The organism is Pedobacter anseongensis (genome assembly GCF_037482965.1).
Taxonomy (GTDB): Bacteria; Bacteroidota; Bacteroidia; order Sphingobacteriales; family Sphingobacteriaceae; genus Pedobacter; species Pedobacter anseongensis.
On record NZ_JBBHKB010000001.1, the window covers coordinates 1,153,429 to 1,268,771 of the forward strand.

Below are 115,343 nucleotides of genomic sequence, written 5' to 3' on the forward strand. Positions count from 1 at the left end.
GATTTACAGCTGATTATTGACATTCTAGGCAAAGAAGAGTGATTTTAAATATCTCTACGAGACAGATTTCAAACTTTTTTTAATGAAGAACATTTTTCTAATTCAATTAGAAGATTTCTTAAACCAAAAAAGTCAAATTAAACCTTGGAAGGATTATAAGACCATGAAAAACCTTAAGCTACCCTGTCACATTGTTCTGGTAATCGGCAAAAGTGATACGATAGTTTGAAATTCAAAAGGTAAAAGCCATAATGATCCAAAGAAGCAATCCTTTCTTCATCAATTGTCTCAATAAGTCCTTCCATTTCTTCTATTGGAAACCAAAATACCTTATCCAAGAGTGCAATCCGGTCATTTTCACCGTCCCTAGCACTTGGCATGTAAAAAATGTTTGAATAAAGCTGGCTTTTAACATTTTTTCGAAATGTTTCTAATTTGTCGTTTGACAACCCATTGCTTGACAAATCTGCCAAAAATTCTTCCAAATTTATTAAAGGAGCGAATAAGCATTGTTTTGGATTTACATCTCTTTTATTTTCTAATGAAATGTCGCAAGTATTGCTAAGTATTAAACCTTCGATATAAGTTTTTTCATAACTAGCAGTGTCTGTGTTCCAATTTGCCATCCTAACATCCAGAACAATATCACCTTGAAGGAAATACTTATGACCAAAGTCTCTGTAGAAATTGTCATATGAAATTTCATTCCTATTTTCAGGATAAAACTGTTCAATCCCTTGTTGTAGGCGGCCTTTATTCTCACTCGTCAGGTAAGAAGGCAGCAATTCAACCCATGAGTGTTCACCAAATGCCATTTTATAACCTATTAGGCCTAGTTGGTTTAGCTTTTAAGGCCTTCTGAAAGGTTTGGTTGAGGATACTTTGCTCAAAGTCGCTAAGAAGTTGAGTGTCGCCAAATAGACCTTTTGAAAGATGTTGGATTGTATCCTGATATTTAAGGAAGTCCACTTTATCTTGTTCAAAATAAAGAAAAGCGAATTGTGTTTGCGGAATATCCTCATCTGAGAACCGTGGAAATTCTGTCACAAACATATCCAACACTTCTGTTTTTGCAGGAGCTACTAAAACACTTTCGTGTTCCATGCTCACACAAGAAAACATGCTTGGCTGATAGCTAGTCGGTATAAATCCAGAAAACTCCATTATAATATTTGTCTAAGTTTTTCAGTAATAATAGATTCAAAAAAATCCTTAACAGGATTTTTTACATCTTGTGATATTGTCTTCCAATCACTTATTTGTCGGCCCATGGTTACTGTTCCTACAGCTCCACATTCCAACATTATACTTTTCGTATTTTGTTTAGTTGTATGCTGTGGATTAATTTTAAAGTTAAGAACTATTCCATTTGGAGCAACATAATTTTTGGATATCTGAACCGCTGCTTCTTTCCCAAATTTGGTAAACGGAGGTGAAACCACAGTAAAATAATCCGATAAAGGCTCTTCAGCAACTATCTCGAAACTATTCAGATAAACGACCTGACAGGTTTGTATTTTGTCATATATGCCCAGCTCAAGATACTTTTCCATAAACGGGTGCATAAGCTTTTCATTGAAGACCTCCCAATTTTCATAGGTGTTTACAATATGAAAAGTAATATAAGAATTGCCCATAGAGATAGCAAAATTCTTCTCAGGGTTTCTAAAAATCATTTGCGATTCGGCCTCTTGAACGTTAGGGGTGACTGGAATACCATTATTCAGGCTCCCTATTTCAAAAACAATTCCCTTTTTTTCCTGCCTCATAGAAAAGCCATCCGCTTGAATCTTATCATAAAACTGACCGAAGAAGCCACTGTCCCATTTTATGGGGCCTGGAAGAAATTTAAAAGTGCAAAGCACTTCTTTGAGGTGTTTATTTGAATACATCGTTCGATTAGACATGCAAAGTTATAAATTCTTTATTATAAAATCACAAAATACTATACATATACAAAGTACACAAATATTGTATATTTTGTTGCTCTTTAACATTAATTAACAAAGTCGACGCTTAAAATGTTCATAATAAGTATCAACTATTTAATTAAAAATTATGAAATGCTTAAACCCTAAACGCTATATTAAACCTCAAAAAGCAGTCAAAATTTTAAAAGAACATGGCCAAGAAGTCTCTTATGAACAAGCTGAATTGATATTAGACTTCATGTACAAATTTGGCCAATTAGCAATTGATATATATGTACCAAAAGACGAAAAAGGTGACGAGAATCGAACCCTCTAAAACAGCTGTTAATCCACTTTTTACCTTAGATTTTTAAAATTGGCTTCGAAATTCAAGTTTTTAGCTAAATTTTATCGAACCCCAGAATAGAGGCTTTACCTATTCTTATCTTCCTAGTAAACAAACATTTAGACAACAAAACAATAACGGGAATAAAGTTTTTCAAACTCTATTCCCTCTAAGTGGTCCCGACGGGAATCGAACCCATATCTAAAGTTTAGGAAACTTCTATTCTATCCGTTGAACTACGGGACCTGCTGAAAAATTAATCAACAGGCGCAAATATATAAAAAAATTATCCTTAACGAATTGCCCGAACTAATCAATCACTATACTATTAATCCCCTTTTCCAAAGCTCCTTCTTTTATTCCTGGAACATTTGTTCCCTCTACACGAAAAACAGTAACATCAGTCATCCCCAAAAACCCTAAAACAGCCCGTAGATACGGTTCCACAAAATCGAATGGTTTGTATGGCCCATCACTATAAATTCCTCCAGCAGATAGCGCTACATAGACCTTTTTGTTTTTAATCAATCCTTCGGGGCCCTTCTCGTCATACTTAAATGTAACCCCAGCCCTCGCAATATGATCGATCCATGCCTTTAAGGTAGAATGTATCCCAAAATTATATAGTGGTGCCCCAACAACAATAATATCAGCATCCATAATTTCTGCAATGGCTTCATCCGAATGCCTAATCGCCGTCGCATTTTCAGGCGTTCTACTTTCTTTCGGAGTAAAAAAAGCTTGGATATGTGCTTCTTCTAAATGCGGAAATTGCTTCGTTATCAAATTGCTCTCCTTAATAGAGCTTCCCGGATAAGCTTCTTGAATTTTCCCAACTATCGCATTTCCCAACTTTATGCTAAACGAATTCTCGCCCCTTGGACTCGAAATTAAATTTAATATTTTCTTCATGTCGGCAAATCTATCTACATTTACTTATTAAATATTAGTAGTATACAAAAGGTTAGCGCTATACTTTATGATAGCATACTGTAAATCAATTAATTATGAAAGAAAGCCAAATCACTACCACACAATGTGCTAACATGCTTACCGCCATAGGTGATGCACTATATGTAATTGGAGGGAAATGGAAATTACGTGTAATCGTAGCCTTAAGAGAAGAAAGTAAACGCTTTAACGAAATTCAACGCACGGTAGAGGGTATTTCGGCTCGCGTATTATCAGCCGAGCTAAAAGAACTCGAAATGAACGGCTTTGTGAAAAGAACCGTTCACCATAAGCAAACCCCAGTTATGGTCGAATACCAACTTACCGAGTATGCCGACACCTTGAGCGAAGTGCTGCAGTCACTAGCCAACTGGGGAATACTACACAGGGAAAAATTAAGAAGAGAACGATAACAATTTCGTTTCAATTTAAAATTCGCTTAGCATAGCTTAGGTATTTTTGAAGCCAGAACTAGTATATTTAACTTATAATTAGTGATAATGGATTCAAGAAGAGATTTTTTAAAGAAAGCCGCATTACTTTCGGGCAGTGCTATGATGGCAAATGTATTGCCCAGCGCTATACAACGTGCAATGGCCATAAACCCGGCATTGGGAAGCACGTATTTAGATGCCGAACACATTGTGATCTTAATGCAGGAAAATCGATCGTTCGACCATTGCTTTGGCACCTTACAAGGGGTACGTGGCTTTAACGATCCAAGAGCACATCAGCTCCCTAATAAACGCCCCGTTTGGCTGCAGACCGATGCTGTAGGCAATACCTATGCGCCATTCCGACTAAATATAAAAGACAGTAAAGTAACGTGGATGGGCGCATTGCCCCATTCTCGCGCAAGTCAGGTTGATGCGTATAACCAGGGCAAATACGACAAATGGTTGCCAGCTAAAAAATCGAGCAACAAAGCCTATGCAGCCATGCCGTTAACATTGGGTCATTACATTAGAGAAGATATACCGTTTAATTATGCAATGGCTGACGCATTTACCGTTTGCGATCAGAACTTTTGCTCGGCTATGACCAGCACCACGCCCAATCGCTCTTTCTTTTGGACAGGCAAAATTACCGAAGAAACAGACGGACTTCCAAAAGCGCACATCAGAAATACCGATTATAGCAGTGCCAAGTTAGGCTGGCAAACTTTTCCAGAACTCTTAAGCGAAAACAACATTTCTTGGAATTTCTACCAGAACGAAATTAGCTGTGGTGGTGGTTTTGTTGGCGAAGAACGTGCTTGGTTGTCTAATTTTGGGTGTAACCTTTTAGAATTCTTTAAAGTTTACAATGTAAAGTTCGCTGAGCGATACATTCAAGGCCTACAAAAACAGGTCGAAACCTTACCGGCTGAGATTGATAAAATACAGGAAGCTAGTCCGACAGACGAGCAAGCCACCTTAAAAGCAAAAGCCAGTTTAAAAAGTAAACAAGAAGCGTTAGACAATGCCAGAAATGAGCTAAAAATCTGGAACAAAGAAAGCTACGAGAAACTTACCGCAAAACAAAAAAGCTTATACCATAGTGCATTTACAGTTAATGCTGGCGACCCAAATTATCGCAAAATTATAGAGCTTACCTATATGGATAACGACATACAGCGTAAGCTAAAGGTGCCAAAGGGCGATGTATTGCACCAGTTTAGAAAAGATGTAGATACCGGGAAACTCCCTACCGTTTCTTGGCTAGCTAGTCCACAGAACTTCTCCGACCACCCTAGCGCACCATGGTATGGTGCTTGGTACGTATCTGAAGTGTTGGCCATCCTCACCAAAAACCCCGAAATATGGAAGAAAACCATTTTCATTACTACGTACGACGAAAATGATGGTTATTTTGATCATGTAGTTCCTTTTTCTATCCCAGATAACACTATTCCAAGTACTGGAAAAGTATCAAAAGGAATTGAAACTGAAATCGAACATGTGCGTATTGCAAACGAAATTAAGCAAGGTATTCCAAAAAATCAGGCCCGAGAAGCCCCTATTGGTTTAGGTTTTAGAGTACCGCTAATCGTGGCGTCGCCATGGAGCAGGGGCGGAAAAGTTTGTTCTGAAGTGTTCGACCACACCTCTACATTACAATTCTTAGCGCATTTTACGAATAAAAAATTTGGGAAATCGATCAAAATCGACAACATCAGCGAATGGCGACGTACCATTTGTGGCAATTTAACCTCTGTTTTTACGCCCTACAACGGTGCGCCACTTGAAAAAATTCCCTTCTTAAATAGGAATGCAAATATCGAAACCATTTTTAACGCTAAGTTTAAAGAAGACCCATCAGCATTTAAAAAGTTATCTCCTGCCGAAATTGAAGAAATAACCGCCAACCCTTCTTCTTTCTCTTTGCAAGAAAAAGGAACCAGAAAAGCTTGCGCCTTACCTTATGAGTTGTATGTAGATGGGGCATTAACGGCTGACCAGAAAAGTTTCGAAATTAACTTTGCGGCTGGTGATTCCATTTTTGGAAAATCCTCGGCCGGCAGTCCGTTCAACGTTCAAACACCCGTTAAGTTTAACGAAGAAGAAATTGGCAAAAATTGGGCCTTTGCGGTTAAAGCCGGAGATATGTTAAACTATCAATGGCCTGTTAATGCCTTCGAAGATAATAACTATCACCTAAGAGTTAATGGACCAAATGGCTTTTTTAGAGAATTTAAAGGTAATGCAAATAATGCAATAGCTAAAATTGCACTAACTTATGAAAAGGCAACTAAATTAACAGGCAATGTGGTTGTTAATTTAGTTAACATTAGTTCAAAACCTTTAACCTTTAACATTTCAGATAATGCCTATAAAGCAAAAGAAATTACGAAAGAACTCCCTGCTAACAGTACATCCCAAGTAGTAATAAACCTGCAAAGATCCTTCAATTGGTACGATTTAAGTGTTAAGATAAAAGGAAATACCACATTCGAAGAACGCTTTGCAGGCAGAGTAGAAACAGGCTTAGAAACGCAGACCGATCCGCTTATGGGAAGGATTGTTTAAGGTGCATTTTTCTCACCTGCTTAGCGTGACTTGACTATTTTCTTCTTTAACGGTAAAGCAAAACAAAATGTAGACCCTTTACCTGGTGTACTATTTACCCAAATCCGCCCATGCTCGCGCTTAATAATTTCGGCCGAGATGTACAAGCCTAAGCCCAGGCCCGGAAACGTATGCTGCATATCGCCACTTACCCTATAAAACTGTTCAAAAACATGATTCAGTTTATCTTCAGCTATGCCTACTCCAAAATCTTCTACACATAAGATTACTTCACTCTCATTACGCTTACTATGGATAATAATTTTTTCGGCCCCTGGCGAGTATTTAATGGCATTACTAATCAAATTCGTAATCACCTGCCCAATCCGCTCCTTGTCGCCATAAACAATCCCGATATTTTCATAGTTTTCTATCAGCTCGTGCTGTTCGGTAGTGCGTTGTAAATCTTCAACAAGTTCTGTAACCAATTCATTAAAATCGAAGTCGCGATCGTTAAATTGCAACTTGCCCGAGTTTATTTTAGTTACATCGAGCAAATCGCCGATTAAACTGGTAAGGCGATTAATTTGGGCATCCATTTTACTAATCATTCCTGCCTCCTTTTCTTCCCCTTTTTTGAGCAACATGCGCTCTAAAATCTGTGTATAGGCCTTTATACTTGTTACTGGGGTTTTTAATTCGTGACTGGCGATGCCAATAAAATCGTCTTTTTGTTGCTGCAAATGCTTTTGCTCGGTAATGTCTACGCAAGCGCCAATATACCCTTTAAAATCTTCGTTTTTGTCATACTGTGGCTTGCCGGTAGCTACACACCAGTGAATGGTACCGTCTACATGAACAATGCGAAACTCTACCTCAAATACCTGTTGATTCACGTTTGCACGTAGAAATTTTTGCCTAACCTTCTCCCTATCATTGTCTAAAACCGACTCTAACCATCCAACGCCCAATTGCGTTTCGTACGATAAGCCCACCCAATCTACCCAGGTCTGGTTAACATAAGTAAGCAAACCGATTTCATTACTCATCCATAAACCCGTGGGCGCTGCCGTAGTAATGTTTCGCAACAATTGTTCGCTATCGGCCAAAGCTTGCTTTGCCGCCAATTCGGGTCGTTGATCGCGCATTACCGCACCAATCCCAATTATTTCTCCTGTAATCGGGTCGTTTATGCGGATGCAATTGTTAAATACAGGAAAAACCTCTCCAGTTTGCAGGTGTTTTACCAACATTCGCCCCGCCCACTGGCCTTTACTCATCACTGTAGGTAAAACTTCGTTCTGTACCAGATCAAAATCTTCAGGAGCATGCAATTGTGAAATTGGGGTAGTTAGCACCTCTTCGTCGGTGGTAAGGCCAAGCATTTTTTTCCCCGCTTCGTTTATGTACGAGTTGATGCCATCAAGCCCTAAAATAGACATCAGGTCTACACTATTGGCCACCAAGGTGAGTAGTTTTTGCTGCTCTTCTCTAGCTTGTCTTTTCTCTGTAATGTCGATCAACGTACCTAAAATTCGGGTGGCTTCAGCAGCCTTATTATAAATTACCTTCCCTTCAACCCTACCCCAATGAATAGACTTGTTGGGCCAGATTATCCTTGCCTCGTAAAATAAAACGCCGGTTTTTATCGCTTCCTCATGCGCCCTAAGTCGTAGTTCTAAATCGTCTTCATGAAAAACGTTAATGTATTCGCTTCTAGATACAGGCTTTTCGAAACCAAAAATGTTAGCAAAAAGCGTGGAGGTAGAAATTTCTCCGGTTAATAGATTTAAATCAAATGTTCCTAAACCCACTGCATCAACCGCTAGTCGGGCACGTTCTTCGGCTTCTTCAATATGCTGTTTTGCCACTACCTCATCGGTAACTTCAGTAACCACCGCAATTACGCCGCTTATTGAACCATCATCTTCGAAAAAAGGTTCGTAAACAAAATTCAAATATGCCGTTTCGAGCACGCCATTTCGCATTAAGGGCGCTGCTGATGCTTGTGCTTTAAAAGGAACACCAGTAAGGCGAACCTCATCGAGCAGTTGCTCGTAACCTAACCCACGAGCATGATGAAGCACATCGAAAACCGACTTTCCAAGCATCTCATCTACCGTTTTATTGTAGATTTCGCATAGCGGAGGATTAATTAAGTCGACGATATATTCAGGCCCCCTAAAAATAGCAATGCCAACCGGTGCCTGCATAAACGTTGCATACAGCTGCTTGCGCTGATTTTTAAGTGCCTCTACGCCTGCCTGCTCACGTTCTTTTAATTTGTAGATTTCGGTTACATCGGTCGGAGAATGAATAAAATAAATTACCTCACCTTTATCGTCTAAAATAGGGGTATTTGTGGTGGTCCAATACCGTTCTTCAAACTTAGTTGTTCCCCTAATGGGAATATCATACCTATAATTGCTCATGGTATGTGGTTTTTTCGTCCTTATGGCCTGTTCAAACGAAAAATAGGTCATTTCTATGTTTTTAGACACCTCATCGGTTGGATTCCCGGGAAACACGGTAAAAACAGATTTGCCTACCAAATCTTCTCGAGTAGTATTGGTGCCTAATAAGTAGGCCTCATTAACATCGATCATGATATAGTCTTCGTCTGGCGAAACAATAAGCATTGCCGCCTGACTGTGGTTAAAAATACTTTTATAGCCTTTTTCTGCAAATTGACTTACCATGGGAAGACTTACGGTTTACCTTTCAGCTAATTTATCAAAAGATTTTCGATTATAGAAAACCTGCCGCTATATTAGTCGCCAACTAATGTTGTAGTTTATGATATATTTTGTACTTTAGTCATAAACTATCTTTAACTATCTTTATGAATGGAATAGGAAAACTCTTAATAAGGGTCTTTTACCTCAATATCGCATGCTTAAGCATTGCCCATGCGCAAACACCTAAGTTAGATAGCGCCCTAAATACACCTATCGAAAAAGCAGAGTGGTTTTTCAACGCCCACATTAAACAGCAATCAAGGCTTTTTAATGGCCCTTCATTTAAAAATTATGGCGCTAGCGTTGTAGGATCTGCAAATTTCGAAGACGATTCTACCTTTGTTATGGGTAATGTAATTTATGAAAATATTCCATTTAACAACATCCCTTTGATGTATAATATATACGAGGATAAAGTTATTTCTTTGCTAAACACATCAACTATGTTTAGCCTAATTAGCCAGAAAGTTTCAGATTTCTATCTTAAAAATCATCATTTTAAATATATCAACGTAATCGATACCACCAAAAGCGTAATTAAGCCTGGCTTTTTTGATGTACTTTATGATGGACGATTGAAAATTCTAGCTAAACGGATGAAAAAACTGCAATTAACATTAAATAGCAAAGAAGTAGGCTATTATTTTGTTCCGAAAACAACGTATTACTTAGAAAATGGAACTAAATATGCTGTAATTAGCAACGAAAGTTCTTTCATGAATCTTTTTAAAGCACAAAAAAACGAATTCAAGAAACACTTGAAAGACAATAAGATTAATTTTAAGAAAAAGCCCGAGGAGGCAATGATACTTTTAGCTAAATATTATGAAAGCTCATCCCATTAATATGCGTTTAACTTGTTTCAGCATCTTTTGCTTTCTTTTGCTAAATTTCACTACCCTTTTTGCCCAAAGCCAAACTAATCAATTGCTTAGCGTAGATTTTAAGCAAGCCACAATAGCTACTATTGTGAGCGAATTAGAAGCTAAAAGCGGTGTTCATTTTTACTATGATTTAAAAAGCATGGATAGCATTAGGGTTACGGTTAACGTTAACCAGAAACCACTAAATACGGTATTAGAAAAAGTATTTGAAAATACAACGGTTAGTTTTCTAATCCATAACACTAACGTTTTTTTAACCAAGAACAAGGTTATCGATATTGCGCTTGCTCAAAGTTATTATCCAGATAGCGAACAACCTTCAGCCGGACAAAAACCAACACGCATCGCCACAATTGATCAACAAGATAAGATTTTGGATGCGGTTACGCCGAATAAAATCTACGAAATCGGCATTAAAACCAACGTGTTAAAAAAGGGAACCGCTACAATTGCAGGTTACGTTAGAGATTTAACCACTGGCGACCCACTTCAGGGCGCAAGCATTACCACTAGCAATTTAAAATATAGTGCCAAAACAAACGAAGCCGGTCTTTATTCATTAAGCTTACCTTATGGCGCTCATACTTTAATGGTCAAAGCTGGAAATAGAGACTCTAAACGCCAAATTATGCTTTATGCAGATGGCAGATTAAATATTGATTTAAAGGAGAATTATATTTCTTTAAAAGAAGTGAATATTACTTCTGACAAAATATCCAACACCAAAAGCTTGGAAATGGGTGTAAATAGGTTAGATATTAAAGCCATTAAACGTGTACCCTCTGTTTTTGGCGAGGCCGATGTATTGAGAGTGGTGTTAACCTTACCGGGTGTTCAATCGGTGGGCGAAGCGAGCACGGGATTCAATGTTCGTGGCGGATCTGCAGACCAAAATCTTATCCTTTTAAACGATGCTACCATTTACAATCCCTCTCACTTTTTTGGATTCTTTTCTGCATTTAATCCAGAGATTGTAAAAGATGTTCAGCTTTATAAAAGTACAATTCCAGAAAAATTTGGCGGTCGTTTAGCCTCCGTGCTCGAAGTAACCAATAGGGATGGCGATAAGAATAAAGTTACGGGAAGTGCTGGTATTGGATTGCTTACCAGCAGGTTTAACATTGAAGGGCCAATTGATAGTGGCCGAACCTCATTTATTTTTGGCGCTAGAGGGACCTATTCTGATTGGTTGTTGAAATTATTGCCAGATGCCTATAAAAATAGCCGAGCTTCTTTTTATGACGGCAATTTGGGAATAAGCCATAAAATTAATGATAAAAACGAACTTAACCTTACGGGTTATTATAGTAAGGATAATTTTAAATTAAATAGCGATACCAGCTATAATTATAGCAATAAAAATGGATCGATTAAATGGAAACATACCTTTAACGAAAAATTAAATAGCGCCCTTACGTTTGCTAATGATCGTTATGATTATAACATTCAAAGCGAGGTTAATCCGGTAAATGCCTATAAACTTAACTTTAACATTAATCAATCTAGTGTTAAATACGAATTTACACATAGCATAAATGCTAAACACACTTTAAACTATGGATTTTCCTCCATCTACTATAAATTGAAACCTGGGAATTTTAATCCTGTAGGAACCGAATCCTTGATTACACCAAATTTAGTGCCTACAGAGCAAGCATTAGAAAGTGCGCTGTTCATTGGTGATCAATTCGATATCACAGACGAATTTTCGGTAACTGCGGGATTACGCTACTCGTACTATAATTATTTGGGCCCAAAAACAATTAACGAATACGCTCCAGGATTGCCTATTGTAGAAACCAACTTAATCAACACCACCACCTACGCTAAAAACAAGGTGATTAATACGTATCAAGGCCCCGAAATAAGAATATCGGGTAGGTATAATTTAAAACCCAACCTAGCTATTAAAGCAGCCTACAATACACTTCGCCAATATATCCATTTACTATCCAATACCACTGCTATTGCCCCTACTGATGTGTGGAAATTAAGCGACCCTAACATTAAGCCTCAGTTTGGAGATCAGGTTTCGCTGGGCCTCTACAAGAATTTCGAATCGTCGACCTATGAAACCTCAGTAGAGGTGTATTACAAAAACCTAAAAGATTATTTAGATTATAAAAGTGGAGCCACTTTGGTGCTTAACCACCACATCGAAACGGATGTGATCAGTACAAAAGGCAAAGCCTACGGCATAGAGCTTTTTGTAAAAAAGAACGTCGGAAAACTGAATGGATGGATGAGTTATGCCTTTTCTCGTACCCTGTTAAAAATGGATAATTCTGCAAATGGCACATTAGTAAATAGAGGCGAATTTTATCCTGCCAATTACGATAAACCGCATGCCTTCAATTTTACGGGAAATTACAAATTTAAGCACCGCTATAACCTATCCTTAAACTTAACGTATAGCACTGGCAGGCCTATTACGCTTCCTGTTGCTAAATATTATTATGCTGGTAGTGAAAGAGTGTATTACTCGGATAGAAATGCATACCGCATCCCAGACTATTTCCGTTCGGATATCTCCTTTAATATCGATGGAAATCATAAGGTTAATCAACGCACCCACAACTCGTTTACCATCGGTATTTATAACCTAACGGGGAGGAAAAATGCCTACTCAACTTATTTCACGCAAGAGGGGGGTGTAATTAGTGGATATAAACTGTCAATTTTTGCAGCTCCCATACCATTCATTAATTATAACATCAAGTTTTAAAAAAATGAAAAACAGGTTTAAAATATTACTCTTTCTACTCGCTATTCTCCTAATTTTTGAGGGCTGCAAAAAACCGTTTTCACCTGCGATCAAAGACATTAGCAGCAACGTACTTGTGGTTGAAGGGCTGATTAATTCGGGCTCGGATTCTACCATCATTAAACTGAGTAGAACCACTAATGTTTCAGAAGAACAAACCTCAAAACCAGAAATAGGCGCAACAGTTACCGTAGAAAGCGAAAGTAATGAAACCATAGCGCTTGCAGAAAAAAGCAGCGGCAGTTACATTTCTGTCGGATTAAATCTTAACAAAGCAAAAAAATATCGTTTAAGGATTAAGACGTTAAAAGATGAAACCTATCTGTCTGATTTTGTCGAGGTTAAAGTTGCTCCGCCTATTGATCAATTAAATTGGAAAGTAGATGGGAACCGCGTTAATATTTCTTTAAATACACATGATGACACAAAAAACAGCAATTATTACAGGTGGGAATATGTCGAAACTTGGATATTTTATTCTGCTTTCGAATCCCTTTTTAAATGGAATGGTGTTGCTGTGGTACCAAGAAGCCTACTCAATGAAGGAATTTTTAAATGCTGGGGAAATGAAATCTCATCGAACATTCTTCTAGGCTCTACAGCAAAGCTAGCTAATGATGTTATTTTCGAAAACCCAATAACCTTCGTACAATCTGGCTCCGAAAAATTTACTGAAAAATATAGCATCATAGTGAAACAATATGTATTAACAAAAGAAGCTTATCAATTTTGGGGCGAATTACAAAAAAACACAGAGAGTTTGGGTTCTATCTTTGATTCACAACCCTCCCAACTTAAGGGAAACATCCACAATATTGCAAACTCGGCTGAACCCGTTTTAGGCTTCGTAAGTATTGGCACTACTACGGAAAAAAGAATTTATATAGACAGAACATCATTACCCCCCACTTTTATTATCCCCAGAACAGACGATTGTATTGAACCAGTAGAAATTAAGCCCCAAGATGCAAAAGCTTATTTTGAGGGTGGCTTTAATATCCCTGTGGATTTAGGAACTGGAGCGAGCAGATTTTGTGTAGACTGTACCCTTAGGGGAACGAATAGGAAACCGGCATTTTGGCCTTAACATTAACCATGAACATCTTAGCACTAAATGCAAGATTATAAACAGATGAGAAGAAAAGTCTATCCTTTACTATTTTTGATATGCGCTGTTGCTGGATTACAAAGCTGCAAGGATTCATTTAACCCTGAAATTAATGAATCGAACAACAACCTGTTGATTGTTGAGGGCTTTATTAATACAGGCGCCGATTCTACCCTCATAAAATTAAATCGAAGCGTATTGTTAGCCGATCAAAAAGCTTTAAAACCCGAAGTTGGTGCAACAGTTAGCGTGGTAAGCGAAACCAACGAAGTTTTCTTACTACCCGAAATAGGAAAAGGGATTTATGCAGTTGCTTCGCTGCAACTGAATGCACAAAAAAAATACAGATTAAAAATTAAAACGGCCCAAAATAGCGAGTACCAATCAGACCTTGTTGAGGTTAAAGAATCGCCAGCAATTGATGAAGTAAACTGGAAGGTTGTTGATAATGGTCTTCAAGTTTATGTAAACACGCACGATGCCAGCAACAAAACCCGCTATTACCGATGGGAATATACAGATACTTGGATTTTTAGGGCAGCCTTTGAGTCGCACTTAATGTGGGATGGCGCTAAGATAGTTAGTAGAAATAATAATATCTATCAATGTTGGGGCAATGCCAGCTCGAGTACGGTATTAATAGGATCTACTGCTAAGCTCCAAAACGATGTTGTTTTCCAAAGTCCAATTACACTGCTCGATCATCATGCCGAACGATTAGGTGAAAAGTATAGTATTTTGGTAAAGCAATACGCCATTACCAAAGAAGCCTATCAGTTTTATGAAGAGTTAAAAAAGAATACGGAGAATTTAGGCTCTATTTTCGATGCACAACCTTCAGAAATAAAGGGAAATATACACAATGTTAACAGACCATATGAATCGGTAATTGGATACATTGGCGCTGGCACCGTTCAGAAAAAGAGAATATTTATTTCTAAAAACGAAATCCCAACATCTTTTTTCTTGATTAGAGGCTCATCGTGTACAGAACAACATATTGTTGAAGTAAAAAGACCCGAAGAGTATGCAGGTTTTTTTGCATCGGGGGAAAATATTCCGATCGACTATGGTCCCGGGCCTGGTGCTACCTTTTATACTTCGGGCAGATTTTGTGCCGACTGTACCCTAAGGGGCACCAATAAAAAACCTGATTTTTGGCAATAATAAGTTGATATATGAAGCGTATTTATCAAAAAATAATTTTAGTAAGTTTATTAATCGTCGTTCAGTCGACCGTTAAAGCTCAAGTTTTAGAAAAAGTGCAAAATGCTTTCAAGGCGTATCAAGGCACATTTCAAGAAAAAATGTTCGTCCAAACCGATAAAGAAACCTACTTGGCGGGTGAACTCCTTTGGCTAAAAGTGTATAACGTAGACGCATTAACCAATAAGAAAGTAGATTTGAGCAAAGTTGCCTATGTAGAAATCGTAGATCAAAATAACACGGCTATTGTACAAGCCAAAATTGAGCTTAAAAACGGACTTGGCAGTGGGTCGTTAATTATTCCAACAACAATCACAAGCGCGACTTATAAATTTCGTGCCTATACCAAATGGATGCAGAACTTTGGTTCAGACCAATTTTTCGAAAAATCAATCACCTTAATCAATACGCTTATTGCGCCAGAGCCAAAAAAGAAAACAGCAGCACACGATGTACAATTCTTTCCAGAAGGAGGAGATTTAGTAGAAGGCATTGCAAATAGTGTGGGTTTTAAAGTAGTAGGTTTAGAGGGTAAAGGAATCGATTTAAACGGTGTAATCATCAATCAAAAAAACGACACAGTTGCTCGCTTTCAATCCTTAAAATTTGGAATGGGCAAATTTTCTTTTACGCCTATGCCCAACAGCTCCTATAAGGCCATTGCTGGCGTTACTAAAAAAGAAATCATCATTAAAGACTTACCTACAGCAAGAAAACAAGGCTATAATATCACGTTAACAGACAATGATGCTGATTTTTTAACCTTAACTGTAGGCACAAATGTTAAAGCAGATCAGGTTTACTTATTTGCACACAATGGCGAAAAAACCTTAGCAGCCGAGGCCGGAACAGTAAGTAATGGAAAAGCCGTCTTTAAAATCGAAAAAACAAAGCTGAATGATGGAATTTCGCATTTAACGGTATTCAATGAATATGGCCAAGCCGTAAGTGAGCGCTTATATTTTAAGCAACCTACACAACAGTTAAAAATTGAAAGCACAACCGATTTTTCTAAATATGGCATTCGCAAAAAGATAACGGTTAACCTTCAATTGAAGAATGAAACAAACGCTACAGAAAATGCTGATCTCTCGGTTTCCATCAGAAAACTCGACTCTTTGCAAGGAATGGATCAAAACGATATTTTAAGCTATTTATGGTTAAGTTCTGAACTTAAAGGAAGTATAGAATCGCCCGCTTATTATTTTCTTAACCCCGATAAAGAAACAAATAGCGCCCTAGATAACCTCTTAATTACACAGGGATGGAGAAGATTTGCATGGGCGGATGTGATCAACAACAGGGCTGCATTGATAAAATTTTTACCTGATGCGCAAGGGCATTTGATCAATGGTACATTAAAAGGTGTAAATGGAATGCCAAGAATAAACGCAAATGTATATTTGGGCGTGCCGGGTAATCGATTACAATTCTATACTTCTGCTACCGACACACTGGGTCGATTTGTTTTTAATACCAAAGATTTTTATGGCGCGAATGAAATTGTGGTACAAACCGACACGCGGGTAGATACGACTTCGATTATTGATATTAAAAGTCCATTTTCTGAACGATTTAGCACCTTTGATTATCCAGAGCTTAGCCTTAAATCGAACTTGCTTAAGGAATTGCAAAACCATAGCTTAAGTATGCAGGTTCAAAACACCTATTTTGCCAATCAACTAAAGAAATTCAATGCGCAAGAAGTAGATACAACAACCTTTTTTGGCAAACCGTTTAAGACCTATAAACTCGACGATTATACCCGATTCCCAATTATGGAAGATGTACTGCGGGAGTATGTTTCTGAGGTTCTTATTTCTAAAGCCCAAAAAGATTATCGTATAAAGATTTTAGGGGGCGTAGATTACCTAGAAGAAAGTCCGCTGGTATTACTCGATGGCGTGCCTTACTTTAACATGAATAAAGTGATGGAGATTGACCCCAAAAAAGTAAAAAAATTAGAGGTGGTACGAGACCAATACTATTATGGACCAGCGGTGTTCGACGGAATTTTAAACTTTACCAGCTACAAACCCAATTTTGGCACGAGTTACATTAACCCGAATGCGGTGGTGCTAGATTATGAAGGGCTGCAATTACAGCGCGAATTTTATCACCCAACTTATGAAACAGACCTGCAACTGAATAGCCGTTTACCAGATTTTAGAAATGTTTTGTACTGGTCGCCATCCGTTAAAACAGATGCAAAAGGAAAAGGCGCATTTAGTTTCTTTACTTCAGATCTGAAAGGGACGTATGTTGGTGTAATTAATGGATTATCTGAAAATGGAATACCGGGAAAAACCACTTTTACGTTTGAAGTGAAGTAGCGCGTTTTAAAATCTCCATACATGCTCTGCCATTATGGTAGGGACATTTCCAAAAACCGCCTTTATTTTCATCCATTAATGTACCGTTACGATAAATTCCCCAAAACCACTCACCGTTATCATGGTCTCTCAATTTTGTAAAAATAAAGGACCAGGTTTTGATTGATTTCGTTAAGTATTCACTGTTCCCTGTAAGTTGAAAGGCATTAAAGAACCCCACCATGGCTTCTGCTTGTGGCCACCAATGCTTTTCGTCAACCAAATGGTGTGTACTTGCATCATACTCATAATACATCCCCCCATCTCCATCTACTCCTTTAATCGTTGCGTCTGTAATTTGCAGAGCGATTGATTTAAAGAATGCAATTTCTTCCTCATCGGCTAAAATTTCTGCGCATTCTTGTAATAGCCAGGCCGCTTCAATATCGTGCCCAAAAGAAACTATGGCAGATAGCGGCTGCCAAGCAGTCGAAAAAAACAAACTTAAACTACTCCCGATAATAATGTGTTTTTTGAATACAAAGAGCAAATCTTTAATTGCTTTAGCCAATCGCTCGTCTTTCCAAATTCCATATAAATTTGCATACGCCTCTACGATATGCAAGTGCGTATTCATCGATTTTTCGGCATTCAAATCTTTATCACTCAAGCGCAAATCGGCTAGGCTTTGCCAAGTTTGATCGAAGGCCTCGATGTACCCTAAATGAAGGGGATCAAAGCTATGTTTTTCGATGAGCTGAAATGTTTCTTTTGCGAGTTCGAGTGCTTTTTCATCGCCCGTGGCCTTAAAATATTCGGCTAATCCATAAATGGCAAATGCTTGCCCGTAGATTTGCTTTTTGCCTGCTAACATTTTCCCATCCGCACTTAGCGACCAGTAAAATCCGCCGTTTGGCAAATCATAAAAATAATCGACCATATACTCGAAAGCACGTTTTGCAATTGCCAAATCTTCGAGCCGCCCTTTAAGCAGAAAAGCAGCAGAAAAGGTCCAAAGAATTCTGCTGTTCAGTACAATGCCTTTTGGTTCACCCCGTAAAGCTTGGTTATCATTGCTTACCTCACCAAAAAAGCCACCCTGTTCTTCATCGATGGTATTCGTTTTCCACCAGCTCAGTAAGCTGGTCAATTCTAGGTCGAGTGCTAGTTTATATTTTTCGAGTTGAACTTTAATCGCATTCATAAATCTCCCTCCGTCATCCGATGGCGACTAAAGATGTTTTTCGTCATCCGATGACAACCAATTTTGGCTCCCTACAAAGGTAGGTTCTGACTCTCTTAATTTTTTATTGTTATCGATAATTTGAGTAACGGTTTGTACCGAGGTGGCCGAGCGAAATCCATCTGCAGGATTATTTATCACATAATCTAACAATTGATTAATAGAAGTCGTCGCAACATGCATTCTCGTATCAGACGATGCGTAATACACATAAACCGTTCCATCAGGCTCTGCAATCCACCCGTTGCTAAAAACCACGTTCGACACATCACCTACACGCTCATCGCCCTCGGGAGCTATAAAATAGCCAGCTGGTTTATGCGTAACCTTAGTAAGATCCATCAAATCGGTTAAGAACAAATACAATACATAGCGCAAGCCGGCAGCCGTATTTCGAACACCGTGTGCTAAATGCAGCCAACCCTTTTCTGTTTTTATGGGGGCCGGACCTAAGCCGTTTTTTGCTTCGTAAACGGTGTGGTATTTTTTTTTATCGATTACCACCTCCTTTGTAATCGTAGCATTTTCAATACTCGAAGATAAGCCAAAGCCAATACCACCTCCATTTCCAGCTTCCACAAATCCATCTTGTGGACGGGTATAAAAGGCATAGTTACCCTGCACAAACTCTGGATGTAAAACCACATTTCGCTGCTGAGGCGATGGTGTCTTTAAATCGGCTAAACGCTCCCAAGTAAGCAAGTCTTTAGAACGAATAATACCACATTGGGCTATAGCGGCCGACTGGTCGCCGTCGCTCGCCGAAGGGTCTCTTCTTTCAGTACAAAATAAGCCATACACCCAGCCATCTTCGTGGGCTACCAAGCGTATATCGTACACATTAGTATCAGGATCGCTAGTTTCTGGTACTGTAATCGGATAATCCCAAAATCTAAAGTTGTCTATTCCGTTTGGGCTCTCTGCTATAGCAAAAAACGATTTACGATCTACCCCTTCTACACGAGCCATTAATAAATACTTATCATTCCATTTTATTGCACCTGCATTTAGCGCTGCATTAATACCAAACCGCTCCATTAAGAACGGATTGGTTTCTGGGTTAAGATCATATTTCCAAGTGTATGGAACATGGGCCGCGGTTAAGACTGGATTTTTATATCGATTATAGAGTCCATTAAAATGTGCTAAAGGTTCATTTTTTTTTCTTAAAAGTTCTTCTTGTTTAATCGCCATATCGGCTATGCGTTGTTCGAAATTTGTCTCCATATCTTTATTCTTAATCTTCTAATCTATTCCACCAAGTTCTTTTTAAAATAATAGCAATTACGATTAATAGTGCTACTGTTATTGCTAGGGGCTTATACATGCCCATAATAAGGTACATCGGAAAAATGGTAAGGCACAACTGTGCGATAATCCCTAAGCCCACATTACTCATATCAAGTACAAAAGCTTTATTGCCCACAAAAGTAGGATCGTCTTTTACCACAAGATCGTGTATCGGTTTCCAAAAGCCCCATGGCCGTACATTTTTATAAAACGATTTTAATACGTTAACATCGGTTGCCGGAGCAGCATAGGTGCCAACAATGCATCCTGCCATTGATAATACAAATAGCAAAGGCCACCAATAAAGCGGCAATCCAGTGGTTACATATGGCATTAGCAATGCCGAAACAATGCCTACGGCCATACCGTAGAAAAAACCATTGGCGTTAAAGCGCCACCAGTACCATTTTAGGCAGTTTGCCGCTACGTATCCGCCATATAAGCCGCCAACGATCCACTGCAAAATGTCGTTCACATCTTTTGCCAAAAACCCAAAGAACACGCCTACAATTACCACAACTACACCCGATAGGTAGTTCATCCGCATTACTTTTTTATTGCTGGCGGTTTTGTTTACGTACTTTAAATAAATATCGTTTACAATGTAAGCTTGTGCTGCATTTAAGGTGCCACTAAAAGTACCCATAAACGCACCTAATAAGCCAGTAAGCACTAAGCCTAACACTCCAACTGGTAAAAAATTATTAATGGTAGCGGGTAAAATGCGTTCAAAATCGGTTACCCCATCTGGTCCTTTTAAATACAATTGGTTGTAGTACAAAAGTGCCAAAACCGTTAGCCCCGTAATCATCGAATAGCGAATCGGAAGGAGAATGATGCTTACAAAGCCGGTCATCTTACTCGCTTCTTTCGGACTTCTCGTGCTTAGCACCTTTTGCATATCGTAATTTGGCGCAGGACCTGCCAAAGAGGCGAATACGCCCTTCATCAACATCATCATGAAGAATAAGCCAAAAAGACTATAACCATCGTCTGCGATCTTCTTATTGGCATCTGCGGCAATTTTAGACCAGTCTAGGTTCAAATGCCAGCTAAAAAATGGGTCGTTCCAACCTTCAGGTACGTTCAGTTTTTGTCCTTGTAAATGTCGAACGGCAATTACGCCAATACAAATGCAGGCAATGGTCATGATCGCATACTTAATGGCATCACCTAAAACGATGCTATGCAGGCCACCAAGAATAGAATAGAACATGGCAAATAGCGTAAATACGATTCCATAAAAATGAGGCACATATTTCTCGGCTACTTCGAAAGGCACATAGCCTTTAACTACATCCCATGGTATAAATACTTGCATAAATTTACCTAAGCCCACAAAACCATAAGCTAAAAAGCCCAAACAGCTAATCAGTGCGAAAGCAATTACAATCATGTGTGAACCTCTAACCCCTTTACCTGTTAAACCAAATCGGGTTTGTAGCCACTCCGCACCTGTGTTCGCGTTCGATCTCCGCAGCCACTTCGATAAGAACATCATCATAAATACCTGATTAAAAACAGGCCATAACCATGGAATCCAAATGCTTTTTAAGCCATATACAAAACAAAGTGCAACCATCCACATGGTGCCGCTAATGTCGAACATATCGCTTGCATCACTTAACCCCAGCATATACCAGGGCAATTTCTTGCCGCCTAGCAAATAGCTTTCCTTATCTTGTTTGGCCTTATTACGCATGTAAATACCAATAAGCACCATGGTAACCAGGTAGGCTATTAAAATTGAAATATCGATGAGTTGTAGGTTCATTTTCGCTATTGGTAAATATTTTTCTTCTTGGTTGTTTTTTCGAAAAGAATGGATGGAATTTGGTAAAACTTTTTAAAATCTGCTGCCGAGCCTTGCCCTTTATACGGTGCATAATAATGCATTTTTTTCATGGATGGCATATAGCCAGCATTACGCCAAACCAGCACGTAACTAATGGGAATACCTTTTATTATTGGCGCTAGGGTTTTAGTCCACCATTTCGCATCAGGTATCGCTTCGTAACCCGTTTCGGCAAAGGCGGCAAGCTTGTTTTTTTCATTTGCCAAACGTGCCACTGTAATTAATTCTTTTCGTGTAGAACGGATAAATTCTTCACTATTGTTGGTGAATTGGTACTTATCGAAACTGAGCACATCGGCTAGATCATCGCCTGGATACTTCTCTAAAAATTCGGTTTCATTGGCAAAACTATTGGTATTGTAAACGATAATGAGGTTGTGTAAACCTTTTTCATTTCTGAGGTAGTTGATGGTGAATTTCCAAATCGCCTTAAATTCGTCGGCCGTTGCCTTGTTTTTCCCCCACCAAAACCAATCGCCATTTAACTCATGAAAAGGCCGGAAAAGTACAGGGATTGCCTCACCATGTGCACCCTTTAAAGTGCTGATAAAACTTGCTGCACGATCGAGCCAGCTTTTAAATATTTCGTGTTTCGTACCGCCTGGCAAAATAGTATGTACCGTTCGTCGGGTTGTATCCCAGGTAGAACCACCAGTTAAGGGGTTATCGAAATGCCAGCTTAAGGTAATTACAGCTCCGCGATGATAACCTGCTTTAATATATTCCCTCATGTTGGCGAAAGGTACGCCATCGATATTTTTAAGTGAATTTTTCTCTATTCCCCCTAAGTCCCAACCATAAACCGCCGGAAAATCGCCAACTACCATATTGATATCGCTCATCAGATGAGCACTCGTTTTTAACCTGCTCATCGGATGAGCGCGATGGTCCCATTTCACGCCATAGGCCAGGTCGTCTTGGTGCCCAAAAAGTGTATATCTCTTGCTCAATAGGTGAAGGTTTTTATACAAAGCTTGTGTTTCTTTAGTTGCCTGCGGATCTATTAATTGCTGTGCCCTAGCCGTTAAAATGCTTAAAAAAAGAATGGAGATATAAAAAATACGGGTGGCTTTCATGTTTATTTCTTTACGGGCAATACGGCATTAATTGGTTTTCCTGTTTCGTGTCCATTTTCGAATTTCTCGCCCAAAAACGATGCGATGGTTTGTGCAACCTGATTTTGATAAAGAGTTTGCTTTTGTTTTATCTCGCCCAAGGCTTTGGTATCTGGCCCCATTACGGCAAAAAATATTTCGTTGCTATGTTCTACCGTATAGTAATGATGTTGCCAATTATCACCATAACCTCTGCCATGATCTTCGGTAATAATAAAGGTAGTTTGATCTTTGTAAAATGGATCGCTCTGCATATAACGCCATAAATCGGCAATCATTTTATCGTTATAATTAGCCGCATCCAGGTAAAAATCGTACCGCCCATCGTGTGCCAAGGCATCGGTTTCGATAAAGCTGAGTTGCAATACACGTGGGTGATTTAACTTTACGTATTCTTTGGCAAAAGCGTACGTAATGCCATCGTGCCGTTCGCCCATACCATAATCTTTGGGCAGCCACCACATTAAATCGTTCAGCGCTTTTTGCACATCGCTTAGTTTTTCTCCCTTTACGTTGTTGTATCCCGAATTTATGGAAAAGCCCGAACGCTCGGCATTTAAGATTTTATAAAAAGCATCCCAACTGGTAAACGTTGCTACTTTATCTTTAAATGCCGGTTTTTTATTTAAAAACTCTAATACGTTAATATTATGGTTTGCAGGATGTGCGTTCGAATTAATCAGTGAATCGGGATAGCCTGTAAAAATTTCATTATACCCCGGAAAAGAGAACCAGAATTTATTCTTCACTTCGACATGATTCCCGAAGTTTCGATTGCCATAAATTTGGCCATTCTTAGCTACAGTATTCCACATAAAAGGCATCAGTTTTTCGCGACGTTCGTTTACATTGCTACCCCAATATTTTTTTACACGCCAAGTTGAGTCTTGTTTAGTAAATTTTTTACCAAAAAGATTCAACGAATCTGCACCTTCAAAAAGTTCTTTCCAACGATAACCATCAAAGGTGATGATGACTAGGTTTTTTGTTTTTGGTTCTTGTGCTGGAGCCACGTTTGCCGATAGTAGGAGGCAAAATAGAGTTAAAGTCTTTAAACGCATCTTAGCTTATTTATCAAGGGCAATTTATTCTAGGTTAATCGGTTAACTAATCGGTATACAACCTCGTAGGTTACTAGCTAGTTTGGCTATTAAACCTACGAGGTTTTTCAAAAGCCTTTAGTAAAACCCAATGTCATCTATATAAATTTGACCCGCAAAACCGCTAAACTCTTGGAAAGTAATATAATCAATAACTGTTGGGCTTCCCAAATTAACCAACGGCACAATATAGTCTGTCCACACCCCTTCGGTTAGCACTAATTGGTACGTAGATTTTGTTGGCGTTAGCGAGATCCTTACTTTTTTGCCTGCTGTTCCTGGCCCTCCATAAATAGATATTTTTAACATGGTAGATTCACCTACGGTAAATGTAGGGATACTTCTCACTCTAAATGCCCCGAAGCCTACCGAGTATTTATGTCCGATAGCAGTGGTACCTCTTCTTACGATTACATTTTGATTCATATCCCAAGTAGAACTATATGAAGTATTGCTCCATGCAGTTCCTGATGTTGCAACGGTTCCTAATGCGTCGTCAAAGATCACCACCTTTAATCCGAATGGATCAGCAGATTTTGCTGTTCCCACGGGAGTAGTTGCATAAATATAGCCAGAGGTTACGCCAGCAGGAATTTTAACTTTAATTTCGGTTTGCGTACTCGATACAATTGTAGCTACTGTGTTATCGAATCGTACTTCGGTTACGCCTTTGAAGTAATCGCCATTAATGGTAATTTCATCATTCGGCGCACCCGCAGCTGGATTAAAGCCAGTAATTAGCGGTAAAGGTTGAAGAATTTTAAAGTTGTAGGTTACCGTACCATATTTAGTGGTTACGGTAATTGGATTGTTGATTGGATCTTTCAGTGTAGAAGGGATTTTTACGGTTATTTCGTCATCGGTAGCATAGCGCAACGAGTCGGCGGCTAAGGTTCCGTTAAAATCTACCTTGGTGGTAGTGGCAAGATTTTCTCCTTTAATGATAATCCAAGCGCCATAATCTACCTGAGAAAGCGGCGTACCCCTATCGGTTAAATTAATTACACTGGTAATGGTTGGAGCAGCTTGATTCTCTGTGCTTGTTTTTTTACAAGAAGCGATGATAAGCAAAGTTAGGCTCATCATTAGCAGTACCATTTTTGAAATTCTATTTGTGTTCATATCGAATATGATTTAATTTTCTAGTTTAGCTTACCAACCTGGATTGTTTCCTTTGATGGCGGTATTAGCGTTGAGTTCGTTTAGCGGGAGTGGGAGCAAAAGATTCTTTATGGACCGTATTTTAGAAATACTATTCTGTCCGGATGTAATTTTGTTCATTACGGGAAGATAGATTCCCCAACGAAGGAGGTCGAAACGTCTGATGCCTTCTAGCGCAAATTCGCGCGCACGTTCGGCCAATACAAAACTTCTAAATTGTTCTTGGCTCATGCCTGTTGGTGCATCACTTGCACTTACCCTAGCACGGATGGTGTTTAATGCGGTATAGGCATTTACATTTGGACCATTAATTTCATTTTCGGCTTCGGCCACCATTAAAATAACTTCCGAATAACGTAACAGCGGATAAAATGCATCACTCAATGCCACATTTGGATCGGCTACATCGCTATATTTAATGATATACGCTCGTTCTGCAGTGGTCGTATTTGTGTTATTATAATTCACACCATTTACCGTTTTATACAATGCAGCTTGTGCAAATGGATAAAATATATTTGTTCCTTGTAGCGTAGTATAATTATGTGTTACGCCGTCTAATACTCTTTTATCAGCATCCTCATAATCGTTGTAGTGATTATTCGTCATCCAAACTGCCCCAACACCAAAGGTAGAGCGAGCCGAGAAGTACACCCCTAAATTGTTCATAAATGCGGTACCGGCTAAAGATTGCAATTCCCACATCTGCTCCTTATTGTTACGTCCGGCTTTGCTCCATAACGTTTTCCAATCAGGTGTTAAGGCATAAAGGTTGCTATTTATAACTTCTAGCGCTTTATCTCTTGCTAAAGTATAGTAAGCTTTCGAATCTAAACCTTCTAAACCTGCAACTACAGCTTTTGCATAGGTATATACTCCATTGTCCATTCCGCCACGCACTTGGAGGTTTGCATTCGCCAATGCGCCAGAAGCCATTGTTAGGTACGTTTTGGCAAGGAAGGCCTTAGCAACCCCTTGGTTCACTCGTCCTACCTCTCCGCTTCGTGCATCACCTACCGGGAACAACATCGTTTCTGCGGCTTTTAGGTCGGCTATTACTTGCTCATAACTTTCTTTCACTGTGGCTCTTGGTACATTGGCTTCGGGATTATCAGCCGAAAGAGAAGCGGTACGAATGGGCACGCCTCCATACAATTGCACCAATTGGAAATACGACCATCCTCTTAAAAAATACGCTTCGCCAATAATCCGTTGCTTGGTGTCGGCATTCATATTTTCAATTTTAGCTACATTCTCGATTACTGTACTTGCCCTGGCAATAATGGCATAACAGCCTACCCATGGTCTATCCCAACCGAAATATGCTTGTGGATTTCCTGCTCCTGTAGTGCCTAAAAACCAGTCGGCTCCAGATACATGATCATCATCTAGAATGGTAATATTCCAAAAGGGTTGTAAGTATAAATCGTAAGTATATAATTCGCTATATACCCCGTTTATGGCAGCCTTTGCGTCACTTTCGTTTTTATAAAAGTTTTCGGGCGAATAAAATGAGTAAGGTGTTTCTTCTAATGCTTTTTTACAAGAGCTGAGGCCTAACAAGCTACAACCTGTAACAACTGCTATAAAATATTTTGAAATCGTGTTCATGATATAATTTCTAGTAAGGTTAAAAATTGGCGCGTAAAGAAAGATTAAAAGTTCTCGAGTTTGGATAGCCCCCTAAATCGACCCCAAACAAGGCGGGGTTATCGCCATAGCTATTTATCTCAGGGTCATATCCCGAGTAGTTGGTAAATGTAAATAGGTTATTTACCCCTAGCGAAACTTTTAACGCCGAAATAGTTTTAGATTTTAGCGGAACATTATACCCTAAGGTTATATTTTTAATCCGCACAAAACTACCATCCTCAATAAATCTCCTGCTAAATAACAGATTTCTGAAGAATTGACGCATAATTTTAGGGCCCGTAGCATTGCTATTATCATTACCCTCGGCCCAAGCGCCATCGGCCATTTCTTGCGTTATGTTTTTATTGGTTCCCAAGTTTCCATTAAATCGGGTGTTCATGTTAATGATGTCGTTACCTTGTACGCCATTAATAAATATACTTAAATCTAAGCGTTTATATTTAAAGTTATTGGTAAAACCAAAAGTATAATCGGGGTTTACATCCCCTATAAAAGTACGATCGGTTTGAGAAATATTGGTTGGATCAGCATCGAAGTTCTTGTATTTGATCTCGCCAATGGCTCTTAAAATAATTGGCGTACCTAAATTTGTATAGGCAGGGTCATTTCTAACTTCAGCTTCGTTATCGTAATATCCATCCTCTACATAACCATATAAAGCACCAATTGGCTTCCCTATGGTCTGTATAAACGGTGCATCGCCCGTAGAGATATTACGTCCATATTGCTCCGTTACATCGGGGCTTAAGCTTAAAATTTTATTGCGGTTAAAGGCAATGTTCGCATTCGCGTTCCATTCAAAATCTTTGCCCTTTATAATTGTTGCTCCTAAAGTTGCTTCCAATCCTTTGTTTTCTACCGAACCCGAGTTAACCAATTTGGTTTGGAAGCCGGTAGACGATGGAATGATAAGGTTTTGAAGCAAATCGTCGGTTATTTTTTTGTACGCCTCTATAGTAAAAGTTAATCGATTATTAAACATGCCTAAATCGAGGCCTAAGTTATAGGCACTGGTCGTTTCCCATCTTAATTTCTCGTTGGCCGGACCCGCATATAAATCGTTGGCGATACCCGTTTGTACGGCCCCTCCAAAGGGATAATTATATACGCTCAACTTGGCCAAAGATGCATACGAACCAATACCCTGGTTACCGGTTTCACCATAACTAAAGCGCAACTTTAAATCGCTAATTTGTTTTACATTTTTCAAGAAGTTTTCGTTTGATATTTTCCATGCCACAGCGGCTGATGGGAAACCTGCCCATTTGTTATCCTTACCAAACTTGCTCGAGCCATCTTGACGGAAGGAAACGGTTAACAGGTAACGATCATCGAAACTGTAATTTGCTCTCCCTAAAAAGGAAATTAAGGTAGATTGGTAGCGTGAAGAAATAATTGGAAGAACAACTTCGCCAGCGGCTAAATTTTCGTTCTCGAGGGCATCGTTTGCAAAAGTTTTTGCTTCTGCTCTTTTGCTCTGTCCGTTGGTACGCTCGAACGTTGCCCCACCCATTAGGTTGATGCTGTGTTTTTCTGCCTTTTTAGTATAGGTTAAGATACTTTCGGCAACTCCACTATTCCACACGTTATCAGACTTTAATCCCCATCCCTTCACCGCAAAGCCCTCGTAAACACTTCGTGGATAATATTGATCTCTGGTGCTGGTTGCCGAGCTAAATCCGATATTTTGTCTGAATTTAAAATCTTTCAAAAAAGTAGCTTCTAGGTAACTAGAAGAAAAAATATTTAATCCTTTTACTCGGTTTAATACATCATTTACGTACACATAAGGATTAGTAATGAAAGCATCTCCAACTCCATCGTACACGATACGCTCTGTTAAAGTAGACGGGAACGTAATGGCCGATCGAATTACCCCTGCACTTGCAGCATCCGACTTGTCGGTTCCAGTTTTCACCCCATTCGTAATCGAGTTCGCAAATGATGTGCTTGTGCCTACCTTAAACGTTTTGCTAATGTTCCGATTTAAGTTTAAACCTAATCCAAATCGGCTATAGTCTGAATTTGAAATGGTCCCATCCTGATCTAAATAGCTAAAAGTTAGACTATGGCTACCTACATCGCTTCCTCCAGCTACGTTTACACTATAATTTTGATATGCGCCGTTTCTAAAGATCTGATCTTGCCAACTATTTTTATCTCCAATAAAATCTTCTGGCCCTCTCGAATAATAGGTTTTTCCTGGGTTTAATGGGTCTGGCACTTGTGCTCCTGGATAAGGCATATTATAAGCAGTTCCCGTGTATTTATTAGAATTTGCGTAGGCTAAATTTTGGTAGGCTGCGTATTCAGAAGGATTTAGTACATCCATTCGTCTAGAAACTTCAGCAATTCCGTAGTTAAAATTTGCTTCCACTCTATCTTTTCCATTCTTTCCTTTTCTGGTGGTGATTAATACTACACCATTCGCTCCACGAGAACCGTAGATGGCGGTAGCCGAAGCGTCTTTTAAAATATCAATGGTTTCGATATCGTTCGGGTTTAGGAACGACATTGCATTTAAAGTTTGCTTTTCATCATCCCCTATAGAAATAGGCGTGGAGCCTGAACTAGAATTATTAAAAGGCACACCATCAATTACATAAAGTGGCTCTGTTCCGCCTAAAAACGAGTTTGAGCCACGTACACGAATACTTAGTCCCGCACCTGGGGCACCGTCATTTTGCGTTACATTTACACCTGCTATTTTGCCTTGCAGTGCTTGCAATACATTAGTAGGCTGGTCTTTTAACAAGTCGTCTCGGCCTATTCTCGCTACCGAACCTGTTAAATCCGACTTACGTATGGTTCCATAACCTACGATTACGACGTCAGATAGTGTGGTGTTGCTTGCATTTAAAGTAATGTTAAACACGATTTTATTGCCAATGGAAACTTCTTGGCTTTCCATTCCTAAAAATCTGAAAACAATGGTCGTGCTATTGGCCGGCACACTTATAGAGAAATTTCCATTACCGTCGGTAACTGTGCTGATCTTGGTGTCTTTTATGGTAATAGAAACACCTGCAAGTGCCATTCCAGCTTCATCCGAAACTTTTCCTGCTATCCGCTTGTCTTGGGCAAAGGTATTGGCAAAAGAAAACAGACATACAATTAGCACAAATAACTTAGTAGAGAGTTTATTAAGCATAAGCATATAATATTTGGTTTAATCAAAAGTAGCGTTCACTTCTATGCACTAAATAATACTATTTTATCCATTTATAATATTTTTATCGCTTTAACATTTGATAACTCTCCATTAACGTCTATTTAACTTCGTTTAAAGTATTTTAATTAGCAAATTAGCTTGTCATCCTCTATATTTGAGGATTGATATTATTTTATCCTATTAATTGATATTATTTATTCATTTATTGTGCAATCAAATATAATAAAAGAAATTACTCCGCTCACTAATAGCGATTGTTTTACCATTTTCGAGCGAAAAAAGCGAGATTTCGATTTCCCAATGCATTATCATGAGGAAATGGAATTAAATTTTATCTCGAACGCAAGTGGTGCGCGGAGGGTTGTTGGCGATCACATCGAAGAAATTGGCGATATCGAATTGGTACTTGTTGGTTCTAACCTACCCCATGTTTGGGAAACACATAAATTAAGTGGCAAGGAAATTCATGAAGTAACCATACAATTTCATAAGGATTTGTTCGACGAGAAATTTTTGCGCCGCAATCAACTTCGAGTAATTCGAGAATTGTTCGAAAAATCGAAATGCGGGATTTTATTTTCGAGCGAAACGGCGGCCAATATCGGTCCGAGATTAATAAAATTAAACAAAAAACATGGCTTCGACTCGGTTTTAGAACTGATGTCGATTTTGCACGACTTATCGACTTCGCGGAATATGCGAACCCTTTCCGACTCGACATTTAGCAATGCCGAGTTTTCGTATAATAGTAGGCGGGTAGAAAAAGTGATGGAATACATTAATGTGAATTTCGATAAGCAAGTAAGTTTGGCCGAAGTTTCGAGAATTGCAAGTATGACCGAGGTCTCGTTTAGTCGATTTTTTAAGAGCAGAACGGGTATTAGTTTTATTGATAGTTTAATTGAAATACGCCTTGGTCATGCTTCCAGAAAACTAATTGACACCACCGAATCGGTTGCCGAGGTTGCCTACAATTGCGGATTTAACAACATCTCTAATTTTAACAGAATATTTAAAAAGAAGAAAGGATGCACTCCGAAGGAGTTTAGGGAAAATCTTTCGGGGAATAGGGTTTTTGTTTAAAGCGATTTCGGTAACCGCAAAAAACGCGAAGAGCACAAAGTATTGGGTGCGATAGGAATTCTAGGCATCCAAATAGAAGGTTAAGAAAAACAATGAAAAAATTTTACGCTATTTTATTTTTACTTTTTGCGGTAAACACAAGTTTTGCCCTAAAAAACAACGTCGCCTTTTACCCTGCCAACGATTCGAAAATCCAATACATTGGCCGTGTAGACTTCTCTAATCCACTAAAGCCAAAAATGTGGGCATCTGGGGCATATCTAATCTTTAAAATTAGTGGCTCATCATGCGAACTACTAATTAACGATGAGGTAATTTATGGAACTGTACATAACTATCTTCAAATAAAAGTGGATAACCAACCCGCCTACCGCATTCAGCTAAAAAATAAAGAAAATAAAATTACCCTTGCCAACGGCTTGGCAAAAGGTGAACATACGATTATCATTTGCAAAAACACCGAATTCGAGAATGGCTATGTAGAAATAGTAGGGATCAGTTGCGAAAAATTAGTGCCGCCTCCGGGCAAACAAAAGCGAAAAATGGAGTTCATTGGCGATTCGATTACCTGTGGCTTTGGAAGTGATGAAAGTGAAATAAATTGCGGCACTAAGGGCTCTCAATGGTATGATCAGCACAATGCCTATCTGGCATATGGTCCCACTACCGCCCGAAGTTTGAATGCACAGTATCATTTATCTGCAGTTTCAGGCATCGGTCTAATTCATAGTTGTTGCGATAAGAAAATTCTTATGCCTCAAGTATTTGATAAAATAAACATGGCAAAAAATGAACTAAAATGGGATTTTACTAAATACCAACCCGACGTAGTTACGGTATGTTTAGGGCAGAATGATGGGGTACAGGACTCGACCCAATTTTGTTCGGCTTATGTTAAATTTGCAAAAACATTACGTGGCTATTATCCAAAAGCTAAACTGATTTTTTTGACTAGTCCGATGGCCGATAAAACGTTAAAAACAGCCTTAGTAAAATACATTTCTGCAGTAAAGGCAACGCTAATAGCGCAGGGTGAAAAAAATATAGGTTCATATTTCTTTACGAAACAATCGACCAAAGGCTGTGGTAGTCATCCCTCATTAGCCGAGCAAAAAGAAATTGCAGGCGAATTAACGGCCTACCTTAAAAGAGAAATGAATTGGTAGTATGAAAAGACTCTATTTTTTAATTCTTGTTTTGGCTATAACCAGTACCCTATGTAAAGCGCAAGAACTTTTCAGGATGCGCAATAATGTAAACTCGAGATTAATTAGTTTCGAGAACATGAGTGGTGAAAAAGGAAATGGCGGAAAAGAAAATGATGGTGCGAAAGGCCACGCAACCGAGACAATTTTACCTGGCGTTACACGAACCATCGTCGACTATAAAGGCACAGGCATTATCCAACGGATGTGGTATACCCTTAGCGACAGGTCGCCCGAAGTATTGCGATCCATTCGTTTAAAGATTTTTTGGGATGGTTCCGAAAAGCCTGCAGTAGATGTTCCTTTTGGTGATTTTTTTGGAATTGGTTTAGGTCAAAAAAGACCCTTTGAGTCGGCGTTCTTTAGCGACCCAGAAGGGAAGTCATTCAATTGCTTTATTCCCATGCCTTTTCGTTCGAAGGTGAAAATTCTGTTCGTAAACGAGAGCAAATTGAATGTAAATTTATTTTATGATGTTGATGTTTTAGAAACGCCCCCACATAATGAGGATGTACTTTATTTTCATGCCTTTTGGAATAGAAAAATCACGAACGACCTGGGTAAAGACTTCGAAATTTTACCAACAATTAAAGGAAAAGGAAGATTTTTGGGGACCAACATTGGTGTAATCACCGATTCGCTTTATAATGGTACTTGGTGGGGAGAAGGCGAAGTTAAGATGTTTATCGATGAAGACACTAAATATCCTACTATAAATGGTACGGGAACCGAAGATTATGTGGGTGCAGCCTGGGGACTAGGCACATTTAATCACCAATATCAAGGTTGCTTAATTGCGGATAACAAAGAAGGTTATTTTGCGTTTTATCGATACCATGTGCCAGACGAAATCTATTTTAAAACAAGTATAAAAGTTACCTTGCAAGAGCTAGGTGGCACTAGTTTAGAAAGCGCAAGAGAACTGCACCAGAAAGGGGTTAACCTAAAACCTGTGATTGCAAATTCAAAAACAGGATATTTGAAGTTAAATGCGATGAAACACCCCCCATTAATTACCGACGAGCAATTTAGGCCAGGGGGTGTTTTGTTTTACAGGGTCGACGATTATTCGGCAACCAGTTATTTTTACTTAGATAAACCAACAAATGATTTACCTGCTTTACAACCTTTGGCAGAGCGGATTTACAATTTAAAACCAATAAAATAAATATCAAAATGAAAAAACTAGCCTTATTTGTCCTTTTTTTATGTGCCTTTGTATTCGCTAACGCACAAGAAGCTCCATTCTATAAAGAAATTCAAAATTTTAAGAAGAAAGATAGTATTCAATTTCCACCAAAAAATGCGGTGCTTTTTGTGGGTAGTTCTACTTTTACAAAATGGACCGATGTACAGGCGTATTTTCCTAACCATGTGATTATCAACCGTGGTTTTGGTGGCTCATCTTTACCCCATGTAATCGAATATGCAAAGGATATTATCTTCCCTTACCATGCAAAACAGGTGGTTATTTACTGTGGAGAGAATGACTTTACGGGCAATGCAACTGCAGATGTTGTAGTGGCTCGCGCTCAAAAATTGTTCGATTTAATTCGAGGTAATGATCCGAAAGTTTATATTGCTTTCGTTTCAATAAAACCAAGTCCTTCACGCGAAAAGTATATTCCACAGATGAAAGAAGCCAACGCAAAGATTGCAACCATCCTAAAAGGAATGGATCGTGCTAAATTTATCAATACTGCCGATGCTATGTATGCTAAAGATGGTTCGATCATGAAGGATATTTTCACCTCAGATATGCTGCACATGAATGCGAAAGGCTATGCCATTTGGCAGAAAATTATGGAACCGTATTTGAAATAAGATAAAACTACCATCACACTTTTGACAACCTTAAAGATTGTCAAAAGTGCGATGGTTAAATATCAAACTTCTCTCTCAGCGCCTCGCTATTCGACCTACTCGAGGTAACTCTCGTTTCTTCCACATTGTTTAGTACAAAAACCAATGCTCCATTAAATCCTTTTCGAATTTCTTTAATGTACTCGATATTGATAATTTCACTACGATGAATTCTGATAAACTCTTCTGGTAACTTTTCTTCGAGGGCAGATAATGTAAAATCGGTTAGGTGCTTTTTTCCATCAGCTGTATGCAAAAAGACATATTTGTCTTCTGCTTGAACATATACAATATCCGTTAATTTTATGAGTAAAATTTTATCTCCTAACTTAACAGTTAACGTTTTAATGGCTTTTTTTTGCTGCATTTGGCGAATAAGTTCTTCCATTTGCACAGGTGCAGCCACCAAATTAGTTTGCTTTAGTTTTTTAATTGTTTTAGCTAATCGCTCTACTTCTATCGGCTTAAGCAAGTAATCGATTGAGCCTTCTTCGAATGCTTTAATGGCATATTGATCATAAGCCGTGGTAAACACTATTTTAGGCTGATGGGTTAACTTTGGCAGCATTTCGAAACCATTTAAAATCGGCATCTCAATATCAAGAAAGATTAAGTCGGGCTTGTAGGTATTAATGCTTTCTAACCCTCGCTCTCCATCTTCTGCCTCAGCAATTACCTCTATTTCATCATACACTTTCAATAACCGTTTTAGGCGTTGGCGAGCGAGTTGTTCATCGTCTATAATTATAGTCTTCCACATGGTAATTAAGTTAAAGGGATAGAAATTTTAATGTGCTTTTTGGGGCTATTATTAATCTGCAGGTCGTAATTATCTTTATATAGCAATTGCAGCTTATCAAATGTACTTTGCATACCATAACCCGCTTCAAGTTCATTAGGGAAAGGGATGCCATTATCATAAATGAACAGGTCTAGCTGATCTTCATTTTTAGTTACCACTACTTGGATTTCTCCATGGTCGCGAACATCTTTCAAACCATGTTTTAAAGCATTCTCTACCATAGGTTGGAGCAAAAATCGCGGAACCTTTTCATGCTCTAGTTCTTTGGGTACTTCGATCATGAACTGAATTCGGTTACCAAATCGTACCTTCTCGATATCCAAATAGGTATTTAAAATTTCTATCTCTTCTTTTATAGCGCAAAAGTTCTCATTTTGAGCGTTAATGCTATATCTGAATAATTTAGATAGTTTTAAGGTCATCTCCTCTGCCTTATCGGGGTCTTCATGAATTAAGCTTACTATCGAGTTAAGGGAGTTATATAAAAAGTGTGGATTTATTTTCGATTGTAAAGCTTGTAGTTCGGTCTGCGTTTTTGATTGATTTAATTTAACAAGGTCCATTTCTTTTGACCTTAGTACGGCTTCCGCATTTACCCTTTGAAAATGATAGAGAAGAATAAGTGTACCTATAACAAGGGTGATGAAAATATTGAATTTATAATCGCCAATATGGCTCATCAAATTATACTCAACATGGAAAATGAGTGAGACGATCAAATATGAAAGCTCCATGCCTATAAACATTCCCGCTAAATTACAGGCATAATATACCAGCACAAACTTCCAAAAATTATGCCCCTTGGGTGTAAAGTAACACTGAACAAGTCCAATAATGTTTGCAATACTTAAAGTAATGAAAAAACTAAAAAGTATATTCAACAACACACTTTGAAGCCCAATTCCATTAGGTGAAAAGAGGGCTATCATTGAACTTATTATCAGCCCTACTATAATCCCAATAATAGCGTATTTGATATTGGTTCGCAACCAACCATGTTCTTTAAAGGATAATCTTTTCTCTATCATTTAGCTTATTCAAATTAATAAATTAATTTATAGCTACTAAAGTGCGACAGAAAAATGAATTCCCAAATAGAATTTAGATGAGTTGTAGAAATTTAAGAATGAATGGTATTTAGCTTACCACTTTGATAGTATAAAAGTTAGCCCTGCTTTGTTCAAATAAGTAACTTTATTTTCAAAATGGTTAGCCTATTTTAAATACCCTCCCCTTTCTAACAGCTCCCTCCAAACCTGATAACCTGCTGGAATGAGATGCAATCCATCTTTAGTAAGCTCGGCTCGTAAATGATTCTCTTTATCCAAAAATGCTGGGTACAAATCAATTACTTTCACCTTTTTTGCCGTGAATTTTCTAATTTGATCATTCAGATATAAAATATGATCATCTTTGCCATAATGGTTTTTGAATTTCTCAAAAGCTGCATTTACAGGCAGTAACGTATAAAAATAAATCTGTGTTTTCTTCGAACCTGCTCGTATGCGACTTATTATCTTTTTATAATTGCTTAAAATAACTTCGTCGGGTATATTTCTCGAAATATCGTTAATCCCAATTAAGATAAAAACCTTAGCTGGCTTACGATCAATTACCTCTTGCAAACGTTCTAATACGCCAAAGGTAATATCGCCAGAAATGCCTCTGTTTTTTGCTTGTGGTAAGTTTAATAATTTAGCCCAATTTGCTCCAGCTGTGATACTGTTCCCCAAAAATATATAATCGCCTTTTACGATGGGGTCTGATTTAAATTTCGCTACCTGTTCTGCGTATTTACCAGGGCGATAGGTGCTGTCCCATTTAACGGTTTGAGCCGTAACAGTGCTTCCTAAAACAGCTAGTATTCCGAAAAGGAAAAGTGACTTTCTAAATATATTCTTCATAAAATTAGTTTTAATGTGATAATGGAGTTAAGTTGGATAAGTTATCTTTTTCTCTATTCCATGTAAATGCAGTAAAGAAAATAGCAAATAAACAAGATAAAGCAATGGCAATAAAACTTGCATCCCAACCTTGTTTATCAACTAGGCTACCCAATGCTGCATTCGCTAATAAATCGCCAATAAAATAGCCAAATAAGCCAGTTAAACCTGCTGCTGTTCCCGCAGCTTTTTTAGGGACTAAATCGATCGCTTGAACACCAATCAACATCACAGGACCGTAAATAAAGAACCCTATCGCCCAAAGGGATGCATTTTGAATGAGATGATTGTCATTGGGCGATTTCCAATAAACAAGTACCGCTATCAATGTCATTGCCATGTAGATAATGGTTACGGGAGCCCTTCTTCCTTTAAAAACCCTGTCGCTAATCAATCCACAAAGTAAGGTTCCCGGAACTGCGGCTAATTCATAGCCTCCAGATGCCCAAGCCGCTTCGAGTTTGGTATATCCTTTTGCTTCCTGTAAAAATGTTGGGGCCCAATTAATGATCCCATTTCGAACCAGATACACAAAAGCATTTGCAACTGCAATGTACCAAAGAAGCCTATTATTTAATACATATTTTAAGAATATTTCTTTAGACGAAAATTCTTGTTCTTGGGTTTTTGAATCGTAGCTTTTGGGGTAATCGTTGTTATATTCTTCGATAGGAGGTAAACCAACTGCCTGGGGAGTATCTCTAACCAATAGCAAGGTGATAAAGGCAAATACAATAGCAACCAATCCTGGGAAATAAAGCATTCCATGAAAGTTGCCAATCAGCTCGAACCCAAGAACAGTAAGCGGACCAACTAAAAAACCACCTAAATTATGTGCTAAATTCCAGACCGACATTGCGGTTCCTCGCTCTCGAACAGAGAACCAATGCGCCATCACTCGTCCACAAGCCGGCCATCCCATACCTTGAAACCATCCGTTTATAAACAACAGTGCAAACATAACTGCTATAGATGAAGTGGCAAAGGGAACAAGGCCCATAAAAATCATCGTGAATGCAGACAATACTAAACCTATTGACAAGAAATATCGAGCATTGCTCCTATCTGATATATTACCCATCAGAAATTTACTAAACCCGTATGCTATAGAAAGTGCAGAGGCGGCCAAACCCAGCTCTCCTTTACTAAACCCTAACTTTTGTAGCTCTGGCACAGCGAATGAAAAGTTTTTACGAACCAAGTAATAAGCTGCATATCCTAAAAATATACCTATAAAGACTTTAAAGCGCTCCCAAGTATAAATGGATTTTGCTTTTTCGGGAGGTAATAATGGTTTGTGCTTGGCTGGTGGTGGGAAAAATCTCATATTTGGTTGGTTAGGTTAATTGTTATGTCCTTATCGGTTAGTTTAACGCATTAATTTCGAGTACTACGCTCGTAAGTGGGTCTGCGTTAACTTTATTGGTTTCGATACCAATTTTCATAAGGTATTCGCCAGTGTATATTTTATCATTTGCTGCTAAAACAGATTTAACATTTGGCATTAAATTTATTTCTCTAATCTTATATTTTTTTAAGGGGTCTAATCCCTGTAATTTTATCGGCATAAAAACCTCACGGTACCGTGAATTTAATAAATACGCAAACAAAACCGACTTCGTTTTTGCTTGGTTTACATACATCACCACCGCTCGGTTACCCTCGTAAGGCGAAGCTAAACGATACATATCGCCTAGCGCCACAACAGGGCTAAACACTTTGTAGTTTGCAACGGCTTGCTGACTAAATAAAACTTCATCTTTGCTAAGCTCGCTCACATTAATATCGTAACCCAATTTATCCATCATGGCTACATCCGTACGGAATTTGAGCGATTGCTTACCCCAACTGGTAATGTGTGCAGCAATGGTGTTAGCTGGGAAAAAATAAGAATATCCCCATTGAATGTATACACGCTCTAATCCATCTGTATTGTCGCTCGGCCAAAACTCGGTAAAGTATTTCATGGCACCATAATCTACACGACCGCCACCACCCGAGCAAAGCATAATAGGAATGGTTGGATATTTTGCCCTTATCCGGTCTAAAACGGCATAAAAGCCGTGAGTATAGGCAATGTATAAATGAGATTGATTAAATTTTAAATATGGAGCAAACCCATTCGTTACCGTACGGTTGGCATCCCATTTTATGTAGGCTAAATTTGGGTTCTGTGTAAATAAATCGTCCACTACTTTAAACACGAAATCCTGAACCTTTGGATTGGTTAAATCTAAAACGAGTTGATTTCGTTGATAATTTTCTGCCCTGTTCGGCAATTTTAATATCCAATCGGGATGTTTTTCGTACAGTTCGCTTTTCGGGCTCACCATCTCTGGTTCAATCCAGATCCCAAACTTAATGCCCTTTTCTGTAGCCGATTTCACCAAATAAGGTACCCCATCAGGTAATTTCTTCTTGTCTACGTTCCAATCGCCTAAACTACTTTTATCATTGTCTCTTGGGTATTTTTCGCCAAACCATCCATCGTCTAACAAGAACAGGTCAAGATCTAACTTCTTTGCATTGTCAAATAGGTCTACCAACTTATTTTGATCAAACTTAAATCCAGTAGCCTCCCAATTATTCAATAAAGTTAACCGTGGCTCTTCGCCTTCTAACACACCAAATTTACGCGCCCAAGCATGCAGATTACGGCTCGCCAAGCCTTTTCCAGTGTTGCTATAGGTAAAGATTAATGCTGGCGTAGTAAATGTTTCTCCAGGCTTTAAATGATATTCTGAGGCATAATCGTTTATACCTGCACCCACATGAAGTTGATTCTTATTGTCGATTTCGAAAGACAAGCGAAAATTGCCTGTCCATGCCAAAGTAGCCGCAATTAATTCGCCACTATCTTCGGTAGAAGGATTTGTACCCGGGCTTAAAATGAAATGAGGCGATTGGTATTTGTTGGCTCTCGTTCCTAATTTACTATCGATAATTTTTATCCCACTGGTTAAAGGTTGTTCTTGCATCCGCATCTCCTTTGCCCAATCGCCATTAAACTGAGTTAACCAATACTTATCCGCGTTAAAATGCAGCATAGCTGATGCATAATTGGTTAACAGAATTTCCTTTTGCTCAGCATTTTTTATGCTTGTCCACGCCTTAATTACATCTTGCTGTGGGAAGCTTAAAAAGTGTAATACCACTTCGGTTTGATACACTTCGTCTTTTAAAGAGATCTCGGTTTTAACTGAACCATCAGCATTATTTATCGCCGTATGTTTCTGATATTTCAGTTCTAGTGAAGGATTACCATCGGCATGTACCGTTCTAATTGCGGGTTCAAATTCGAAATCCATCCCCCCTGTTGGATAACTTTCGAAACGTTTATCCGAATAGCTTTCATCGGCCATCTTGCTACCCAAATAACTCTGATAGATTCGCTTATTGTTGCCTACTTTAAAAATTAATTCATTAGTATTGGTTGACACTTTAATTGTACCTGTGTTTTGACCAAAGGAATTAAAATAACCCAATAGAACCACTAAATAAAGTAATTTCTTCATGTTAAGATTTTAAAAAAGATTTGGATAATCGCTGATTATTCCATCAACATTAAGCGCTTTTAAACGGTTAATTTCTGTGGGAGTGTTAACTGTCCACGGAATAACCTTTACCCCATCTGCATGTGCTTTATTCACCAATTCTGCATCAACCAATTTATAATTTGGACTCAAAATGAAAGGCTTATAGCCTAAATCGGCAATGTAAGCTTCGTAAGTTTTTTTTCTTTCCAGCAAAAATGAGGTTTTCACTTTTGGGTATTTTTTATTGATGATTTGAATCGTTCTCTTGTCAAACGATTGAATCACCACATAGGGAGTAATTTTTTTCTTTTCAATTACATCCATCAACAATTTCACAAATACCTCTGGAGTAGGGTTAACTACATGATCACCTTCTAAATCGCACTTGGTTTCAATGTTATAAAAAAGTTGCTTTTTACCCTTTAACTTGATTTCTTTTTGAACGCTATCAATTAAATCGGACAACAAAGGAATGTAGGTTTTAACCTTTTTTTGTTGCTTAAATGCTGTGTTTACCTTGGTGCCAATATCGAATGTTTTAAGTAAGCTATAGTCCATTTGGTAAATGGCATATTTCTTTGCATCTGCAGTAGGAATTTCTTTTCCATCTGGGGTAAGCATAAAACCGGGACTTAAATAATCATCGTGGGTAACAACCACCTGATTATCTTTTGTAATGTGCGTATCCATTTCTAAGGTGGTAACATGATCCATTGTAATGGCATTTTGCATGGCAAGGATGGTGTTCTCTGGCATTAAGCCCCTGCCCCCACGATGTGCCTCGGCGCTAAAATCTGGAAATTTAACCTCCATTATATTTTGCTGTTTAACGGCTTTGCAACCTAATATTAAAGCTAGTGAAATTAGAATGTATCTTTTCATATTGATTATTATATTGTTGCATTTACACTATTTCTCCACTTCATATTTCTCTCCAAATCGATCCGTTACTACAACCTTTACGCTACTTACACTAGGGTCGCAATGCACCATAAATAAGTGGTCCGTTCTACTCGGCTCCGGAAATGTTCTTCCCAATGGCAATTTATCACCTTTATATAAACGAACAGCTTCTGGATCAAAACCTATTTGTTTTTCCATAATTACTGCCTTACCATCTAAAAAGCATTCTACTTTCCATTCAGGGTCGTAATTCCAAACATTGGCAATAATCCTTTTCTGATTGTTAAGGTTTTCGATATCGATACTAACTTGATGCTTTTTATCTAAGCCGGTAGATTTATAATACCATTTTAATTGGGTACCAATTACCTCATAAACCCCATAACCTCTGGGCGTTCCATCTTCGCAGATTGGGCCGGTCCACCATGCACCACAAACGGTGCCATGGTTGTGTTCGAAAATGCCATTTTGAATTACATTTTTATTATAATGCGTATGGCCAGACATGATATGTACATTGCTATAGCTCTCTAAGATTTTATAAAAATCTTCTTTGTTTTTAACCGAATTATGTACCGGAATGTGAAGGTTAATGATTACCAAATTATCTTTAGGCACATGAGACAGGTCTTTTTCCATCCAAGCCAATTGGTCTTCGGTTATATAGCCATCATACGTTCTTTCAACACCCAGGTATCTCACATCATCTAATACAATGTAGTGTGCTTTGCCACGGTTAAAAGAGTAGTACGTGGGGCCAAAATATTCTTTAAATGTTTTATCAGAGGTATCATCACCACCTTGTCTATAGTCCATATCGTGGTTACCTAAGGCCTGAAAAAAGGGAATTCCCATCTTAGCGACAGCCAAACTATAATCTTCGTACAGGGGTAAATTATCCCATACAAGATCTCCAACACATATGCCATGAACGAGGGCATTATTACCCATTTCTCGAACAAGTTGCTGTACATCAGGAACAGACGTTTCCATCATCTGAGCAACATCCTTTTTGTTTTTCACTTGTGGATCTGCCCAAATAATGAACCTGTGATTATCATCATTTTGAGTCAATGCTTTTAACTCAAAGTTTAACTTTGTTTTTGTAGTTAGGGCTTCGTAATGTTTTGCCAAATAACTATCGATCTTAAATTCGTATCCTGAAGGGGTGCTTAACCAAACAAATTTGGCTAACGGGTGTATAGCTATGGTATAATTCCCATAAGAATCAGTCTTTACAACATTAAAACCATCTGAAACAACAACGCCGCCAACACCTTTTCCTTTGCTGGATATACGTCCAGAAATTTTATTGTTGCTATCTATTAAGGAAAAAGAGTGCGCTTTTAAGCTAAAGAATAATGTAGTTGCTAATAATCCCGATTTTTGTATAAATGATCTTCTATTCATATGTAGATAATGTTTTCGCCATTTGTGATATAGAATACGCCATGTATTTTCATTTGTGTTTGTGTCTTTCGGCACATGGCTATTTCATATTAATTTTATTCGCAGTGAAACCGCAAAAAATTGAATTCTAATAATAAAAAAGGGCCAGTTATTTCTAGCTGGCCCTATGTTAACTTTAATTAACTAGGCTTGTTCCTCCCTCTTCAATTTCTATGAGTTGAGAGGTAGGAGTTAATTTAACAGAAGTTAATGTTCTTCCGGTAACCCATCTTCCTGAGGTAGCATCGTAAACACCACCCAGTTTAGAGAAACTGGTTGAAGCAGAAGGAAAACTTAAACGATTAGTATTCGTACCTGCACCATAGAAATTTTGCGGTAACCTCGTTAGCGGGTTAATGGTACTATAATAATCTGTGTTTGTAATTCTATAACCAACTTCGGGAGGGCCTGCGCTATAGAAAACACCACCCGCACCACCATAAAAAATCACATCTAAAGGAATCGTAGTTGGCGTAACATTTGTACCTGCAAATACTGCTATCCCCGCTACGTTACCACTGTTGGCTAAAAGATTTGAGGTTTTATTTCCAATACCATCTGCTCCATCCAAAGTAGAATAATCTGTACTTACAATCCAATTTGAAGAACTAATATCAGTAGATACTGTCGATGACGATCCATCTATATTTTTGTTGGTGCCACCTACATAGAAGTATTCTCCTTTAGTTACGGTGCCTGAAGTTAAGTTAAATTTATAGGTTCTACTTCCACCTGTATTCCATCCCAAGGTAGGCGTAGCACTAGCACCAGCATTATTGGTTGTATAAACCGCAAATGGTGTAGCTGCAAAATCTATATTTTTAGTTGCTAAAAATTGTATATATTCATTATTTCCATCTCCCCCATTCGGATCTACCATATAACCAGTAATAATTATAGGAGATAGTTTAGGCAATACCACAAAGAAAAAATCATCCGCATCACGTAGCCATAAATTAATTTTAGCCGAAACCCCACTACCTGTTACAAAAGGAATACCGGTAAAATTCCCTGTTGGCAGCACCTTTTCATTCGCAAAGGCAGCTGTTGGTTCAGTGTGAACATTAGCTTTACCAAAACCATCATCAATAACTCTATCACCAGCATAAGTTGCATTATCATCAGGTTCTGGGTCGTAAAGTGCACTACTTATAGTAACTAAAGTGTTCTCGTAAAAAGAAGGATTAGCTAAAATTTTACCTGTGTTTACAGCTTGAGTTCTAACCGTTTTGCCACTAGAAATTTTGGTAACCGATGCATTCGAAACCCCAACAATTTGTAAAATTCCATTAACCCTTTTTAACGTTGCACCGTCAACTTTAATATGAACAGAGTCTCCTGGAAGATATTTAGAAGCGTCTGATCCAATGTTAAAAGCCATACCTCGTAAAGAATCTATTCCATTTCCGGCCATTCGGCTATTTTGCATAATCAATAGCCCAGCTGGAGAATTTCCAGATCTAAAATCAGAAATAACTACTCCTTTTATAGAAGTGGCCCCGCCTAGTAGCGTTGAGTTTAGGGCTAAATCACTTTCCTTATAGAGCTTTTTTAAATCGAAATTAGAAATAAAATCGCTTGGTGTGCTTTTGACATAATCGTCGGCTCGCTTACATCCTGTCCAAATCCCAACTATTGAAGTTAGTAAAAGGATATATTTTAACGTTTTTTTCATGGAATTTAATTTGTTTTTAATGGTGATGAAGCGCTGGATGGTTTCATCTTTTTATATTTTAATTTCATCGTAATGCGCAATTAAAACTGCTTTTCTTACCTATGGTTTTTGCCACCAAACTAATGTATTAATATCATCAGGACCTTGAGAAGCAACTGCATTTTTATAACTTGTTGGGTTGGTAGACTGGCTTATGATTGGGTAGTTCAATCTGGCCGGCATTTTACCTCCATTTGCCAAACCTGTTGCTGGGTTTAAGAAAGGGTGCCCGGTTCTTCTAAATTCGATCCATTGTTGAAAGTCGACCAAAAACAATGCGTAATACTTTTGCAAATGAATTAACTCCATTTTACTTTGGGTACCTCTTACTGTTGTATTTAAAGGAAGCGTATTATCCCAATCTATATCTGCGGCAACAGCATAGGCTATAACTTGCGGATCAGAAGGGTTGATTAATAAATTAGGCATCCAATAATTTATAGATTCTGCTATTCCTTTATAATAATAGGTTTCGCCCGTTCCATTTATCCATCCTTTTGCGGCAGCTTCCGCCAAAATGAAATCGACTTCAGCAACATTCATTAAAATACCCGTATATGGATCTGTTTGTAATGTTGTTGGATTATTTGTTTGTGCATCTGAATAAAAATACGCTTGTTTGATGATGGTACTACCACTTGCATACCCACTCGGTACACCTGCAAAACCATTCATACCTGGTGCAATGCCCCACCTGTTCACATTATTTTTTCCTAAAGACTGATTAATTCTCGGATCTGCCCAGGTGGTCAGATTATTTATAAAAAATTCAGCAATAGCTGGAGTTCTAAAATCAACCGCACGAATACTAATCATAAATGGCGAAGAATACACTGCAGAACTACTGTTTGTTCCATTCCAAAGAATTTTCGCAGTGTGGCTATTGTTTTCCATGATGGGATACTTGGAAGGATTAGTATCGATCATCTCCTTGATTTTCGCAATTACGGTAGAACTAACCTCAGCCTTTCCTGAAATACGAAGCAGGAGTCTTAAGTACAAAGAATTTCCAAACCTTCTCCACTTGGAAACATCTCCTTGATACACGGGATCTCCAGTAGGTATAATGGCATCTCCAGCCGCTAATAAGGTATTCGCCTCTTCCAATTTTTTGAGTAGATCAAGATAAATATCCTTTTGTTTATCGTATGCTGGTTCAAGCACACCATCTTTACCTTGGTTGGCCTCGAAGTAAGGAACATCACCATACACATCGGTAAGGAGCTGATAAACCCAAGCCTCGGTAATAAGGGATATCCCTTGGTACGATTTATTTAAAGATTCTGGTTTACTTGCAATGGTATAGATATCCTTTAAATTCGTTAACTGCGGATACCAAGTATTCCAAGTGTAGTCGGCAACATTCCGTCTAATATCATATCTAAATACTCTTCCTTCCGAATCTCCCAGGTCAACCGTAACTTGCATGAGCTCATTGTTAAAGCTGCGGTTACGTACCATGTTTGCATATAGCACACTTGTTAAAGCCGGCGCCAATAATTGATTAGCTGTTGTAGCTGTTTTCCCAATAGGGTCTTTATTTACTTCATTAAAGTCCTTCTTACAAGAAAAGAATGAAATTCCAATAGCTAGCAATAGCGTATAAATGGTTATATTTTTAATCTTTTTCATCTGTATAAATTTATTTTCAATTGTGATGAATGGTTTCATTTTCTCTTTAATTAATGCCTACAACTAAACGAAACCCATAAGTTCTGGTTGATGGCAATTGGCCAGTTTCAAAACCTTGAACAATATCTGAACCAGATAAGGTTCCAAACTCAGGATCGAATGCAGGCCACGGCGACCAAACAAACAAGTTACGTCCATAAACACTTAATGTTACGCGACTTAACCCCAGTTTTTTTGCGAGGCTTGATTTAAGCGAGTAACCCACTGTAGCTTCCCTAAATTTAACATAATCAGTTCTAAATACACTTCCTTCTGCTTGATCAGACCCGTAAAGTGAAGTGTAATAACTCTCAAAATTCGTAGCAATTACATCATTTTTACGATATGACCCATCATCGTTTTGAACAACTCCCTCTCCAACTACACCATTATACCTTCCGGGTAACGTTATTTTTAACTTCCCTAAAGCAGCCATTCTTGAAAACGTTAGCGAGTGACCAACCGCACCCAACTGTGCATCAAACAAAGCATTTACATTGAACTGTCTATACGTAATACCTGTTCCAAAACTGAACCTAAATTTAGGCATTGTATTTCCAAGATAGAGCAAATCTGTAGAATTGGTTTTCGCATTTCCAGTGTTTGAGTCAAAAATAATCTGCCCATCTGGAGAGCGAAGATATCCACGACCATACAAGTCGCCCATACTACCCCCTACATTTGCTACAACCTGTCCGCCGCCCAAGGCTCCTGTTCTGAGTACAACTGAACTATCTGCCAACTCAATAATTTTGTTTCGGTTAGCTGTAAAGGTTCCGTTTAATTGCCATTTAAACTCTTTCGTCTTTAAAACCGTTCCGTTTACCGCAAGTTCCAATCCTTTATTATCTACCCTTCCTATATTAACTACCGCAACATTGTATCCTGTTGCACGATCAACTAACCTATTTAAAATCTGATTTTTTGTACTTCCAGTGTAGGCGGCTAGATCAAAGTTTAATCTGCTATTGAAAAGCCTAAGCTCTGCTCCCACCTCAATCGTTGTCGTTTTTAAAGGCTTCAGATTTGGATTTGGCAAAACCGTAGGATTGGTCATCGCACTATCTGGATAAATTCCGTTTGAAGCTAGAGAATAGTTATATGCTGTGCGGTAAGGTGAAGTACCTCCACTACCTACTTGCGATAATGAAGCTCTAAATTTCGCAAAATTAATGGCTTTTGGCATTTGCCAAAAATCTGATGGCACAAATGATATACTTGCTGATGGGTAAAAGAATCCAACATTATCTGTACGTGTTGGCGTTGCTAACGTACTGCTCCAATCTTGTCTGCCCGTTAAATCTAAATACAGATAATTTTTGAATGCAAACGACATTGCTCCGTAAAAGCTGTTGATGCGATATTGTGCTGTATCCGGAACAGAGATTAAAGGATTCGCATTATTATCCAATCTAAATATCCCCGGTTCAACTAAACCATCTGCTCTAAGCTCTGATTTATTGTAGTGGTTTCTCATCTGACTACCTCCAGCAGTTGCAGTTAGGCTTAAATCTCTTGCGATTTTTTTGTTATACTTTAACAAGAAATCTGCATTTACTTCGTAAGAGTTAACAACCTGTTCACGGTACGATCCTTGAGCAAATTTATTTCCTGAAGCGTCAAACGGTCGCTGAGTATCGCGATTATCCTTATTATAATCTATAGACGAGCGCAGCAATAAGCTCAGCTCATTCGTAAACTTATAGGTTGCCTGTAGACTTCCTAAAACTCCATTTCTTCTTTGTTTATTTAGGTATTGTTCTGAAATGGCATAAGGGCTTTCTGGGTTGGTAGTTGTAATGTTTACAAACTGGCGGTTAACCATGTCATTTACCCAATAGTCTCTATACCAATCGGTGTTAACATTGGGCTGTGCAAACATAAACCAATACATTAACGATTGATTTCCATATCCCGTTGCTGGTAAATTATCGCTATGCCTGTTATTATAAGTAAGTTTTAAGGATAAACTAAGCTTTTTATTAAGGTTGGTGTTTGCAGATAAAGAGGCCGAAGTACGTTCAAGCCCCGTATTAGGCACAATCCACTCGTTGGTTCCGTGACTGGCCGAAAAGCGTAACGCAACCTTTTTATAGGTTCCACCTAAACTTACTGAATTTGTTGTTTCTAAACCCGTTTTAAAAAAGGCATCGATTGGGTTTTTATAAGCAACCCATGGCATCCTCTCTAAACTCCTCCCTTTAATGGTTGGGTCGTATTGAAAAAAGTTTCCGCCAGCAGCAAAGGGCGCACCCCAACTTGCACTTGTGGCATTCGTGCTCCCACCATCAATGGTTGCGCCGTAAGAAAAATAGGAAACACCAAATTGCCCTTGCCCGTACTCACTTTGAATATCGGGACTGCGATTTATATCTTCCCATGCCGTATTAGAAGTAAAGGTAACCGCAAATTGGCCTTTGTTTTTAGCGCCTGATTTAGTGGTAATTAAAATCGCTCCATTAGCGCCTCGCTGACCATAAAGCGCAGAGGCGCCAGGACCTTTTAGCACGGTAACGTTTTCAATGTCGTCAGGATTCAAATCATTTAATGCACTGCCAAAATCTGCCGGCATAATATCGCCAGAAGTTCCATATACACCACCACCGGTTGCTGATGTCCGCCTTGAAGAGCTACTTGCAACCACCCCATCTATCACAATTAAAGCTTCGTTATCTCCCGTCAAATTGTTTTCTCCGCGAAGTATGATTTTGTTTGACCCTGCAGGACCGCCATTTCTAACTAGGTTTAAACCGGCCACTTTTCCAGATAACGCATCTGTCCAGTTACTAGAAATAGCATTGGTAAGCTGTGAACTATCTATTTTTGTAATGGCATAACCCAGCGATTTTTCCTCTCTCTTAATACCAAGTGCTGTTACTACAACTTCTTGCAATTGGCTGCTTGAACTTATCATTCGAACAATTAAGTTATCAGTAGCCTGAGTGGCGGTACGGGTGCTGGCGGTATAACCAATCATATTGATACTGAAGGTTGCTCCCTTTGGGATTCTAATAGTAAACACACCTTCGGCGTTGGTCACACCCAAAACTTTACGTTGAGCATCCATTACAGTCGCTCCTTGAACAGGCGAGTTATCAGCATCGTCCAAAACCTTACCCTTAATGGTAACCGTTTCCTGTGCTTGGATAAGCATTGTGGGCCCGACAAAAGCCATTGCCGGTACTTGAAATAAAAACAAGGCTAATGCTACAGCCGTATAAAACTTGGTTATCCCAAGTCTATACACTAAAGCATCCCTCTTCTTAAGGTGTTCAGGTAAAACTCTATTCATCTCTTTGATTTTATTTTGGTTAGTTTTTTTGTTCTTTTTTGTTTCGAATTATTTCATTGTATAACTAACAGGGCAAATGTCCCTTTTTTAGGTAAACTTTATGTTAACTCTTTATTAATTAAACTTACTAATTTAACTCACAACTTCAGCAACTTTTTGAGGCAAATCAACTTCGTACAGTAAATACGCTTGCGCCAGTTTGTTAAATTCGCTAAGCTGATGCTCGATCCATTTTTTGTTATTTCCTAACTCATTGGCCATTATTTCGGCCACAACAGGGGCTAATGTTATCGCGGCCTTTGAGTCTAAAAACAAAACTCTCATTCTTCTAGCCAACACATCCTCTATTGTTCTTGCCATCTCATTCCTTACCATCCAAACTACCTCCGCTTTATTAAACGTGTATAATGGGTTTAATAAAGTAGTGAATGTTGGGTTTTCTTTCATTAACTTACGTATACCATCGGCATCTGCTCCATAAATAGCAAGATGATCTTTATCCTTTCCGTTCTGAAAGCCGTGAATCTTCACATCTTGGGTGATGCATTTCTTTTCGGGCAGTTGTGCAATCTCAATTGCTTTATCGATTACATCCATTGCCATCTTTCTGTAGGTGGTCCATTTTCCACCTGTAATGGTAATCAAACCCGATTTTGCAACAATTAATTTATGGCTTCTAGAAATTTCTTTAGTACTATTGGTATCTTTTCCGGGAGCAGCTAATGGTCTTAAACCAGCAAATACCGACAAAACATCGTGTTTTGTAGGCGTTCTAGTAAGATATTGCCCGGCGGTGGATAAGATAAAATCTACTTCTTGATCTAAGGCAACAGGCTCTAGGCTGTGTGCATTTAATGGGGTGTCTGTAGTTCCCACCAACACTTTTCCATGCCATGGCACAGCAAATAACACTCGTCCGTCTGTTGTTTTAGGAATCATCAAGGCTACACCTCCTTTTAAGAAAGAAGGATCTAAAACGATGTGGGCTCCTTGGCTTGGGCGTACTAATGGGTGACTGGATGGGGTATCCATTTTTAAGATTTCATCTACAAAAACACCTGTTGCATTTACAATTGTTTTAGCGCTTAAGCTATACGATTTACCCGATTCAACATCTTCAACAACCACACCCGAAGCAGTTTCGCCCGTTTTGGTTAGTGAAGTCACTTTCATGTAATTCAAAACCACGCCGCCATTTTCGGCAGCAGTTTGTGCCAAGTTTAACGCCAAGCGAGCATCATCAAATTGTCCGTCGCTATAACGCACGCCACCAATTAAGCCTTCTTCTTTTAATCCAGGTATTGCTTCTAATACTTTCGCTTTTTTAAGGAATGATGATTTTCCAAACCCACTTTTTCCAGCTAATAAGTCGTAAAATTTTAAACCTACAAGGTATTTATATTTCGAAAACCACGAATAAATAGGGATAATAAATTCTTGATCTTTTACTAAATGAGGCGCGTTCTTAAGCAATAATCCACGCTCGTGCAAAGCCTCATAAACCAACGCGATATCGCCTTGCGCTAAATATCTTACACCACCGTGCACCAACTTCGTGCTTCTGCTTGATGTTCCTTTGGCAAAATCAGACTGCTCGAGCAATAGCGTGCGGTAACCTCTTGTAGCCGAGTCGACTGCAACACCTAAGCCAGTTGCCCCACCACCAATAATTATTACATCCCAGTTTTTTTGATGTTCGAGTTGATCTAAAAAAGTCTCTCTGTTAAAAGTCATCCTATTGGTTAATGTCTTTGCAAAAATTAAACTTTCGATAGCTTTCGTTTTGTTAAAAGAATATCTTAAACGAAACTAAATAAAATTTTTTGAATTAAAAAGAAAATAAATTCATTTATTTCTATAACTGTTAATTATTTACACTAATTCAAACTCTCTTTTTGCCTTTAATTCAACTATTTTGTCGACTTGAAATGTGGAACCTAAATTTTGAAAGGTTTTATTTTTTGTTGTTTTAACTTGGTCAAGGTTTAAGATTGTAAAAGTCTCTTGAAGAATTATTTTTAAACCAACGAGTTGTGTATGACAAAATATTTTTATCTTGAACCCCAATTAAACCAAGTAAAATGATTGGCATTGCAGAGCGGCATCAATATATCTTAAACAAAATTCAGCAGCATGGTAGCCTAGACGTTCAAACTTTATGTAAAGAGCTAAAAGTTTCGTCGGTAACCATCCGTAAGGATTTAAAATTGCTAGAAGATAAATCATTGTTATACCGAACACATGGTGGTGCAACCTTAAACAATCCATATACGGTAGATCGGCCAGTTAATGAGAAAGAATTACTTCAGGCAACTGAAAAAATGCAAATTGGGCTTATTGCCGCCAAACTAGTTGAAGAGAACGACTCGATTATTATTGCATCGGGCACTACTGTTTTAGCATTTGCCAGAAATATACAGCCTAAAGAAACACTAACTGTTATTACGGCATCGTTAAATGTTGCCTTAGAGCTCGTTCACCAAACCAACGTAGAGGTTATACAGTTAGGTGGCGTATTGCGAAAAAGTTCATCATCCGTTACCGGGCCTTATGCCGAAGGAATGCTTATCGAATCGTATTGCAGCAAATTGTTTTTAGGTGTTGATGGAATTGATTTAGAATTTGGGTTAACAACCACAAATGCACTCGAGGCGCACCTTAACCGCCAAATGATTGCTGCCTCTCAGAAAATTATTGTATTAGCCGACTCTACCAAGTTCGGGAAAAGGGGCTTTGGTCGTATCTGCGGATTAGATAAAGTAGATCGCATCATCACCGATAGGGGAATAAGTGAAGTGATGAGAAAAGGACTGGAAAGTTTGGGAATTAAGGTTTCGATAGTGTAGCTTTCACATTTAACCATCGAGAAACAGAGAATACACAGAGCGTACGTCAGTTTTAACCGCAAAGATTCTAAAAGTGCAAAGATTAACGGAAATGATGATAAATGAATCTAACTTGCGGTCTTCGCGCCCTTAGCGGTTAAGAAAAACACTCCATGTTCTCTGTGAAAATCACCCTGCACTCGCTTTGGTAAAAAACCCTAGAGCCCCCAGTTTTAGCAATTGCTAAACAATAAATCCCTAGCATTGTTAGCTATCCAAACATTTAACTTATGGATAGCATCAATAAAGAACAACCAGAAAAAAATCATCAAGACCTTTCTGGAGCAGAAGCAGCAAAAAGAATAAAAGAAATGACCGAAAAGAACAGTACGTGTTTCTTTTGTAGCAATATTAAAACTGGAATTCCATTTTCTACACGGCCAATGTCGGTGCAAAAAGTAGACGACGAGGGAAATTTTTGGTTTCTAAGTGCAAACGACAGCTTTAAGAACAGTGAAATTGAAAAAGATCCGTTTGTTCATTTGCTCTTTCAAGGCGCTAAGCATTCAGATTTTCTTAGTATTTATGGCATAGCTTCGATAAGCGAAGATAAAGCGATCATTAAAGAACTATGGGAACCGCTTTTAAAAGTTTGGTTCACCGAAGGTGAAAACGACCCTCGCATATCGGTTATTAAAGTAGAGCCTACCGAAGGTTATTATTGGGACAATAAGCATGGAAATGCCATCGCCTTTGTAAAAATGGTAGCAGGTGCGATAATTGGGAAAACGCTGGATGATTCGGTTGAAGGGAAATTAGAGGTATAAAAAAGCGCGGAGCAAGGGGGTAAATTACACCTTGCTCCACGCCAAAACTAGCGATCAATAGATCCCATCACACGCTGTGAAAATCCATTAAGTGCATCTTTTTCTGAAACTCCTTCACTTACTTTAGCATGCACCTCTAAAGCTCCGCAAATGTTGGTGATCATTTCGCCAGCTACATCAATTTCGATTTCACTAACGCCTCTAAATTCACAAAATAACTCCAATACCTCTAGTGTGGTTTCGAGTTGCAGAGGCGTACTCTGTTGAAACAATTGTCTAATTACTGGGATTTTCATCGTTTATTTTATTTTTGTGAATAATTCCGTTAATCCTTCAACCTTGTTGGTTTGAACTTGATCTACCAAAGTACCTTCTTCAAAGGCTGCAAAAGTTGGCAAATTATCTACATTGGCGAATTTTCTCGAGTTCGGGAATTTTTCTGCATCGACCATTAAAAAGGTAACCTCCTCGTTTTCGGAGGCTAGCTTTTTAAATTTAGGCTTCATAATTCTACAATTTCCACACCAAGAGGCCGAATATTGCACCATTACTTTGCTATTATCGTTTAAAAATTGTTGAAGGTTGTCTTCTGTTAATTCTAAAAACATCCTAATCGATTAATTTAAATGTGCACTTAAATATTCTGCAACACCTTGTCTGTCGGCATTCATCGCTACTGCACCCGTTTCCCAGTTAGCTGGACAAACCTCGCCATGTTTTTGAACGTGACTATAGGCGTCAATTAAGCGCAGATACTCTTTCACATTTCTGCCTAACGGCATATCGTTTACACTTTCATGGAATACTTTGCCTGTTTCGTCGATTAAATAGGTTGCGCGATAAGAAACATTAGAACCAGAGAACGATTCGTTTCCTTCTTCATCGTAGTGTACTTCTTGATCTAAAATATCTAAAATGCTCGATAAATGCCTGTGCGTATCTGCTAAAAGTGGATAGGTTACCCCTTCAATGCCACCATTATCTTTAGCTGTGTTTAACCATGCAAAGTGAACTTCATTCGTGTCGCACGATGCACCGATAACTAATGTATTTCTTTGTTCGAATTCGGGTAATGCCGTTTGGAAAGCATGCAATTCTGTTGGACAAACAAAAGTGAAATCTTTTGGATACCAAAACAATAGGACTTTCGATTTTTTATTAACTGCTTCTTCAAAGATATTGATTTTCATATCATCGCCCATTTCTGATATTGCATCAATACTAACGTTAGGGAACTTTTTACCTACAAATGCCATAATTTAATTGTTTTTTATTTTGGCGCAAAAGTACGGCTAATTAGGGGCAAAAACAACGAAACAACACTTATTGTGCATCATTAATCTCTATACACATATAGACAAAATCTATAGTTGCTTTTCCGAAAACAGTTTTTATCTATTACGTCTATACGCAAAAACAAACCACATAGCAACATAGGCACGTAGCCTATGTTGCTATGTGCCTATGTGGTTAATAAGCCCTATTTCTTCAATGTCGTCTCAAACAATTTAAAAATCCGTTTATACTCATCGGTCCAGCTACTCGCCTCTACAAACCCATGATCCTCTACCGGATAAACGGCCAACTCCCAATTGTTTTTTCCCAACTCAATAAATCGCTGCGTAAGGCGTACAATATCCTGAAAGTTCACATTCACATCTACCATACCGTGTGCCATTAATAAATTTCCTTTAAACTTGTCTGCATAATAAATCGGCGAACTTCGTTTATAGGCGATGGGGTCGTTGTAAGGCTCATTTAGAATATTAGCTGTATAACCATGGTTATAATGCGCCCAATCTGTTACCGAGCGTAAAGCTCCTCCAGCAGCAAACACTTCTGGCTCTTTGAATAGCGCCATCAGGGTGAGGAAACCTCCATAAGACCCGCCATACAAGCCTACATGCTTCGGATTAACACCATACTTTTCTACCAACATTTTAACGCCATCTACATTGTCTGTTAAGTCTTTGCCGCCCATATCGCGATAAATACCCGTACGGTGATCTCTACCATAACCAGAGCTTGCAGTATAATCGATATCGATAACCGTATACCCATTATCCGCTAATAGGTTATTAAACATGTATTCTCTAAAATATTGGCTCCACCAATAATGCACATTTTGCAGATAACCTGCTCCATGTACAAATACAACCGCTGGCCTATTGGGATGTGGATTCGTTGCTGGGTAAACACGAGCATATACATCTGCCCCGTAGCGATTCTTAAACGAAACTAAATCGGGTTGGCGCCATTTGTACGAATCGAATTCGGCCGTCGTAGATTTAGTAATCTGAACCGCTTTTGCACCTGGTTTGTTCGCTTGAATATATAACTCCCAAGGTTTATCCATATACGAGTAGTTAATGGCTAGCCATTTTTCGTCTGGCGATAAGGTTACTTCATTTCCACCCTTCATCGATGTAAGTTGCGTTAATTCGCCTCCTTCCACACTCATTTTATAAAAATGCGTAATGCCGGGATGTTCTTTATTTGCCGTCAGATAAAACGTTTTTTTGTCTTTGGACAGTTGCACGCTTTGCACTTCCCATTTCCCTGAGGTTAATTGCTTTTTCTCTCCAGTTACTATATTAAACACATACAGATGGGAGTAACCTGTAGCCTCGCTTTGGTAGCAAAAACGATTTTTATCGATCCATCGTAAGCCTCTTCCTCCTACTCCGGGACCGCCAATCCATGCTTCGTCTCTCTGCCTATCCAGCAAACTTACCTCACCAGTAGCCGCATCCAATTTTAAGATCCACAAATCTTTATTGTCTGCCGCATCGGCAACTATAATAGCATTGCTTCCATCTTCGTTCCAAATTGGGCCCAAAAGGTTAACGTTTCGATCTTCATTTTTCTTAGTCCGTTCTTCCAGTTGTTTTGGATAATCCTTTACATAATCGGGAAGGTCTTTGATGCCAGGAATTTTATCGGTACGCACGGCATAAACGCTATCCTTTTGTGCGTCGTAAATAAAGGTTTCCGATTTAGTTAAGGTTTCGCCAACCTTTGTACGTCCCGGAATGTCTTCCGTATAGCCAGAAGCGGTTATATAGTTCGGAACAATTGTATTATGATTAGTGGTAACTGGTGTGGTAATTCTATAGCTTACAAATCGCCCATCTGGACTAACCACTATGCTCGACAAGGCCTTATCGTCTAAATAAACGGCTTTAATTGTTCTTTGTTGAGCAGCATTTGTGTTAAAGCCACCTCTTTGTCCACCCCCGCCAAAACCCCCAGCCCTTCCGCCTGTTCGGTTTCTTTTCTTAATGATGTCGAACAGCTCGGTCTGTTCTGTTCTTAACCATGCGTCTTGAACACTTATTATTGGCCGTTCAGATACGGCAGGTCTTTTACCCCTTACGAAATTAGTTAACTGCTTAAGCTCGTTTGTAGCCAAATTTAGTTGAAAAACATTATCGCCACGTTGATAAACAATTTCGTTATTAAATAAAAAGCGTGCTCCAGTTTCACGCTCTACGGTATTGGTTAGTCGGGTTTCTACTTTGGTTTTAAAGTTATAGAAATAAATATCCCCACCTTTTTCGTAAAGCCCTAAACTACGGTCTTTGTTGTAAGTATAGTTAACACCTATTGCTTTTTCTATGTTTTTATCGTCGGTTACTTCGGGCTTATTAGTGGTTACGTTTGCCATATAAGGCTGGTCTCTTTCCTTATTCTCAGGATTCCATGAAAAAAAAACAGTCTTGCTATCTGCAGACCATCTGTAATTTGTTGGCGCTGTACCCATCCATTTTGGGTCGCGCATTATTTTCTCTACGGTTAAGGGCGCTATTTGTTGCGCTTGGGCAACGGCCGATATTAACAGGAGAGCGAGTATAATTTTTTTCATTATGTTAAGTTTTAAGAGTACAACCTCGCAGGTTGGCAACCTGCGAGGTTGTTTAATGCCATTAATTACTTTTACTTGCAATTCCACCTTTTTTACTTGATACACTAACGGTAAACTTCGTTCCGCCCTTTACCAGCCAACGAACCGTTACAAAACTATTTCCAGCAATATTATTTACTCTGATATTTGTTGGATCGCTTTTTTGCTCGGTAGTTAAGCCTAAATCACGGTTAAGCACAATCATTCCCGCTACGACGGTTCCGCCACTAAGCGTGATGATATCTGGTGTTTCGATATTGTTCTTCACATCTTGGCTCGAGTGCGTAGGGATCATTCGCTCATTATGCACAAGTGCGGTAACTTGTGTAAATCCACCCGCAACTGGCAGCACTTCAATTTCCCCAACACTTAATTTAGGGGTGTTGTAAGCATGATAAACGCTAAAAGCCATATTGCGATGCGCGTCACTTTCTAGCAAAAAGCCAGGGTGCAAACGGGTGTAGGTTTTTTTAAACCCACCAATCTCGATATCGCCATAGGTCGGGTGTTTATAAGGATGCCAATCTACAAAAGCATCTTTCATTAAAAGATCTTTGTCAAATGTATAGGTCTGATTCTGACTGTCTTCGCCATCGGTTTTATTGTACATCGAATAGCCTGTCCACAGCTCGTTAGAGAAGGTATAAATTCCTCTTCCACCATAGAACCAATCCAATTCTCCCCCAAAAACCGAATATAAGTCTTTATATACCACCAAGTATTTATACCCTGGCAACATTTCTTCACCCTTCTTACCTAAAGCATCATACACCCTAACATCCTGTGCATTGTAGGTGTCTAAATCTTCCAAGGCTCCAGGGCCCCTTAAAATCATTCCTCCGTTGTTATGATACGATTGTGCCGCAGCAATATTAGGGTGCTTCATCACAAAATCAACAATTGCCCTGTTTTCTGGCAAAGAAAATGGATATTTATAAGCTCCGCCTTGAATATAGTTGGGTTGCCAGTTCCATCCCCAATCGCGGTTTGGATCGTAAGCCCCTTCACCATCTTCATTCACAAAGCCATCGCCATCGTTATCTATGCCTTCAGCGCCCAACAATTCATATTCACCTTTCTCTTCTGCACCCACCAAAATCATTCTACGATTATCGGCTGGGTCTACTTTATAACGACCAGTAGCACTTTTTCGTCGCATCATTACAATGTTTCCATCGCCATCTAAATCGTCGAAACCATCTTCATTTGTGGCACCATCCCTATCGTTATCAATTGGGATTAATCCTGTACGAGGCGAGTGTGCTGTATTTGCTTGGTGGATAAAGTGATCTCTTGCATCGGGGTTAATAGTTGGCGCAATGTAAAATGTTTTTTCGCCCAATAACGATTGGATGGCTTTATTGCCCGACGCGTACATTTCTACTAAATACCATGCAGTATATAGCGCAAATTCACTTCCTTGAATTTCGTTCGAGTGAATATTTCCATCGATATACATAGCTGGCTTTTTATCTACATTACCAACTTTGGTATCGCTAATGGTCATTACCCAAAGGTCTTTGCCTTGGAACGATTTTCCCATCGCTTCTAGCTTTACCAAATTGGGATGTGCTGCAGCCAATTTTTTACAAATATCGGTAATGGCCGCATAATCATTATAACGATTCCAGCTCACTTGTACTTTAGGGTTTGGTGGTGTCCCCACTGCCGCTATTATATTTTCCGGCTTTTGGGCATTTACAATTCCGGCGCATAATAGGAGTACGGCCAGAAGAATAGTATATTTAGTTTTCATCGTCTGTCTGATTATAGCGTTACTTCAATAGATTTACTGCCGGTTGTTGGACTTCCCGCATCAATCGTTATTTTACCGTTTCCTTTAATTAACCAGGTTAATTCTTTGTTCTCTTTGCCTTGAATGCTCTCAATCGTTTGAGTTTTTCGACCGCTTACTACCGCCTGATTGGCATTCATATTTAGTTTAACCACAATCTTTTTCAGGAAATAACTACGGTCGCCCACTTTCGTATAGGTTGGCAAATCTCCTGTGTTCAGTACTTTTAAGGTAACACGGGTTAATCCTTCGGCAACTTTTTCAGTTTTGAGGTTTACCAAGTCTAACTTTGGCGCCATTTTAGCTAAAGCAACCAAGAAATCTGTATGTTTGCTTACTATACCATCAACCATTTTGTAGGGTGGATTAATTAAAACGAAAGGATCCAGTCCACCAACTTCTACCGTTTGTCCAGGAAAATCAGGGTGATTTACCGCTTTCCATGGTGTAAAGGTATTGGTGATGCCTTGTGTGGCAGCCCATCGTAAATACGAAGCTACAGGATCTTCATTTACAAACTTCTTCTCTTTGCGCGATGAATCTGGATTTACCTTGGGTATCCACCATCCTGGCGTACTAAAACTTAAACGTCCGTAATGAAAATATCCCCATTGTGAGAAATCGCCATTGTCTGCCTGTGCTTTGGGTGCTTCTTTCGTTTTGGTGATTTTATTATAGCGCTCAGAAACCAAGGCATTTACTTTCGCATCCGAATCATACCAACTGGTAATTACTCTTTTGGCAATTCCACTTGGGTTAAAGAGTACCGGAGTAGAAAGATTATTAGTTGGGCCAAAAGTAACTACCGCATACACGTTAAAAGCATCAAAAAGGAAATCGAATAACGCGCGATTTTCTTTTTCCGAAACCGCATATTCTCCTGCTCCAGGAGCAAACGCTTTGAAGTTAAAGCTCGAGTTTTTATTGAAATGAACCCCTCCAGGGCCGTCTTCGTTAAAATCGCCGTCTTTATCGTTATCAACTCCCTCAGGCAATAAAATGTATTTTCCCATTTCACCTTTAGTTGCCTCGGCCAATAAAAGCGACCTTGGATCGTCACTATTTAACTTATATTTTCCTGTAGGATCGAGAATTCGCATCCAGGTAATTTTTCCATTGCCATCTAAATCGTCGGGGCCATCTTCGTTCAATTTTCCATCACGATCATCGTCGGTTTTAGTTTCGTTGCCACTGCGCTCAGTTTTTACTTTTGCAAAATACTGCTCGGTAGCATCCGGACTCATATTCGGAAAAACATAATAGGTTTGGGTATTTAAAAGATTTTTAACACTATCTATTCCTGAACTAGCTAATAATTTTTCGGCAAAACCGATGGCCATTTCAACCCCTAAAAGGTGTTTACCCTCAACCCCGCCCACTACCGCAATAGCAGGTTTATCTTCGGTTTTTCCCGAACCAATAGTAAGCATCAAAATGTCTTTTCCGCCTAGCGTTTGGGTTAAGGATTTGGATTTAACCCATTGTGGGTATTTTTGAACTAATGCTTTAACCCGTTGGGTTAACACTGCATTTGTGCTGTAATCCTGTTGGCTTTGTGCAAAAGTTGTTGCCGCCAAAAACAGAAAAAACAGGTTAAAAAGGTAAAGTTTCTTCATTTTGTTTAGGTTATGCATGCAATTTATATAAAAAAGCAATTACATAACGCTAAGGGGAGGAAGGTTTTATAAATGTTACTTAAAAGTAGTTGGTACTTAGTACATAGTAGTTAGAAATGGGGCGCTTAAGTAGTGAGCGTGATTAGCATTTTTGAATCCAATCGGGGTACTAACTACTCAAAAGCTACCTCAGTACCTTTCCGTTCTTATCAACATTTACATTAAAAGGCGACATGTAATCTTTTAAAATTACTGCAAATTCTCTTCGCGTAATCCGCTTTTTTAAGTCGAACGTGCTCGCTAATTTATACACCGTTTTCCAATTCTTTTCAATCTCTTTTATTGTGGTTTCTGGTGCTTTCTGACCAACGTAGCAAATCATATCGATGGCCGCCGCCAGTGTTAAATCAGCACTTTCGTAATCGTCGAACCAAATTTGAGCTTTATAGTACAAATCTTTAAAGGGCTGCTTAATTTCCTCAGTTGTTACGAATTTATCTGGCATAAACTGAAGGCCGTTTTTATCGATCCGGCCTTTAATTACCCCACTAACCCCAACAAACTGAATTGCTTTCCAATTCGAGTCTTGCTGTTGGATATCAGAAAAAGGCATAATAGCCAATCTATAATTGATGAGCTCACCTTGGGTTTCTTTTAGTTTTATTTCAGATAATTTTGTGCCAAAAAAACCAGCATATGCCGCTGCTGCGCCTGCCGCCTGACCAATTAACATCCCCTCATCACCTTTTAACCAAATTAAGTTTTCTTGGTCGGGAACAAATAAATTATACATCGATAAAATAGATGCAACGCTACCGTTACTAAATTTTCCAGACGATACGCTTGTTCTGTATACCGTATTCGCGTAATTAAGTGGCTCTTCGTAAGTTACGGGCAACGTTTTAATTTCCAATGCTGCCTTAAGTTTCCCATCACCAGCAACAATTAAAACTGAGGGTTTAAGTGTCTTTCCGTCGCTTAACTTAAACGTCCAATTATTGCCCGATCGATCGGCCTTTGTCCATATTACATTTTTAATAACCGTTAAGTTTTTTAGCGAATCGGTCCATTTGGTAAGCACCTCATTAGCTAATTTTTTATCAAATGAAGAAATTATCAAACTATCTTTAATACCTTTCGCAATATTAATTTTCTTGAAAAAATCTGCTTGTAAGCCCGAGTTTAAATCATTTGCTATTGGGTTAATGTCAAATCCCCCTGCTTGCAGTAAAACCGTAGTTTTAACCCCTGAAACCGCTGCTTGAATAGCCGCCGCAGCCGCAGCATTTCCATTTCCAATCACCAAAACGGCTGGCCGAGTGGTTTGCGCCTGAAGTTGAAAACAAACAACGCTAATCCAGATACTTAAAAAAAATCTCTTCATTATCTTATCCTTTCTATGATATACGCAATATGGCATTAATGGATGTCTTTTTAATAAAATTTATGCTCATTTTAACTATATTTAACACTTATTAAAGTTCAAAATGACAAACAAAATCGATTCGGTATTTAAATCGCAAAACGAACACAAATATACGCTCCGAAAAAGCAATGTCGACGAACGCATCTCGAAATTAAAGACTCTCAAAAAAACGATAGTAAAGTACGAAGATAAATTGTATGCCGCATTACATAGCGACCTTCGTAAAAGTCGATTTGAAAGTGCCGTTACTGAACTTATTTTTATCTATGGGGAACTCGATTTCGCAATCGCAAATCTAAGTCGTTGGATGAAACCAAAACGAGTTGGAATAACCCTAAGTAATCCCTTTTCTAAAAACAGAATCTATTACGAACCAAAAGGTGTTTGTTTGATTATAGCACCTTGGAATTATCCTTTTCAATTGGTGATGAGCCCCCTAATTTCGGCCATCGCCGCCGGAAATTCAGTTATGGTAAAGCCTTCTGAATTAAGTGCCGCAACAAGCAACGTAATAAATGCTATCCTTAGCGAGGCTTTCGACCAAAAAGAGGTCGCCTGCTTCGAGGGCGATGCTACAACTTCTACAGCTTTATTGAACTTGCCATTTGATCATATTTTCTTTACCGGAAGCACCGAAATAGGCAAAGTGGTAATGAAAGCCGCCTCAAAACACCTTACCTCCGTAACCTTAGAGCTTGGCGGAAAATCGCCAACAGTAATCGATAAAGATGTAAATTTAGAAAAAGCAGCCGAAAAAATTGCCTGGGGAAAATTGGTAAATTGCGGTCAAACTTGCATTGCTCCAGACTATGTTTTTGTGCATCAAAACCAAATGGATGAATTTATTCGACTTTATAAAGCTTCCGCAGCAAGCTTGTTTTTTAGTCATCAAAAGATAGACTCTACCAGTTACGGCAAAATTATTAACGCAAAACATTTTACCCGTTTAAAAACACTTGTTGATGACGCTGTTGATAAAGGCGCTCGAATAGATTTTGGCGGCACTTTTGATGAAGCCCGTCAAAGTATAAACCCCATTCTTCTAAGTAAAATTTCAGCTGGCAGCAAGGTAATGGATGAAGAGATTTTTGGCCCGATCTTACCGCTTATTCCCTACGAAAATTTAGATGAAGTAATTGAGCAGATTAATGAGAAAAGTAAACCGCTAGCCTTATATATTTTCAGCAAAAACAAAACAAACATCAAGAAACTAATCAAAAGCACAAGCGCCGGAGGAACGTGTGTTAATGATGTACTTGTTCACATTAGCAACCCGAAATTACCTTTTGGAGGTGTTAATTCGAGCGGAATAGGAAGTAGTCATGGTGCTTTTGGCTTTAAAACCTTCTCCCATGAGAGAGCAATTGTTTTTCAGTCGGGTATCGATTTCAATCGCCTCATTTATCCACCGTACACGGGAAAAGAATGGGTGTTAAAAATATTAAAGAAAATGATGTAGAAATGGAAGATTTAAAGTACCCGATTGGGGAATACACCTACCCCGAAAATGTAGACGAAGCTCAAATCAAGAATTGGATCGATTCGTTAGAAAATTTCCCTCACCAGCTCATCGAAGTCGCCTCAAAATTAACGGATGCACAATTAGCTGTTCATTATCGCCCTGGGGGGTGGACGGTTAGGCAGGTCATCCACCATGTGGCCGATAGCCACATCAATGCTTACACTCGTGTAAAGCTAACGCTAACTGAAGAAAATCCGATTGTTCGGCCCTATAATGAAGAAATTTGGGCCGAATTGCCAGAAGCAAAAAACGGTGATATCGAAATTTCAATTGCCATTATTAAAGCTATTCATCGTCGTTTGGTGATAACTTTACGTGCGCTAGATTTTGCAGATTTTAACAGAACGTACATCCATCCCGCAGCAAACCAGCAGTTAACTTTAGCTTACTTGATTGGAAATTATGCCTGGCATGGGCAGCATCATTTGGCACACATCTTATCTACGTTAACGCCTAATACCTAAGCGAAAAACCTACGCCAATACCCATATCACTATCGTAATGCGTAGTAAGTGAAAAATATTTTGTTGCAATGTATTTTAATCCCCCCATGTATTCTTTGTCGCTATTTGCCATAAAGCTCATTCTCATTCGCTTTGATAAGGGTATATCTTCTCTCATTAACTGCAACCTTACATTACCATCTTGATACAGCTCGGCTTGGGCCTTCAGTAACATGGGCAAAGTATATTCAATACCTGCACTAAGCAATGCCCGCTTATCTTTGCTATTACTTTGTCCAAAAATATTCTTTTCTTGCTCGTTGATTCCCATTTTTCGGTAGCGCCAATCGAAGCCAATAAAAGGCATTACCCACTGCATTCTATCTATATACCTGCCAACATGCGTTTCTACCTCAAAGCCATGCATTTTGCTATACCCTAACCTCCATTCGGTGGTTACATTCCACCTCGTGTTGGCCAGCATGGCCATTCCATCATTTCCATTGCTTGCAAAGTCATTTTCGGCCATAAAATGAAACATGCGATCGTCGGCAAACAATCTCCGTTGCGCCAGTTTTGGATTCGGGATTTCGGGATTTACAGGCGAATTCTCGTAGCTAAATACTCTTCCCATGCCACTCATCATGTGATAAAGAATGTGGCAATGAAAAAACCAATCGCCACTTTCTGAAGCAGCAAATTCAATGGTGTCTCTTTCCATCGGCATTATGTCGAGCACATTCTTTAAAGGTGCGTAAACGCCATGCTTTCCGATTACCCTAAAATCATGGCCATGTAAATGCATAGGATGGCGCATCATGCTGTTGTTGTACAAGATAATCCTTACGTTCTCCCCTTTTTTAATTAAAATTTTATCTGCTTCCGAAACCGTTTTGTTGTTTAAAGTCCACACGTACCTATTCATGTTTCCGGTTAAATCGAACTTTAGCTCCTTTGTTGGTCCATTTGGTAGCACTGTGCTTTCTGGAGACTTTAACATCGTGTAATTTAACGTAACCGTTTCCCCTTCCGAAATTTCTGGATACATAACCTTATTCATATCCATGATCTGGTTTTGCATTTTCATCCCCTTCATCTCTTTTAAATCCCCGTTCATTTCCATCATATCGTTCATCATCTTCATGCCCTCGAAATAATTTAATCTCGGCAATTTTTTAGCCGGCATTTTCATCCCATTGCCCAACCATAATGAGGCAGACTTGGTTCTATCTTCTGGTGTTACTAAAAACTCATACTGTTTATTTTCAGGTATAGTTACCACTACATCATATGTTTCCGAAACGGCTATCATTAAGCGATCAACCTCTACAGGTACCACCTCATTTCCATCATTGGCAACAACTGTAATCTTGCCCCCAGCATAAGTAAGCCAAAAATAAGACGAGGCGCCAGCATTGGAAATGCGTAGTCTTACTTTATCGCCAGCTTTAAAGTTCTTAGCAACAAATTGTTCTTTCCCGTTGATTAAAAACTTATCGTAATATACATCGCTCACGTCCATGGCATTCATCCTCTTCCATTCGTTGGTTACTTTAGTTTTAAAGTGTCCTTCCCTAATGGCTTCAGCGTAGCTTTGTGTGCTCCCCTTCTTGATGGCAAACCAGTCGCTCGCATTATGCAAACTCCGATCTATTTCTTTAGGGCTCATATCTGCCCACTCACTTAAAACAATTGGAATAGTAGGAATGGATGGCTCGTTCCTTGTGTTTAGAATCATAGATCCATACATACCAATTTGTTCTTGCAAACCCGTATGGCTGTGGTACCAATGTGTACCGTTTTGGATAATGGGGAATTTGTACACGTGAGTGGTATGTGGTTTAATGGGCATTTGAGTTAAATTTGGCACGCCATCATACTTGTTTGATAAAAATAGACCATGCCAGTGCAACGACGTTTCTTCTTCCAACTCATTGTGGACATGAATTTCGGCCGTATCGCCTTCGGTAAAGGTTAATGTTGGCATCGGGATTTGGCCATTTACAGCGATTGCACGTTTTGGCTTTCCCGTAAAATTTACCGTCGTATCTCGGATATACAAATCATAACGAACTTTTTTTGGCGAGAATTTACTACTTGCCGTATGCATTGGGTTTGATGAGTTAACATTCGCTTTAGTAATGGCGGTTTCTTCTGCCCCTACCGGTTGTAAGATCATACCGCATTTTTCACACTTGTTCGGTTTATCATCCCTCACTTCCGAATGCATAGGGCAAACATATTCCACTTTAATTTGGGCAGAGGCCGCAAGATAAGCGGTAACAAAAAATAAAAGTATGGCGATTTTTAACAATGGTTTCATGCTATTTTTATAGGTGAACAGACCTTAAACGAAGTGCATTTCCGATTACCGAAACGGAGCTGAAACTCATGGCCAAGGCAGCAATCATGGGCGACAGCAGCAATCCAAAAACCGGATATAAAATACCCGCAGCTAAAGGAATCCCTAAAGTATTATAAGCAAATGCAAAAAATAAGTTTTGCCTAATGTTTTTCATCACGGCGTGACTTAATTTTTTAGCATTCACAATATCTTGCAAATCTCCTTTTACCAACGTTATTTTAGCACTTTCAATGGCCACATCCGTTCCTGTGCCCATCGCAATACCAATATCTGCCTGCGCTAATGCTGGCGCGTCATTGATTCCATCACCAGCCATAGCAACGATTTTCCCTTGTGTTTGAAGCCTTTTGATTTCAGTAAGCTTATCTTCTGGTAAAAACCCAGCCCTAAAGTCTTTTAAATTTAAATCATGAGCCACAGCCTTCGCTGTGTTTTCACTATCGCCAGTGAGCATTATTACTTCAATGCCCTGCGCCATTAATTCTTTGATCGCCGCCTTACTTGTTCCTTTAATACGATCTGTAATGGTCACAAAACCGAGCACCTTTTTATCTTGGCTTATAAACGATACTATTTTGCCTAACTCCTGTTCTTTTTTAACCTGATCTTCTATCTCATTAGGCGTAATAGCACCGATTTCGTCCATTAATTTCATGTTGCCTAATGCAATTTTTAAACCCTCGTACGTTCCAATAACACCTTTGCCAACTATAGCATCAAAATCCTTTACCTCAATTAAATTAATCGCTTTTGTTTTTGCATAGTTGAGGATGGCCTTGGCAAGCGGATGTTCGCTATATTGGTTTAATGAAGAAATTTTTTTCAATAAATCATCCTCATCATGATTAAGAGCAACTAGCTTCTCGACCGTTGGTTTTCCTTGGGTTAGGGTTCCTGTTTTATCGGTGATTAATACATTTACCTGATCCAATTTTTCTAATGCTTCTGCATTTTTTATCAAAATGCCCAATTTCGCTCCTTTACCAATACCAACCATAACAGACATCGGCGTGGCCAAACCTAGTGCGCAAGGACAGGCAATAATTAATACGGCAACAGCATTGATAAATCCATAAACAGCGCTAGGTTGAGGTCCAAAATGAAACCACACAAAAAAAGTAATTACTGCGATAAGCACAACAACTGGCACAAAGTATTTAGCGATCTTATCTGCAAGCTTTTGTATTGGTGCCCTTGATCTACTTGCGTCTGCAACCATTTGCACAATTTGTGCGAGTAAAGTATCTGAGCCTACTTTTTCTGCAATCATCGTGAACGACTTTGTCCCATTTATTGTACCCGCACTTACTGCATCTCCTTCTTTTTTATCTATTGGGATGGGCTCGCCGGTAAGCATCGATTCATCTACGGTACTATTTCCATCCTCGATTTTACCATCAACCGGTATTTTATCTCCCGGTTTTACCCTTAATACATCTCCCTTCTTGATCTCATGTATAGCGATCATTTGTTCTTTACCCTTTTGTAACAATACCGCTTCTGTAGGAGCCAGCTTTAGCAATGCTTTTATAGCTCCACTGGTTTTATCGTGCGCTTTTGCTTCCATTAGTTGACCAAGCAACACTAAGGTTAAAATAACAGCTGTTGCTTCAAAATAAAGGTGGATTGATCCATGTTCGTCTTTAAATTCTTGCGGGAAAAGCTGAGGAAAGAACAAACCGAAAACACTAAAAAGAAAGGCTACTCCAGCACCCAGCCCTATTAACGTAAACATATTCAAATTCCAGGTTACTATAGATTTATAAGCCCTCACAAAAAACATCCAACACGCATAAAACACAACAGGCACCGACAAACCAAACTGCACCCAATTCCACTTTTCATGATCCATTATTTGATTTAATGGATTTTGATGAAACATACCAAGCATGGCAATGATAAAAATTGGCACAGTGAAAAGCAGTGCTATCTTCATTTTTTTCCATAATGAGGTATAGGTACTGTCTTCCTCGCCTTCAATTGGCTCCATTCTCACCAAATCCATTCCGCATATGGGGCAAGCGCCAGGTTTGTCATATAATTTATCGCCTTCGCAGTGCATTGGGCAATAATATTTACCATGAGCATTTGCCGTCGATTGTACAGGCTGTGGTTCACTGTGTGTTTGGCAACATGCTTTATGTACTTGTTCTTGGTTATGCTGTGCGGGTAAATTAATTTTATAATGATTCCCTAAGGCTGTTTGTAAGGCCGACAAATCTACATGTTTGTCCATTTTTATCGTAGCCGATTGGCTATCCTTCGAAACCTCAACCGAAGTTATTTCTGGGATGGTTAGTAAGCTGCTTTTCACTTTACTTTCGCATCCCGAACAAGTCATTCCGCTAACGTGATAAGTATGTGTCATTTTATTTATAATTAATAACACAAAATTAACTTGCCTTGTTTTTTTTCCGTTACATCTAATCCGAAAAGAGTTATATAATTAGTTAGCCAACTTTTACGGAAGTCATCGTTAACGACCCGCCAATCGCCTTATCGTTAAATAATGATACTTCCTCCTTCTCGTTTTGCAAACCTAAGGTATACATCAATGGCAAATAGTGCTCTGGCGTTGGAATAGCTAGCATGGCTGCTTTTCCCATTGCTTGGTAGTTAATGAGCGACGAATGATTTTTATTTAAAATTAAATTTTTAAAGCTATCGTTCATTTCCAAAGCCCAATCATATCCTCCTCCATCCATCATCTCCCAACTTACCATCCTCAAATTATGCACCATATTACCACTACCTAAAATAAGCACTCCCTTTTTTCGCAATGCTGATAGCTCTTTCGCTAAATCGTAATGATATTGCGCTCCCTTTGTATAATCGATACTCAATTGTAAAACAGGAATATTCGCCAAGGGGTACATATGTTTAATCACAGACCATGCCCCATGATCCAAGCCCCAATCGTGATCTAAAACAATAGAAGTTTGTTTTACTAAATCTACTGTTTCTTGTGCGAGTTTTGGATTTCCTGGTGCAGGATATTGCACATCGAATAACGCTTGTGGAAAGCCGCCGAAATCGTGAATGGTTGGCGGAAAATCCATTGCCGTAATACGTGTTCCCTTTGTAAACCAATGGGCTGAAACAACTAGTACCGCTTGTGGAACAGGAATTTCTTTAGCGATATCAATCCACTTGCTGCTAAATTCATTAATTTCTATTCCGTTCATAGGCGAACCATGCCCCATAAAAAGAACAGGCATTTTCTCCGTCTCGCCTAAGCTAGACGTGAAACTTTTGAACTGATTTAACGTTTCCATTTTGATTATTTACATCACAAAAATAACCCTTACTCGCGCTTTTTCTATTGATGTAAGATAAGAAACACTATACTTCGTCTATTGTCTTACGCTCTTGATGATGCGCCAATTTATAAGAGGAAGTGGTTTCCCCACTTATTTTTTTAAATTGAGCCGATAAATGAGCAACGCTACTGTAATCTAAAAGATAAGCGATCTCACTCAACGACTTTTCGCCATACGTTAAAAGTTCCTTAACCTTTTCGATTTTCTGCAGTATAAAATACCGCTCTATAGTAACGCCCTCCATTTCAGAGAAAGTGGAACTTAGATTAGCATAGCCCAAATTTAGCTTTTCACTTAGATAGCTAGATAAATTTACATTTAGAGCCGTTGTTGCATAATGAACAAGTTCGATAATGGCTGTCTTTATTTGCTCCACCAATTGCTTCTTTTTATCGACTAATAATTCAAAGCCAAATCCCTGAAGTGTATTCAACAGTTCTAGCTGTTTAAACACATCCATTCTTTCTTCCGAAATCTCTACCATGCCTAGCTGTACAGAAATAGAGTGCAAACCAAGCTTATCTAACTCCTTTTGCACCACCATTTTACATCGGTTGCATACCATATTTTTGATATACAGCTTCATTTACTGTTTCTTAATGGTCTCCGTAACCTCTCCACAATCGTACATCATACTGCCATAAAAAGGGTTTTGAATGGCCTCAACCTCATTAAGCCAGCTCTTTTTTGCCATCGGACAATATTGAACATATACATCTCCCGTATTCATGCTAAATGCTTTCGCCAATTTTACCATTGCCGTAGAGAGCGGCCAGAAGCTATTGCGTTGTGTCTTAATTGCTTTCTCAGAATCAATTTCCAGTGCTGATTTTTTAATAATTTCTGATTCCTTTTTCCAAATAGCTTGCTGTTCGGCCGAGATACTCTTCACTGGAAAGTTATCGATAGTTTTTATCAACCTTTTAACACTTTCGCTTGCCAGCGATGCATTGTCTTTAGCTAAAGCATTTTTGGTTTCAAAATATGCATTTAACGTATTGTTAAACTCTTTTTTTGCTGAAACTCCTTGAGCATTTGTAGTTAAAATTGTTGCCATAAATAGGGCAACTATTGTGATTATCTTGTTCATATTATTGTTTTTTACTTAATGCGTTAAAAAAATTAAATTCTACTCGGGCTAGGTACATGTTTTTTAAATACCTGTTCTCCATATTGCCTGCGGCCTGAAAACGATAACCTAAATCGACCCTCGTTTTACTATTTAAAATCACCTGCACCGCTGGTGCAAGATCTAAATAGGAGTTTCCATTAGCTGGATTTGTTTTCCCAAGTAGCTCAACATAAAGATTAAAGTTAGGCTGGTTATAGCTTTTGTAAACAAATGGAAGCAATAAATAACCTGATGATAAACTATAACTTAGTATTTCATCTGGTGCTTTCATGCTCGGCATCGTCATACCCGGCATGCTGTAAACATCCATTATCATCCCGCCATACAACAAATGTTCTTCTTTTCTAAAAGACTTGCTGTATCCTAATGTTGCCGATAACGCCAGTTTATGGATTAATTGTGTAAAGACAAATCCGCCTTGAATTCCCGAATTATCTCCTTCCAAATTAATATCCTCACTTTCCATTTTTCTTTTGCTAGCACTTATTCTACCAAAAATAGCAGCTCTAAAATGGCTATGGGCGGCGTCTAACGAGAAAAATCGATATTTCGCATATAAACTTGACCCCTCTACGCTATACTTTCCATCCATATCAGAAAGAAAACCTTGAGCATGAAACATCAGATTTTTATTCAGGCCTACCATCACCTCGGCAATACTTCTACTGCGAAAATCGCGACTAAACATGCCCTCATTTGTTATCCGTAAGCCAATAGATTTCGCAGGCATATTACTCGCCGGCTCCGTAAAGACATACAGTTCTTGTGCAAAAATCGCCGGATTTAAACCAAAACAGAGGAGAAATACCCCTAGAGTTGTTCTGATCATCTTTATATACTTAAGTGATAAATTCTAGTTCTTTTCCCGTTTACAAGACCTGTTCCGCTTGGATAGGAATCGAACTTAAGCTGTGTTAGCTTCTGCTTAAAGGCGGCATTCGAAATAAAATTTTTATCGATTACGTTTACCTTGACAGGGCCATTCAAAATCTTACTTTTTACATTCGAAAAGCGATACACATTACCCCCTATAACCACCTGTCCAGCATCATCAACCTTTGCTTGATCAAAATTAATCGTAGCCGTTAAATTCCCAACAGAGAATCCCGCATCCTTAACTTTCTTTTGTAATTGATCAAGATTAACCGATCCCTCCTTTTTAAACGTAAGTGTAAAAAGATTTTTATTTAAATCGGGTTTAACATTGGCAACATAGGGTAAGGTTCGCAACGATTTTTCCGTAGCTTGCGAACACATCGAACAGGTTAATCCGGTAACCTGCATTTCTACAGCACTTATTTGCTGTGCCGATACTTTGTTTAGTGCAAAAAGCATCAAAAATGCAATTATCAATTTTGTCGTTTTCATTTTTCGAAATTTTGGTGAATAAAAAATTTTAGGTATCTCTACCTTAATCTTCCCTTTCCTAATTTCTAAAAACGCAATTCATCACATGCAAGGCAACGCCAGATGGTTTGGGAGGGGCTTTATTTGCTAGTTTGCTGAAGAATGTTGGCAAAAACTGATTGATGATTTGGCTAACATTGGGGTGAAGAAAAAGATCTACGCTAAATAACTTAGGAGCTTTAATAGCACTTTCGGCCTGATGATTATCCTTTACTTTAACCTCAACTTTCGTGTTTTTACAGCAATTATTATCCTTTTGATTTGCCGATTCTGCTTTGCAATATGTGCAACTAGCCCTGGCAGTAGTTGTCGAAACCGATGCTAGTTTGCCTCCACAAAAATGTAGACTCAAAGCCACGCCAATTACACTAACTAGGTAAAACGCGCAAAGACTTATTGCTAATTTTTGCTTTAAACTCATCATTAGCAAAGCTATAGATAAATTTCTGAATTAAAACACCCTCATTTGTTAAAAGATGGTAAAATATATCCTGTTGTTTTGGCCACAGATGCACAGATTTCTTTTGTACCACCTGTTCAGATTTATCGCAAAGCTTTAGGGCCACCAAATCTGTGCATCTGCGGCTATATGTAATATTAATGTTTTACTTGTGCATTATTTGTTAACCTTTGCGCATCTGCGGCTATATTTTTAATCTATTCTATTTTTAGATAACTTAGCGGTAAATCAATTGAACATGAAGAAAATTCTCTTTCTATTTATAAGCTTATTTTGCCTTCAGGCGATGGCTGCAAAGCCCAAAAATCAATACGTAAAAATTGTAACCGATAAAGGAACCGTAACCATTAAACTTTATAACGAAACGCCTCTACACCGTGATAATTTTATTAAAGTGGCCAAGGAGGGTTTATATAATGGCACCTTGTTTCACAGGGTGATTAAAGAGTTTATGATCCAAGGTGGAGATCCTGATTCGAAAAATGCAACACCCGAGGCTTCGTTGGGCAATGGTGGATTAAACTATACAGTGCCGGCCGAATTTAGAGACAGTTTGTTCCATAAAAAAGGGGTTTTGGCTGCAGCTAGGGAAGGTGATTCGAGCAATCCAACAAAAGCATCAAGTAGCACGCAATTTTATATCGTACAAGGAAAAATTTGGACTGATTCTACCTTAAATTTAACCGAAGAAAAGCGCTTAAAGTTCAAAATTCCCGAATGGCAACGTCAGGTATATAAAACCATTGGCGGTACGCCACATTTAGACCGAAATTATACCGTTTTTGGTGAAGTGGTAAAAGGCCTGGAAATGGTAGATGCCATTGCCAATGTGCCCACTGGTAAGTCCGATCGACCTAAAACCGATATTAAGATGACCGTAACCGTGTTAAAGAAAAAAGAAGTAAGAAAATTAGAAAGAGAATTGAAGAAGAAGAAAAGAAAATGAAGGTAATCTCCTACAATGTAAACGGCATACGTGCCGCATCAACAAAAGGCCTCTTTAATTGGCTGCAAGCTACCAACGCCGATATGGTTTGCTTGCAAGAAGTAAAAGCCCTGAAAGAGCAAATTCCCGAGATTATCGGACTAATCGAACAGTTAGGCTATCATCATTATTGGTTCCCCGCAGAAAAAAAGGGATATAGTGGTGTTGCCATTTTAACCAAAATTAAACCTAATAGCATTTCTTATGGCTGTGGCGAACCTTGGATCGATGCCGAAGGCCGAATTTTAAGGGCCGATTTTGATACCTTTTCATTAATGAGTTTATATATGCCTTCGGGCTCTAGTGGCGATGAAAGACAAATCAAAAAATATGAATTTATGCGCTTTTTCGATGTTTATGTGGATGAATTGCGCAAGCAGTTTCCAAACCTGATCATCTCGGGCGATTACAACATTTGCCACCAACCTATCGATATCCACAACCCAAAGTCGAATGCCAATTCATCTGGATTTTTACCCGAAGAAAGAGAGTGGATGGAGCTCTTTATGAGCAATGGTTTTATTGATTCATTTAGACATTTTAATAAAGACCCGCATCAGTATACATGGTGGAGCTATAGAGCAGGGGCTAGAGCGAAAAATTTAGGCTGGCGTATCGACTATCACTTGGTAACAAAGCCCATGGAAAACCGCCTCAAGCAGGTTAAGATTTTGCCCGATGCATTACATTCTGATCATTGTCCGGTATTATTGGAACTTGATTGATGTTGCGGGTCATGATTCATAACCTTTTCCTAAATTTAATTAGGCGCCCAAACTCATAACCCGCAACTCACAACACGCAACAGTTATGCTCATTACCAACATCAAAGCCCTCGTAGGCATTCATCCAAAAGAAAAACAAGTGCTTCGTGGTAGCGAATTGGCCAGATTGCCTGTATTGGAAAATGCTTGGCTTTTACTCGAGGATGGCCTGATCAAAGATTTTGGCTCAATGAGCGCTATTCCTCCTCCCATCTCAAATCTCACCCCTCACCTCCCGGCTAAAGGCAAGTACGTTTTCCCCTCATGGTGCGATAGCCATAGCCACATTGTGTTTGCCGCTTCGCGGGAAGAAGAATTCGTGATGAAAATTGAAGGCAAAACTTACGAAGAAATTGCCGCAGCTGGAGGAGGTATCCTTAATTCGGCCAACAAATTGGCTTTGGCTTCAGAAGATTCACTTTTCGAAAGTGCTTCTTTACGCATTCGCGATATGATTAAGCAAGGAACTGGAGCAATCGAAATAAAAAGTGGATACGGGCTAACCTTGGCGAGCGAGTTAAAAATGCTCCGTGTAATTAAGCGTTTAAAAAATGTATTCCCCATTCCCATCAAAGCTACACTGTTAGCTGCGCATACCTATCCGCAGCACTATAAAAATAATCATAAAGGCTATATCGATTTAATTATAAACGAAATGCTTCCAGTGGTAGCAAAAGAGAAGTTGGCCGATTATATCGACGTTTTTTGCGAACGGGGCTTCTTTTCTGTCGATGAAACCGATCAGTTGTTATCCGCAGGGGCGAAATATGGCCTAAAACCGAAAATACACGCCAACCAACTTTCGGTTTCGGGAGGGGCACAGGTGGGTATTAAGCACAACGCCATTTCTGTAGACCATCTCGAAGAAACCAACGAAGAAGTGTTAAAAAGCTTAGCAAAAAGTAAAACCATAGCCACCCTTTTACCTTCTTGCTCTTTTTACCTCAACATTCCATTTGCGAATGCCCGTGGATTGATAGATAACAATGCTGCAGTTGCCTTGGCTACCGACTATAATCCAGGCTCCACTCCATCCGGAAATATGAATTTTGTTGTCTCGTTAGCCTGCATAAAACTTAAAATGATGCCCGAAGAGGCCATTAATGCCGCAACCTTAAATGGAGCTGCAGCAATGGAATTAACTAACGAAGTAGGCAGCATCTCCATCGGAAAAAGAGCAAACCTATTCATTACTCGAGAAATGCCATCATTAGGCTATTTACCCTATAGTTTTGGGCAAACACAAATAGAAACGGTAATCTTGAACGGAGAAATTTATAATGGATAGATTAAAAATATACACCCATAATGATATTACTCCTTTGATTAACGAAAGAGATGGAGAAATTAAACTAGGGCAAAAAGTACAACTTATTCGGTGGTTCGAAGACCTGCAGAACTGCAATGCAAAATTTGTGCTCTTGGGTATCCCAGAAGATATTGGGGTGCGTGCAAATTTGGGAATTGGCGGAACACAAACAGCATGGCTACCGGCGCTAAAGATTTTACTAAATATGCAAAGCAATTCTTTTTTTAGTGGAGAAGAATTGTTAGTATTAGGCCATTTGGAAATTGAAGAGCCGGCAGACAAGAGCCTATCAAGCCTAAGAAACAAAGTGAGGATAATCGATAATTTGGTTTATCCAATAATTGAGCAAATTATAGCTGCAAACAAAATTCCCATAGTAATTGGGGGTGGCCACAATAATGCTTTTGGCATGATATGGGGGGCATCATTAGCGCATCAGCAAAAAATGAATATCGTAAATATCGATGCGCATGCCGATTTGAGAAAAAAAGAGGGCCGCCATAGCGGAAATGGCTTTACATACGCCTTGCAGGATGGCCATTTAGAGCAGTATCGCATATTCGGTTTGCAACAAAGCTATGCCCATGCCGATTTGTCTAATTACATCAAAACTAATTCGAATATTCAAGCTTTCTACTACGAAGACCTATTGAAAAGTGAAGAAACGATGTTAAAGAATTGGAAAGGGTTTATTAACGACTTACCAGAACCTTGCGGGCTAGAAGTCGACCTAGATAGCATTGCCAATTTACTTTCTAGCGCTGGTAGTCCGTCGGGCTTCTCCTTAAAAGATATGCGTGCATTTCTTTTATCGTGCGATAAAAAATTCAGTTATTTACACCTCTGCGAAGGAGCTACACAGCTTGCAGATGGAAGAAATGATTTAACCACCGCAAAAACAATTGCATCGCTAGTTAGCGATTTTATTAAAGCTCTTCTTCCTCAAACCTTTCAGCAGCCTTCATCATAATTTCCATTTCGGCCAGTTGAGCAAGCGTTAAAGGATCTTCTTGTTCTTGCATTTCGAAAATGATAATCATAGTATCTTCGTAATGCTGGGCAGAAGTTATTTTGAAATCTTTTTCCATTTTCTAAAATTCTATTATCCCGTTAGGAGTTATGCATTTATCTAAACGAACATCATGTAAATGTACATCATTAATTTCTGTTGCTGCGTCAAAAAAAGAAAGACCGATTTTTTGTGCTGGCAAATCCTGCAGAAAACGATCATAAAACCCCTTTCCATAACCTACTCGATGCCCCTTTAAATCGAAAGCTAATAAAGGAACCAGTACCATATCAGGAAGGGTAGTTGTTTTTTTTGCGCGTTGAGGTTCTGGAATATGAAAATGGTTGTTCACCAAATCTTCTTTCCCCAAATAAAGATAACGTTCCATTAAATTAGATACGAAATCGGTTTTAGGTACACTAATTTCAATTTCAGGATGATGCTCTTGCAACCAATCAATCAGCAGAAAAGTGTCTGGCTCTCTTTTAGCGGCAATTGGCAGAAAGACATGAACGCACTTAATCTTCGAGAAATCGAGCGTTTTAAAGCCCTCCAGCAACTTTTGGCTCAAAAACACACAATCTTCCTCGCTCAGCAAAAGGCGTTGCTGTAGGGCCTGTTTTCTGATTTGAGCTTTGTTCATGATTGGCGTATTGCTTGAAGCGTTTTGCTCGCCTATCACAATGCGCCAAACAAAACCTTCATTCCTAGTAATCTTAGTTTTATTTCACCCTTTCTACATACTCCCCAGTACGTGTATCGATCTTAATTTTATCGCCTTGGTTAACGAACATTGGAACTTTTATCTCAACACCATTCTCCAAAGTTGCACTTTTTAGTGCATTTGTAGAAGTATCACCTTTAACAGCGGGTTCTGAATAGGTAATCTCCATTTCAGTAAAGTTAGGAATTTGCGCCATAATTGGCTCTTCGCTTTCCATAGACACCAAAATGCTCATCCCTTCTTTCAAGAATCGAATCGATATTCCAAAAAGGGTTTTAGGCACATTAAACTGCTCGTAAGTGGTATTGTCCATTACCACCAAATAATCGCCATCCTCATATAAGTATTGGTAATCACTCGTTTCAACGCGACAAATTTCTACTTGTTCGTCGGTGCCCATTCTTGCCTCAATAAGCCTCGAGGTTTTGATGTTACGAAATTTGCCTGTGTAAAATGCACCACCTTTACCTGGTGTACGGTGATTCCATTCTTCGACAGTAACCAACTCTCCGTTGATACGAAGAATATTACCGATTTTTATTTCTGATGCCTTTGCCATAATATAATAAAGCCCGTTTTAAATTTTATTTTTTGAAGGCGCAAGGTAAAAATAAACTATGAAAATATAATAGGATTTTAAGATTACAACTAAATAGCTCCTTCACTATTGTTAAAGATTTAACCATGTAATCTTATTATCCTAAAATTTCTAGTAAAAAAAATGGCTTCGGGAACCACTCCGAAGCCAAAATCAACCTAAACCTAAAACTAAACTATGAAAATTCTTACTTAATTCTTTCTACATATTCGCCTGTTCGTGTATCAACCTTAATTTTATCTCCTTGGTTAATGAACATTGGCACTTTAATCTCTACTCCTGTTTCTACTGTTGCATATTTTAATGCATTGGTAGAGGTGTTGCCTTTAACCGCAGGCTCGGTATACGTAATTTCTAACTCTACGTGCGAAGGGGTTTGGGCCATAATTGGCTCCTCACTTTCAAATGCAATAATTACATTCATTCCTTCCTTTAAGAACTTTACCCCATCTCCAAATAAAAACGTGGGAATGTTGAATTGTTCGTAACTCGTGTTGTCCATTACCACCAGGTAATTACCATCTTCGTATAAATACTGGTAATCATTGGTTTCTACTCGGCAAATCTCTACTTCTTCATCAACACGGAAACGATATTCGACCAGTTTTCCGGTTTTTACGTTACGCATTTTAGCCTGGTAGAAAGCTCTTAAATTTCCGGGAGTACGATGAACATATTCTTCAACTTGTACCAATTCTCCATTAAATCGAAGAATATTACCGTTTTTAATGTCAGATGCTTTTGCCATTTTATTTGAAATTTTGTCTATTCTTATAGGCTTATTTCGTGGCGCAAAGGTATTAACTATTTTTTAATTTTGCAACAGCGTTTTAAAAATATTTTTTTTGCCCTATTTTAAACAGAAATAGGATAGATTCTTGCCGAACTTTGACAATCTTAACAAGTGATCATTTATAGTCGCTTATATTTAATCGCTCTTTGCAAAAACCATATTCATGTTCTTGATTAGAACCAACAATAATGGTTTTAGCAGCACCAAACTTCTCCACCAACCCTAAATACCAATCTACACCTTGCGTGTCTAAATTTGAGGTGGGCTCGTCTAATAAGAGAATAGGAGAATCGGCACAACACGCTAATGCCAACTTCGTTCTTTGTTTCATTCCAGATGAGAAGTGTTTTAACGCCTTGTCCTGCGATTTTTCGAGTCCCAAAAGCTCAATCACCTCACGCTCATTTAATCCATCTCCATAGCCCTTAAATTGAAAGTGAAACGCGATTGTTTCTTGCAAGGTAAATTCTTCTATTAAATCGATATATGGCGCTGCGAAGCTGATGTATTGATAAACGCTTTCTACATTAACTTCTTGAGAGCTTGCCTGCAGAACGGACTGTTTTAGGTAGCTTATCTTCCCCTCCGATGGCGTTAAACTGCCCAACAAAACACTTAATAAAGTTGATTTCCCTGAGCCATTTGGCCCCAGAACAGCATAATTCTGCCCTTGTTCAAACCGATAACTAACCTCTTTAAAGATCCACTCCTTATTAAACCTACGGCCAATGTTCTGAAGGGAAATATCCATAATTAGTAATGAGATTTTGCGTATGGTTACTGCCTGATGATTATCGCTCTTTGCTTCCAGAGCCAAAACCCCTCATCACGCCACGGTTAGAGTTGCGGATAAAATCAACAATTTCATCGCGGATTTCAGTAGGTTGGAACTCGGCTTCAATAATGTCTAAAGCCTTCGTTACATTATTATTCTTCACAAACAAAACGCGATAAATCTCTTGGATTTCATTAATATTTTCTGGCGTAAAGCCTCTTCTTCTTAATCCAACAGAGTTGATGCCTACATAAGAAAGCGGTTCACGCGCTGCCTTTACATAAGGCGGAACATCTTTACGAACCAATGAACCCCCTGTTACAAAAGCATGAGAGCCCACTTTCACAAATTGATGTATTGCCACCAAGCCCGCCAAAACCACGTAATCGCCAATGGTAATGTGTCCTGCTAAGGTAGTGCTGTTTGAAAAAATACAATAATTCCCCACTTCACAATCGTGTGCAATATGCGAATAGGCTTGGATTAAACAATTGTTGCCAATAACCGTTTTCCATTTATCTTTTGTGCCGCGATTTATCGTTACACATTCGCGGATGGTAGTATTATCACCGATTTCGGCTGTTGTAACTTCGCCTGCAAATTTCAAATCTTGCGGAATTCCAGAAATCACCGACCCAGGAAAAACACGGCAGTTTTTGCCAATCCTAGCGCCGTCCATAATCACAACATTCGACCCAATCCAAGTCCCTTCCCCAATTTCTACATCTTTGTGGATAACGGCAAATGGCTCAACAACTACATTGTCGGCTATTTTAGCCTGGGGGTGTATATAAGCTAAAGGTTGTATCATTATGCAGGTTCGTTTTCTTTTACTTTTGATATTTGCGCCATCATTTCTGCTTCAACTACAATTTTTTCTCCTACCATACCAAAGCCTTTCATTTGGGCAATTCCACGTCTAATAGGCTCCATTAAATCGCATCTAAACACAATAGTATCGCCTGGTAAAACCTGGGCCCTGAAACGAACATTATCTATTTTTAAAAAGTATGTTAAATAATTTCTTGGGTCTGGAACGGTGCTTAACACTAAAATACCACCAACCTGTGCCATGGCTTCAATTTGAATTACACCCGGCAAAACGGGAGCACCAGGAAAATGCCCTCTAAAGAACTCTTCGTTCATGGTTACGTTTTTAATGCCTACAACATGGGTTTTTGAAAGCTCGAGCACTTTATCAACAAACAAAAAAGGTTGACGATGAGGTAAAATATCCATAATTTGAACCACATCGTACAAAGGCTTTGCGTTTACATCGTATACCTTCTGTATTTTCTTTCCTTTTTCCTTTTTTATCGCTGCTTTAATTTTTTTCGCAAAAGCAACATTAGCGGCATGTCCAGGTCGCGCGGCCATAATATGGCCTTTTAAATGTACGCCAACAAGTGCCAAATCACCAATCATATCGAGCAGTTTATGACGCGCAGGTTCATTTTGGTAACGCAACTCCATGTTGTTCAAGATGCCTTGCGGAGCAACTTCAATTGCCGATCTGTTAAATATTTTCGCTAAATGATTAAGTTCATTTTTTGTTACCTCTTTATCTACAATAACAATTGCGTTATTTAAATCGCCTCCCTTAATAAGGTTGTTTTGTAATTGGTATTCCAATTCGTGTAAAAAACAAAATGTTCTGCACGAAGCAATTTCCTTTTTAAATTCGCTGATGGTCGATATGCCTGCGTGTTGGCTTCCCAACACTGGCGAATTGTAATCGATCATACAAGTGAACCGGTAATCGTCTAACGGCATCGCAACAATTTCTACCTTCCTGTCGGGTTCTGTATAGGTAATATTATGCGGAATAGTATAATATTCGCGATCTGTAGCTTGCGAAATTACGCCAATCTCTTCAAGTGCTTCAACAAACAAAATGGCACTCCCGTCCATAATTGGCGTTTCTGGCCCATCCAGTTTAATCAGCACATTATCCAAATCCATCCCCACCAACGAAGCCATAACATGCTCTACGGTACTAACACTTGCTCCGTTCTGACTAAGGGTCGTTCCCCTTGCCGTGTCGGTAACATTGTCGCAATCAGCATCTATGATTGGCGCTCCCGGGAGGTCAATCCGCTGAAATTTAAAACCATGATTGTCGGGAGCAGGGCAAAATGTAAGGTTCACATTTGCACCGGTATGTAAACCAACACCTTTAACCGAAATTTCACCTTTAATGGTTTTTTGTTTAACGTTCATTATTAATCTTGTCTTGTTGCTGTTTTCTCAATAATAGCCATTAGTTTGGCTATTTTCGCCTCCAACGCAATAATTCGTTTATCAACATCTGGCAGTTTCTTAAAAATAACGATAGAACGCATCCAATCTTTTAGGGGTTGGGCCGGACTACCATGCCATTTTTTATTCTCTTCTGTATCGAAATTAATTCCTGCTTGCGCTCCAATTTGCGTGCCTTTAGCAAGATTTAAATGCCCAGCAATACCCACTTGTCCACCAATAACGGAGTTGTTACCCAATTTAGTGCTCCCTGCAATTCCGGTTTGTGCCGCAACTACGGTATGAGCGCCAATATCTACATTATGGGCAATCTGAACTAGATTGTCTAGCTTTGCTCCCTTTCTAATGAAAGTAGAACCCATAGTTGCTCTATCAATCGTAGAATTGGCACCTATCTCTACATCGTCTTCGATCACTACGTTGCCAATTTGCGGGATTTTGTTATAGGTGCCATTTGGCTGCGGAGCAAAACCAAAGCCATCACTGCCGATTACAGCATTCGAGTGGATGTGTACGCGGCTGCCAATTATGGAGCGATTATAAATTTTAACACCAGGATCAATGGTGGTGCCGCTTCCTATTTTTGTGTCGGCCCCAATATAAATTTGAGTATAAATTCTACAATTATCGCCAATTTCCACGCGCTCCTCTATAGAGCAGAACGCACCTATAAATACATTTTTCCCAATTTTTGCAGTGGGGTGTATATAACAAGGCTGCGTAATGCCAGCTTCATTTTTATTTTGGTTTAGCGCTTCGTTGTACTTCTCCAAAAGCAATGAAAATGCACTATAAGGGTCTTTTACTTTAATTAAAGTGCTGGTTATGGGTTGAGTAGGCACAAAATCGTTTGACACAATAACTACCGAAGCCTTTGTTCTATATAAATAGTGTTCGTACTTAGGATTTGATAAAAAACAAAGTGATCCTTCGTTTCCGTTCTCTATTTTGGCAAGCTCACCAACCTTTGCGGTTGGGTCACCTACGATAATTCCATCTAAAAATTGGCTTATCTGCTCGGCAGTAAATTGCATTTTACAAAGTTAATTGTTAAATTGATATGAACAAATAAACAACTGTGGATAATCATAGTATTAATTACAAGGATAACGCAAGGTGGATTATTTTTTTGTTAATTTTTGTTAATGTCCTAAATATCCCTGGTATAACAAAGTATGTGCTTTCGAACCGTCTTATCTAACGACTCTAAGTTAGATAAATCTGATGCTTTTGTAATATCTATTAACGCTCCATTCTTCATTAAAATATTAATATTGCTATTTCCTGCGTTATACGCCCTATTTCGAATGGTGTCAGTAAACACAAAATACGAAATATCATCTTCTTCCAAGTTTAACGCAATAGCCGTGTTTTCACTTAGAACAGCTATTCTTTCAGCTGTAGGCGCATCGTTTGTGATCTCAACTTTGTAAAGTTTTCTTGCATTCAACATTTTACAAAGCCTTGCCAAAATTACATCCGGATGATTTTCCCAAACTTTAACCGCAGCATAAATATCCTGATCATCGAGTTTAGAAAACTGTAAAAGATGACTCTCGTCCTTAAAAAAATTAAGCTCAGATACATCTTCTTGCAAAAAATGCTGTAAGGCAGGTGTTGCAAAGAGCACTGTCCCGCTTGATGCCAATTCTTTTGCACGTTCTAAGATTTTCACCAACAGCTGCTCGCCAGCAATTACCGTTTTATGGAGATACACTTGCCAATACATTAGCCTTCTGGCAATTAAGAATTTCTCTATCGAGTAAATCCCTTTTTCTTCAATTACCAATTGATCATCAACCACGTTAAACATTTTTATAATTCGATCAAAGCTAATTACCCCTTCACTTACTCCCGTAAAAAAGCTATCTCTGTTTAAATAATCCATTCGATCTAAATCGAGCTGACCCGAAATTAGCTGGCAGAAAAAGCTACGGTGATATTTTCCTCTAAATATTTCTATTGCTGAATCTAAGGCCCCATCAAACTCTTCATTCAACTTATCCATCATCAACAAAGAAATATCTTCGTGCTGAATGCCGTTTACCAAGGTGTGTTCGAGTGCGTGAGAAAAAGGACCATGGCCTATATCGTGTAGTAAAATGGCTATGGTTGCGGCTTCTTCCTCTTCAAAAGAAATAGCATGACCCTTGCTTCTTAGTACTTCTAGTGCCAGGCTCATTAAATGCATCGCACCCAACGCATGATGAAATCGCGTATGTAATGCGCCAGGATACACTAAGTGTGTCATTCCCAATTGCTTAATATACCTCAGCCTTTGAAAATAAGGGTGAGAAATTAAGTCGTAAACTAGTGCCGATGGAATGGTAATAAACCCATAAACAGGGTCATTTATGATTTTCTTTTTGTTCAATTCTTAAAAATAAATTATACGGTACAAAAATTGCTATTTTTATCGACAGTAGAAAAGACTAGCGCTTTTAAAACCTTTAAATTACATAAAAAGTATATATAATGCAGGAAACCAAAATTTTATGGGCTGATGATGAGATTAATTTATTAAAACCACATATTTTATTATTGAATGAAAAAGGCTATCATGTAACTACGTTTACAAATGGTAACGATGCCTTATCCGCTTTCGAAAAAGAGCACTTTGATCTTGTTTTTTTAGATGAAAATATGCCTGGGATGAGCGGATTAGAAACCTTATCGGCCATAAAAAACATTCGCTCTGATGTTCCGGTAGTGCTCATTACCAAAAGTGAAGAAGAAAACCTGATGGAAGATGCTATAGGCTCTAAAATCGATGATTATTTAATAAAACCAGTAAATCCAAAGCAAGTCCTTTTAACCATTAAGAAAATAATCGATAAAAAACTCTTGGTAAGCGAACGCACTTCTTCTGCCTATCAGCAAGATTTTAGACGATTGGGCGTGACTTTAAATGATCGATTAAATTATGAAGAGTGGATTGAAGTCTATAAAAAACTAGTGTTTTGGGAACTTGAGCTCGAAAAATTAGACGACCCTCAGATGCACGAGATTTTAACCATGCAAAAATCGGAAGCAAATGCGCAGTTCTCGAAATTTATTGAGGATAATTATTTAGACTGGATTAAAAATAAAGATAAGGCCCCTTTGTTATCAAACGACCTTTTAAAGAAAAAGGTTTTCCCATTAATTAATAATACTACTCCGGTATTTTTTATTCTGATTGATAATTTAAGGTATGATCAATGGAAAATTATTAACCCGTTAATTAGCGAATATTTCAGGCTCGATGAAGAAGATACCTATTCGAGCATTTTACCTACGGCTACTCAATATGCAAGAAATTCAATTTTTGCAGGCTTAATGCCTTTAGAAATGGAAGCGCGGTTCCCGTCTTTATGGCAGAATGATGATGAGGAGGGTGGAAAAAACTTACACGAGGAAGCCTTTCTTGCCGATCAAATTAAACGCAGCCTTCGTAAAGACTGTAAGTTTAGCTACCATAAAATATTAACTTTTGACCAGGGAAAAGAACTCACTGAAAAGGTAAATAATTTAATGGATAATGAATTTAATGCAATAGTTTACAACTTTGTCGACATGCTTTCCCACGCCCGTACTGATATGCAGATGATTCGTGAATTGGCAAATGATGATGCCGCTTATCGATCCCTCACCTTGTCGTGGTTTGAACATTCTCCTTTGCTGGATCTATTAAAGAAAATTTCTCAAAAAAGAGTTAAAGTTATAATTACCACAGATCACGGCACCATCCGTGTAAAACATGCAAGTAAAGTTATAGGCGACAGAAACACGAATACTAATTTGCGTTATAAACAAGGTAGAAACCTAAATTATAACGCCAAAGAAGTTTTTTTAATTAAAAACCCTCACGAGGCTCAACTTCCGAAAATAAATATCAGTTCGAATTATATTTTTGCAAAAGAAGATCGCTATTTCGTTTATCAAAATAACTATAATCAGTTTGTTAATTATTACAATGAAACGTTTCAACACGGAGGTATTTCGCTAGAAGAAATGATTATTCCGATTGCTACGTATAGTCCGAAGTAATATAAATCCTCTCTATATTTGTATCGATGAAATCTATAACGATTAAGGATATAAGTGAGCTAAATAGCGTAGCCGAAGCTTTACTCACTTTTGCGAATGGCGAAAAGTTCTTTGTTTTTGAAGGGGAAATGGCCGCCGGAAAAACGACTTTAATTAAAGCGTTTTGCTCAGTTTTAGGCGTTAACGATGTGGTAAGTAGCCCAACTTTTTCGATTGTAAACGAATACTCCTCCGCTAACGGCTTAGTCTATCATTTCGATTTTTATCGGCTAAAAAACCTGCAAGAAGCATTCGATATTGGCTACGAAGAATACTTTTATAGCAACACCTACTGCCTTGTAGAGTGGCCCACAAAAGTGCAAGAGCTTTTACCAGAAAAATATGTTAAAGTTGAGATAAGAATTACTGGCACTGACGAGAGGGCATTTTCTTTCACTTTGGTGAACAATACGTAATAAGTATTTAGTCGTTAGTATCTTAATTAGATTCATATCTTGCCGCGCTGAATTCTGATTCCCACCCTGTCTAACTACTTTATACTAACTAGTCAATACTCGCTTTAAAAAATTGCAAATCCTCTATATTTTCCGTAACTTCATGCTACTAAAACTACCTTAACTCATGGCTACAGGATTACGCGAAGGCATGGCCGCTATTGCCCAAAGAGGAATATTGCAGGCACAAGAAGAAATGCTGGAAACGAATAAAAAAAGCAATAGTTTATACATTGGTATTCCAAGAGAAATTTCTTTTCAAGAATGTAGAATAGCATTAACCCCGCTTTCTGTTGCTCTTTTAGTAAATAATGGTCATAAAGTAGTTATCGAAACGGGTGCTGGGATTGGCGCCAATTTTTCCGATAAAGATTATAGCGAACAAGGTGCGCAAATCTGTTTCAACAAAAAAGATGTGTGGAACGCCGACATCATTGTTAAAATAGCTCCTCCAACGCTCGAAGAAATTGGGCTGATGCATAAAGGACAAACCCTCTTCTCTGCCTTACAAATCGGCACCTTAAAAGACACCTATTTAAAGGCCCTTCTTCATAAAAAAATAAATGCGATTTGCTTCGAAAACCTTCGGGATGAAGGGAATGTATTGAGCGTGGTGCGGGCCATGGGCGAAATTGTAGGCGCAACTTCTATTTTCATTGCAGCCGAATATTTAAGTAGTGCCTTTGGCGGAAAAGGCCTTATGTTAGGCGGCTTTACCGGGGTGCCGCCCACCGAAATTGTAATTTTAGGCGCGGGTACCGTGGGTGAATACGCTGCGCGAACTGCTCTTTCTTTAGGTGCAGAAGTAAAAGTGTTCGACAGTTCGATCTTTAGGTTGCGCCGCCTGCAAAATAATTTAGGTAGCAGAGTGTTTACCTCAGTAATGCAGCCTATTGTACTCGCAAAAGCAATTACTACTTGCGATGTAGTTATTGGAGCCATACGATCAGAACACGGCCGAAGCCCTTGTTTGGTGATGGAAGAAACCGTAGCAAGAATGAAACCTAATGCGGTTGTTGTTGATGTAAGCATTGATCAGGGTGGTTGTTTTGAAACCTCTGAAGTAACCAACCACAAGGATCCTGTTTTCATAAAACATGATGTGATACACTATTGCGTTCCAAATATTGCTTCTCGCGTGCCCCGAACAGCATCCTATGCGCTAACCAATATATTTGCCCCCATATTAGTAGATATTGGCGACATGGGCGGTTTAATGAATATGGCGTGGAAAAGACCAGGGATAAGGGATGCGCTTTATACCTATCAAGGTAATTTAACAAACAAAGATTTAGCCAGCATGTTCAATTTGCCCTATAAAGACCTAGAACTTTTGGTCGTATCAAATCAATAATATGAAGAAGTTAACGCTACTTTTCTTACTTACGCTTTGCCTAAATGCTTGTTCACAAAATAACTTCCAAAATCCATATGGTTTGGCGATTATAAATACAAGCGAAAATTATAAAAAAAGCATTAAAACAAACCCCAACAACGAGTTAGTAGAAATTAAAAAAGTTATCCCTTCTGTTGTTTTAGACATTCGTTACGCCACCAAAAACAATTTCATGAAACAGGTGATGTACAAACAAGCGAGAGCCTTTGCACGAAAACCCGTGGTCCAGCAACTAAAGATCATTCAAGCCGAACTTGCTAAAAAGGGCTATGGATTAAAAATTTTTGATGCGTATAGACCCTATGCCATCACCCTTTCTTTTTATGAGAAAGCGAGCAATAAAAACTTCGTTGCGAATCCACAAAAAGGATCAAAACACAATCGAGGTTGTGCGGTAGATTTAACCATTATTGATTTAAAAACCGGTAAGGATGTGCCTATGCCTACACCTTACGATAGCTTTGCGCAAGAAGCATCGCCGCGTTTTAATGAATTACCTGCAGATGTTATTAAAAACCGAGATTTTTTAATTGCTACCATGCACGCTTACGGTTTCAAGGTAATTTATAACGAATGGTGGCATTTCGATTTTAAAGACTGGCAAAAATATGATTTAATGGACATTCCGTTTCAAAATCTTTAGTTTTTGGTATAGATCGACTTTGGTTCTTGCTTTATTTTTGCTTGGGCTTATTCTTTAGCGTGATGAGCTAAGCCATAGCGATCTACTTTTACGTCCTTTTTATCTCCTTTTAACGTGAGTAAAAATATATAATCGTAATCATCGTCGGTTAATTCTTTTACAGGTTTTGCAACGCCAAACGCAACTAAAATCTCTTGAACGGTGTTGGAGTGACCGATAATTAACATCTTTTTCCCTTTTGCATTTTTTATCAAGCCCTCTGCGAATTCTTTTTGTTTCGCGGGGTCGTATATTTTAATGGCCAACCCAATTTTATCAGCTGTTGGATACCCCGTTAATTTGGTGCGTTTATAGTTGGTAGAAAAAATCGAGTCTAAACTTTCTCCTTTTAGGTACTTGGCAAGTGCTTGTGCTCTTTCTTTTCCTTCTGGCGATAAATCTGGGTCTTTATCTTTTGGGTCTGATAAATCTTTTTCTGCATGCCTAACTACCCAAATTTTGGTAGTTTGAGCAGATATGCTTTGCTGCCCTATAAAAAGGAAGGTTAAAATAATAAGTAGGTTCTTCATCTATGCTTATTTATGAATATTTGTTAAAGCTAAAATTAATTCCTCAATATCCGTACATGTATGCCAACTACTTAGTACAATCCGATTAATTAAGCTTCCATTTTTATCGGGATAAGCAAACGAAGAAATTAAAATGCCATTTTTCTTTAATTCTTTATTGACTGTTGGTGAAGTGGCTAAAAACACGGGGAAATCTGCTGTAAATAACCAATTTTCAGTGTCTTTTAAGGCTTCCGCCAAATAATTACTTAACTTATTTAGTTTGGAGAGCTCGTGTTGATAGATGGATGAAGCATGCATAAAAGCAAATAATCCGGCTGCTGAGGGTGGCGAAGCACCAAGAAATTCATTGCTTTGTTTAAGCGTGGATATAAGGGTTTGAGGGCCTAATATCAAACCTGCGTCTACACCAAGCGCTTTAGCCATAGAGGCCACAATAAGGATTTCAATATTCTTTAATCTCGGCAAGGCAGGAATCGCTCCTTTCCCGTTGTTGATAATCCCTATTCCATGCGAATCATCAACGATTAAAATAATCTGTTTCTCTTCGTTAATCGCTTTAAGAAAAGAGAAATTATAAACTTCAGGGTAAAGATTATTCAGCGAATTGCTAATCACTACCCATTTATCGATTTTGCTACTATTTATCTCCTTAACAAGGGATTTCGACCAATCGTTAAAGCTACCGCAGGTTTTGGGCGTTTCGTTTATCCACAATGCAGGGTGTGTTGCAGGAGCATAGCGAACTTCGCCCATTGCCGAAAGGTTTTTAATGGCAAGTTGTGCAGCTAGATACCCACTCGACGTGATTAGACAAGCACCCGCTCCATAGTAGGTCGCCGCAAATTGTTCAGCATCATCGTATATGCCCAATTGCACATTATTAGCTCTGCTTGTGCCATTATTTAAACCAAAACGCTCCAGGCCTTCCAAATAAAGCTTACGGAAGCCCTCATGCTGAGGAATTCCTAAATAGGCAGTTCCGCCGAAATATAAGTAGCTTTCTTGCCCTAATGTAAGTTTACGCGAAATTTGGGTTGGTAGTTTCATTAATAGGGTCTTCCTAACTGGTCATTTGCCGCTTTTATCAATGAATTTGCATTATTACTGTCGTGAGAGAACTCCCAGAACATAATGCCATTGCATCGGTCTTTAGCGCGTTGAGCTTTTATCCAAGTTAACTCAATGCCATTGTACCCATAAGCTAAACCGTTAACCGTGGCTACATTTAGGTAAGGATTAGCGCCAGAGGCCTCGATATCTCTATATCCGAGCGATTTAACTGGAGAGCCTCCACTTTTGCCGTAAAGTGGCATGCCGAGGATTGCCTTTTCCTTCGGCATTCCCTTAGTTGTTAACCACACATTTAGACTGGCATCAGTCATTTTCAAAGATGCGTGATTCAATGGTTCAGCAGAATCATAACCCGCACCATCGTATTGCATAATATTGAAGAAATCTACATACTCATAAACGGCAGGTTCAATAGCGTCTTTGTTAGTAGAAACATAAACTGCAGGCGTAATGGCGGCGCTTAAGGTGATATTGCTTTTGTGAAGTTCAATAGAAAGTTCTCTCATCAAAGCAGTATATTCTGTATTAGGCCCACCATTTAATGTTCTAGGGTATTCCCAATCTATATCTAATCCATCTAAATTATTAGTTTTTGCAAAGCTCACTAGATTAGTCACAAAATTAGCTCTAGTTGTTGAATTCTTGGCTATGGCCGCAAAAACACTCTCTGCACCCATTACTGATATTCCAAATTTCACGTTGTTATCCTTTGATTTCTGTTTTAAAAGATTAAATCTGGAGGTTTCTGTAGCGGTAAGCGGTAAAACAGAACCATCAGCCGTAGGGTTAATGTTTAAAAATGCAAAAAACAAATGTGTAATCATTTTATATTTAGCGTCGACCACCGAGGCCGGATCTCTATATCCTGGCATATACGCTACGATCTTAAATGTACCCGCTACCCATGGTGTTCGTGTTGGCGGAGTTGGAATAGTAAACGTTGGTGGTACAACCACTGGCGGCGTAACTGGGGGCGTAGGTGTAGGATCATCGCCCTTTTTACAGGCGCTTAATAGCACTATCGCAATCCCGAAAATAGTTAGTAGTTGTTTTGTCTTCATAGGTAGATATTAGTTGATTAGTGTTTTAAAAAATTCGACCTGTTGTTTAATCGATTTGGCCCAATACGCCCCTGTATGTGCTCCGGGTTGAGCGATATAAGTGGCATTTAATTTAAGCTCGTCGCATTTTTGTTTTAAGGCGTTATTAGATTTATAAAAAAAATCGTCAGCTCCGCAATCAAAAATAAAGGGCTTCTTGTTGCCTTTTAACTGATCAATTAGGCCAGTAACAGAATATTTCTGCCACAACTCGCTAGTTGCGGGTGGATTTCCTAAAATTTCCCCTAACCCATATTTGCCAAATCCATCAGAAAGCTGTATTCCTCCACTTGTACTCCCTGCACTTTTAAACAATTCGGGACGTTTAATAAAAAGGTAAAGCGCACCATGACCGCCCATGCTCAAACCACTAATAAATACATTATTTGTATCCATCTTATACTTCGATCTAATATCGGGATAAAGCTCGTCGAAGAAAAAAGACTCGAATTGCATATCGCTTTTTACAGGACTGTTTATATACCAGCTGCTATACAATCCATCCGGACACACGATGATCAATCCATAATCGTTTGCATATTTTTGAGCATCCATAATTTTATTCCATTGCTTATAGTTTCCGCTATAGCCATGTAAAAGAAAAAGTACGGGTAGCTTATCTTTTTGTTGATAATTTTGGGGTTTAAATACCCATGTAGTATCGGGTTTTGCTAGGTTTTTAGTTTTATACACCATCTGGTCTTGCGCAGCAACAGACCAACTAAACAAACATAAAAAGCATACAAGAAGTGATTTCATTCGTAACGTTTAAATTCGGGAACTTGCGCTATTTTTTAACCGCCAAGTTATTCTTTCTCTAAAATCGATAAAAAAAATCACATTATTGCAATTATTTGCTGTTTTGTTTTAAAAACCCGCAGAATACCGCACAACTAATGATGAAAATTAAAAGTTTTCGTGAATGTATGTTATAATCCTAACCATTTCTTTCCTTACATCAGATGTAGGTAATACAAAATTGTTATTCATAAAAGAAAACAAGAAGACTCTCCCTTTCTTGGTGACGACATAGCCACTCTGATTATGATTGTTGGAAAGGCTTCCTGTTTTACCAAAAACAAATGGGGTATCGGTTTTTGGGTAGGCATTTTTTAGCGTACCCGATTTTCCTCCCGCAGGCAATAAGCTAAATAATTTTTTTTGATCATTAACTTCATTGTAAATTAACTCTAACAGCTTGATAATATCTGCAGGGGTAAATAAATTTCCACGCGACAATCCAGAACCATCCACCCATTTCACTTTATCAGGAAGTGTAGATAAATATTGCTTATCGATATAGTTAATTACCTTGCTTGTGTTTAATTCTACACCTAATCTATCTGCATAGGTAAGCAGCAGGTGTTCGGCAATAAAATTATCGCTCGGCAATAACATTTCTTTAAATACCGAATCGCTTTTCATATTAAATATGGTTTTTGCATTTAGCGGCATTTTTAAATCCGAAATCCCAACCAATCTTTTTAGTGTATCCATTAAAAGGTTTACGGTATTGGCTGTCGACACTTTATATGGAATAAATTGGTTTATTTTTTCTGGTATAGCGGTTGTTGGAACTTTAAACACATTTGCGTTAAATTCTCTTTGCACTTTAAATGGCCGGCCATTCATGGTGCTGTCTTTCACAAAACAACTTGCAAAGCTTTGGGGTGAGATTTTCATTTCTCCAGCTTTAACCGAAGTCACCAAAATCATATTATCCATTAAGGGTAATTCATTAATTTCTGGTTGGTAATAATCGTTATAATCGTCCCACTGCCAACCATTGCCATAAAAATCGCCCGTATATCTGCCTGGAGAATAAAATAATTTCTTATTGCTGTTTTTTAAAAAATTTAAAGCTTTTGTTCCTTTCAATTGGGCTTGTAAAAAGGATGGGTCTCCAGTGCCCCAAAAAATTAGCGAATCGCCTCGTTCTATATATCGCAATGAAGGGATAGAATCGGGCACCATCTTTAGTCCAGCATAAAACGTAAACAATTTCGTGTTCGATGCAGGTGTAAAATAGGTGTGGGCATCTTTCTCGAAAATCATCTCCTTTTTATCCTTGTCGTACAGCGCAAAGCCAGTATGGTATTGTCGAATAATTGGGGAATTCTTAAATTCATTGTTTACTTTTCGTGCAATAATCTTATTTGGTGAACAGGCAGCCAAACATATGGCGAGCAAAAAAGCCGAATAAAATAGCTTCTGGAGATGTTTATGCATTTATTAACAAGTTAAATGTAAATTACGAGCCCTAATTTATTAATTTAGTTTTATGAACGGCCGTAGTTGCGTAATAAAATCGACATTTATTACCTCTTTTGTTATATTAATTACGTTACAATTTTGTAGGGTAACCGATGGTTATGCCCAAAAATTTCAATTTGGCTATTCCATAAAAAGAGACGCTATTTCTTTTTATATGGTTAAAAACTTGGTAATCATTCCTCTATTTATAAATGATAAAGGGCCTTATAATTTTATTTTGGATACCGGTGTCGACCCTTTAATCATTACAGATTCGTCTATTGTAGACCAATCCCAACTCGCTAACTTAAGAAGGGTAAAAATTAATGGGGCAGGCGAAGGGGATGAAATAACGGCTTATGTTTCGCAAAAACTTAGCGTCAAAGTTGGAGCGGCATACATGGATCATATCCCAACGGTTATTTTAAAAGAAGACATTTTTAATCTCTCGAGCTTTTTAGGAATGAAAATACATGGTCTGATTGGATATCATTTTTTTAATAGCTTTATAGTTAAAATTAATTACAACCAAAGAAAAGTTTACTTCAGCCTGCCAGAAACCCGGAAAAAAAACAAATGGGATAAACTCGACCTAGAATTCTTTAATAACAAGCCTTACATAAATGTTGATCTAAATGTTCAAGATTTAGGAAAAATAAATGCCAAATTAGTTATTGATTGTGGAGCCAGTCACGCCTTATCACTTGAAGCGTATAAAGAAGCACCATTTCCTTTGCCAACCCCAACTTTTCAGGCTAATTTGGGAGTAGGTTTAGGCGGAAAAATTAATGGAAATATTGGGCGAATTAATTCAATCCAGCTTGGCAAGTTTTATCTTGAAAATGTGATTACAAGTTTCCCCGATTTCAATGATGTAGCAGTAAAAGCCAGACAAAAGCAAAGAACCGGCAATTTAGGTGCAGATATTTTGAAAAGATTTACCGTTATTTTCGACTATCAGGAGAATGCGATGTATCTTAAAAAGAATAGCCACTATAAAGAAGCCTTTGAGCACGATATGTCTGGAATGGAAGTCTTTGTTGACGATAAAATATTTAATAGGGTATTGGTTAGCAGAGTAGAGCCTGCTTCTCCAGCAGAAAGGGCGGGAATTTTACCTAACGACGAAATTCTTTCTATTAACTTCCTAAGAACCAATGAGTATACTTTAGATAATATTACCAATTTATTAAAATCTGAGAATGGGAAAACCATTTTAATTGAGTTTTCTAGAAATGGCAGGGTGTATGTTAAGCTATTAGCCCTAAAACGCAGATTGTAACTTTTTTAACACAATAGCCTTTTCACTAGCCTCCTTTTTAATTTTAACCTCTCATACACACCAAACAAACAATAATAAAAAAATGACTAAAAATGGAAAATTACTAGCTGTTGCTGGAATGGTCTTTTTATGTTCGTTGAGCACAACTGTCTTTGCTCAAAACAAAAAGAAAGCCACACCTCCACCCACAGCAACTCCTGCGGTGACTACAGCACCTGCAGCACCGAAGAAAGAAGGCATTAAACCGTTTTCTGAGGTTATTACCGCGAAAGCAAGAAGTAAAAACGGTTTATTCAAAACGCATAAAGTAGATGATAAATGGTTTTTTGAGATACCCGATTCGATATTAAACAGAGAAATGCTTGTAGTTACCCGCTTGGCTAAAGTTCCAGCGGGCGTAAAAGTTGGCAACCAGCAATACGGTGGCGAAGAGCTTAACGAACAAGTTTGGCAGTGGGAACGACGTGGCAAACAAATTTTTATCCGTGTACCGAGCTTTTCAATTAGAGCCGATAAAAACTCTGATATGTACGAATCGGTTAAAAACTCTAACCTATCTAGCATTTTAGCTGCTTTCGATATTAAAGCCTACAACAAAGATACCTCTGGAGTAGTAATTGATGTGACCGATTTCTATAATGGCGATATAATGGCAATTGGAGCAACCGACCAGCTTAGAAAAGCGTATAAATCGACTGCTTTCGATGCTACACGGTCGTACTTAGATACCATTAAAACATTTCCAATCAACATCGAAGTGGTCACAACCAAAACGTATCGCGCGGCCGAGTCGCCCACTGACAACAGCATTGCCGCTGTTTCATATGAGTTTAACACCTCGATGTTGTTATTGCCAAAAAACCCAGTAAAAGCACGTTTAATGGATGCTCGCGTAGGTTTTTTCGGTCAAGCCCAAACCGACTATGGTACCGACGCCCAAAAAGCAGAGCGCACGGCTTACATACATCGTTGGAATTTAGTTCCTAAAGATACCGCTGCTTATATGCGCGGAGAATTGGTAGAGCCAATTAAGCCAATTGTAATTTATATCGATCCAGCAACACCGAAAAAATGGGTGCCTTATTTAATTAAGGGCATTAACGATTGGCAAGTTGCTTTCGAGGCGGCAGGATTTAAAAATGCCATTATTGGCAAAGAAGCGCCAACACCTCAACAAGATCCAGAGTTTAGCGTAGACGATTCTCGCTATTCAGTAGTGCGTTATTTTGCATCAGATATTGCAAATGCATACGGCCCTCACATTTCGGACCCACGAACGGGCCAAATCTTGGAAACCCATATTGGCTGGTATCATAACGTAATGAACCTATTGAGAAATTGGTTCTTCGTTCAAACTGCCGCAATTAATCCTGAGGCCCGTAAAGCAAAATTCAGCGACAATCAAATGGGCGAATTAATTCGTTTTGTTTCTTCTCACGAAATTGGACACACTCTTGGTTTACCCCACAACTTTGGATCTAGCTATGCCTATCCGGTTGACTCGTTACGATCGAAATCATTCACCGATAAAAATGCTACCGCTCCATCAATTATGGATTATGCTCGTTTTAATTACGTAGCACAGCCTGGAGATGGAGTAGTTAGAATGTTCCCAGGCATTGGCGCTTACGATAAGTGGGCGGTTAAATGGGGTTATACCTGGTTTCCTGGCGGATTATCCGCAGAACAGGAAAAGGAGAAATTGGATGTTTGGACGACAGAAAGAGCTGGGAATCCACTTTATTTCTACGGCCGTCAGGGCAATCCCTACGATCCGCGCGATCAGAGTGAAGACTTAGGCGACAATGCTATGAAAGCAAGTACTTACGGTATTGCTAACTTGAAACGTATTTTACCAAATGTAGAGAAATGGACTTTCGAAAAAGGTAAAGACTTTAGTAACCTAAGCGAAATCTATGGAGAAATAATCGGTCAGTTTAACCGTTACATGGGGCATGTGGCCTTCAACATTGGCGGATTAAGTGAAAACTATAAAACGTACGATCAAGCTGGAGCAGTGTATAACTATGTTTCAAAGGCAAAACAAAAAGAAGCAATTGCGTTCTTTAATCACCAATTATTTACAACGCCGCTTTGGTTAATCAACAGCGAACAGCTAAATAAATTTGATAATGGTACCATGCTTACGCGTATAAAAGCAGTACAAACAAATACGATAAATACGATCTTTAGTACGGCTAGATTGCAAAGAATGTTAGATAACGAGGCAAAAAATGGCGCCAGCGCTTATACCATGCCCGAGTTATTTACCGATGTAAGAGGCACTATCTTTGCTGCGGCCAGACCAGATGCATTTAAGCGTAATTTGCAAAGAGGCTACATCGACAGATTAGGAAGTTTAATGGTCGATGCTCCAGCGCCACAAGGGTTACCCCCAGGCTTTGTATTCACACCGGTTAACATTTCCTTAACCGACATTAGACCTTTGGTAAGAATGGAATTAAAAAAGTTACTGGCAACTGCTAAAACACGTGGTGCAGCGGCTGATGCACTTACAAAGGCCCACTATGAAGATTTGTCCGTAAGAATAAATGATATTTTAAATCCAAAAAAATAAGTAAATAGCCCCAGCGTAAAGTTGGGGTTTTTTATGCATTAAAATTATGAAAAAACCACTTATTAGCATCCTGTTCGTTGCGCTTGGTTATTTTGCCTCTGCTCAAAATAGCGATTCACTATCCCTCGTTAATGCACAATGGGAAAAGCAGAAGCTAGCGCCAAAAACCCGATTAGTCACCCATCATTTTAATCAAAAAGACCTTTTTTTAGCAAATCAATTCATTTCTTATATCGAAATCAATAGGAAAGGAAATGCTCCTCTTTTCGCCTTTGGCAATGAAGTAAAAGTTAAAAAAACCACCTCAACATTTGGGAAAGAGCTAGGTGCTCTTGCGGCCATTAACGGTACATTTTTTGATGTGGCCAAGGGCGGCTCTGTAGATTTTATTAAAATAAATGGCGTGGTGATGAAAGAAAATGCTTTGGGGAAAAACGGACAGAGGGCAAGGCATCAGCAAGCAGCAATTGTATTAAATGAAAAAGGGCAATTATCATTCAAAAAATGGGATAACAGCCCTGATTGGGAAAATAAGTTGCCCGAAAAAGACGTTATGCTTAGCGGGCCATTATTGATGCTTAATAAAGTTGTTGAAGAATTAGATACGACTTCTTTTACCAAAGCTCGCCACCCAAGAAGTGCGATTGGCGTAAAAGCCAATGGAAAAGTAATTTTGCTAACCGTTGATGGACGACTAGATAATTCGGCCGGCCTCAGTTTATTCGAGTTAACAAAAGTAATGCGTTGGCTAGGTTGCGTTAGTGCGATTAATCTAGATGGTGGAGGCTCTACCACACTGTGGGCAGATAAGATGGGTGTAATTAACCATCCATCAGATAACAAAAAATGGGACCATGAAGGAGAGAGAAAAGTTGCAACCGTTGTTATACTCAAAAAGAAATAGTGTGAAGCATTGGGCAAAATTTACATTTCTATTTTTTCTATTTACGGTATCCCTACTTCTATCGTGTGGCGACAGGTCGAAAAAAGATTCAAAAAACCCAGAAAAAGATACTGTAGCTGAACAATCCCCAAATAACCTTACCCTTACTGATGTAAAAGGTATTCGCTTTTATGAAGTAAAACGTAGGTTTAAAAATGGATTATCCTTTAATAAAGATGGTTTTCAGCAAGAACCTTCATGGATTATTGAAGTAAAGAAGCGGGATAGCATTATGGTCTATAGTCCAACAAAGAAAGCATTTGAAACGGTCTATTTACAATTCGACCATGGTAAAGTTTATAATTTTATGCGGGAATTTTTTCGAGTAAAATTAATTACGAAAGATAGTTTGATTTTACAGCGACTTTATGTTGAGGGAAAAATAATTGCTGGCGACGACGATTATCGTTCTGAAGTTTACTCTACTTATTATTCAAAAGATTACATCGAGAAAAAGCTTCATACTACGGCCAGCGAACTACAAAAGCCAACCAGAGCAGATACACTACTAATTAAAGGATTATCAGAAAAAACATATAAAGACCCTTTTAACGAAAAATTTGCATTTGCAGCCAGAAACCCCGTTGTATTTACGCCGTTAAGCCCTTTAATTACGGTTTCGAAGAATAAAAAGAATGAGTTATCAAAGCATAGGGCCGAAGTTTATGAGTATATGTACCCAGAATATTCAGTGGTGATCAATAAATGTTATAAGGCCTTTAACCATGCTATGAACGTAATTGTAGATGCTAACGGAAAAATAGTGGTCAACAAGGTGCATTATGTATTATATCCCGATGCGAAAAAGAGAATGCTCCAAGGCGTTGTTGATGTTTATTTTAAAAATATGCTAAAAGTAACACCGGGAAAAACACTAAATATTCCTCATTCTTCTGAAGTTACTATTTACATCATTGGAAAACTTTAAAATTATATTCGCCAAAAAATGAGGTATTTGCATTTATTAAAATTATAATTTGTACCTTGCACGCTTAATTATTAATACATAATACAATGCAAGAAGGAACAGTAAAATTTTTTAATGTAACTAAAGGTTTCGGATTTATTATCCCTGCAAACGGCGATAGCGAAATTTTTGTACATTCAACAGGCCTTATCGATGAAATTCGTGAAAACGACAAAGTTGAATACGATGTTGAAAGCGGTAAAAAAGGCTTGAATGCCGTTAATGTGAAAGTAATCTAATTATTATCATATTTTACCAAAAACCCCGACATAAATCGGGGTTTTTTTATGGAGTTTATTTTTCAATGCGTTTTTTATTTTGTGTTCTTTTCTCCCAAAGATTTTGCGGATCACGCAGATTCAAAAGATCTAATCGTTGAAGCCTAAGTTTATGAGTGGCGCTACTCTACACTTATTAATGGTTTTAGCGTGACACTAAGACCTAGTTCTTGTGCCTTACATGGTTAAATACTGCAGCGCCAACCGCCAATCGCTTAACGCTGAAACACCCTTACATAATCGACCTTCATCGTTGCCGGGAATATCGTATCATCAATCCCATTCTTTCCGCCCCAGTTTCCGCCAACGGCAACATTTAAAAGCAAATGAAAATTCTGATCAAATGGCCATTCTTCGAAGCCCTTTTTACTGTTTCTGAAGGTAAAATACAGCTGCCCATCTATAAAAAAGTCGATATGCGTTTCGAACCATTCAATTGCATATACATGATAAGCGGTGTATGGGTTCTCTACTTTTAGCGCTTTCCCCACTTGGGTGGCTTTGGTGTGGTTAAATGCTGAAGTGTGTACGGTTCCGTGAACCGAATCTGGCTCATAACCCACATGTTCCATCACATCAATTTCTCCGCTTTTTGGCCAGTTCCCGTATTTCCAATCGGTCGGCAACATCCATATTGCCGGCCATATTCCTGTGCCTTTTGGCAACATTGCCCTTACTTCTAAACGGCCATATTTCCAATCGAATTTTTTACGAGAGGCTATTCTGGCCGATGTATATTTCATTTTTTCCTTGTCTCCCTTTCGAGCAATAATATTCAAAAAACCTCTAACAACATTAGCATTTAGTGTATCTGCATCGGTATAAAACTGCTGTTCATTATTGCCCCATCCAGATCCACCACGATCATAGGTCCAATTTTTTGGATCGGGTAAGCCAGGTGCATTAAATTCATCTGCCCATTTCAATTTCCAGCCTTTGGCTATTGGTGTGCTTTTTATCGTTTCGAAAAGAAGTTCTGGTTCGTTCGTGGTAATATAATCGAATTCATTTGCTAGCAACCATTCCATTTCTGGAACGGTATTAACCGTCCATGCATTTAAGGTAAGACCTTGCTTTTTAGCTGGCCCAATCCAATCGTTTTTTTGAAAAGCCGAAAAATGATAATCTAATCCCGTGAGGTGGTCGGCCTTTACTTTCTCCGGAGCAAAATCGCCATTTAGGTATTGGACTTTCGCATTTGGATCTTTGGCAACCAAATATTCGCAAATATCGTAGCCGAAGCTAATGTATTCTACCCACTGTTCGCATTTAAGTTTTCTTACTAACGCTAAACATCGCTCCGCAAGATAAATATCCCTTTCCTTACCAAGTTTTTGTGGCTTAATTTCAAAAATTAATTTTGTTTTTTTCTGTGCCATCCCTGCTTTTAGATAGGCTTCTGCTGTTGGGATTGGCTCACCATTTGATAATTTTTTTGTCAGTAATTCTGCATACGTTGAGCTGGAAATAGACATGCCCTGAAAAGTAGGGTCGTGATTTACCACCAGAACGCTGTCGAGTGTCATGTGAACATCAAACTCTGACCCATGACAGTTTAGTCGGATTGCCTCATTTAACGAGGCAATAGAGTTTTCAGGAAATTTGTTCTTTTTCCAAGCCCCTCGATGTGCAATAACCTGATTTTTGTTCCACGAGGTTATTGTGTTTTGAGCGCTGGCGTTCGTGTTGATCATAACGATTGTTAAAATCGCAAATACTAATGGTTTCATTTTTGGATTGAGGTATGAGTTTCAAATGTTAAAAGTATGATTTTGACGCCAACTTTATGTCGATTTTTTATTAACTTTATTGCGATGGGTTCTAATTATGATCTTTTAATTAGTAAAATAAACGAGTTTACGCGAAAGTTCTATCTCAACAAACTTCTACGTGGAAGCATTTATGCTGCGGCATGTATTTTGGCTGCTTATCTTTTCTTGTTTTTGTTCATTTACTATTCGCATCCAAGTACAGTAACAAAAACCGTGTTATTCTTCTCTTTTCTAACGCTATCTGTTCTTGCGCTTAGTTTTTGGGTGGTGAAACCTGGCCTTGCCTATTTCAAGCTCGGCAAGAATTTAAGCATAGAACAGGCGGCCAGACTTATTGGTGACCATTTTTTTACCGTTAAAGATAAATTATTAAACACCTTGCAACTTAAGGCGATTGCTGATAATTCTCCGCAAAACAGCGTATTAATAATGGCAGGAATAGATCAGAAAATTAGTGCTTTACGCCCAATTCCATTTTCTAGCGCCATAAATCTAAACGATAATCGTAGACATATAAAGTATCTTCTTATCCCCTTTGCAATTATTTTGGTAATTGGAATTATTGCCCCTCGAATCTTAAGAGAAGGAACCACAAGTTTTATTAGCTACAACAAAGAAATCCTGCCGAAAGCGCCATTTGATTTTGTAGTATTAAACCAAAAGTTAAGCGTTACACAAGGTGATGACTTAACCCTAAACCTGAAATTAACTGGAGATGAGTTTCCTCAAGACCTTTACCTCGAAGATGGGGCAAATACCTATAAGTTAGAGAAAGAGAGCATAAGTAGATTTAACTATACGCTTAAAAATATTCAAAAAAATAAGTCGATACGTTTCTTTGGCGGCGGTTTTAATTCTTCAACCTTTGTCATCGCTGTAAGTCCACGTCCAACTTTATTAAACATGAGTGCAGTGCTAAATTATCCTGCCTACTTGAACCGAAAAAGTGAAGAGCTGAGCAATGTTGGCGATTTACTTATCCCGGAAGGGACAAAAGTAACTTGGCAACTCCACACCGAAAATAGTTCTTCTTTATCTTTTTTACTTCAAAATAAAATCTATCCTTTGGCTATAAATGATAATGTTTCGACGTTTAGCCGCGTAATTAAAAGCAATACCGACTATCGCGTTATTCCAAAGAATTCTTTTGTAAGCGCTACTGATTCGCTAAGCCATCAGATTTCAGTAATTAACGACCAGTTTCCAACGATAGACGTAAGCGAAAGCCCAGATTCGTTAAGTAGCAAAGCCCTTTATTTTTCTGGTGCGATAGCAGATGATTATGGCTTATCTTCCTTAAAATTTAAGTATAGCATTAAAGAAGATGGAAAAACCATTTCCGAAAAAAGCCTGCCTATTGTTATTAAAACAAACCAAATAGAAAATGCTTTTTTCTATTTATGGGATTTAAATGCCATCGACGTAAAACCAGGACAAGTAATTGTTTATTATTTTGAGGTAGCCGATAACGATGGTGTAAATGGTGCAAAGGTATCTCGCTCTGCCATTAAAACCTATCAAGCGCCATCGCAGCAAGAAATTGCGGCAAAATTAGCCGAGGGAAGCGATGCCTTGAAGAAAAAAATGGAGTCGACCATTAAGTTGGCCTCGAGCATAGAAAAGGAAAGCAAGAAGCTAAGTCAGAATTTGCTCGACAAGAAACAACTTACTTTCGAAGATAAAAAGCAGGTAGAACAATTGCTCGACAAGCAAAAACAATTAGAAGAGGCTGTTAAGGACATTAAAAAGCAAAACGAAAAAAACACGTTCAATAAAGAAGAAAATAAAGCTATTAACGACGAGTTAAAAGAGAAGCAAAAACAAATCGATGATTTGTTTAACAACGTTCTCGATGAGAAAACAAAAGAACTGTTAGTGAAATTGCAGCGTTTAATGGAAATGAACAGCAAGGATCAAACACGCGAAGAACTTTCTAAAATGCAAATGGATAACAAGAGCCTAAAAAATGAGCTCGACCGCATTTTAGAGCTCTATAAACAACTCGAATTTGAACAGAACTTACAGAACAAGATTGATCGGTTAAATGAAATGGCCAAGCAGCAAAAAGAATTGAGCCAACAAAGCAAGGACAAGAATACCACAGCGAATGACATTAAGAATAAGCAAGATCAATTAAATAAAGATTTCAAGACCTTACAAAATGAGTTACAGAGGTTAGCCGAAAAAAATCAAGAGCTCGACCGTCCAAATCCCTTCAAAAATCCCGAAAAGGAAACCAATGCAATAGAGAAAAAACAACAAGAAAGTAAAGATCAGCTGAGCAAAAACAATAAGCAAAAAGCGGCTGAAGAGCAAGAAGATGCTGCTGAAGAAATGGAGAAATTAGCTCAGAAAATGAGCGAAGAACAACAAGAGGGTGAGGAACAAGAGTCGAAAGTAAATGCTAAAGAATTGAGGCGCCTGCTAGAAAATTTACTGTCCACTTCTTTTGAACAAGAAAAAGTGATGCTTAGTTTACGAAAAATGACCATCAACGATCCCTCTTATGTGGCCAACGTACAACAACAAAACATTATCAAAGACAATATGAAAACCATTGCCGATAGTTTGTTTTCACTAAGTAAACGGGCTCCTCAAATTCAGAGTACGGTAAACGAAGAGGTTGATAAAATTAATTTTAATATCGAAAAGGCAATCGATCAATTGGGCGATAGACGCACTGGAGAGGCTAATCGTTACCAACAAACGGCCATGACCTCTTTAAACAATTTAGCCCTGATGCTAAATGAGGCGCTCGAACAAATGCAAAAAACGGGAAAGCCCAGTAAAGGCAAAAACAGCATGAAAGATCTTCAAAAAATGCAGGAGCAATTAAATAAAAACATGCAGGAAGCCAAAGAGAAAATGGAGCGGGAGGGCAACAAAGGCACTGTGCCGAAAGGGCAAATGAGCCAACAGTTTGCAGAAATGGCCCGGCAGCAACAGATAATACGCGAAGCTTTACAAAAAATAAACACAGAAGAAAACAAAGACGGCAAGGGGGCTTTGGGAAATCTAAATCAAGCCATCAAAGACATGAAACAGACCGAAACCGATTTAGTGAATAAAACCCTTCATCAAGAAGCCATGGATAGGCAAAAAAATCTGTTAACCAAGTTGATTGATGCCGATAAAGCACAGCGAGAGCAAGATGAGGATTCGAAAAGAGAAAGTAGCGCTGCAAAGGAGTTCCCTCCTTCGTATCAGCAAATGCTTGAAAAATTTAAGAAGCAACAGCAAAGCGAAACCGAACTCATTCAGAAATTACCACCAAACTTAAATTACTATTATAAAAATAAGATTGCCGAATATTTTAAGTTGTTAAATTCGCCCAATAGATAATTATTGTTCCAGCTCGTTATTGACGCCACCTATAAGCATGCCAAAAATCAATTTTTTTACCGAAGACATTAGCTATACGTTAAAGGATAAAACCAAAATTAAATCTTGGATCACTGCAACGATTAAAGAAGAAGGTTATGCTTTAAAAGAATTAAATTTTATCTTCTGCTCAGACACGTATCTACTGCGCATAAACCAAGATTACCTCCAGCACGACGATTATACCGACGTGATAACTTTCGACAACGCAGAAGAGCTTAAAACGATCCTAGGCGATATTTTTATTAGCATAGATAGAATAAAGGAAAATGCTTCACAGTTTAGCACTACCATCGAAACGGAATTATGCCGAGTGATGATTCATGGAACCCTACATTTATTGGGATATAAAGACAAAACGAAGTCGGCCAAAACACAGATGACGGCTAAGGAAGACTATTATTTAGCGAAGTTGTAACTAATATGAAAATCTTTCTTAACAAAAAGCTAAAAAATCTTCTCGTTCTTACTTCGTTTATAGTTGTCCTTGCGGCATGTTCTAAAAAAGACGATATCGGCCCCGGAACCAATCCACCCACGGCTACACTGTCTAGCGCCAAAGAAATCACAAATGTTAACATTTTTAAGTCAGACAATCCCAACCTTACCGGCGATGGTTATGTTTACAGATCTGGCGTAAAACTATACATCACCATTCCTTTAGGTTCAGATCTATCTGCGGTGAAAGTGATTTTTAATGTTTCGGCCAAAGCTAATGTTAAGATAGATGGCCTAACGTTATCAAATAATACGGCAACGCTAGATTTAACGAAAACCATCAATGCAACCGTATCGGCCGAAGATGGCTCTGCTACGGCATACACCATCTTGGCTCAACTTGGCATTAAAGATATGGATGCGATGATCTATCCCTTTATCGAAAAATATGGTATTCCAGCTGCCTCATATGCTATAGGGAAAAATAGCCTAGAAAGCATCGTATACAAGAATGCGAGTGGGTTTTCTAGGACCGAAACCAAAGAACGCGCTACACCAAATCATCTGTTTAGGTTGGCGTCGATGACCAAGCAACACACCGCGATCGCCATCATGAACTTAATACAACAAGGCAAAATTGGCATCAACGACCTCGTTTTTGGGCCAACTGGTTTATTAAAAGCTTCATTTCCTGTCGTTGGTCAGCTCTCGGCAAAAGTAACCGTTAAGCATCTTTTAGAACATACGGGCGGATATACGGGCGATCCCATGTTTAGCGCTGCGAATGTTGGTCAAAGTTTAGACCAGCGTATTCAGGTAATGCTAAATTCTGCTCAAAGTGAGCCGGGTACAAAATATTATTATTACAACATGGGCTATGGCGTACTGGGCAAAGTGATAGAAGTGGTAAGTGGAAAAGACTATGAAACCTATTTAAAAGAAATGTATGCTTCAATCGGCATCACCCGCTTGCGCCTCGCTACGGCTACGGCGGCAAATATCCCGTCAGACGAGGCGGTTTGTTATCCTCAAGGTAATTCAACGGCCTATGGCAACGATATGAATGTAATGAAAGCAGCCGCCGGGGTGGCGGTTACTACAGAAGATCTCTTTAAGATTTTATACGCAGTAGATGGAGGAACACTTAAACCAGACATTTTAAGTACTGCAACCAGAACATTAATGTTCACCCCCTCCGATGCCTTTTCTGGATATGCCAAAGGTTGGAGAACTAACCACACCTTGTTTTCTGGCTTTTACCATGGTGGAAATTTAGCCGGAACAGGTACTTTTTGGATTTACGGAACCGAATATAGCGTTGCCGTTTTACTAAATTCGAGAAATAACGACGATGCTTTCGACGCGGATTTAATTGTACTTACGAACAACCTGATGAAAAAAGCAAAAGAATTAGGTTTATAAGTACATGCTATGGCACAAATAGTACATAAATTAAATAGCAAAGCAACAACCCTACAACTCCGGTAATAAATCCTGCTAAACGCTTTTTCTTAATAAAACACAATAAAATTAACCCGCTAAGTGAGACCAGAATTAAAAAAACGGCCGAAAGGTCTATTATCCACCCCCATCCCTTTCCCGAATCTCTACCTTTATGGAGGTCGTTCATCACGGCCATAATGCCCATTTTAACTTCTGAAAGCTCGTAAGCGCCTGTTTCTCGGTTAATAAATGCATCGCAAGAATAAGCTGGCCCTTTTAATGAAACACTTACCTCACCATCATCTATACGCACTTCGCTTACGGCTCCCTTAACTTGGTAAGTTTTTCTTAAAAACTCTACAATTTCCAGCTTGGCAATTTTGTTGGTGTCGGGATTATTCACCCATTTCGCATTCAGCTTACCCTTATTTTTAACGATCACCTGCGTCTCGCCACCAAACCACGACGGGTGATTGAGCGTTAAACCTGTAAACGAAAAAAATAGCACAACAGCAAAACTCACCATCGAGAGGTAGATATGGAGCCATCTGGATAACTTGGCGACTTCTTTTTTCGGAGCTTTCTTCTTTGAAGCTCTTGCACTTGTGCCGGTGCTATTTTTTACGGAATTCAAAAGTTACGTTTGAGATTTCAACATTTCCTGCATTTGTTACTTTTTGTGGCGCCTTTTTTAACTCCATAGGTTGGCGGATAATTTCGTCTGTTCCGTGTTCTTTAGAACTTTCTATCAGTATCGTATAGTTCCCTTGTGGGACATAATTTCCTTTATCGTCTTTTCCGTCCCATTTTATCGTATATTTTCCAGGAGAACGTGTTGCTCCTGTTACCGATACGTAGGTTTCCTTATCCGCTTTAAAGCGATCGCCATTAATTCGGTACCAGTTCCGTAAATCAGGGACCCATTTTGTTTTGTTATACCACAAGGCAAGGTTACGTACGGGCTGTTTGCTTTCATTTTCTACCCATATTGCTGCAAATGGGCGGTGACTATTGCCTGCAATGGCATTTAATTCGAAAGTGATTGATAATTCGTGTTTAGCATCCCATAGTTTTTCATCCGCAGCCCTTCCTAGATTAACCATTTTCTTGACTTCTTTGCTAGAGGGATCAATCAATTTTTCCCATCCTTTACTTTCTATTCTTTTACCTGATGATGTAATGATCAAATATTCGGCGCCTTTTACCGTTTCTGCTAATGCTTTACTTTCTGCTATCGATAACACATTAAATGCTGTGGCTAAAGCACCTGCATCAGTAGCATTTGGAGCGATAACGGTAGCGCTAATTACTCCATCAACGGGCTTTCCGGTACGGGGGTCTATGATGTGAGAATACCAATTTTTGCCAATTTGCTCGCCTCTACGATAATTTCCGCTAGTAGCCACCGCTCTATTACTCACCAAAAGCTGATCGAGCGGCGCATCATTTTCTGCATTTGCTCGCGGATTTGTCACCCTCACCACGTCGTTAACATCACCTTTAATTACCAAATCGCCACCAATATTTACTACTGCAGCAGTAACGCCTGAGGCAGCCAGTGCAGCATCGCATGCCTGGTTAATGATATAACTTTTAGCAAAGGTATTCATCACCAGAGGGGCACTACTTAAACGAGTAGCTGTTAAATCATGTTCGTTTAATAGATAATGCGTTTGCTTCATTGTAGAAACAGCGGCATTAAGTTCGGCCTTAGTAGGTAATTTCTGATTTTTGGAAGCGTCTTCCCACAAGGTAGTGGCCACTGCCGCCGATGCATCAAGCGCTCCATTTGTGCGTTTCTTCCAGTTTTCAAAAAGCTGAAGCATATCGAAAAGTTCTGAAGAAACTTTAACGGGCTTATTCAAGTCATTCTTCATCCAACGACTAAACTCACTATTTGCATCATAGGCACTAAAAATAGCCGAAAGCCTTTCTATTTCCCTTAATGCGGCATGTTCAGCATTTTCGGCATCAGCTTCTGATGAACTTGTAATTTTAAACGCTAAAGACGTACCCAAAACGTTCTCGTAGTTAGAAACGTATAAGCGGGTATTTTTGGCTTTTTTGTAGTTTGGCTGCGTGCCTATTAATAGAAGCCCGGTAAGGATTGAAGCAATAATCTTCATTATGGTTATAATTTTTAGATCTAAAGAAACACAAATGTAGCGTCTTAATCTGAGTTTATATTTAGTATGACCCAATTTTTTACTTAAAGTTTAAGGAGGTGTTGCCTTATTTTTTCGCAGTTAACGGAGGTAAATATTCGGGTGCTATGTAGCTTGTTAAGGTTAAGACCAATCTACATCATTTGCAGAAACCACGAGCTAAGCAATCTATATTATTGTTCGCCGCTTAAAGATTGCGCAAAGAACTTGCTGTCTAAGATTTCATGGCGGTGCTTATGCCCGTTGGTCGAAAGATTATGGGCGTTGGTCGAGAGTTGGCCCCTGATGGTATAATACAGCAAAATTGAATGCAACCTTTTATCCTTTAACTCGTCTTATATACGAAACCAGCCTAATAACAGGCGGTTATCACAAATAAAAATAAAGAAAATAAAAAATAAAGACATGAAAACTTCTATCAAAACCATAATCGCAGCAACATTAACATTAGTAGTACTAACAAGCGCTACTTTAACTACAAAAGCAGACAACGGTGCAGTAACAGTGTTATCAGACGTAAAAAAAGTAAACAAAATTAACGTATCGGGTAATGTAGAATTAATTTTAGTTAAAAGTAAGGAAGAGCATGTTAAAGTATATGATAACTATTATGCTAAAAATGCACTGGTTCAACAAAAAGATGGCACATTAAGGATTAGTTCTTATGAAAACCAACCCTTAATTGTTGTTGTATACGTTAACAACTTAAGCTCAATCACTGCATCAGACAACGCAATCGTTAGAACTAGTGGTAAATTCAGCGCATTAGATCTTGATGTTAATCTTAACGATAATGCTAAAGCAATATTAAATACAAACACGATTAGCTTAAATACAAGTGTAAATGGAAATGGAGAGTTAACCCTAACAGGTTCTACTTTAGCGCACACTGCATTAGTTAACAGTTCTTCGAAAGTGAACATGAACGATTTTACAGCCGAAAGTTCAAACATCCGTTCTCAAAATGCAATTGCTGCTTCAACTTTTAAATCATTAGCTACTGCAATTGCTGAATAATTAATACACACAATCAATCATAAATTTAGTTTAGTTTAGTTTAAAAATGCGGGTGGATGTCCGCATTTTTTATGCAATAAAGAATCGCCATCAAATTTATCCTTACTTTTGTTTAATTTCTTATTAGATAAATCTTTAAAAACTACTTTGAGTACACTAATAGCAGCTGAGGGCTTAGGCCATGGATACCATGATGAATGGCTTTTCAAAAATTTAACTTTAGGTATTAATCCTGGTCAACGCGTGGCCCTGGTTGGTATTAACGGTGCGGGAAAAAGCACCCTTTTAAAACTACTTGCCGAGCGATTTTTACCTCTTGAAGGAAAAATTGTGAAGAACAAATCGGTTAAAATTGGATTTTTAGACCAAGAGCCTTCGTTTCCTGATGGCTATTCGATTAGCGATTTTATTTTTTCTTTAGAGAATAAACAGCAACAGCTGATTAAAGAATATGAAGAATTGATTGAAGACCCTAATCCCGACGAGAGAACATTAAATCGTTTATATGAAGAATTAAGTGAGCATAACGCTTGGGAGTATGAGCACGAGATCAAAACTATTCTGAGTAGAATGGGAATCAATCATTTACAACAAAAAATAGATACACTTTCTGGTGGACAAAAAAAACGTTTGGCGCTTGCGAAACTATTGATAGAAGATCCTGAAATTTATGTGCTAGATGAGCCAACCAACCACTTGGATATTGATACGATTGAATGGCTAGAAAAATTATTAACCTCTGGAAATAAAACAATCCTATTGGTAACGCACGATCGTTACTTTTTAGATAATGTATGCAACACAATCGTTGAATTAGATCGCGGTAAAATTTATAATTATAATGGAAACTATGCCTACTTCTTAGAAAAGAAATCTGAAAGAGAGGCGGCAGATGACAGTACATTTCAAAAGAACAAGAATCTATTAAAAAAGGAATTAGAGTGGATGAGGCGCATGCCAGCGGCACGTACAGTTAAATCTCAATCTAGAATTGATTCGTTTTATGATTTGGAAGAGAAAACCAAACAACGAACTGAAAATCAAAAAGTTACGCTAAATGTTAAGATGTCACGCCAAGGGAACAAAATCCTTGAGTTAAACGGGATTGGACAAACATTTGATGATAAAAAGATTATCACTAATTTTTCTTATGTTTTTAAACGTGGGGATAGAATTGGTTTAGCTGGAAAAAATGGAACGGGAAAATCGACTCTTTTAAATATAATCACCGGTTTTTTAAAGCCCGAAAAAGGAACTGTTGATGTTGGAGATACCACAGTTTATGGGTATTATAAACAAGGCGGTTTAGCCTTTAATGAAAAAGAAAGGGTTATTGACATTGTAAAGTCTGATGCAGAATACATTAAAATGGCTGATGGTCAAACCATCTCCGCTTCTGCCCTATTAACACTCTTTCTTTTTCCGCCAAAAAAACAACACGGTATGGTGGAGAAATTAAGTGGTGGAGAAAAGAAACGCTTGCACCTTATGAAGGTGCTAATGCAAAACCCTAACTTTTTAATTCTAGATGAGCCAACAAATGATTTAGATATAGATACACTAAATGTACTAGAAGAATTTCTAGAAAATTTTCCGGGTGTCTTAATTTTGGTTTCTCACGATCGATACCTTTTAGATAAAATGAGTGAGCAATTATTTATTATGGAGGGTGATGGCGGGGTTAGTGTTTATAATGGAAATTATTCTGAATATCGTATTAGTTTAGATACCGCAAAAGAAGCTCCAATAATTAAAGTTAAGGCAAAAGAAGCACTGTCTACAAACACGGTAAAAAAACTTACGTTTAAAGAGCAAAAAGAGCTTGATGAAATTGAAGAGACGGTTGCAGAAAAAGAAAATGAAATTGAAGAATTAACAAAGTTATTAAACGAAATAAACACAACAGATTATAAAAAAATTCAGGAAACAGCCTCTTTAATAGAAAAGCATACTGCTGAACTTGAAAAAATCATGGAGAGATGGGTAGAATTATCTGAAAAAACAAATGCTTAACATGGAAACCACAGACCTAATTGCAACTCTTGGAGTAAGTCTTTTATTGATTGCTTTTTTCCTTCAGAGTTTTAAATTTATTAAAGCCGAAAGCTATATATATTGCTTGCTGAATTTGTTAGGCGCAGCAATTGCAGGATATGCGTCGTGGTTAATTCCTTTTATTCCTTTTGTTGTATTAGAAGGTGTTTGGTGCTTAGTTGCGTTATTTGGATTAATAAAACTTTATACTTCGCAAAATGTTTCACGTGAAACAGAGCGATAATTAAAAAGAAGTGTTTCACGTGAAACAGAAAATATACTATGTTTAAAGAATATGATGTTATAGTTGTTGGAGCTGGTCACGCAGGTTGCGAAGCAGCCGCCGCCGCCGCAAACCTCGGCTCGTCGGTTTTACTGGTTACCATGAACATGGAAACCATTGCGCAAATGAGTTGTAACCCAGCAATGGGCGGTGTGGCCAAGGGACAAATTGTGCGAGAAATTGATGCTATGGGTGGCTATTCTGGAATTATTGCCGACAAAACCACGCTTCAATTTAGAATGCTAAACCTCTCGAAAGGACCAGCAATGTGGAGTCCACGCGCACAAAATGATAGAAAGAGGTTTGCCGAAGAGTGGCGCTTAGCACTAGAAAAAACTCCTAACGTAGACTTTTGGCAAGAAATGGTTGGAAGCTTACTGATTAAAAACAATACCGTTGTTGGTGTAAAAACAGCGCTCGGCGTAGAGATAAAAGGAAAGTCGGTGGTATTAACAAACGGCACTTTTTTAAACGGATTAATACATATTGGAGAAAAAAAGTTTGGCGGTGGCCGTACCGGAGAAAAGGCCGCTACAGGCTTAACCGAACAGCTAAGTACACTTGGATTTGAGGCTGGCCGCATGAAAACGGGTACGCCGCCTCGAGTAGATGGCAGATCGTTAGATTATTCTAAAATGGAGGAACAATGGGGAGATGAAAACCCCGGGCGCTTCTCTTATACTAATGTAGAGCGACCAAAAGAACAACGCTGTTGTTGGATAACTTATACAAATACGCATGTTCATGAAACGTTAAAAGAAGGTTTCGAAAAATCTCCAATGTTTACTGGCCGAATTAAAGGGTTGGGGCCACGGTATTGTCCGTCTATTGAAGACAAAATAAATCGCTTTGCAGAGCGAGAAAGACATCAAATTTTTGTTGAACCCGAAGGATGGAACACCTGCGAAATTTATGTTAATGGGTTTTCTACCTCATTACCAGAAGACATCCAATATAAAGCATTACAGCAGATCCCTGGTTTCGAAAACGCTAAAATGTTCAGGCCCGGTTATGCCATAGAATACGACTATTTTCCACCTACCCAACTATCTCTCACCTTAGAAACGAAATTAATCAGCAACCTCTTCTTTGCTGGCCAAATAAATGGCACAACAGGATACGAAGAGGCTGCTAGTCAAGGCTTTATAGCAGGAATTAATGCGCATTTAAAGGTAAAAGATAAACCTGAACTTATCATGAAGCGCTCTGAATCTTATATTGGTGTATTAATAGACGACCTCGTAACCAAGGGTACCGAAGAGCCTTACAGAATGTTTACGTCTAGAGCAGAGCATCGTTTGTTGTTAAGACAAGATAATGCCGACATTCGCCTCTCTCCTATTGCGCATCAACTCGGATTAATTAGTGATGAACGCTTAGCGGTCGTTCAACAAAAAGTTGAGAACTCAGATGCTATCGTCGCTTTTACCAAGAAACAGGGTATCGATATGAATAGCGCCAACGATTTATTATCAAGCTTAGGTACTTCAACCCTAAATCAAAACGTTAAGTTGTTTAATGTACTAAGCAGGCCGCAGGTTGGCATTGAAGACATTAGAAAAGTAAGTCCCGATTTTAACAACCTGCTTAATAATTTTGATAAAGAAACGGTAGAGCAAGCTGAAATTAAAATTAAGTACGAAAGCTATTTCGAAAAGGAAAATGAAATTGTAAACAAAATGCAGAAAATGGAAGACAAGGCTATTCAACCCGATTTTGATTACACAAAACTCCTTTCCTTATCGAAAGAAGCACGAGAAAAATTGTTAAAGATAAAGCCACGGACTTTAGGACAGGCCTCTCGGATTTCAGGAGTATCACCATCCGATATTTCCGTTTTAATGGTGCACATTACAAAATAAATTATAAACCATTGAAAAACAAAAGGTTAAGAGATTTTGGTTTTGACTTAAAATAAAGCCCTAAAATCGATTATTTTTGTTTTTTAATAATAATGGTCGAAAGACAATGAAAGTTTAACTGGCATTATATAAATGAGCGAAAACGCAAATTACTCAACAAAGCATTTTTTTAAGTACATTATTTTTATTGCTGTCTGCATTTATGGCTGCGCCAGCATGCGCGCGCCCGAAGGGGGACCAGTTGATAAAACTCCTCCTAAGGTTTTAAAAATGGAGCCGAAAAATTTAACAACCAATTTTACGCAAAAAAAAATTGAAATCACTTTCGATGAATACTTCAATATCCAAAATGAAGCGAGAGAGTTTTCGATATCCCCAGAACAAGAGCGCCCTCCTCTCCTAAAGAAAGACCAGAAAAAATTGGAAATCATATTTCAAGATAGTTTAGAAAAAAACACAACCTATACGTTGAATTTTGGAAACGCCATTGTTGATGTGAACGAATCGAATGCCTTAAAAAATTTAACTTACGCTTTTTCTACAGGGCCATTCCTAGATTCGCTAAGCATAAGTGGCCGCGTAATAAGCACCTTAACCGGAAAACCCGTACTAGATGCTACAGTCTTTATTATCCCGCTTGCGAGAGATTCTATTTTCGGAAAAAAGAAAGCATCAATCTCTACCTCAACAGACAGTAGCGGACTTTATTCTTTAAACAACCTTAAAAAAGATACCTATAAAATTTATGCGTTAAAAGAAAATGGAGGTGATAAAATTTATCAGCAACGATCAGACGAAATCGGATTCATTAAAGAACCTATCATTTTAACGAAAAACCTTGATAGCATTAATCTCGGTCTCTTTAAAGAATTAGCTCAAGACTTTCGCATCCTAGATAAAAAACTGAATCAAGATGGAAGTATAAACATGATCTTCAATCAGAGACTAATTAAACCAGAAGTCAATATTCTTAACAATAAATCTGTTGATGATACAAAGATTTTTCGTTTCAGTAAAACAAACGACTCACTAAAAATGTGGCTTCAAGATTTAACTTTCGATTCGATAGAAGTAGTGCTAAAAAGTAATGGGAAAGCGCTCGACACCGTCCAATTTAATAGAGAAAAAAAAGACACCTATACTCGCATTATACAGCAAACTGATAATATAGAGGCCGGCGTCCTTAATCCTTTTCGCCCCTTTAAGCTGAACTTTAATTTTCCTATTGAGAAAATAGACGTCACGAAAATAAAATTAACCGAAGATAGTATCCCAAAGACCAACTTTACCGTTACAAAAGATAGTACCAATGTACTCGCCTGTAATTTCAATTATCCCTGGAAAAAGAAAGCAAATTATGTAATTACTTTCGAGGAAGGCGCTATAACTGCAATTTTTGGTGTTAAAAATAAACCAATACGTAAGTTGTTACGTCTAGGTAGTGCCGATGATTATGGCTCTTTTATATTTAAAGTCCAAGTTCCAGATAGCACTAAAAGCTATATTCTCGAGGTTTTAAATGATAAGAAAGTGGTTATTTCGAGCGAAATAATCACCAAAAATAAATCTATTACCTACTCAAACTATAAAGTAGGCTCTTACTTCACTCGAGTTATTTACGACGAAAACAAGAATGGTCTTTGGGATACTGGTAATTTAACATTAGGAACACAACCAGAACCTATTTATAACCATCCTGAAGAACGAACCGTTCGAGCAAATTTTGTGGTTTCCTTGGTTTATGAAATTCCGCCCCCTCCAAATGCGTCAGCTAATCGAATAGCCGACGAAAAGCCGCCTACCGAAAAACTAAAAAATTAAAGGGTAA

The 115,343-nt window shown here is 38.5% G+C and carries 94 protein-coding genes and 1 tRNA gene (1 of these 95 running past the window's edge); 37 read left to right on the forward strand and 58 right to left on the reverse strand.

Features of this window, described 5'->3' with window-relative positions:
* Window positions 1–173: 173 nt before the first annotated feature.
* Genes WG904_RS05110 through WG904_RS05120 form a run of 3 tightly spaced genes read right to left on the reverse strand, consistent with a single transcriptional unit; the run spans window position 174 to window position 1,892 of the window.
* Window positions 174–815 (reverse strand): hypothetical protein, encoded by a 642-nt coding sequence (locus WG904_RS05110; protein ID WP_339578215.1) that lies wholly within the window; start codon window positions 813–815, stop codon window positions 174–176.
* Between the two features lies 1 nt (window position 816).
* Window positions 817–1,164 carry a hypothetical protein gene (locus WG904_RS05115; RefSeq protein ID WP_339578216.1) on the reverse strand — a complete coding sequence of 116 codons (348 nt, stop codon included), beginning with the start codon at window positions 1,162–1,164 and terminating at the stop codon, window positions 817–819.
* Entirely contained in the window at window positions 1,164–1,892 is a 729-nt protein-coding gene (locus WG904_RS05120; protein ID WP_339578217.1) for a TIGR04255 family protein, read from the reverse strand. Before WG904_RS05120 ends, WG904_RS05115 begins: the two co-directional genes overlap by 1 nt.
* A 166-nt stretch (window positions 1,893–2,058) precedes the next feature.
* On the opposite strand from WG904_RS05120, the gene WG904_RS05125 reads away from it, so the two are divergent.
* Window positions 2,059–2,247: a hypothetical protein gene (locus tag WG904_RS05125; protein ID WP_339578218.1), complete on the forward strand. Its 189-nt coding sequence runs from the start codon at window positions 2,059–2,061 to the stop codon at window positions 2,245–2,247.
* Between the two features lie 183 nt (window positions 2,248–2,430).
* On the opposite strand, the gene WG904_RS05130 is transcribed toward WG904_RS05125, so the two are convergent.
* Both WG904_RS05130 and WG904_RS05135 read right to left on the reverse strand, forming a co-directional pair.
* Window positions 2,431–2,502: transfer RNA gene (locus tag WG904_RS05130), tRNA-Arg, on the reverse strand.
* 63 nt (window positions 2,503–2,565) lie between these two features.
* Entirely contained in the window at window positions 2,566–3,168 is a 603-nt protein-coding gene (locus tag WG904_RS05135; protein WP_339578219.1) for an FMN-dependent NADH-azoreductase, read from the reverse strand.
* Window positions 3,169–3,263: 95 nt separating this feature from the next.
* Here WG904_RS05135 and WG904_RS05140 point away from each other — a divergent pair, with 95 nt between their 5' ends.
* Together WG904_RS05140 and WG904_RS05145 are read left to right on the forward strand one after the other, a co-directional pair.
* A complete protein-coding gene (locus WG904_RS05140) occupies window positions 3,264–3,620 on the forward strand; it encodes a winged helix-turn-helix transcriptional regulator (protein ID WP_339578220.1) in 357 nt (118 codons plus the stop codon).
* A gap of 87 nt (window positions 3,621–3,707) precedes the next feature.
* Entirely contained in the window at window positions 3,708–6,215 is a 2,508-nt protein-coding gene (locus tag WG904_RS05145) for a phosphocholine-specific phospholipase C (RefSeq protein WP_339578221.1), read from the forward strand.
* 20 nt (window positions 6,216–6,235) lie between these two features.
* Here WG904_RS05145 and WG904_RS05150 read toward each other — a convergent pair whose 3' ends face one another.
* Window positions 6,236–8,893 (reverse strand): PAS domain S-box protein, encoded by a 2,658-nt coding sequence (locus tag WG904_RS05150; RefSeq protein ID WP_339578222.1) that lies wholly within the window; start codon window positions 8,891–8,893, stop codon window positions 6,236–6,238.
* Between the two features lie 143 nt (window positions 8,894–9,036).
* Here WG904_RS05150 and WG904_RS05155 point away from each other — a divergent pair, with 143 nt between their 5' ends.
* The 5 genes from WG904_RS05155 to WG904_RS05175 are packed head-to-tail and all read left to right on the forward strand — an operon-like array spanning window position 9,037 to window position 17,227.
* The gene (locus tag WG904_RS05155; RefSeq protein WP_339578223.1) at window positions 9,037–9,777 is read left to right on the forward strand and encodes a hypothetical protein; all 741 of its coding nucleotides are present in this window, start codon (window positions 9,037–9,039) and stop codon (window positions 9,775–9,777) included.
* A complete protein-coding gene (locus WG904_RS05160; protein WP_339578224.1) occupies window positions 9,758–12,541 on the forward strand; it encodes a TonB-dependent receptor in 2,784 nt (927 codons plus the stop codon). The genes WG904_RS05155 and WG904_RS05160 overlap by 20 nt, the downstream gene beginning before the upstream one ends.
* A 4-nt stretch (window positions 12,542–12,545) precedes the next feature.
* Entirely contained in the window at window positions 12,546–13,667 is a 1,122-nt protein-coding gene (locus WG904_RS05165) for a DUF4249 domain-containing protein (protein ID WP_339578225.1), read from the forward strand.
* Between the two features lie 45 nt (window positions 13,668–13,712).
* Entirely contained in the window at window positions 13,713–14,855 is a 1,143-nt protein-coding gene (locus WG904_RS05170) for a DUF4249 domain-containing protein (protein WP_339578226.1), read from the forward strand.
* Between the two features lie 11 nt (window positions 14,856–14,866).
* Window positions 14,867–17,227, forward strand: coding sequence for a hypothetical protein (locus tag WG904_RS05175; RefSeq protein ID WP_339578227.1), 2,361 nt, complete (start codon window positions 14,867–14,869; stop codon window positions 17,225–17,227).
* Here WG904_RS05175 and WG904_RS05180 read toward each other — a convergent pair.
* The 8 genes from WG904_RS05180 to WG904_RS05215 form a co-directional block, all read right to left on the reverse strand.
* Complete coding sequence (locus WG904_RS05180) at window positions 17,208–18,410, reverse strand: AGE family epimerase/isomerase (protein ID WP_339578228.1); 1,203 nt, start codon at window positions 18,408–18,410, stop codon at window positions 17,208–17,210. The genes WG904_RS05175 and WG904_RS05180 overlap by 20 nt on opposite strands.
* 27 nt (window positions 18,411–18,437) lie before the next feature.
* Window positions 18,438–19,676 (reverse strand): glycoside hydrolase family 130 protein, encoded by a 1,239-nt coding sequence (locus WG904_RS05185; protein ID WP_339578229.1) that lies wholly within the window; start codon window positions 19,674–19,676, stop codon window positions 18,438–18,440.
* Window positions 19,677–19,686: 10 nt separating this feature from the next.
* A complete protein-coding gene (locus WG904_RS05190; RefSeq protein ID WP_339578230.1) occupies window positions 19,687–21,513 on the reverse strand; it encodes a sodium:solute symporter family protein in 1,827 nt (608 codons plus the stop codon).
* Window positions 21,514–21,518: 5 nt separating this feature from the next.
* Window positions 21,519–22,670, reverse strand: a complete 1,152-nt coding sequence (locus tag WG904_RS05195; protein WP_339578231.1) for a glycoside hydrolase family 26 protein — start codon at window positions 22,668–22,670, stop codon at window positions 21,519–21,521.
* 2 nt (window positions 22,671–22,672) lie between these two features.
* On the reverse strand, window positions 22,673–23,770 hold the full coding sequence (locus WG904_RS05200) for an alkaline phosphatase family protein (protein WP_339578232.1): 1,098 nt from the start codon (window positions 23,768–23,770) through the stop codon (window positions 22,673–22,675).
* Between the two features lie 117 nt (window positions 23,771–23,887).
* Window positions 23,888–24,931: an IPT/TIG domain-containing protein gene (locus WG904_RS05205; protein WP_339578233.1), complete on the reverse strand. Its 1,044-nt coding sequence runs from the start codon at window positions 24,929–24,931 to the stop codon at window positions 23,888–23,890.
* A gap of 30 nt (window positions 24,932–24,961) precedes the next feature.
* Window positions 24,962–26,581: a RagB/SusD family nutrient uptake outer membrane protein gene (locus WG904_RS05210; protein ID WP_339578234.1), complete on the reverse strand. Its 1,620-nt coding sequence runs from the start codon at window positions 26,579–26,581 to the stop codon at window positions 24,962–24,964.
* Window positions 26,582–26,600: 19 nt separating this feature from the next.
* On the reverse strand, window positions 26,601–29,774 hold the full coding sequence (locus tag WG904_RS05215; protein WP_339578235.1) for a SusC/RagA family TonB-linked outer membrane protein: 3,174 nt from the start codon (window positions 29,772–29,774) through the stop codon (window positions 26,601–26,603).
* A 228-nt stretch (window positions 29,775–30,002) separates the two neighbouring features.
* Between WG904_RS05215 and WG904_RS05220 the strand changes: the two genes are divergently transcribed.
* From WG904_RS05220 to WG904_RS05235, 4 genes are all read left to right on the forward strand, one after another.
* A complete protein-coding gene (locus WG904_RS05220) occupies window positions 30,003–30,878 on the forward strand; it encodes a helix-turn-helix domain-containing protein (protein WP_339578236.1) in 876 nt (291 codons plus the stop codon).
* 92 nt (window positions 30,879–30,970) lie between these two features.
* Window positions 30,971–32,044, forward strand: a complete 1,074-nt coding sequence (locus WG904_RS05225; RefSeq protein WP_339578237.1) for an SGNH/GDSL hydrolase family protein — start codon at window positions 30,971–30,973, stop codon at window positions 32,042–32,044.
* Window position 32,045: 1 nt separating this feature from the next.
* Window positions 32,046–33,251 carry a glycoside hydrolase family 172 protein gene (locus tag WG904_RS05230; protein WP_339578238.1) on the forward strand — a complete coding sequence of 402 codons (1,206 nt, stop codon included), beginning with the start codon at window positions 32,046–32,048 and terminating at the stop codon, window positions 33,249–33,251.
* Between the two features lie 8 nt (window positions 33,252–33,259).
* Window positions 33,260–33,907 carry a GDSL-type esterase/lipase family protein gene (locus tag WG904_RS05235; protein WP_339578239.1) on the forward strand — a complete coding sequence of 216 codons (648 nt, stop codon included), beginning with the start codon at window positions 33,260–33,262 and terminating at the stop codon, window positions 33,905–33,907.
* Window positions 33,908–33,962: 55 nt separating this feature from the next.
* Here the strand turns inward: WG904_RS05235 and WG904_RS05240 are convergent, their stop codons facing one another.
* From WG904_RS05240 to WG904_RS05290, 11 genes are all read right to left on the reverse strand, one after another.
* Window positions 33,963–34,706: a LytR/AlgR family response regulator transcription factor gene (locus WG904_RS05240; RefSeq protein WP_339578240.1), complete on the reverse strand. Its 744-nt coding sequence runs from the start codon at window positions 34,704–34,706 to the stop codon at window positions 33,963–33,965.
* A 5-nt stretch (window positions 34,707–34,711) separates the two neighbouring features.
* Window positions 34,712–35,776, reverse strand: a complete 1,065-nt coding sequence (locus WG904_RS05245; protein ID WP_339578241.1) for a sensor histidine kinase — start codon at window positions 35,774–35,776, stop codon at window positions 34,712–34,714.
* Between the two features lie 186 nt (window positions 35,777–35,962).
* Window positions 35,963–36,652, reverse strand: a complete 690-nt coding sequence (locus WG904_RS05250; RefSeq protein ID WP_339578242.1) for a GDSL-type esterase/lipase family protein — start codon at window positions 36,650–36,652, stop codon at window positions 35,963–35,965.
* Between the two features lie 10 nt (window positions 36,653–36,662).
* Entirely contained in the window at window positions 36,663–38,018 is a 1,356-nt protein-coding gene (gene pgtP / locus WG904_RS05255) for a phosphoglycerate transporter protein PgtP (RefSeq protein WP_339578243.1), read from the reverse strand.
* A gap of 37 nt (window positions 38,019–38,055) precedes the next feature.
* Window positions 38,056–40,206, reverse strand: a complete 2,151-nt coding sequence (locus WG904_RS05260; protein ID WP_339578244.1) for an alpha-galactosidase — start codon at window positions 40,204–40,206, stop codon at window positions 38,056–38,058.
* Between the two features lie 9 nt (window positions 40,207–40,215).
* Window positions 40,216–41,109, reverse strand: a complete 894-nt coding sequence (locus tag WG904_RS05265; protein WP_339578245.1) for a glycerophosphodiester phosphodiesterase family protein — start codon at window positions 41,107–41,109, stop codon at window positions 40,216–40,218.
* 27 nt (window positions 41,110–41,136) lie between these two features.
* Entirely contained in the window at window positions 41,137–42,540 is a 1,404-nt protein-coding gene (locus tag WG904_RS05270; RefSeq protein ID WP_339578246.1) for a calcineurin-like phosphoesterase C-terminal domain-containing protein, read from the reverse strand.
* 175 nt (window positions 42,541–42,715) lie between these two features.
* Window positions 42,716–44,254: a DUF5689 domain-containing protein gene (locus tag WG904_RS05275; RefSeq protein WP_339578247.1), complete on the reverse strand. Its 1,539-nt coding sequence runs from the start codon at window positions 44,252–44,254 to the stop codon at window positions 42,716–42,718.
* Window positions 44,255–44,353: 99 nt separating this feature from the next.
* Window positions 44,354–45,925 carry a SusD/RagB family nutrient-binding outer membrane lipoprotein gene (locus WG904_RS05280; protein ID WP_339578248.1) on the reverse strand — a complete coding sequence of 524 codons (1,572 nt, stop codon included), beginning with the start codon at window positions 45,923–45,925 and terminating at the stop codon, window positions 44,354–44,356.
* Window positions 45,926–45,971: 46 nt separating this feature from the next.
* Window positions 45,972–49,256: a SusC/RagA family TonB-linked outer membrane protein gene (locus WG904_RS05285; protein WP_339578249.1), complete on the reverse strand. Its 3,285-nt coding sequence runs from the start codon at window positions 49,254–49,256 to the stop codon at window positions 45,972–45,974.
* 132 nt (window positions 49,257–49,388) lie between these two features.
* Complete coding sequence (locus tag WG904_RS05290) at window positions 49,389–50,990, reverse strand: glycerol-3-phosphate dehydrogenase/oxidase (protein WP_339578250.1); 1,602 nt, start codon at window positions 50,988–50,990, stop codon at window positions 49,389–49,391.
* Between the two features lie 347 nt (window positions 50,991–51,337).
* On the opposite strand from WG904_RS05290, the gene WG904_RS05295 reads away from it, so the two are divergent.
* Window positions 51,338–52,102 carry a DeoR/GlpR family DNA-binding transcription regulator gene (locus WG904_RS05295; protein ID WP_339578251.1) on the forward strand — a complete coding sequence of 255 codons (765 nt, stop codon included), beginning with the start codon at window positions 51,338–51,340 and terminating at the stop codon, window positions 52,100–52,102.
* Window positions 52,103–52,371: 269 nt separating this feature from the next.
* Complete coding sequence (locus WG904_RS05300) at window positions 52,372–52,908, forward strand: pyridoxamine 5'-phosphate oxidase family protein (protein ID WP_339578252.1); 537 nt, start codon at window positions 52,372–52,374, stop codon at window positions 52,906–52,908.
* A gap of 47 nt (window positions 52,909–52,955) precedes the next feature.
* Here WG904_RS05300 and WG904_RS05305 read toward each other — a convergent pair whose 3' ends face one another.
* From WG904_RS05305 to WG904_RS05335, 7 genes are all read right to left on the reverse strand, one after another.
* Window positions 52,956–53,204 carry a DUF6952 family protein gene (locus tag WG904_RS05305; protein WP_339578253.1) on the reverse strand — a complete coding sequence of 83 codons (249 nt, stop codon included), beginning with the start codon at window positions 53,202–53,204 and terminating at the stop codon, window positions 52,956–52,958.
* A gap of 3 nt (window positions 53,205–53,207) precedes the next feature.
* Complete coding sequence (locus tag WG904_RS05310; protein ID WP_339578254.1) at window positions 53,208–53,516, reverse strand: thioredoxin family protein; 309 nt, start codon at window positions 53,514–53,516, stop codon at window positions 53,208–53,210.
* A gap of 9 nt (window positions 53,517–53,525) precedes the next feature.
* Complete coding sequence (locus WG904_RS05315) at window positions 53,526–54,164, reverse strand: peroxiredoxin (RefSeq protein WP_339578255.1); 639 nt, start codon at window positions 54,162–54,164, stop codon at window positions 53,526–53,528.
* Between the two features lie 224 nt (window positions 54,165–54,388).
* On the reverse strand, window positions 54,389–56,773 hold the full coding sequence (locus WG904_RS05320) for a S9 family peptidase (protein WP_339578256.1): 2,385 nt from the start codon (window positions 56,771–56,773) through the stop codon (window positions 54,389–54,391).
* A 61-nt stretch (window positions 56,774–56,834) separates the two neighbouring features.
* Window positions 56,835–58,568: a M14 family metallopeptidase gene (locus WG904_RS05325; protein ID WP_339578257.1), complete on the reverse strand. Its 1,734-nt coding sequence runs from the start codon at window positions 58,566–58,568 to the stop codon at window positions 56,835–56,837.
* Window positions 58,569–58,579: 11 nt separating this feature from the next.
* On the reverse strand, window positions 58,580–60,223 hold the full coding sequence (locus WG904_RS05330) for a M14 family metallopeptidase (RefSeq protein ID WP_339578258.1): 1,644 nt from the start codon (window positions 60,221–60,223) through the stop codon (window positions 58,580–58,582).
* 184 nt (window positions 60,224–60,407) lie between these two features.
* Window positions 60,408–61,607 (reverse strand): hypothetical protein, encoded by a 1,200-nt coding sequence (locus WG904_RS05335; RefSeq protein ID WP_339578259.1) that lies wholly within the window; start codon window positions 61,605–61,607, stop codon window positions 60,408–60,410.
* A gap of 103 nt (window positions 61,608–61,710) precedes the next feature.
* Here WG904_RS05335 and WG904_RS05340 point away from each other — a divergent pair, with 103 nt between their 5' ends.
* Together WG904_RS05340 and WG904_RS05345 are read left to right on the forward strand one after the other, a co-directional pair.
* Window positions 61,711–63,108: an aldehyde dehydrogenase family protein gene (locus WG904_RS05340; RefSeq protein ID WP_339578260.1), complete on the forward strand. Its 1,398-nt coding sequence runs from the start codon at window positions 61,711–61,713 to the stop codon at window positions 63,106–63,108.
* Complete coding sequence (locus tag WG904_RS05345) at window positions 63,075–63,635, forward strand: YfiT family bacillithiol transferase (protein ID WP_339578261.1); 561 nt, start codon at window positions 63,075–63,077, stop codon at window positions 63,633–63,635. The genes WG904_RS05340 and WG904_RS05345 overlap by 34 nt, the downstream gene beginning before the upstream one ends.
* Here WG904_RS05345 and WG904_RS05350 read toward each other — a convergent pair.
* The 8 genes from WG904_RS05350 to WG904_RS05385 form a co-directional block, all read right to left on the reverse strand.
* On the reverse strand, window positions 63,625–65,937 hold the full coding sequence (locus WG904_RS05350) for a multicopper oxidase domain-containing protein (protein ID WP_339578262.1): 2,313 nt from the start codon (window positions 65,935–65,937) through the stop codon (window positions 63,625–63,627). The genes WG904_RS05345 and WG904_RS05350 overlap by 11 nt on opposite strands.
* A 7-nt stretch (window positions 65,938–65,944) precedes the next feature.
* Window positions 65,945–68,347 carry a heavy metal translocating P-type ATPase gene (locus WG904_RS05355; RefSeq protein WP_339578263.1) on the reverse strand — a complete coding sequence of 801 codons (2,403 nt, stop codon included), beginning with the start codon at window positions 68,345–68,347 and terminating at the stop codon, window positions 65,945–65,947.
* Between the two features lie 82 nt (window positions 68,348–68,429).
* Window positions 68,430–69,254 carry a 4,5-DOPA-extradiol-dioxygenase gene (gene ygiD, locus WG904_RS05360; RefSeq protein ID WP_339578264.1) on the reverse strand — a complete coding sequence of 275 codons (825 nt, stop codon included), beginning with the start codon at window positions 69,252–69,254 and terminating at the stop codon, window positions 68,430–68,432.
* A gap of 67 nt (window positions 69,255–69,321) precedes the next feature.
* Window positions 69,322–69,885 carry a helix-turn-helix domain-containing protein gene (locus WG904_RS05365; protein ID WP_339578265.1) on the reverse strand — a complete coding sequence of 188 codons (564 nt, stop codon included), beginning with the start codon at window positions 69,883–69,885 and terminating at the stop codon, window positions 69,322–69,324.
* Window positions 69,886–70,389, reverse strand: coding sequence for a DUF3347 domain-containing protein (locus WG904_RS05370; RefSeq protein ID WP_339578266.1), 504 nt, complete (start codon window positions 70,387–70,389; stop codon window positions 69,886–69,888).
* Between the two features lies 1 nt (window position 70,390).
* A complete protein-coding gene (locus WG904_RS05375) occupies window positions 70,391–71,260 on the reverse strand; it encodes a hypothetical protein (protein WP_339578267.1) in 870 nt (289 codons plus the stop codon).
* Window positions 71,261–71,262: 2 nt separating this feature from the next.
* Window positions 71,263–71,799 (reverse strand): heavy-metal-associated domain-containing protein, encoded by a 537-nt coding sequence (locus WG904_RS05380; protein ID WP_339578268.1) that lies wholly within the window; start codon window positions 71,797–71,799, stop codon window positions 71,263–71,265.
* 58 nt (window positions 71,800–71,857) lie between these two features.
* Window positions 71,858–72,262 (reverse strand): HYC_CC_PP family protein, encoded by a 405-nt coding sequence (locus WG904_RS05385; protein WP_339578269.1) that lies wholly within the window; start codon window positions 72,260–72,262, stop codon window positions 71,858–71,860.
* A 274-nt stretch (window positions 72,263–72,536) separates the two neighbouring features.
* On the opposite strand from WG904_RS05385, the gene WG904_RS05390 reads away from it, so the two are divergent.
* The 4 genes from WG904_RS05390 to WG904_RS05405 all read left to right on the forward strand — a co-directional run bounded on the left by WG904_RS05390 (window position 72,537) and on the right by WG904_RS05405 (window position 76,326).
* Window positions 72,537–73,244, forward strand: coding sequence for a peptidylprolyl isomerase (locus WG904_RS05390; protein WP_339578270.1), 708 nt, complete (start codon window positions 72,537–72,539; stop codon window positions 73,242–73,244).
* On the forward strand, window positions 73,241–74,008 hold the full coding sequence (locus WG904_RS05395) for an exodeoxyribonuclease III (RefSeq protein ID WP_339578271.1): 768 nt from the start codon (window positions 73,241–73,243) through the stop codon (window positions 74,006–74,008). Before WG904_RS05390 ends, WG904_RS05395 begins: the two co-directional genes overlap by 4 nt.
* 85 nt (window positions 74,009–74,093) lie before the next feature.
* Window positions 74,094–75,335, forward strand: coding sequence for an imidazolonepropionase (gene hutI / locus WG904_RS05400; protein WP_339578272.1), 1,242 nt, complete (start codon window positions 74,094–74,096; stop codon window positions 75,333–75,335).
* Window positions 75,328–76,326, forward strand: coding sequence for a formimidoylglutamase (locus WG904_RS05405; protein ID WP_339578273.1), 999 nt, complete (start codon window positions 75,328–75,330; stop codon window positions 76,324–76,326). The genes hutI and WG904_RS05405 overlap by 8 nt, the downstream gene beginning before the upstream one ends.
* Here the strand turns inward: WG904_RS05405 and WG904_RS05410 are convergent.
* The 9 genes from WG904_RS05410 to WG904_RS05450 all read right to left on the reverse strand — a co-directional run bounded on the left by WG904_RS05410 (window position 76,283) and on the right by WG904_RS05450 (window position 83,888).
* The gene (locus WG904_RS05410; RefSeq protein ID WP_339578274.1) at window positions 76,283–76,444 is read right to left on the reverse strand and encodes a hypothetical protein; all 162 of its coding nucleotides are present in this window, start codon (window positions 76,442–76,444) and stop codon (window positions 76,283–76,285) included. The two genes, WG904_RS05405 and WG904_RS05410, sit on opposite strands and share 44 nt — an antisense overlap.
* A 3-nt stretch (window positions 76,445–76,447) precedes the next feature.
* Entirely contained in the window at window positions 76,448–77,008 is a 561-nt protein-coding gene (locus WG904_RS05415) for a 5-formyltetrahydrofolate cyclo-ligase (protein ID WP_339578275.1), read from the reverse strand.
* Between the two features lie 79 nt (window positions 77,009–77,087).
* Window positions 77,088–77,648 (reverse strand): elongation factor P, encoded by a 561-nt coding sequence (efp, locus tag WG904_RS05420; protein ID WP_339578276.1) that lies wholly within the window; start codon window positions 77,646–77,648, stop codon window positions 77,088–77,090.
* A gap of 226 nt (window positions 77,649–77,874) precedes the next feature.
* The gene (efp, locus tag WG904_RS05425) at window positions 77,875–78,435 is read right to left on the reverse strand and encodes an elongation factor P (protein ID WP_339578277.1); all 561 of its coding nucleotides are present in this window, start codon (window positions 78,433–78,435) and stop codon (window positions 77,875–77,877) included.
* 160 nt (window positions 78,436–78,595) lie between these two features.
* Entirely contained in the window at window positions 78,596–79,231 is a 636-nt protein-coding gene (locus WG904_RS05430) for an ABC transporter ATP-binding protein (protein ID WP_339578278.1), read from the reverse strand.
* Between the two features lie 40 nt (window positions 79,232–79,271).
* Window positions 79,272–80,066, reverse strand: a complete 795-nt coding sequence (lpxA, locus tag WG904_RS05435) for an acyl-ACP--UDP-N-acetylglucosamine O-acyltransferase (protein WP_339578279.1) — start codon at window positions 80,064–80,066, stop codon at window positions 79,272–79,274.
* Entirely contained in the window at window positions 80,066–81,475 is a 1,410-nt protein-coding gene (locus WG904_RS05440) for a bifunctional UDP-3-O-[3-hydroxymyristoyl] N-acetylglucosamine deacetylase/3-hydroxyacyl-ACP dehydratase (protein ID WP_339578280.1), read from the reverse strand. Before WG904_RS05440 ends, lpxA begins: the two co-directional genes overlap by 1 nt.
* Window positions 81,476–81,477: 2 nt before the next feature.
* Window positions 81,478–82,548 (reverse strand): UDP-3-O-(3-hydroxymyristoyl)glucosamine N-acyltransferase, encoded by a 1,071-nt coding sequence (gene lpxD, locus WG904_RS05445; protein WP_339578281.1) that lies wholly within the window; start codon window positions 82,546–82,548, stop codon window positions 81,478–81,480.
* Window positions 82,549–82,664: 116 nt separating this feature from the next.
* A complete protein-coding gene (locus WG904_RS05450) occupies window positions 82,665–83,888 on the reverse strand; it encodes an HD domain-containing protein (RefSeq protein WP_339578282.1) in 1,224 nt (407 codons plus the stop codon).
* Window positions 83,889–83,989: 101 nt separating this feature from the next.
* Between WG904_RS05450 and porX the strand changes: the two genes are divergently transcribed.
* The 4 genes from porX (at window position 83,990) to WG904_RS05470 (ending at window position 88,076) form a co-directional block, all read left to right on the forward strand.
* Window positions 83,990–85,543: a T9SS response regulator signal transducer PorX gene (porX, locus tag WG904_RS05455; RefSeq protein WP_339578283.1), complete on the forward strand. Its 1,554-nt coding sequence runs from the start codon at window positions 83,990–83,992 to the stop codon at window positions 85,541–85,543.
* 26 nt (window positions 85,544–85,569) lie between these two features.
* The gene (tsaE, locus tag WG904_RS05460; RefSeq protein ID WP_339578284.1) at window positions 85,570–85,998 is read left to right on the forward strand and encodes a tRNA (adenosine(37)-N6)-threonylcarbamoyltransferase complex ATPase subunit type 1 TsaE; all 429 of its coding nucleotides are present in this window, start codon (window positions 85,570–85,572) and stop codon (window positions 85,996–85,998) included.
* A gap of 166 nt (window positions 85,999–86,164) precedes the next feature.
* Entirely contained in the window at window positions 86,165–87,391 is a 1,227-nt protein-coding gene (locus WG904_RS05465; protein ID WP_339578285.1) for an alanine dehydrogenase, read from the forward strand.
* Between the two features lies 1 nt (window position 87,392).
* Window positions 87,393–88,076 (forward strand): M15 family metallopeptidase, encoded by a 684-nt coding sequence (locus WG904_RS05470; RefSeq protein ID WP_339578286.1) that lies wholly within the window; start codon window positions 87,393–87,395, stop codon window positions 88,074–88,076.
* A 47-nt stretch (window positions 88,077–88,123) separates the two neighbouring features.
* On the opposite strand, the gene WG904_RS05475 is transcribed toward WG904_RS05470, so the two are convergent.
* The 5 genes from WG904_RS05475 to WG904_RS05495 all read right to left on the reverse strand — a co-directional run bounded on the left by WG904_RS05475 (window position 88,124) and on the right by WG904_RS05495 (window position 93,048).
* On the reverse strand, window positions 88,124–88,645 hold the full coding sequence (locus WG904_RS05475; protein ID WP_339578287.1) for a histidine phosphatase family protein: 522 nt from the start codon (window positions 88,643–88,645) through the stop codon (window positions 88,124–88,126).
* Between the two features lie 6 nt (window positions 88,646–88,651).
* The gene (locus WG904_RS05480; RefSeq protein WP_339578288.1) at window positions 88,652–89,695 is read right to left on the reverse strand and encodes an aminotransferase class I/II-fold pyridoxal phosphate-dependent enzyme; all 1,044 of its coding nucleotides are present in this window, start codon (window positions 89,693–89,695) and stop codon (window positions 88,652–88,654) included.
* Entirely contained in the window at window positions 89,695–90,780 is a 1,086-nt protein-coding gene (locus WG904_RS05485) for a glycoside hydrolase family 18 protein (RefSeq protein WP_339578289.1), read from the reverse strand. Before WG904_RS05485 ends, WG904_RS05480 begins: the two co-directional genes overlap by 1 nt.
* 9 nt (window positions 90,781–90,789) lie before the next feature.
* Entirely contained in the window at window positions 90,790–91,578 is a 789-nt protein-coding gene (locus WG904_RS05490; protein WP_339578290.1) for an alpha/beta hydrolase, read from the reverse strand.
* Between the two features lie 147 nt (window positions 91,579–91,725).
* A complete protein-coding gene (locus WG904_RS05495) occupies window positions 91,726–93,048 on the reverse strand; it encodes a D-alanyl-D-alanine carboxypeptidase/D-alanyl-D-alanine-endopeptidase (protein WP_339578291.1) in 1,323 nt (440 codons plus the stop codon).
* A gap of 52 nt (window positions 93,049–93,100) precedes the next feature.
* Between WG904_RS05495 and WG904_RS05500 the strand changes: the two genes are divergently transcribed.
* The 5 genes from WG904_RS05500 (at window position 93,101) to WG904_RS05520 (ending at window position 99,081) form a co-directional block, all read left to right on the forward strand.
* Window positions 93,101–94,354: an aspartyl protease family protein gene (locus WG904_RS05500; RefSeq protein ID WP_339578292.1), complete on the forward strand. Its 1,254-nt coding sequence runs from the start codon at window positions 93,101–93,103 to the stop codon at window positions 94,352–94,354.
* 82 nt (window positions 94,355–94,436) lie between these two features.
* Window positions 94,437–96,932 carry a zinc-dependent metalloprotease gene (locus WG904_RS05505; protein ID WP_339578293.1) on the forward strand — a complete coding sequence of 832 codons (2,496 nt, stop codon included), beginning with the start codon at window positions 94,437–94,439 and terminating at the stop codon, window positions 96,930–96,932.
* 46 nt (window positions 96,933–96,978) lie between these two features.
* Window positions 96,979–97,836: a phosphodiester glycosidase family protein gene (locus WG904_RS05510; protein ID WP_339578294.1), complete on the forward strand. Its 858-nt coding sequence runs from the start codon at window positions 96,979–96,981 to the stop codon at window positions 97,834–97,836.
* Window positions 97,787–98,803 carry a hypothetical protein gene (locus WG904_RS05515; protein WP_339578295.1) on the forward strand — a complete coding sequence of 339 codons (1,017 nt, stop codon included), beginning with the start codon at window positions 97,787–97,789 and terminating at the stop codon, window positions 98,801–98,803. The genes WG904_RS05510 and WG904_RS05515 overlap by 50 nt, the downstream gene beginning before the upstream one ends.
* 86 nt (window positions 98,804–98,889) lie before the next feature.
* Window positions 98,890–99,081: a cold-shock protein gene (locus tag WG904_RS05520; RefSeq protein WP_090993574.1), complete on the forward strand. Its 192-nt coding sequence runs from the start codon at window positions 98,890–98,892 to the stop codon at window positions 99,079–99,081.
* Window positions 99,082–99,335: 254 nt separating this feature from the next.
* Here the strand turns inward: WG904_RS05520 and WG904_RS05525 are convergent, their stop codons facing one another.
* The gene (locus tag WG904_RS05525; RefSeq protein ID WP_339578296.1) at window positions 99,336–100,850 is read right to left on the reverse strand and encodes a family 16 glycosylhydrolase; all 1,515 of its coding nucleotides are present in this window, start codon (window positions 100,848–100,850) and stop codon (window positions 99,336–99,338) included.
* A gap of 84 nt (window positions 100,851–100,934) precedes the next feature.
* On the opposite strand from WG904_RS05525, the gene WG904_RS05530 reads away from it, so the two are divergent.
* The 3 genes from WG904_RS05530 to WG904_RS05540 are packed head-to-tail and all read left to right on the forward strand — an operon-like array spanning window position 100,935 to window position 106,133.
* Window positions 100,935–104,234 carry a DUF4175 family protein gene (locus WG904_RS05530; RefSeq protein WP_339578297.1) on the forward strand — a complete coding sequence of 1,100 codons (3,300 nt, stop codon included), beginning with the start codon at window positions 100,935–100,937 and terminating at the stop codon, window positions 104,232–104,234.
* 37 nt (window positions 104,235–104,271) lie between these two features.
* A complete protein-coding gene (ybeY, locus tag WG904_RS05535; protein ID WP_339578298.1) occupies window positions 104,272–104,691 on the forward strand; it encodes an rRNA maturation RNase YbeY in 420 nt (139 codons plus the stop codon).
* 5 nt (window positions 104,692–104,696) lie between these two features.
* The gene (locus WG904_RS05540; RefSeq protein ID WP_339578299.1) at window positions 104,697–106,133 is read left to right on the forward strand and encodes a serine hydrolase domain-containing protein; all 1,437 of its coding nucleotides are present in this window, start codon (window positions 104,697–104,699) and stop codon (window positions 106,131–106,133) included.
* Between the two features lie 7 nt (window positions 106,134–106,140).
* On the opposite strand, the gene WG904_RS05545 is transcribed toward WG904_RS05540, so the two are convergent.
* Together WG904_RS05545 and WG904_RS05550 are read right to left on the reverse strand one after the other, a co-directional pair.
* On the reverse strand, window positions 106,141–106,788 hold the full coding sequence (locus WG904_RS05545; RefSeq protein WP_339578300.1) for a PepSY-associated TM helix domain-containing protein: 648 nt from the start codon (window positions 106,786–106,788) through the stop codon (window positions 106,141–106,143).
* The gene (locus tag WG904_RS05550) at window positions 106,769–108,280 is read right to left on the reverse strand and encodes a DUF2271 domain-containing protein (RefSeq protein ID WP_339578301.1); all 1,512 of its coding nucleotides are present in this window, start codon (window positions 108,278–108,280) and stop codon (window positions 106,769–106,771) included. The genes WG904_RS05545 and WG904_RS05550 overlap by 20 nt, the downstream gene beginning before the upstream one ends.
* A 444-nt stretch (window positions 108,281–108,724) precedes the next feature.
* Here WG904_RS05550 and WG904_RS05555 point away from each other — a divergent pair, with 444 nt between their 5' ends.
* From WG904_RS05555 to WG904_RS05575, 5 genes are all read left to right on the forward strand, one after another.
* Window positions 108,725–109,336: a GIN domain-containing protein gene (locus WG904_RS05555; RefSeq protein WP_339578302.1), complete on the forward strand. Its 612-nt coding sequence runs from the start codon at window positions 108,725–108,727 to the stop codon at window positions 109,334–109,336.
* 147 nt (window positions 109,337–109,483) lie between these two features.
* The gene (locus WG904_RS05560) at window positions 109,484–111,349 is read left to right on the forward strand and encodes an ABC-F family ATP-binding cassette domain-containing protein (RefSeq protein ID WP_339578303.1); all 1,866 of its coding nucleotides are present in this window, start codon (window positions 109,484–109,486) and stop codon (window positions 111,347–111,349) included.
* Between the two features lies 1 nt (window position 111,350).
* Entirely contained in the window at window positions 111,351–111,614 is a 264-nt protein-coding gene (locus tag WG904_RS05565; protein ID WP_339578304.1) for a CBU_0592 family membrane protein, read from the forward strand.
* A gap of 38 nt (window positions 111,615–111,652) precedes the next feature.
* Window positions 111,653–113,515 (forward strand): tRNA uridine-5-carboxymethylaminomethyl(34) synthesis enzyme MnmG, encoded by a 1,863-nt coding sequence (gene mnmG, locus WG904_RS05570; RefSeq protein ID WP_339578305.1) that lies wholly within the window; start codon window positions 111,653–111,655, stop codon window positions 113,513–113,515.
* A gap of 132 nt (window positions 113,516–113,647) precedes the next feature.
* Window positions 113,648–115,336, forward strand: coding sequence for an Ig-like domain-containing protein (locus WG904_RS05575; RefSeq protein WP_339578306.1), 1,689 nt, complete (start codon window positions 113,648–113,650; stop codon window positions 115,334–115,336).
* Here WG904_RS05575 and WG904_RS05580 read toward each other — a convergent pair.
* Window positions 115,333–115,343: the 3' portion of a gamma carbonic anhydrase family protein gene (locus tag WG904_RS05580; RefSeq protein ID WP_339578307.1), read on the reverse strand. The gene runs 502 nt beyond the window's last position; the window shows 11 of its 513 coding nt (coding positions 503–513); its start codon lies off the right edge, out of view; the stop codon is at window positions 115,333–115,335. The genes WG904_RS05575 and WG904_RS05580 overlap by 4 nt on opposite strands.

What these genes read in the sequence shown, in the direction of transcription:
- WG904_RS05280 (WP_339578248.1), bottom strand. Translation starts at nt 45,925, where the DNA reads ATGAAAAAGATTAAAAATATAACCATTTATACGCTATTGCTAGCTATT.
- WG904_RS05415 (WP_339578275.1), bottom strand. Translation starts at nt 77,008, where the DNA reads ATGAACAAAGCTCAAATCAGAAAACAGGCCCTACAGCAACGCCTTTTG.
- lpxD (WP_339578281.1), bottom strand. Translation starts at nt 82,548, where the DNA reads ATGCAATTTACTGCCGAGCAGATAAGCCAATTTTTAGATGGAATTATC.
- WG904_RS05195 (WP_339578231.1), bottom strand. Translation starts at nt 22,670, where the DNA reads ATGAAAGCCACCCGTATTTTTTATATCTCCATTCTTTTTTTAAGCATT.
- WG904_RS05235 (WP_339578239.1), top strand. Translation starts at nt 33,260, where the DNA reads ATGAAAAAACTAGCCTTATTTGTCCTTTTTTTATGTGCCTTTGTATTC.
- pgtP (WP_339578243.1), bottom strand. Translation starts at nt 38,018, where the DNA reads ATGAGATTTTTCCCACCACCAGCCAAGCACAAACCATTATTACCTCCC.
- ygiD (WP_339578264.1), bottom strand. Translation starts at nt 69,254, where the DNA reads ATGGAAACGTTAAATCAGTTCAAAAGTTTCACGTCTAGCTTAGGCGAG.
- WG904_RS05190 (WP_339578230.1), bottom strand. Translation starts at nt 21,513, where the DNA reads ATGAACCTACAACTCATCGATATTTCAATTTTAATAGCCTACCTGGTT.
- WG904_RS05140 (WP_339578220.1), top strand. Translation starts at nt 3,264, where the DNA reads ATGAAAGAAAGCCAAATCACTACCACACAATGTGCTAACATGCTTACC.
- WG904_RS05470 (WP_339578286.1), top strand. Translation starts at nt 87,393, where the DNA reads ATGAAGAAGTTAACGCTACTTTTCTTACTTACGCTTTGCCTAAATGCT.
- WG904_RS05225 (WP_339578237.1), top strand. Translation starts at nt 30,971, where the DNA reads ATGAAAAAATTTTACGCTATTTTATTTTTACTTTTTGCGGTAAACACA.
- WG904_RS05565 (WP_339578304.1), top strand. Translation starts at nt 111,351, where the DNA reads ATGGAAACCACAGACCTAATTGCAACTCTTGGAGTAAGTCTTTTATTG.
- porX (WP_339578283.1), top strand. Translation starts at nt 83,990, where the DNA reads ATGCAGGAAACCAAAATTTTATGGGCTGATGATGAGATTAATTTATTA.
- WG904_RS05475 (WP_339578287.1), bottom strand. Translation starts at nt 88,645, where the DNA reads ATGAAGAACCTACTTATTATTTTAACCTTCCTTTTTATAGGGCAGCAA.
- WG904_RS05520 (WP_090993574.1), top strand. Translation starts at nt 98,890, where the DNA reads ATGCAAGAAGGAACAGTAAAATTTTTTAATGTAACTAAAGGTTTCGGA.
- mnmG (WP_339578305.1), top strand. Translation starts at nt 111,653, where the DNA reads ATGTTTAAAGAATATGATGTTATAGTTGTTGGAGCTGGTCACGCAGGT.
- WG904_RS05495 (WP_339578291.1), bottom strand. Translation starts at nt 93,048, where the DNA reads ATGCATAAACATCTCCAGAAGCTATTTTATTCGGCTTTTTTGCTCGCC.
- WG904_RS05125 (WP_339578218.1), top strand. Translation starts at nt 2,059, where the DNA reads ATGAAATGCTTAAACCCTAAACGCTATATTAAACCTCAAAAAGCAGTC.
- WG904_RS05430 (WP_339578278.1), bottom strand. Translation starts at nt 79,231, where the DNA reads ATGGATATTTCCCTTCAGAACATTGGCCGTAGGTTTAATAAGGAGTGG.
- WG904_RS05160 (WP_339578224.1), top strand. Translation starts at nt 9,758, where the DNA reads ATGAAAGCTCATCCCATTAATATGCGTTTAACTTGTTTCAGCATCTTT.
- WG904_RS05275 (WP_339578247.1), bottom strand. Translation starts at nt 44,254, where the DNA reads ATGAAAAAAACGTTAAAATATATCCTTTTACTAACTTCAATAGTTGGG.
- WG904_RS05500 (WP_339578292.1), top strand. Translation starts at nt 93,101, where the DNA reads ATGAACGGCCGTAGTTGCGTAATAAAATCGACATTTATTACCTCTTTT.
- WG904_RS05300 (WP_339578252.1), top strand. Translation starts at nt 52,372, where the DNA reads ATGGATAGCATCAATAAAGAACAACCAGAAAAAAATCATCAAGACCTT.
- WG904_RS05340 (WP_339578260.1), top strand. Translation starts at nt 61,711, where the DNA reads ATGACAAACAAAATCGATTCGGTATTTAAATCGCAAAACGAACACAAA.
- WG904_RS05175 (WP_339578227.1), top strand. Translation starts at nt 14,867, where the DNA reads ATGAAGCGTATTTATCAAAAAATAATTTTAGTAAGTTTATTAATCGTC.
- WG904_RS05215 (WP_339578235.1), bottom strand. Translation starts at nt 29,774, where the DNA reads ATGCTTAATAAACTCTCTACTAAGTTATTTGTGCTAATTGTATGTCTG.
- WG904_RS05230 (WP_339578238.1), top strand. Translation starts at nt 32,046, where the DNA reads ATGAAAAGACTCTATTTTTTAATTCTTGTTTTGGCTATAACCAGTACC.
- WG904_RS05365 (WP_339578265.1), bottom strand. Translation starts at nt 69,885, where the DNA reads ATGAAGCTGTATATCAAAAATATGGTATGCAACCGATGTAAAATGGTG.
- WG904_RS05260 (WP_339578244.1), bottom strand. Translation starts at nt 40,206, where the DNA reads ATGAAGAAATTACTTTATTTAGTGGTTCTATTGGGTTATTTTAATTCC.
- WG904_RS05245 (WP_339578241.1), bottom strand. Translation starts at nt 35,776, where the DNA reads ATGATAGAGAAAAGATTATCCTTTAAAGAACATGGTTGGTTGCGAACC.
- WG904_RS05465 (WP_339578285.1), top strand. Translation starts at nt 86,165, where the DNA reads ATGGCTACAGGATTACGCGAAGGCATGGCCGCTATTGCCCAAAGAGGA.
- WG904_RS05115 (WP_339578216.1), bottom strand. Translation starts at nt 1,164, where the DNA reads ATGGAGTTTTCTGGATTTATACCGACTAGCTATCAGCCAAGCATGTTT.
- WG904_RS05480 (WP_339578288.1), bottom strand. Translation starts at nt 89,695, where the DNA reads ATGAAACTACCAACCCAAATTTCGCGTAAACTTACATTAGGGCAAGAA.
- WG904_RS05575 (WP_339578306.1), top strand. Translation starts at nt 113,648, where the DNA reads ATGAGCGAAAACGCAAATTACTCAACAAAGCATTTTTTTAAGTACATT.
- WG904_RS05525 (WP_339578296.1), bottom strand. Translation starts at nt 100,850, where the DNA reads ATGAAACCATTAGTATTTGCGATTTTAACAATCGTTATGATCAACACG.
- WG904_RS05530 (WP_339578297.1), top strand. Translation starts at nt 100,935, where the DNA reads ATGGGTTCTAATTATGATCTTTTAATTAGTAAAATAAACGAGTTTACG.
- WG904_RS05330 (WP_339578258.1), bottom strand. Translation starts at nt 60,223, where the DNA reads ATGAAGAAACTTTACCTTTTTAACCTGTTTTTTCTGTTTTTGGCGGCA.
- WG904_RS05270 (WP_339578246.1), bottom strand. Translation starts at nt 42,540, where the DNA reads ATGAATAGAAGATCATTTATACAAAAATCGGGATTATTAGCAACTACA.
- WG904_RS05170 (WP_339578226.1), top strand. Translation starts at nt 13,713, where the DNA reads ATGAGAAGAAAAGTCTATCCTTTACTATTTTTGATATGCGCTGTTGCT.
- WG904_RS05355 (WP_339578263.1), bottom strand. Translation starts at nt 68,347, where the DNA reads ATGACACATACTTATCACGTTAGCGGAATGACTTGTTCGGGATGCGAA.
- WG904_RS05325 (WP_339578257.1), bottom strand. Translation starts at nt 58,568, where the DNA reads ATGAAAACTAAATATACTATTCTTCTGGCCGTACTCCTATTATGCGCC.
- WG904_RS05135 (WP_339578219.1), bottom strand. Translation starts at nt 3,168, where the DNA reads ATGAAGAAAATATTAAATTTAATTTCGAGTCCAAGGGGCGAGAATTCG.
- WG904_RS05295 (WP_339578251.1), top strand. Translation starts at nt 51,338, where the DNA reads ATGATTGGCATTGCAGAGCGGCATCAATATATCTTAAACAAAATTCAG.
- WG904_RS05210 (WP_339578234.1), bottom strand. Translation starts at nt 26,581, where the DNA reads ATGAACACGATTTCAAAATATTTTATAGCAGTTGTTACAGGTTGTAGC.
- WG904_RS05345 (WP_339578261.1), top strand. Translation starts at nt 63,075, where the DNA reads ATGGGTGTTAAAAATATTAAAGAAAATGATGTAGAAATGGAAGATTTA.
- WG904_RS05405 (WP_339578273.1), top strand. Translation starts at nt 75,328, where the DNA reads ATGGATAGATTAAAAATATACACCCATAATGATATTACTCCTTTGATT.
- WG904_RS05555 (WP_339578302.1), top strand. Translation starts at nt 108,725, where the DNA reads ATGAAAACTTCTATCAAAACCATAATCGCAGCAACATTAACATTAGTA.
- WG904_RS05145 (WP_339578221.1), top strand. Translation starts at nt 3,708, where the DNA reads ATGGATTCAAGAAGAGATTTTTTAAAGAAAGCCGCATTACTTTCGGGC.
- lpxA (WP_339578279.1), bottom strand. Translation starts at nt 80,066, where the DNA reads ATGATACAACCTTTAGCTTATATACACCCCCAGGCTAAAATAGCCGAC.
- WG904_RS05250 (WP_339578242.1), bottom strand. Translation starts at nt 36,652, where the DNA reads ATGAAGAATATATTTAGAAAGTCACTTTTCCTTTTCGGAATACTAGCT.
- efp (WP_339578277.1), bottom strand. Translation starts at nt 78,435, where the DNA reads ATGGCAAAAGCATCTGACATTAAAAACGGTAATATTCTTCGATTTAAT.
- WG904_RS05110 (WP_339578215.1), bottom strand. Translation starts at nt 815, where the DNA reads ATGGCATTTGGTGAACACTCATGGGTTGAATTGCTGCCTTCTTACCTG.
- WG904_RS05490 (WP_339578290.1), bottom strand. Translation starts at nt 91,578, where the DNA reads ATGAAATCACTTCTTGTATGCTTTTTATGTTTGTTTAGTTGGTCTGTT.
- WG904_RS05335 (WP_339578259.1), bottom strand. Translation starts at nt 61,607, where the DNA reads ATGAAGAGATTTTTTTTAAGTATCTGGATTAGCGTTGTTTGTTTTCAA.
- WG904_RS05375 (WP_339578267.1), bottom strand. Translation starts at nt 71,260, where the DNA reads ATGATCAGAACAACTCTAGGGGTATTTCTCCTCTGTTTTGGTTTAAAT.
- WG904_RS05265 (WP_339578245.1), bottom strand. Translation starts at nt 41,109, where the DNA reads ATGAAAAGATACATTCTAATTTCACTAGCTTTAATATTAGGTTGCAAA.
- WG904_RS05185 (WP_339578229.1), bottom strand. Translation starts at nt 19,676, where the DNA reads ATGGAGACAAATTTCGAACAACGCATAGCCGATATGGCGATTAAACAA.
- WG904_RS05505 (WP_339578293.1), top strand. Translation starts at nt 94,437, where the DNA reads ATGACTAAAAATGGAAAATTACTAGCTGTTGCTGGAATGGTCTTTTTA.
- WG904_RS05155 (WP_339578223.1), top strand. Translation starts at nt 9,037, where the DNA reads ATGAATGGAATAGGAAAACTCTTAATAAGGGTCTTTTACCTCAATATC.
- WG904_RS05510 (WP_339578294.1), top strand. Translation starts at nt 96,979, where the DNA reads ATGAAAAAACCACTTATTAGCATCCTGTTCGTTGCGCTTGGTTATTTT.
- WG904_RS05485 (WP_339578289.1), bottom strand. Translation starts at nt 90,780, where the DNA reads ATGAAGACAAAACAACTACTAACTATTTTCGGGATTGCGATAGTGCTA.
- WG904_RS05320 (WP_339578256.1), bottom strand. Translation starts at nt 56,773, where the DNA reads ATGAAAAAAATTATACTCGCTCTCCTGTTAATATCGGCCGTTGCCCAA.
- WG904_RS05200 (WP_339578232.1), bottom strand. Translation starts at nt 23,770, where the DNA reads ATGCGTTTAAAGACTTTAACTCTATTTTGCCTCCTACTATCGGCAAAC.
- WG904_RS05310 (WP_339578254.1), bottom strand. Translation starts at nt 53,516, where the DNA reads ATGTTTTTAGAATTAACAGAAGACAACCTTCAACAATTTTTAAACGAT.
- hutI (WP_339578272.1), top strand. Translation starts at nt 74,094, where the DNA reads ATGCTCATTACCAACATCAAAGCCCTCGTAGGCATTCATCCAAAAGAA.
- WG904_RS05315 (WP_339578255.1), bottom strand. Translation starts at nt 54,164, where the DNA reads ATGGCATTTGTAGGTAAAAAGTTCCCTAACGTTAGTATTGATGCAATA.
- WG904_RS05120 (WP_339578217.1), bottom strand. Translation starts at nt 1,892, where the DNA reads ATGTATTCAAATAAACACCTCAAAGAAGTGCTTTGCACTTTTAAATTT.
- WG904_RS05240 (WP_339578240.1), bottom strand. Translation starts at nt 34,706, where the DNA reads ATGTGGAAGACTATAATTATAGACGATGAACAACTCGCTCGCCAACGC.
- WG904_RS05515 (WP_339578295.1), top strand. Translation starts at nt 97,787, where the DNA reads ATGAAGGAGAGAGAAAAGTTGCAACCGTTGTTATACTCAAAAAGAAAT.
- WG904_RS05180 (WP_339578228.1), bottom strand. Translation starts at nt 18,410, where the DNA reads ATGAATGCGATTAAAGTTCAACTCGAAAAATATAAACTAGCACTCGAC.
- WG904_RS05305 (WP_339578253.1), bottom strand. Translation starts at nt 53,204, where the DNA reads ATGAAAATCCCAGTAATTAGACAATTGTTTCAACAGAGTACGCCTCTG.
- WG904_RS05395 (WP_339578271.1), top strand. Translation starts at nt 73,241, where the DNA reads ATGAAGGTAATCTCCTACAATGTAAACGGCATACGTGCCGCATCAACA.
- WG904_RS05440 (WP_339578280.1), bottom strand. Translation starts at nt 81,475, where the DNA reads ATGAACGTTAAACAAAAAACCATTAAAGGTGAAATTTCGGTTAAAGGT.
- WG904_RS05385 (WP_339578269.1), bottom strand. Translation starts at nt 72,262, where the DNA reads ATGATGAGTTTAAAGCAAAAATTAGCAATAAGTCTTTGCGCGTTTTAC.
- WG904_RS05165 (WP_339578225.1), top strand. Translation starts at nt 12,546, where the DNA reads ATGAAAAACAGGTTTAAAATATTACTCTTTCTACTCGCTATTCTCCTA.
- WG904_RS05370 (WP_339578266.1), bottom strand. Translation starts at nt 70,389, where the DNA reads ATGAACAAGATAATCACAATAGTTGCCCTATTTATGGCAACAATTTTA.
- WG904_RS05390 (WP_339578270.1), top strand. Translation starts at nt 72,537, where the DNA reads ATGAAGAAAATTCTCTTTCTATTTATAAGCTTATTTTGCCTTCAGGCG.
- WG904_RS05540 (WP_339578299.1), top strand. Translation starts at nt 104,697, where the DNA reads ATGAAAATCTTTCTTAACAAAAAGCTAAAAAATCTTCTCGTTCTTACT.
- tsaE (WP_339578284.1), top strand. Translation starts at nt 85,570, where the DNA reads ATGAAATCTATAACGATTAAGGATATAAGTGAGCTAAATAGCGTAGCC.
- WG904_RS05550 (WP_339578301.1), bottom strand. Translation starts at nt 108,280, where the DNA reads ATGAAGATTATTGCTTCAATCCTTACCGGGCTTCTATTAATAGGCACG.
- WG904_RS05150 (WP_339578222.1), bottom strand. Translation starts at nt 8,893, where the DNA reads ATGGTAAGTCAATTTGCAGAAAAAGGCTATAAAAGTATTTTTAACCAC.
- WG904_RS05380 (WP_339578268.1), bottom strand. Translation starts at nt 71,799, where the DNA reads ATGAAAACGACAAAATTGATAATTGCATTTTTGATGCTTTTTGCACTA.
- WG904_RS05290 (WP_339578250.1), bottom strand. Translation starts at nt 50,990, where the DNA reads ATGACTTTTAACAGAGAGACTTTTTTAGATCAACTCGAACATCAAAAA.
- WG904_RS05205 (WP_339578233.1), bottom strand. Translation starts at nt 24,931, where the DNA reads ATGAACACAAATAGAATTTCAAAAATGGTACTGCTAATGATGAGCCTA.
- WG904_RS05410 (WP_339578274.1), bottom strand. Translation starts at nt 76,444, where the DNA reads ATGGAAAAAGATTTCAAAATAACTTCTGCCCAGCATTACGAAGATACT.
- ybeY (WP_339578298.1), top strand. Translation starts at nt 104,272, where the DNA reads ATGCCAAAAATCAATTTTTTTACCGAAGACATTAGCTATACGTTAAAG.
- efp (WP_339578276.1), bottom strand. Translation starts at nt 77,648, where the DNA reads ATGGCAAAGGCATCAGAAATAAAAATCGGTAATATTCTTCGTATCAAC.
- WG904_RS05285 (WP_339578249.1), bottom strand. Translation starts at nt 49,256, where the DNA reads ATGAATAGAGTTTTACCTGAACACCTTAAGAAGAGGGATGCTTTAGTG.
- WG904_RS05350 (WP_339578262.1), bottom strand. Translation starts at nt 65,937, where the DNA reads ATGAAACCATTGTTAAAAATCGCCATACTTTTATTTTTTGTTACCGCT.